This window comes from Arthrobacter sp. MMS24-S77 (genome assembly GCF_054888235.1).
In genome coordinates, this window is the sequence record NZ_JBTZRN010000001.1 from 738,120 (window position 1) to 850,747 (window position 112,628).

Consider the following 112,628-nt stretch of genomic DNA (forward strand, 5'->3'; position numbering starts at 1 on the left):
CGCGCCGAGCAGTGTGTACTGGCTCGGGCTCACGGGTGTGCCGCTTGCATCCGGCGCGGCCGTGGCCACCACCGTTCCCGTTGCCAAGCTGAGGGCCGCGACCAGGGCGGCAGTTACCGTGCAAGTGGTCAGGCGCCGGAACGCGCTGCCTCGTAGTGGGGGAAATGAGGATGGCGGATAGATCATGCGACGTCCTTCGTGCTGGGGAGCATATAGTCCGGAGCGGCCTCAAGCCGGGTTGGACCACGCGAGTGTTATGGATAACACGAAAGACTATGGCACTGAAGTGATGCAGATTACAAGGGGGTCAATGGATTAAGTATGATTGATCTGCGACCAATTGCGTCACCTTTGATCATCCTGATGGGGGCGTGAGGCCCCCGTCGCTGAATCGATGCCCATTCTCCGAAGCCACGAGCGGAATGACAGCTACTCCGCATCGCGGCCTCGGACAAGTCGGTGCTAGTCGGCGAGGATGTGGTACAGCGCTCGCCGTGTTTCGTCGATCTTTTCCATTGCGGCGGTGCGCTGCTCGTCCGTTGCGGCAAAGCGGAACTGGTGGATGACTCCCATGAGCTTTGCCACGCTCTGGTGAAACGCGGGTCCTGATCCTTCCGAATCGATGTTCCACGCATTTTCCAGCTCCTCGGCGTGCTCGGCTACGTAGGCCTTCCCTGCGTCAGTGAGTGTGAATTCGGTGCGCCGGCCTTCGCCAACCGGCGCGATGAGCTCTTCGTCAACGAGCTGCTGCAGTGTCGGATAGACCGAGCCGGGGCTGGGGCGCCAGGATCCGGACGTCTTCTCGGCAATCGTCTTGATGAGTCCGTAGCCATTCGATGGTGATTCGGCCAGCAAGGAGAGGATCGCGAAACGAACATCGCCCCTGTTGGCGCGACGGGGGCCGCCGGGGCCGAAGCCCGGTCCAAACCCCGGCCCGAAGCCCGGCCCGAAACCGCGGCCTGGTCCAAACCCGCGGCCCGGTCCGAATCCGCCGTGTCCGTGGGGTCCGCGACGGCTCCGGCCGCGTCCGAAGCGTTCCATATCCGGACCGCAATCTGTGTGCTTGTTGTCATGAATGCCTTTCATAGCGGCATCGTCCTTTCAGTGTTTGTCAGAGTTGCCCCGAGGGCCGCGCAGTTTGTTCTGCGATAGTTAACGATATATCGGTGAGTGTCGTTAAACAAGAGGCGATCGGGGTGTCAGATGCGCGGAATTCCCGTTCCGGCGGTCGGATTCAGCGGCCTGGGTGGCCAGCGAAGTCCTTGAACTCGACGCCGGGAAACGGCTGCGTATTTCGTGGAGGGACGCGAACTCCGGGATGGCAAAACCACGTGCTCCCGCGGCTCGTCCAGACCTTGTCCGAACTCGAAAGCGCTGAACCTGATATCTAGTTGGGCGCTGGCTGCTGCATTGCGCCGATCGCTGCGCCACGGGCCCAGTGAGTGTCGTCAACGTCGATGACAGCAATGGGTACCTCACGGGCGTGGACTTCGCGATCGTGCCTCCGCCCGGCGTCGATGGCTTCCCGGGCCGCCGCTGCGAGGCCGATGCCTTCCCCGCTAAGGATGATCAATTCAGGCATGACCAGGGCTGAAGCGATGGTGAGCAAGCGGCCCAAAGCGAATCCAGCTTCGTCGACGAGTGTCTTGGCAACCCCTCCGCGGGCCGAGAGTTCGAGCAGTTCCGCGTACGGCACGGGCCTGCCCATAGAGGCCAAAGCCCTTGACTCGAGGCTGGGCTGGCTCAGCATGACATTGGCGCAACCGCGGTGGCCCAGATCGCAAGGCGGCCCAAACGGATCCAGGGGGATGTGACCGGCAGTGCCCAGGCCGGAGTTGGCATCGGTGATCATCTGGTGGTTGATGACCAGACCGTAGCCTACGCCCGCGCCGATGGTGAGAACCACCAGATTCGCAATGCCACGGCCGGAGCCCAACCAATGTTCCATCAAGGTCAGGGCGTTGAGGTCGTTGATGATGCTGACGGGCAAACCCAGCCGCTGTTTCAGGAGGTCACCGAACGGAACGTCTTCCCACTTGAGGAAAGGTGCCCAGCTGATGTTCCCGCCGTCCATGACCTGGCCGCCGAGGCACACCCCGATTGCGGCAACAGGTTGGGGAGCTGATTGCTCAACCCTGCGGACCAGGTCCGCCACGAGATCGGCTACGTCTTCGGGCTGCAGCGAGCCGACCGGGGCTTCTGCTGTGGCTATTACCTCGGTCCGCAGGTTGACCAGTGCCGCGGACGCATGCGTTCCCGTGAGCTTCACACCGACGAAATAGTGGCGGCCCGCAACGATTTCCAGCGGTTGAGTGGGGCGTCCGCTGGGGCCGACATGCCGTGATTCCGTCTCAATGATTTCACCCGAAGTCAGCAAGGGTTTGGTGACCCGGGTGAGGCTTCCGGCAGACAGGCCTAGCTTTTCGGCGAGCGCACTTCTGGACAGCGGCCCGTCTACGAGCAGTTGGTACAAGACGTCCCGGGCCGAGCTTGGCGCACCCAGCCACGTGGGGTGGGCGGGGGTTGGCTGCGGGTCCATGTCGCCTCCTCATCGATGGGCTTGTGCAAGACTATCGCAGGATTTCTGATTTTTGTATCGAAAGTTAGATGGAGGGAATCGCGGCCAGATTGATGGTGCGCATCACATTTCCATGAACTATTGACAGTTGAGACTTCTACAGCAAAACTTTCAGTACTTCACAAACGGCATAGTCGCCCAACAAGGGACTCATCAATGACGATTCAAGAAACCCACGCCGACCCTCCCATAAGCACAGACCATGACTGGTTCAAGAGCGCGGTGGTGTACCAGATCTATCCTCGCAGTTTTGCGGACTCCAACGGCGACGGCGTAGGAGACCTTCGCGGCATAATTGGCCGGCTCGATTACCTGAACAAGCTGGGCGTGGACGTTCTGTGGTTGTCGCCTGTGTACCGCTCACCTCAGGATGACAATGGCTACGACATTAGCGACTACCAGGACATCGACCCGATCTTTGGAGACTTGGAAACTCTCGACGAACTGATCGCCGGACTGCACTCCCGTGACATGAAGCTCGTGATGGATTTGGTCGTCAACCACACTTCCGATGAACATCCATGGTTTGTGGAATCGCGCTCCAGCTTGGAGAACCCGAAGCGGGATTGGTACTGGTGGCGCTCTCCTCGGGACGGCGCGGAGCCCGGTTCCGCAGGGGCCGAGCCGAACAACTGGGGTTCCGCGTTCTCCGGGCCAGCATGGGAATACGACCAGACCACAGGCCAGTACTACCTCCACCTGTTCTCGAAGAAGCAACCTGACCTCAACTGGGAAAACCCGGAAGTGCGGGCGGCCATCTACAGCATGATGAATTGGTGGCTGGACCGGGGCGTGGACGGTTTCCGGATGGATGTCATCAACTTCATTTCGAAGGATCAGCGGCTACCCGACGGACCCAAGTCCGACGACAAGCTCTACGGCGACGGCGGTGCTCATTTCATCTGCGGTCCCAGGATTCACGAATTCCTGCAGGAAATGCACCAGAAGGTTTTCTCGGGGCGGGACCGGCAGTTGCTGACCGTCGGTGAGATGCCTGGAGTCACGGTAGAGGACGCCGCCCTTTTCACCGATCCCGCAAGGCAAGAAGTGGACATGGTGTTCCAATTTGAGCACGTCGCACTCGATCAGGAAGACGGCAACAAGTGGCGGCCAAAGAAGTTGCTGCTCACCGAACTGAAGAAGTCGCTGGCCCGCTGGCAGGAAGGGCTTGCGGCCCACGGATGGAACAGCCTGTACTGGGGAAACCACGATCAGGCCCGGGCCGTGTCCCGCTTTGGGAACGACGGCGAATACCGGGAGGCGTCGGCCAAAATGCTGGCGGGCATCCTGCACCTGCACCGGGGCACCCCCTACGTATATCAGGGGGAGGAGCTGGGCATGACGAATATGTCCTTCGGCGCGATCAGCGACTACCGGGACATCGAAGTCCTCAACCACCACCGCGAGGCCACCACGCATCTGGGCCACACCGATGCCGAAGTACTTGCAGCCCTGGCGCCCCTGAACCGGGACAACGCACGGACTCCCGTTCAATGGGACGGGAGCCGGAATGCAGGTTTCACCACCGGAGCCCCGTGGATCGCGGTCAATCCGAACGCGCGTTCCATCAACGCTGCCGCCCAGGTTGAGGACCCTGATTCTGTCTTCAATTTCTACCGCGAAGTCATCGCGCTGCGCCATCGCGATCCGGTGGTTTCCCATGGCGACTTCACCATGCTCTTGCCTGAGGACGAACATGTCTACGCCTTCAGCCGCTCGCTGCAAGGCACGGAGATGCTGATTATCGGCAATTTCTCATCGACGGAGCGCTTGGCCGACGCCGGCGATGATTCCTGGGCTGCCGCAGAACAGGTGTTGGCCAACTATCCGCTGGAGAAGTCGCTGCGCCTTCGCCCCTGGGAACTCAAAGTCTTCCGCCGCAGCGCGTGATCCGCTGTCCCAAGCTGCCCCCAACCTCCCCAAACCGTCATTACTCCTTCTACGGGTACTCGCTGCCCGAAATGCGAAAGGTCCAGCCATGATGAAAAAATTCTTCACGCTCTCCTCCATAGCCCTTGTGGCTGCCGCCGGCCTCACGGCTTGTGACACCGGCGGCGGTGGGGCCCAGCCCGCCGCGGTGTCCACCTTGTCAACAGGGGCCGCTGTGTCCGGGGAAATCACCTTCTGGCACGCCTACAGCGCGGGCGGGGGTGAGATTAAGGCCTTGGAGAAGACCATCATCCCGAACTTCGAGAAGCTTCACCCCGGCGTCAAAGTCAAGGCCGTGCAGATCCCCGACAAGGACATGCACCAGAAACTCGTCACGGCGGCCGCTGGTACCAGCTTGCCGGATGTCATCCGCGCTGACATTGTCACCGTCCCTGAGCTGGCCAAGATCGGCGTGCTGACCCCGCTGAGCGAGGCCATGCCGGACTTCCAGTACTGGGCCGACAAGATGTTCCCCGGTCCGCTCGCCACGAACAAGTACAACGGCAAGCTCTGGGGCCTTCCCTTGGACACCAACACCAAGGTGGTCATCTACAACGATGAGGCGCTCAAGGCCAGCGGCATCGCTTCCGTTCCGAAAACGCTGGACGAACTCAAAGCAGCCGCGGACAAGGTGGGAGGCAAATACATCCTCGCCGAAGGTGGCTCCGGAGCATGGCAGATGCTCCCTTACATCTGGTCCAACGGCGGCGACATGACCGATCCCGACGTGAAGAAGTCCGCAGGCTACCTGAACGGGCCAAAATCCGTCGCTGCCCTGCAGATGATCGTCGACCTCTACAACAAGAAGGCCATCCCTGGAGTAATTCTCGGGGGCAGCGGCGGAACGCCAACGGGCGACGGCTTGCCGAAGGGCATGTACCCGACCATTGTGGACGGTCCCTGGACCTTCCCCAACATGGCCACGTCCTACCCGAAATTCCAGCCAAAGACGTCGCCAATGTTCAGCGGCGACGGCGGTAGCGTCAGCGTGGTGGGCGGCGAAGACATCGTCATGACGCAGCAATCCAAAAACAAGGAGCTTGCTGCCGAGTTCATCCGCTACATGCTGTCTCCGGACGCCCAGAAGGCGATGGGCCAGGTGGGCCAGCTCTCCGCGGAGAAGGATATGGCCGAATCGATGGCATCCATCCAGCCCTACTACGGCGCCTTCCTGGAGCAACTCAAGACCGCCAAGCCACGGCCAGCCACGCCGCAGTGGGCAAAGGTGGACGACATCTTCACCAAGCAGGCCCAGCTTGCGCTTCAGGGCAAGCTCTCCGCCCAGGAGGCAATGGATGCCGCAGTGGCACAGATCGATCCGCTCTTGGCGCAAGGCTGATACATGACGTCGCAAGGTGTTCTCCGGAAACAAGCAGTTTCGACGCCCGCCGCGGCCCGGCCCCGCAAACCAGGCCGCGGCGGGGCGAGCCGCCGGCCTTCCCATTGGTGGGTGCCGTGGGCATTCGCGGCTCCTGGGTTGATCCTGTTCTTGCTGACCACCGGGTATCCGCTGGTGCGTTCCCTTCAGATCTCGTTCTACAAGTGGTCCGTGTTGCCCACCCAGGCAAGTACCTTCATCGGACTGGACAACTACGTTCGAGCCCTGGCCGATCCCCAGTTCTGGACGAGCGTGGTCAACGCCGGTGTGTACCTAGTGATGTCCGTTCCAGCCACCGTTGCACTGGGCCTGTTCTTCGCGGTGCTCCTCCAGAAGAAGATGCCGGGCCGTACCCTCTTCCGGGTCCTGTTCTACATCCCGGTGGTCACCAGCTGGGTAGTGGTCTCCCTTTTGTTCAAGTTCCTTTTCACCACGGACAACGGCGCGGTCAACTGGTTCATTACGGACTTTCTGTCCCTTTCCGATCATGCCGTGCCGTGGCTTGAACAACGCTGGACAGGAATGGTTGCCATTTCCCTCCTGGGGATCTGGAAGAACCTGGGATGGTGCCTGGTGGTGTTCCTGGCGTCGCTGGGCGGTGTGGGGGATGAGTTGTATGAGGCCGCTGCCCTGGACGGCGCCAATGCCTGGCATAAGTTCGTCCACGTGACGCTCCCCGGAATCCGAGGAACATTGCTGTTTGTGCTCGTCTTGCAGGTAATCGGCGCATTCAACGTCTTCCCCTCGGTCCTTCTCATGACCAACGGCGGACCGGCCGGAAGCACCGAGGTTCCCTTGACCTATATGTACAAGCAGGCGTTCTCGTTCCTGGACTTCGGCTATGGCTCGGCCATGTCCTTTATTCTCGCGATCTTCATCTTTGTGGTGTCCTTCGCCCAGTTCAAATTCTTCGGTGAGAAGAAGGAGGCCCTGCGATGACGGCGATTTCCCTCAAGCCCAAAAGTTCACGCGAGGCGGACAACCCGTCCAGGAACGAACGTTCAAAGCGGCCGTTCAACATCTGGCTGCTAGTCCGCGTAGCGATCGTCGTGTGCGGGGCCGTGATGATGGTGGCGCCTTTCATGATCATGGTGTCCACGTCACTGGAGCCCAACACGGCCACACTTCCGAATCCTCCGCATTTCCTGCCGCAGACCCTCACCTCGGCAAACTACGAGGAAGCTTGGACGGAGAACAATTTCGCTGGATTCTTTGGAAACTCAGCCTACGTTTCAGTGCTCACCACGGTGGCGTCAGTGGTCATTTCGTCGATGACGGCCTTCGCCTTTGCCCGTTTCGATTTCCCCCTCAAGAACTTCATGTTCTCCCTGCTGCTTGCCGGTTTGATGATCCCGGGCATTGTGGTGATCGTCCCGCAGTTCGTCCTGGCGAAAAGCCTGAACATGCTCGACTCCCTGGAAGGCCTCGTGTTTTTCTACACGGCCGGGCAGATTGCCTTCACCACATTTCTCTTGCGGGCCTTTTTCGAAAGAGTCCCCAGGGAATTGGACGAAGCCATGACGGTCGACGGCGCGGGCATCCTCCGCAAATTCCTGGTCCTGTACATCCCCCTTGCCCGCCCTGCCCTGGCCACCGCGGCCGTCTTTTCCTTCCTCGGCGCGTGGGACGAATATGTGTGGGCCCTGACTGTCATTAGCGACGCCACCAAGCGCACGCTTCCCCTTGGCATCGCGGCCTTCCAAGGCGAGCACTCAACCGCCTGGGGCCTCGTGTTCGCGGCCTCCACTCTCGCTGTCATCCCAGTGATCGCCGTCTACGTCGCCGGACAAAGCACCTCATTGCCGGAATCACCACCGGCGCCGTCAAATAGGCGCGTCACAACACCCAAGGACACCCACATGGTTCAACCCTTCGACATCCTCCCTACCAAGGCGAGCTACTCGCCCACGGAACCGGCCGCCGTCGAACTCTGGATTCCCGACGGCGGCACCGCCGCCCTGACGGTCTGGCACCTCGGCGAGCGGGTCCAGACGCACGAAAGATGCGGTACCGGAATTCTTAACCTTGGCCCTCTCGGCCCGGGAGGCTATGGCATTGAACTGGAGGCCTACGGCTTGACGGTCCGGACCGCAATCGAGGTCGCCGCGGACCCGAGGGCACGCTTGAGATACGGTTTTGTGGCCAGCTACGCGCCGGACAAGGACGTGCGGCCCGTTGCCGAACTCGTCCGCAGGCTGCACCTGAACGGCGTCCAGTTCTACGATTGGGCCTACCGGCACGCGGACCTGATGGGCGGCGGCTCGGACTACTCGGACGCCCTCGGCCAGCCCGTTTCCCTGGCCACGGTCAAAGAACTTGTGAGGACTATCCAAGCGGCGGGATCCCGGGCACTCGGTTATGCCGCCGTGTACGCGGCCGGTCCCGGCGAATGGCACAACTGGCAGCAGCACGCCATGCTCACCCCAAGCGGCGAACCCTACGCGTTGGGAGACTTTCTCTTCCTCCTGGACCCGGCAGCCCAACCATGGCTCGCCCACTTCACCAAGGAACTCGCCGACGCCACGTCAGCCCTCGGATTCGACGGCTTCCACCTGGACCAATACGGGTATCCGAAACGCGCAGCCACTCCGGACGGTGCCCTGGTGGACGTCGCAGATTCGTTTGTCCAGCTGATCGAGGGCGTCCGGAATGCGCTACCCGCCAGCCACTTGGTCTTCAACAATGTCAACGACTTTCCCACGTGGCGCACAGCTCCGACTCCCCAGGACGCCGTCTACATCGAAGTCTGGCCACCGCACACCACATTGGGTTCCCTGGGCGACGTCGTCAGCCGGGCAAAGTCGGCGCGCCGGGGCCAACCGGTGGTGATTGCTGCCTACCAGCATGTGTACGACACAGCGGACCAGCAAGCTGCCGACCGGGCAACGGCGCTGACCATGGCCACGCTGTTTTCCCATGGGGCAACCCAGCTACTCGCCGGCGAGGGGGACAGGGTCTTGGTTGATCCCTACTATGTCCGCAACCACCCCATCAACCAGGAAACATCCGCGTTCCTGGCCCGATGGTACGACTTCCTGGTGGAACACGACGAGCTGATCATGGATCCGGGGATCTGCGATGTCACCGGATCCTACGCAGGGACATACAACGACGATCTGGACATTTCCTACCAAGCCGCGGCGGTAACGGACAGTCCTGAACCAGGGGCCGTCTGGCGCCGTATTACGAGCGTGCCGGGCGGCTTCGCCATCCACGTGATCAACTTGCTGGGCCAAACAGACACGGAGTGGGATGAGCCGCGCGCAATGCCCCAATCGCCGGGCGAGGGGCGCCTGCGCATCCGGAGGACCCTGGGCACGGTACCGCGTATTCGGTACGCAGATCCGGATGGGCAGCGGAGGCTCGTCGATGTTCCCGTGGAGCTCGACGGGGACTACGCGACGGCGATTCTTCCTCCGCCGCACCTGTGGCAGCTCGTTTATGTGACGGAGGAATCCGCTAGGACTCAGCGAATGCCGGAAGCTTAGGCTCAACCGCCCAGGCGGCCCGGTGCAAAACAGTCGCCAGCCAACCCCGCAGGCGAGCCAGCCGTGCGCGCCGGGCTCGGCGCGCGGATCCATCCGTGCGCACTGCCACGGTGGGTGCCCCCGGCAACGCGCTGCGGCTTTCATTGCTGACGATGTTGATGACTGCGTGAGCCATCACCAACGAAAAATCCATAGTCATCTTCTTCTCATCTGTAACGTGGGGCGCTGAACTGTCGAATCAGTTTGCGGCGGAAGAAACCCGAACACTCAAAGGCGGAAACCGCCGTCGTGCAAGGTTCTGTTAACGACGCTAAGCGCTTCGGATGACCATGTCAGTAGCTGTGCCGCTCCCTGCTTTTCCTAGGACTGGCGGTCCCACCCTCACCGCTCGCCTGGGCGGTCAGTCGGAGATCGACGCCGGTGCGGCCAGTTCGCTTGCACTGGTCGCCGCCCAGCTGGCGAGCAGTTTCAAGCGTTCGTCACTCGCCGACCCGGGTTCCGCGGTGTACGCGAACATCGTCCACCCGGGGTTGGCCGGCAGTTCCATTGCCTCGTAGCTGAGTTCGAGATCCCCGACGACGGGGTGGTGGAGGCGCTTGGTGCCCGTTCGGTGGAAGCGGACGTTGTGGGCGGCCCAGCGTGTGCGGAATTCCTCGCTTCGGGTAGCGAGTTCGCCGACCAAGTCACTCAGGCCCTTGTTGTGCGGTTGCCGTCCGGCGTAACTGCGGAGCGTGGCGACAATATCGTTCGCGCCTTGCTCCCAGTCCGGGTAAAAGGTGCGCGACTCGGGGTTGAGGAACACGAACCGGGCGTTATTCACGGGCCGGACGGGATCGGCAAAAAGGGGTGAGTAGAGGGCACGGCCGAGCGGGTTGGCAGTGATGAGATCCATGCGCTCGTTCCGCACCCACGTGGGTGCTCCTGTGATCGCGTCCATGAATCGTTGGAGGCTCGGGCGCACCTGCTGTGCGGGGGTGACTGCCCGACGACGGCGGGCTGGCCCGGGCTGTGCGGACCGGGCGAGGTCGAACAAGTGGGCGGTCTCGGCTTCGTCGAGCCTGAGGGCTTGGGCGATTGCTTCAAGCACTTCGTCCGACACGCCTGTGAGGTTGCCGCGTTCCAGCCGCGCGTAGTAGTCCACGCTGACCGAAGCCAGGGTTGCGACTTCTTCCCGCCGCAGGCCGGGCACGCGGCGGTTGGCACCCACTATGAGGTTCACTTGATCGGGGGTCACCTTGGCCCGGCGGGAGCGCAGGAACTCACTCACATCGTTTCGACTATCCATGGTTTCAGGCTACTTCCGGTGGTGGAGCTGTGGGAGGTCCTGCCAGTACACCGTTCAGAGCGCACACGCCGATGAATGGCATACTCGGCCACCGCAAGGTTGATCACCCAGGAGGCGCCCATGAGCACTGCCCGGGTTGCCTCGTCAGTGGGGCCGAAAGCAAGCACCCAGGGGAGGATCACCAAGGCTTGGGTTCCTGCGCCGAGACCGATTGCGTAGGCGCGGGTCATCCACGCGCTGTGCCTCACGAAGTCCCGGCGGCGAATCGCGAGAAAACCCAAGATGATGCTCGCAACCATGGCCGAACCGAAGATAAGCCGGAGAACGAGGAGAGCCTCGCCGTCGCCGGCTGGAAGGGCATAGAACATCGACATCCACAAGCCGGAGAGGGCCGCGAGCAGGCCGGCCGGCACCAGGATGCGCCCCGCGATCCGGTGCCAGGCGCGCTTGGCCCGTCGAAGCGAGGGAACGAACTGAAAAGCCCCGAGCAGGCAGTAAACGGTGACACTGACAATGTGCGTCACCACCGGGATGGGGGAGGCGAAGAACCGCTCGTTCTGCGGAGTCACGGCGGCGCCCGCGGTCAATTCAGTGAGACGCGCCGCCCCGGCGATCACCGGGATGAGGCTGAGGAAGATCAGCGCGGCGGGCACTGGCCATTGTGCCCGGCGGAGGCTGCGGGTTGCGGGGACGGAGCTGGCGGTTTTTGATGTCATGGCTTGACCCTCGACTCAGTGGTTTACGCTCGGATTACGCTCGGGTGTACGGTGTACACCTTATGAGTCACAGGGTAGGTGTACGTTGTACACTTGTCAATGCGGGGGCAGGGCGACACATTCGGGAAGGCGATTCAGATGACGGAGCAATTGGAGGCAACACGGCGCATTCCCCTGAACCGGGACCGCGTGCTTCTCGCCGCCGTCGCGCTTGCAGACGAGGCGGGCATAGAGTCTCTCAGCATGCGTCGGCTCGCGCAGGAGCTCGGAGTGGTTCCGATGGCGCTCTACAAGCACGTCGCCAACAAAGAAGAACTCCTCGACGGCATGGTGGACACTATCGTCGGCGAGATCGAACCTCCTGTCCCCGATGCCCACTGGAAGAGTGCGGTCCGGTTGAGAGTGCTCTCGGCCCGGCGCGCACTCCTGCGGCATCCGTGGGCCCGCCCGGTGGTGGAGACCCGCACCAACACGACGCCGGCCGTGCTGGAGTACATGGACACGTTCGTGGGAATGTTCCTGGCCGGCGGATTCTCCGCGGACCTTACCCACCACGTCATGCATGCCCTGGGGAGCCGAATGTGGGGCTTCACCCAGGAGGTGTTCGACGACTCCGCAAGGCGGGACAGCGAAGAGCCGCCAAGGGTAACGGTCAAAGAGCGGGCCGCAATGGCCCGCCAGATGGCGGAGAGCTATCCGAACCTTTTTCAGATCGCCATGGCGGCAGCGCACGACGACGAGTCCGTCGTTGGGCACGGCTGCGACGACCAGTTCGAGTTCGAGTTCGCCCTTGACCTGCTCCTAGATGGCTTTGAGCGACTCCAGGAGCGGAACTGGACGTCGGGCGGCTGAGCCGGCGTTAAGACAGCGGTGGGCGGATACAGCTGGGTGCTGCATCCGCCCACGTGGGTAGTTGGGTCGGGAGTCAGTGGCCGGGGCCGCCTCCGGGGCCGCCGGTTTCGGTGGCGGTGACCTTGAAGTTCGCATCGAGTTTGACCGTGGCGTGGGTGCCGTCCGACTTGGTGATGTGGGCTTCGTAGGCCGCGCTGCCGTCGTCTTCGGTGGTCATGTTTTCGACGGTGGCTCCGGAGTTGGCGGCGAGTACGGCGTCCTTGACCTTGGCTGCCGTGTCGCCGGTCAGGGCCGTTTCGTTCCCGTGCGTGGCTCCGCGCGTGCCGCCGTCCGTGGCGGGAGCGGACGGGCTGGCGGTGGAGGTGTCAGTGGTTGCGGCGTTGGCTGGCAGGGCCATGGCGGTGAGGGCGCCGCCGCCTGCGACGGCGCCCACCAGGGCAACGCCCGCGGCGATTTTCCGGACTTTGTTCACGTTGGTGCTCCTTAGAAGTTCAACTCCGACGGTTTCGAAGCTATCCCTATCCTGGAACCCCACACTTTCGTGCCTCTGTACCTACCCTGTGCCCGGACTGTGACAATTCTTGCCGACTCACAGCAAGGCGGCGCCGATGTTCTCCTCCAAGGTGCCGGTGCGGGACATCGTGCTGGCTGAAAACGCATGATCGGCCTGCGTGGAATACCACGCAGGCCGATCCTGAGGCGTCATGTGCTCGGTGGCATGGTGACGCCGGTACCTTCTATGTGGAGATCACATCAGCCGTTGTCGCCGGCAGGCGTCGAGGTGGTCGTGAAGCCGCCAACCTTGTTCGCCTCGATCGCATACTTGTTCGTGAAGGTGCCGCCGACCGGGATCTTCGAAGTGTCCATGCCGAGCAGCTTCTCCATGGAAGCGATGGTCTTGGGGCCGCCCGCGGGCATAATGCCGTCCGGGAGGAACTGGCCCTTGTCCTGCTCAAGTGCCTTGACGTAGTCCTCCTTCTTGACGTTCTTGTTCTGGACGTAGTCCTGGGGCAGCTTGTCGGCGATGTCTTGGGCCGAATGTGTCGCGATCCAATGCATCGTTTCCACAAGCGCGTTGACGACCCGCTGAACGGCGTCCTCGTGGGTCTTGACCCAGTCGGCGTTGGCGATGACGCCCGCAGCCGGCCAGGTGCCGCCCACGGCCTTGTTCGCGCCGTCGGTCGTCGCGAGGTCGATCGCCGACTCAGCGATGCCCTGGCCCTCCATCGCGGCGACCGTTGGTTGGGTCGTCATGACACAGTCAGCCGCACCGGTCTTGACGGCGGCAATGGCGGTGGCGCCGGCTCCCGCCTTGACCGTGGTGTAGTCCTTGTGCGAGACGCCCGCCTGCGCGGCGATGAACTGCGTCAGCGTGTCGGTGCCGGATCCGAGGTCGGTGACGCCCATCTTCTTGCCCTTGATGTCGGCACCGGAGTGGACGTTGGCCTTGGGGCTGCACATGATGCGCTCGCCGGGGGCTCCCGAGAGCTGCACGAGGTTGATGATGTTCTTGCCCTTGGATTGGAAGTCGAAGGTGTGGATGTACCACGCGCCGGACATGTCGACCTGGCCTGACGCCATGGCCTCTTCGGCGCCCACACCGCCGTCGGTCTCGGTCGAGAGCTCCATGTTGACGCCGTACTTCTTGTACAGGCCGAGCTGGTCCGCGAGCTTGTACGGGAGGTAGATCTGCTTGTCGATGCCGCCGATCATCATTTTCACGGTGGGCATCGGGCCGGAGCTGCTAGTGCCCGAGCCGCCGCTGGCCGCGGGGGCATTGCCGCCACAGGCCGCGAGGCTGAGCGCTACGGCTCCGGCAGCGGCGACGGCAAAGATAGTGCGCTTCGTCATTGTTTTACGCATCCTTTGTTGATCCCCGAAGGGATGTGGGTGTTTGGTGGAACGGAATTGCTGGGTGGAAAGTTGTTGTTTTCGGCCTTAGATGGACTGGGCCTCGGAGCGGTTCGGTGGACGCCACTTGAGGAGCCGGTGCTCAAGTAGGCCGATGAGGAATTCGGCCCCGAGCGTGATGACGGCAATGATCACCATGCAGGCGAAGACTGTGTCCGGATCGAAGGTGCCCTGGGCTTGGCTGATGATGAGGCCGATACCCTTCTGGGCGCCGAGCACCTCCGCGACAAGGGCTCCGATGATCGCGAAGCCGAACGCCGTGTGGAGGCTCGCGATGATCCACGTCATGGCGGACGGGATCGTCACGTGTATCGCCACCTGGAACGGGGAGGCTCCGAGCACCCGCACGTTCGCCACGAGGTTCTGGTCCACTTCGCGGACGCCCTGGAACGCATTGAAGAAGACGACGAAGAACACGAGCACTGCTGCGAGCAGGATCTTCGGGAAGACGCCGAGGCCGAACGCCACGATGAAGATCGAGCCGAGCACAATACGGGGAATCGAATTCACGATCCGGATGTACGGCCCGACGACCGCCGAGAGGTACTTATTGGAGCCTAGGAGGATGCCGAGCACCACACCGACGAGCGTCCCGAGCACGAAACCGAGGAGCGCCTCCTGGGCCGTTACCCCAAGGTTCTCCCAAATGGTGCCGAATGCGGTTCCCTCCGTGAAGAGCTTGACGAGGCTGTCCCAGATCTGCGAGGGCTGGCCGAAGAAGAACTTGTCGACCCAGCCTTCCTCGGTGAACCACTGCCAGCCGCCAACCACCATGACGGCGAGCGCCACGCGGCCTATCCAGATCGCTGTCGTGTGGCGCCGGGCTTTGTTCCGGCCGGCGTTCTTGGCTGCTGTCTCGGTTTCCACTGGCTTCTCGCTCTTGCGCGTTTCATGATGGGTGAGGGTTGTCATGCTGCTGCTCCTGCTGTGCGCGCATAAGCGCGGGTAACTTCGTCCTTCAAGGACTCCCAAATGTGCCCTTGGAGCTCCAGGAATCGCTCCTCGTGTCGGATCTCCTGGACATTTCCGCGTGGCCTCGGCAGATCGATGTCGAAGACATCCTTGACCGAGCCTGGGCTGCTTGTCATGATGACGACCCGATCGGAGAGCGCCACCGCCTCGTCGAGGTCGTGAGTGATGAACAGGACTGAAGGGCGCAGCTCCTCCCAGAGCTTCAGCAGCTCGTTCTGCATGATCGCCTTGGTCTGCACGTCGAGTGCGCCGAAAGGCTCGTCCATCAAGAGAATCCGAGGATTGTTGATGAGGGCCGCAGCCATTGCTACGCGCTTGCGCATACCCCCGGACAACTGGTGCGGGTAGCGATCCTCGAAGCCGGCCAAGCCGACCCGACGCAGCCAGTCCATGGCTAGTGCCGTGGCTTCGCGCTTGGGCGTGCCGAGGAGGGTCGGGCCCATCATCACGTTGCCGAGCACGCTCTTCCAGGGAAAGAGTGCATCTGCCTGGAACATGTAGCTCACGCCGTTCGTGATGCCCTCCACGGTCAGGCCACCCACCTTGACGGAGCCTTCGCTCGGCTTCTCGAGGCCCGAGACCTGGGCGAGCGTGGTGGACTTGCCACAGCCGGTCGGTCCGACAATCGAGCAGAACTGGCCGGGTTCCACCCTGAGGGTCACATCACGGATGGCAGTGAATGTCTCGCCTTTGGGCGTCAGATAACGCTTGGTCAACCCGACGATGTCGATACCCGCACTGTCCTCGGCTCTCTCTACTGCACCGGGCGGGCGGTGGTGATCGTTGGCTTCCATCTGCTAAGACCTCTCTGTCTTTTGGTTGATCCGTGGGTGATCCTGGTGAGCGTGTGCGTGATCCGGATCACGGAAACTATGTAGAGCCTAGAAAGAGAAAGTTCGTCCCAGAAGGCTTCAGTAAGTTGTGGGGCTTAACAGCAAAAGTGCATGTTTTGAGCCTTTATGCACGGCCGTGAATCGTGGGTAGGGCACCGCCTGCTGCATAGTGGCCGTGAGCTTTGTCACATAAGCTGCTACTAGGAAATGAGGAACACGATGGCAGTACACATAGAGTTGCGTGGGCCGTGAAAGCTCTGAGCACGCGCTGGAAGGCACGTCCCCTCGCCTCCCAGATTCTGGTGTGGTTGCTTTGCATCCTGTTCGTCACTGTCACCCTGGGTGCGCTTCTCTACACCCAGATCAGTAACCAGACCCTCGAAGACCAGTACCGGCTCAGGGCGCTGGGGATTGCCACGACAGTGGCGCAAATGCCCGAAATCGTGACGTCGCTGGGCAACGGGGATCCAAACCAATCCATCCAGGCGATCGCCACCAAGGTGCAGGCAGAGGCGCGGCCGGCATACGTCGTCGTGAGCGACCGCTCGGGGAAGCGGTACTCCCACCCGAACCCCGACCTCATTGGCCGGACCCTTGAAGAGCCGGTCGCCGTCCTTGACGGGCAGACCCATGTCGGCATCGACAAAGGCAGCCTGGGCGACTCCGTCAACGCCAAGGCGCCGGTGCGCGCAGCGGACGGGACCGTCGTCGGGCAGGTCTCGGTGGGGATCCTGGAGACCACCGAAAGCAGCGAACTCGCCCAGCAGGTCTGGCTGATCGCCGGCTATTCAGCCGTGGTGCTGTTGATCAGCGCCATGGGTTCGGCGCTGCTGGCGCGGAGGATCAAGCGGGTCACTTTCGATCTCGAACCCGTGGAGATTGCGTCTCTCTTGCAGGAACGCGAGGCGCTGCTGCACGGCATCCGGGAAGCGATGATCGGGTTCGACGACGACGGGCGGGTCACAGTTATCAACTCGGAGGCGCGCTCGCTGCTGAATTTGGAAGCCAACGTCCTGGGGGAGAAGATCGAGGACCTTCTGCCTCCAGGAAGGCTCCGTTCCCTGCTGACCGGCCAGATCAGTGGAACCGACCAGATCGTGATCACCGAGGACGCTTTGCTGGTGGTGAACCGGATGTCGGTTGCCCTGGCCGGAAGAAGCATAGGCTCGGTGGTGACATTGCGTGACCGTACCGAGGTTGAGGGCCTCGTACGCGATCTGCGCTCCGTCGAAGGCCTGATGGAGGCCTTGCGCGCCCAGGAGCATGAGTACGCCAACCGCCTCCACGTGGTGGACGGACTCCTGGAGCTCGGGGACGTGGACCAGGCGCGGAACTTCGTATCGCGGATTTCGGACACATCGCGATCGCTTGGCGAGGGTCTGCGCTCGCGGATCGAGCCGCCGGAGCTCGCCGCACTGTTGCTCGCCAAAATCACTGTGGCTGCCGAGCAGGACGTGGAGATATCGGTGACCGACGACTCGCAGCTGCGCCAACCGTTCCTGGAAACGCAAGCGCTTCTGACGATCGTCGGGAACCTCCTGGACAACGCCGTCGAGATCCTTTCGGACCAGCCTGCACCCCGAGAGGTGACGATCCAGCTGGACGATTCCTCGGGTATCTTCATTTGCGTGACCGACAATGGGCCTGGTGTTCCCGCAGAATTGGTGGGAAAGATTGCCGCCGATGGCTTCACCACCAAGGAGCCGCGGCCCGGTATGAGGCGCGGGATAGGCCTTGCGCTGGTGAGCAGGATCGTTCACCGCGCAGGAGGCACAATGGATGTTTTCCCGGGCCCCGGGGGACGCTTTGAAATCTGGTTGCCGGAACCGCACGTGGACACCGAAAGCCCAGTCATGACAGGAAAATCGATCGAATGATCCGCACCTTGGTAGTCGACGACGACTTCCGCGTAGCGCGCATCCACGCCAGCCGCGTGGCCAAAATCGAGGGGTACGAATGCGTCGGCGAGGCGCACACCGCGGCGGAAGCCAGGGAGGCCGTTCAGCGGCTCAAGCCCGATCTGCTTCTCCTCGATGTCTACCTCCCCGACGAAGACGGCATCAGCCTGTTGCGATCCCTCCAGGGAGCCGGTGAAAAGCTCGACGCCGTCATGATCACCGCCGCCAGGGACCTTGAGACCGTGCGGGCCGCCATGCGCGGGGGAGCAGTGTATTACCTCGTCAAGCCGTTCGGCTTTGAGCAACTTCAAACCCAGTTGGAGGCTTATCGCCGCTGGCGGCGGGAGGCAGAGTCCCGGACTGTGGCCGATCAGGCGACGGTGGACCAGCTATTCAGCCTGCGCCGGACGGCTGCCCCGGCCCAAGGACCCCGACGCCTGCCACCTACCATGCAAAAGGTCCTCGACATGGTTATCCACGCCACCGAGCCCTTGGGTGCCTCGGACATCGCGACCAGCGTCGGCATCAGCCGCCCCACAGCCCAGCGTTACCTGAGCGAACTCGAACGGAAGGGGCTCGTTGAGCTGCATTTGGCCTACGGCGCCACCGGGCGGCCGGTGAATACTTACTTGCCCAGGAAGGCGTGAGGCGTTCCATCTGCAACCTAAGGGTTGCTCTTTTAGATTGTTAATGCAACCCTGTAGTTGCAGTAAATGACTGAAAGGAACAGAATCATGACTATGACTGCAAACCAGGCCTCCGTCGTCGACACGGGCGAATTCACCGTGAGGCGCACCATCACTATCGCCGCACCGATCGAGAAGGTCTGGGCCGCGATCACCGAGGCGGAGCACATCGCACGCTGGTTCGGGCAGGCGGCCGTCCTCGACAAAGTGGCTGTCGGCGCCGGGGGCGTATTCTCATTCGAAGGGTACGGCGATTTCCCGGTGCTGATCGAGGAGCTCGACCCACCGCGAATGATCGCCTACCGCTGGAGCAACGACGACGCGCGCGGCACCCAATCGGCCGACGTCGAACCTGACCGCTCGACCGTGTTCCGCTTCACGCTCGAAGCGCTCGACGGCGGCACTCAGCTCACCGTCGTCGAGACCGGCTTTGACGCGACCTCCGACCCCGCCTTCAATATGGAGAGCCACCGCCAGGGCTGGGACTCCGAACTGGACGAACTTGTCGCCTACCTCGAGGGCGGGTCGTGACCACGAGCACCCTGGTTCCTGTGTTCGCCGCGCTCGGGGACGAAACGCGGTGGAGCATCCTGGCGGCCCTCGGCGAGGGCGACGCATCGGCGTCGGCCCTTGCCGGGCGGCTCCCGGTCACCCGTCAGGCGATCGCCAAGCACCTCGCCGTGCTGCAGGAGGTTGGACTGGTCGAGTCCGTCCGCGTAGGCCGCGAACTGCGCTACAGGGTGCTCGGATCGCAGCTGAGTGAGACGGCACGCAGCCTCGATCGCATCGGCGCAGAGTGGGACCGCCGCCTGGCCGCGATCAAGCGGATCGCGGAAGGGCTGTAGCCCTTCTACTATCGGGTGGGCTACGTTGAGCGCCGGTTGCGCGCTTGGTGTGCCAGCTGGATGAAGCCATAGATGAAGGCGGCTTCGATGAGCGCCATTAACCCCAGCCACAGCAACTCGCCCTTGGCAATGAAGACAGCGGTGCCTGTGAGGACGAGTATGGTTCCGAGGACCAGCGCGTAGACGGCGAACCCGAAGGCCACCCTTGCGCTGCGCACGCCCGTCCGGAAGCCAAAACCCAAAGGTTCTCCGCCCGGGTATCCTTCGACGCGATCGTGTCCCGCGGGCTTGAGCCTGTCGAACTCATCCCAAGGATCCTGATCCTGATCGGCCATGTTTCCATTATCCCGCGGATGGGGCGCGGTTGCTTGAATCGGCAAGTGCTAGGCGGCCGCGTCCAAGCTCCGATGGCCGTCACGAAGTCGGCGGCCCCTATGTCGTGCGGCCAGGATAGTTCCGATGGTTGCCAGAACAGGGACGGCCAAAACGATGGTGCCGGCCGCGCCGTTCGCCACCCCGACTAACGCGATCCACCAGCACAGCGCCGCGGTGAAGCCACAGAGGATCACCAAGGATCCGCGATGCACGGACGGTGCGCTACGAGCCTTGTGGCTGGTCGAGTGCTTGACGTGCTTGGCCTCGTGGGGCTGACGCGGACGACGTGCGACCCAGAGCGTTCCGATGGTTGCCAGAACGGGGAGGGCCAGGAAGACAATGCCGCCTCCGCTATTGGTCACTCCGGCTATACCTATCCACCAGCACAACGCCGCCGTAAAGCCACAGAGGATCACCAAGGCCGTCCGCGTCGCTGGACGGGTCGAAATCAGCGGTTCGAGATGGCTGCTCATGGCCGCTCCCTGGATGCGAAATCCGCGTACTTTGCTATTCATCAGAGCATGGATCGGGGAGTTTGGCGAGGGGTTGGGGCTCGGACGAGGGTCCGAGGGGACTCGAATGGGGCACCGGGCCCGTCAGCTTGGCCCTTGCCGCGGCGATAGCCGTTCTGATCGCGTTCCTCACGATCAAGCGGGAGCGAACCCTCAGATAGGGCAGTCGGAGTCCGAAGAACTCGAAGTCCAACCCGCCGTAGCGGACCGGATCGGCGGCGCACCCCAGACGGCCGAAGGGGTGGAAAAGCAAACCACCTGCGCGATCCGTCGAGGGCCAGACGTAGGATGGCGGCAGACCATTTTACTCTCGAGCTAATCCCTTGGAATCAGAACGGTTACAAGGCGGAAGGGTCTTAGGGATCATCGTGGCATCAAACCGCATAGCCGTCCTATTAGGGGCCGGAGCGTCCGTCGACGCTGGATTGCCAATGACTGGAGGGCTGACCACGGCACTGATTAATAGCATCAAGGAAGAATTCGAAACACGAAATCCCGAGCTCGTTGAGGCCTTCAACTTCGTATGCAGCGCCATGATTGGTCACCGGGGAAACGCTGGGGTGGATCCTTATAGCGCGCTAAATGTCGAGAGAGTTTTTTCGGCCATCCGACTATTACAGAATCGCTCTGATCATGAAGCCGCCCCGTTTGTCTCCACATGGCTTCCCAGTGTTGAGGCTTTCGACAGCCACCCCGTCCCATCATCCGATGCGAACCTCGTGCAAGAAATGAACCGCGCTTTGTCCAGTGTCGCTGGCGGACACGGGCTCACGAAGACAATTGCAAAAATAGCCCGTATAGCGATGCAGCCAGGGAACGGCGATATCTACAGGGAACTTGACGCGGCGCTCAAAACGCAAGTCTGCAAGCTATTGGCTAGGCACAAAGACGTTAGCTACTTGGAACCCCTAGCCGATCTGGCTTTGAAACAGGGTGGACTGACAGTTGCAACCTTGAACTATGATCTCACCGTCGAATCCATGTGCCAGGCGGCAGGTGTCGACGTCGACACCGGAATCCTGAACTGGACACCCGGGAAAGCCCTGACTTTTAGCCAGGGGCCCGGCTCATTGAATTTGATCAAGTTGCACGGATCAATCAACTGGACATCCACTCCTAAGATCCCTGGAATGGACGACAGCAGCAGATTCATCCGAACCCAGACGCTAACCGAGATCGAAGCCACCAACAATCGTCACCCAGCGATCGTGATTGGTGACCGCGAGAAGCTAACTGCGGACGGTCCCACACTGGCCCTCATGCACAGCTTTGAGGAAGGCCTCACGAAAGCGGACCGGCTCATCATCATTGGGTATTCGTTTGGGGATGCCCACATCAATTCGGTCATTCGAAATTGGATCAACGCACGGGCAACACGCACACTGACGGTTCTCGATCCCTTCTGGTCTTGGGACGCTACTGGATTCCAAAAGGATCTGATTAACGGGCTGACAGACTCCCCCTCGAAGGGCCGACAGGCAAACCGAGAATGAATGTCATCACAAAGAACACCCAGGGTGGCTTGGCCGACGCACTAGAGTACGGTCCAAAAGCTGAGCCAACACTACTGAAAGCAACCTTCCTTCGCGACAAGGATCGCAACCCAGTGATCCGAATAGAGAACACTGGGCCCAACGTGACGCAATTGAAGATTTCAGCGGTGCGGACTCAAAAGGACGAATGGGCTGAGATCATCCATGGTTTTACCACGCCCAGATCCGGAGCCGGTCACTGGGCCATGCCTACATATGCGCTGCACAACCTCGACAAAGGTGGCCAGGTTGACGTCGAGCCCGTGCTTCTCCAACAAGAACACGGTTCCACCTTTGTGGGCCTTGAGTACCTGACCGATACTGGGCGTAGATCCTCGATACTTGAAGTACGAGTTACACCCTAGTAATCCAAGCTCAGTGCGCCGACCGACATGTTCGACCTATCGTAGGCGCTTACACGGTTGTACGTGCCCTTCGTTGTTCCAACCATTGATTGTTGAACTGCTCCCATACTCGGCAATACTCGTCATGGAAGCCCATTATTCTTCCACGATCTAGGTCATTTTCGTCCGTTTCGGCGACGTACATGGTCAGGTCCTCGTCGATTCGGTGCCAGTTAGCAAGGGCTTCCTCGGCCAACACCCAACGCGACCGCCAGTTGAAGAACGGTTCAATGGCACCCAAGGTGGTGACAAGGGCTGAGAAAATAAAACCCCATTGAGCTGGACCTGTTAATTCTGCCAACCCAAGAATTACGGTCGCGGTCGCCGAAAGGGCCAAACCCAGAATGTGAGTTCCGCTAGCCATGATTCTCCATGACTTACGGCGCCATCTAGCATAGGTCTTCGCGCTGTAGAGGTTCGTCCGAACTCGATCGGCGAGGTCGAATGCAGATAGCCCTGCTGCCAAGGCGTGTGTGGGTTCCCGGGAGGTCGGCTGAAGTTCGGAGGGTCTCTTGAGGAAGTTCATAATCTGCACTCAGCTATTGTGTACGACGCTTCTGGCCTAGACCGAAGACATTCCGACGCCGCCCGAAACTGCCCAGATAAACCAACGCTGGGGACATGACCGAAAAAGAAGCCGTCTAACTTCCGCTGGTCTCATGCAGTTTTGAAAAACTCCGGAGCCACGTTCGAGTCAGGTATGCCTTGACGTGAGTCACCACTGACTGGAGCCGGGAATGCCCGTCACTCGGAGAAGGCCCTAAACCGCCACCAAAGCCAGCACCAGAATGATCGGCACCAGGGCCGGTCCTGGAGTCTCACGGCGAAGAAGAGCGACGCAACCCACCACGGCTCCTGTGAGGCATGCCGCGACAGTGCCGCTTAACACAAGCGCCAACACGATGGGGTCTTCGACCTCACGGCGGGCAGGCCCTCATATGCTCCCGGGCATCGGATAAAGACTACGGCGGCCAAATACGCGGGCAGCCCGACAATTAAGGAGCCGACCCCAAGCCGCATCGCGATCCTGCCAACCCGGCCCGTTCATGCGTTCTGTTTTCCCCATCCAGGGAGCTTGCGCGGACCAGAGGGGGAGAGAGCTAACTTTTCATCCTGATGTTCGCATGTCCTGACATATTTGCGTTAATTCTGTTTCCGGTTAACCGCGGATTCATGGGCCATGTCCCGCTCCTTCACCTTGCCCTTGGAGGGTAGTTCCTGCACTTTGGGGACTTTTCCAAACAAGATGAAGGAACACCATGACCAACCGCTTTCTAGCAGCGGCCGCCGTCGCCGTTGTCGCAGCTACCGCTGTGACCGGCTGCGCGCAAAGCAGCACCGCTTCGGCCCAGAACAATGGCCCAAGCGCATCCCCGGACAAGACGGTCACTGTGTTCATCAGCGGGGACACCAACGTCCAGAACCTGTGGGAAAAGAGCCTTGTACCCGCGTTCGAAAAGGCCAATCCTGGCTACCACGTGAAGGTCACGCTGGATCTGCACGGCGAGCACGATGCCCAGACCTTGGCGAAACTGACCAGCGCCACGGAGCAGAACAAGGAACCTGATTTCGACCTGGTGGATGGCGGTTTCGTCTCCAAGGCCTCCGCCGCCAACCTGCTGACCTCCGTGAGCTCCCAGACGATTTCGGCCCTGAACGATGTCCCGCAGGACGTTATCAAAGCCGGTGGCACGGGTGGCATCCCGTACCGCGGCTCGGCTGTGCTGTTGGCGTATGACACCAAGACAGTTGCCACTCCGCCGAAGACCCTTGACGACCTGCTCGCCTGGATCAAGGCAAACCCGGGCAAGTTCACCTACAACTCGCCCAAGTCGGGAGGGTCCGGCGGCGCGTTCGTTGCCACCGTTTTGGACAAGTTCGTCCCGGCCGATGCCCGCGCCAAGATGACGGTGGGCTATGAGAAAGACTTGGAGAAGTACTGGGAACAGGGCTTCGCGACGCTGAAGGATCTCAACTCGTCGGTCTTCCAGAGCGGTGTCTACCCCAACGGCAACCAGCAGACCCTTGACCTGCTCGCCAAGGGACAGATCTCCATGGCCCCGGTCTGGTCGGACCAGTTCATCACAGGCCTGACCAACGGCCAGATCCCGTCCAGCGTGAAGGCAACCCAGATCAGCAACCCGTCCTTCACCGGCGGTGCTGCCTACCTCGGCATCCCCAAGTCCTCGCCCCGCCAGGAAGCCGCATTGAAGCTTGCCAACTTTGTCCTCACGCCGGACGCGCAGTCGATGATCATCAAGGAAATGTCCGGTTTCCCGGCCATCAGCCTGGACAAGCTGCCGGCAGATGTAAAAGAGAAGTTCAAAGACGCAGACACGAACAACCTGCGCAAGGGCTACTTCGACCAGATGGGCAAAGACCTGAACAACCTCTGGGACCAGAAGGTTCCCGGCCAGTGACAACCACGCTTCACAAGCCGGCGGAACTGCAGCCAGCAGTTCCGCCGGCTCGCGTCGGGCGTCCGAAGCGCCTGGGCCAACGCGCCGTCGGGTTCTCCATGGCCCTCCCGCCGATCCTGCTGATCGCAATCTTTGTCGGATTTCCCATCGTGCTCGCCTTCGGCTTCAGCATCGGCCTGACCGGCGGGTTGAATCACACGATTGCCACCATTGGCCAGAACGTGCACGAGGCGGATGCCTGGTGGGGGACGCTGGCGGCGTACCAGGAAATGTTCACCAACAAGCGCTTCCTCGGAGACCTTCTGGTCACGGTCATCGTGACGCTCGTGAGCACGGCAACCGTCATCTTCCTGGCCTTGGGGATCGGACTCTACCTCAAGCTCAAGGGTGGCCGAATGGCCCGCCTTCTCTCCGGCCTGGCGATCGTGCCGCTATTCATTCCGGTGGTCATCGCTTCCTGGGCCATCCTGACCTTCTACTCCGGAACGGGTTTCCTGCGGAGCGTCTTCGCGCTCTTCGGGCTCGACTTTCCCGTGTGGGCCTTCACCATGGTCACGGTCATCATCGGCTCGGTGTGGACTTCGCTGCCTTTCGCGGTGCTTATGGTTTCCTCCGGGCTGCAGTCCGTGCCGAACGCCATGATCGAAGCAGCCCGCGACGCCGGTGCCGGTTCCTTGCGCACGATCGTCTCAGTGATCGTTCCAATGGCCGCCGTTCCGATCATCATCGCGACGACCTTTACCGCCATTGGAGTCGTTGGATCGTTCACAGTCCCGTATTTCACCGGACCCAATTCGCCGAACATGCTCGGAGTGGACATGTCCAATTACTTCTCGTCCTTTAATCAGCCGCAGCAGTCCGCCGTCATGGCCTTCACTGTGTTCTTGATTGCCTCCGGAATTGCCGCACTGTACGTGTGGGCAAACTTCCGTTCCGCCAAGGAACAGGGGAAAGTCTGATGGCTATCACCACCGGTTCCCGTCCTGGTTCCCGCACTGGCCGGCCGCTCACCCTCGACTCGATGGTCCGCAGTGCCCTTGTGGGCCTGTTCGTGCTCCTCATGGTCGTTTTCATCCTGGGCCCGTTGCTCTGGCTGGGCGTCCGTGCCTTCGCCGGCAACTGGACTTTCCCCAACCTCCTTCCCGATGACTGGACCCTGCGCTGGTGGCAGGTTGTCATCAACGACGGCGCACTCGGAATCGCGGTGCAGAACTCCTTGTTCTTCGCTCCGCTGACGGTGCTTGTCTCTGCGATCATTTGTTTGCCCGCGGCCTACGCCTTCGCCCGCTTTGAATTTCCCGGACGCCGGTTCTTCCTCATCAGCCTGTTCGCGACGAACGCCTTCCCCAAGATGGGATTGTTCGTCACCCTCGCGGCGCTGTTCTACGCATTGAACCTGATGAACACCGTGCTGGGAATCCTGGTGGTGCACGTGCTGGGAACCGTGGTCTTCATGACCTGGATCCCGGCGGCAGCGTTCGCTGCCGTGCCGCGGAACCTGGAGGAAGCAGCCCGCGACGCCGGAGCCTCGAAATTGCGAGTGTTCGCTTCAGTGACGCTCCCCATGGCGTTGCCGGGGATTATCGTCGCAGCGGTGATGTCCTTCCTGGCGTCCTTCGACGAAGCACAGGGAACGTACTTGGTGGGTGCGCCGGCCTTCATGACCATGCCCACCCAGATGTACAGCCTGGTGTTGAACTACCCCACCCAAGTGGCGGCCGTCTTCTCCATTCTGCTGGCCATCCCCTCCGTAGCCCTCATGCTCGTGGCACACAAGCACATCCTCGGCGGCCAGCTCGCCGAAGGCTTCCAGATCAAATAGCGCCCCGCGCTCAACGTCAGACAGAGACCCCATGACAATTCATGAACCATTGACTGAACCACCCGCCAGCACAGCCAAGCCGGGCAACGCGGCGACCGGTGGTGGCCTGACCATCCGCGGTCTTCACAAGGTCCTTGGTGGCCGCACGATCATTGACAACCTGGACCTGTCAGTGAAGCAGGGCGAACTGGTGTCCTTGCTGGGGCCCTCCGGCTGCGGCAAGACGACGACGCTGCGGATGATCGCCGGCTTCCTGGAACCCGACTCCGGCTCCATTGAGGTGGAAGGCCAGGAGGTGTCCCATTTGGGCGCGGAGAACCGCCCCAGCGCGATGGTGTTCCAGAACTACGCACTTTGGCCTCACATGACCGTGGCCAAGAACGTCGGCTTTCCGCTGAAGCTCCGCAAGATGTCCAAGACCGAAATCAAGGACAGGGTGGAAACCGTCCTGGAGCTGGTCAGCCTTTTGCACCACAAGGATTCCAAACCGGCACGCATCTCCGGCGGCGAGCAGCAACGCGTGGCCTTGGCCAGGGCACTCGTCCAAGAGCCGAAGCTCTTGCTCCTCGACGAGCCGCTGAGCAACCTGGACGCGAAACTGCGTGTCAAAGTGCGTGAAGACATTCGCACGATCCAGCAGGAACTGGGCATCACCACGGTCATCGTCACGCATGACCAGGAAGAGGCGATGTCCATGTCCGACCGCATTGCCGTCATGAATGCGGGCAGGATCGAGCAGTACAGCACCCCGGAGGCCCTCTATGCCCGCCCGGAAACCGAGTTTGTGGCCACTTTCATCGGCAGCATGAACCGTCTGGAAGGCTCACTTCAAAACGGCATCGTCACTGCGGGAGAAGACATTCTCGGCGTCCGGCCGGAAGACGTCATCCTGCATGACGTGCCGTTCGAAGGCGCGCTCCCGGCCACGGTTGAAAGGGTTGTCCCGCGAGGGCATTTCCAGGAAGTGTACTTGCGCAGGGCGGACGCTGAGCTCCGCAGCTTTGTCAGCGGCGAGCTCATGCGGCCCGGCCAGCAGATGTATGCGGCCATACGCAAGGCCATGACCTTCCGCGACGGGCGGCTCGTAGCCGAATCGGGAGCAGTACGTTGAACCGCATCATTGCGACCGAAAAGACCCGCGCCACGGCCCACCGGGGCGACTCCAGCAATTACGTGGAGAATACGCTGCCTGCCATCGCCTCAGCCATCGAGGCGGGAGCGGACCTCGTGGAAGTGGACGTCCGGGTCACAAAGGATGGGCGGGTGATCCTCCTCCACGACGCCTCCCTTCTCAGGATCTGGGGTCTGGATTGCGACGCCGCAGACGTCGACTACGAGCGAATCAGGCAACTGGGCGCCGGTGAAGAACGTATTCCACTGCTCTCCGAGGCTCTCGAACTTTTCCGCGGCAGCCCCTCTACGCTGCTCATCGACATGGACGAGCCGGGCCCTGCTGAGGCGACCGCCGCCGTCGTACGCGAAAGCGGTGTGGCAGTCTCCTGGTGCGGGAACCTGGACGGAATGCGAGCCATTCGTGCCCTTGACCCTGCCGCCCGGATCTGGCTGCCATGGAACAAAAGGGTCGCCCCACCGGAAGACCTCCTGGCCGAACTGAATCCCGAGTTCGTCAACTCCGAGTATGTGGTTCTCAGCAACGACATGGTGGAACAGATCCACGCCGCGGGAGCCAAGGTTTCATGCTGGACCGTGGATGATCTGGAGTCCATGCGCTGGGCATTGGGACTGGGCGTGGATTCGATCACCAGCAACCAGCTGGAGCTGTTGCAAAGCGCCATCGCCGAAGACACTGAAGCGTGGGCCTCGGCCCAGGCGCCCAAGGCGCTCGCCGGGGATGAGGTTCTCGAGTCCCGGAAAGTCGCCCTCGAACTTGCCGAATGGGCCGTCGGGTACATGCGCGACGCCGATCGTGGCCAGGTCTCGACCAAGGCGCACCCAGCCGATTTGGTCACGGAAGTCGATGTCGCCGTCGAGCGCTATGTCCGCGAAGTGATTGCCGCCCGCCTTCCCGGCCACACCGTGGTGGGCGAGGAAATGGGCGGAGTCGCGGTCCCGGGCGCACCGTGTTGGTACCTGGACCCCGTCGACGGGACCACCAACTATGTGAACCAGATTCCGTGGACGGCGTTCTCGCTTGCCTTGGCCGTGGACCGCAAGCCCGCGGTGGCCGTCGTCGCGGATCCTTGGCGTGGCGAGATTTTCGAGGGGTGGGCCGGTCATGGTGCCTGGCTGAACGGAAAGCCGCTATCGCTGGCGCCTGCGGGAGTTTCGACGGCGGCTTTGGCTGGAACCGTGGTGGCGACCGAACTCGCCGGGCATCTGCCTTGGCCCGGCATGCTGGAGCTCCTTGAGGAGCTTGGCACGCGGCACAGCATCATGCGCATCATGGGGTCAGCCACCATGACCGTGGTGGGTGTCGCCGCAGGGCGCGGTGCGGGGGCCATCATCGGCGGCTTTAGCCCCATCGACCATCTGGCCGCCACTCTTGTTGTTCACGAGGCCGGCGGCGTTGTCCTTAACTCAGCGGGTGAGATGGACATGTTCCCCGAGCAAGGCGGGGTGCTTGCGGCCCGCCCGGAGTATTCCGCCGAGCTTTACGGACTCTGGAGGCAAGTAAGTGCCGACGCCGGCAATTGAGCTCCTCGCCGACGCCCTTTCCGCGATTGACCGGCGGAGCCGCTTCGAGTTGAGCAGGGAAGTCCACCTCGACTTTCCGACGCACCACCCGCAGGGCATGGCATTTGCGAACGGGCTGACGTTTCTCTCATCCGTTGAAATCCTCGATCCACCGCTCCCTGCGGCGGATCCGGCGCTGCGCACTCCCGGGCGGGGGAGCGGGCACGTGTTCGTCCTCCGGCCGGACGGTGGTCTGCTCCACGACATCCACCTGGGGGAGGACGCCGCGTATCACCCGGGCGGTATCGACTACGACGGCGACCACGTGTGGGTCTCGGTGGCGGAATACCGGGCCAGGAGCCGGAGCATCGCCTACACGATCGATCCGGGCAGCCTCGAGGTCCGCGAGCGGTTCCGCGTGGACGACCACATCGGCTGGATCGTCCGCGATCCCGGTCTGGACGTCATCTTCGGTGGAAGCTGGGGTTCCCGGCATCTCTACACCTGGGACACGGAGGGACGCTTGATGGACCAATGGGAGAACCCCGGCCACTTCATTGACTACCAGGACGCCCAACTCCTCGGTCCTGGCCTGTTGCTGTGCAGCGGTATTTCCCTGTTGCCGCAGGCCGATGGCAGCTCCCTTGAACTCGGGGGACTCGCCTTGGTGGAACCACTGCGGCAAAGGATCACGCGGGACGTCCCGGTCAGCGTGTTCAGCGGTGCCGGTCACGTCATCACCCGCAATCCTGTCACCGTCACCGCGGATTCGTCCGGGCTCCTGTTTCATGCTGCTCCCGACGACGGCGACGACGCCGGCGGCACACGGATCCTGAGCTATCGGATCAATTAACACAGCCGTGACAGTTCGGAAACCGGCCCTGAATCGGGCGTGGATAGCGTGGCCACATGATCCTATCCATCATGTCCAAGGTCAGTGCCTGGATCGAAGCTGCCTACTTCTACGACGCCGCCGAGCTGGGGGCTTCCGGAGCCACTGAAGCCACCCGGTATGGTTGGCTCCCGGCCCTCAGCGGTGTGGCCATTGCGGACGCCCAGGCCCGGAAAATCCGCGTTAAGGAGTAGCGCAAACCCTTGAGTTTCCGGGGTTTCCGGGGAGCGAAATGTCTTGTTGAACACACTATTCGTTGATGGCGTGTACTATGCCCTAAACTGCTTCACTGAGGTGCCTGAAATGGCACTATGCAGCAACGAAAGTGAACCACACCAATGGCTACCGATTACGACGCCCCACGCAAGACCGAAGAAGAGTCTCCCGCCGAATCGCTCGAGGCCCTTCAGGCGTCGCGCGGCTCCGGTGCCCAGACTGCTGTGATCGACGTCGACGAGAACGACACAGCCGAGGGCATTGACCTTCCGGGTGCCGACTTGTCCGGCGAAGAACTGACCGTCATCGTTGTCCCGGAGCAGTCCGATGAATTTACGTGTTCATCGTGCTTCCTGGTCCGTCACCGGTCGCAGATTGCACTGGAAAAGAACGGCCTCAAGTACTGCCGCGACTGCGAAGGCTAAACCCCGCACGCAAAGCAGCCCCGCTCGACTGGAACAGGCAACGCCAAACCAGTCAGGTGGGGCTTTTGCGTGCCCGCGGGACTCGGCGCACTTGCGGCGCGCACCCTTAGGCGGCCCGCAGTTTGGCGGGTTGGGCGTATTTAAGCGCCTTGGCATGGTGTCGGAGCTTGCGTCGGTGGCTCCTGGAATCTGGCGCCGCCGTGGTCATGGATGGCCCGGTTCCTGGCGGTGGCGGGGCTGTTGAACGGTAGTGGTGTCCGGTGGGGGTGCTGATGTCGAGGACATGCCGTGTCCCGGGGCTTTTTGTTGTCTTGGTTTGTCCTGTCCAGCCGGGGAGTTCTTTGGTGTGGTTGCAGGCTTCGCATAGGCCTGCCCCGTTCGCCAGGCTCGTGGTGCCGCCGTCGTGCCAGGGGATGATGTGGTCGAAATGCCTGATCGGTGCATCGCAATACGGGGTCCGACAGGTGTCGTCGCGGGCCTGGATGAAGCGCCGCAGTCCGGGCGGGTAAAGCCGGGCCCGGGAATCGACGGCGACAAGGTCCCCGGTTCCGGGGGCTGTGAAGAGACGCCGCAGCCAGACCTTGAAGACCTGGTCTTGGCCGGACCCGCCGTCTTCGGTGTTGCCGGTATTCCGCGTGAGCAGTGTCCTTGCCCACTCGGCAGGGACGATCCCATAGCCGGGGAGCCGTGCCGGTTCGGCGTCGGCCTGGAAGAGGGTCCGGTCGGTCATGACGAGCTGTACCTCCACCCCGGAAATCCCCGCAGGGGTGCCGGTGGTGCGCTCGACGAGGGTGTCGGCCATGACCTGTCCGCGGGTGCGGGCGTCGCCGCCGGAGCGGAGGGTGTCGGCGTGCCGGGACAGGGCCGCGTGCACGGCCACCCCCTGGGCGACGGGAAGCAGGGCGGTCAGGTAGGTCATGGTGTCCGGTGCCGGGCGGAGACTGACGTGCCGTTCCTCGGAGGCACGGGCAGCGCGCTGCGTGACCGAGCGCGGGTCCCGCCGGTAAGCCGCGGTCCGGGCCGCCGCGATGATCGCCTTGTCCCCGGCTCCGTCGAAGACCCCGGTGTCGGCGGCGAGCTCTTCATCCACGGCGCAGCGGTCCTCGGCGGACAGGCAGGCGGTTTCCTTCACCAGCAGGGTCGCCCGCCATTCGTTCAGCTGTCCTGATTCAAGGGCGGCGAGGGTGTACGGCATTTCGGTGACGAGGGCTGTCGCGAGTCCGTGGAGCCGGGATCCGCGGGCGGGGGACTCCCGCCGTGCCAAAGCCACCTGCGCGGCGACTCCGCGTCCCCGTTCCTCGGCCGGGACGCCCGCAGCCGCGTCGGCGCGGCGTTGGGCGGCATCGAACGCGACGGCGATCCTGGCCTGCGCAGCCGCGGCCGCGGACTTCAGGTCCTCCAGGGCACGCAACTGGTTTATCAACTCGGCGCTGTCCGAGCCTAGCCGGAGCGAGCTCACGGCGCCGAGGAGTTCCTCTATTTGGACGCCCGGCACGGCAGCCTCCGGGACCGCGCCGCCCGAAGGCGCGCCCGATCCGATCAGCTGTGTTCCCCGATTTCCTGCCATAACCAAAGCATTTCAGGGACCTACGACATTATTAGGCCGAAAAGACCCGTCCAACCGAAAGAGCTTAGGAAAAATTTGAGGAACTACCGCGGACAGGCCATCGGTAGAGAGCAGTCGAACCGGCGGAACCTTGGCCGAGGGCAAGACGCCGAACCGCGCTAGCCCATCCATTGGCCAGCCGCCAGGTAGCCCTCGGTTTCGTCCGGGTGCTGCCGACCGGCGGTTATCCGCCGTCGTTATCCGGGATAACGAACAGTGGCGCGAAACTGCCCTGAGGCCCCGGAAAATCGCGGAATCCGGCCAACGGAAAGACGTCCCTGTGACCCTGCGCGGGGTCCACTAACGGTTGGGCGCCGAACCGGATACGAAGTCCCTGAAAGAGCCCAAACGCTCCTACGCTTGAGGTATCAAATCGCTCAAGCACTCAAGAGGAGTGGGCCCAAGTGAGAAAGTTTCAGGTGTGGTTGGCAGCTTTGATCGTGGCCGCCGGGCTTGGTCTCGTGGCTCCAGGGGCAGCTTCCGCAACCCCGTATTGCGGGATCGTCTGGGGATCGTTGCTGAAGTCCAACCCGGCGCTGACCCAGGCACCAGTCGTCAACGTCAGGACGGGGCAGCAACCGTGCTTTGACCGTCTGGTGATCGACCTGAACGGCACGGTCGCCGGCTATACAGTCCGATATGTTCCGCAAGTAGTTCAGGACGGCTCGGGACTTCCCGTTGAGCTGAGGGGTAATGCGTTCCTGCAAGTCACGGTCAACGCGCCCGCGTACAACTCAAGCGGCAGCGCCACGTACAACCCGGCCAACAAGACGGAACTGACGAACGTCGCCGGCTACAAGACCTTCCGGCAGCTGGCATACGCGGGCAGCTTTGAGGGCTACACCAGCCTTGGCCTGGGTGTCCGTGCCCGCCTTCCGTTCAGGGTCTTCACTCTGGCCGGCCCCGGAACGGGATCGCGACTGGTGATTGACGTCGCGCACATGTGGTGAAGCGACCAACACAGAAGCCCTGTTCCGGGTGGTTCCGGAACAGGGCTTCTGTTCGTGTTGGAGGCTACTCGGGCACTACCAGGGCAGGGGTGTCCTTGCGCAGGGTTTCGCCGCGGAAGAAGCCGGGCCGAACGCGGGCCATGACCACCATGACCACCGCTCCGAGGGCCAGGATACCGATGCCGATGATGAACACCAGACCGACGCCGAAGATTTCGGACCCGCTGCCGAAGTCCGGCGACCAGCTGTCCACTGCCGTCTGGACGAAGACCAGCGTCAGCACGACGCCGCCGACCACCGGGAAGAGCAGGCGCATGAAGAAGTTGCGGACACTGCTGAACACGCTGTGCCGGAAGTACCAAGCACAGGCGAATGCGGTCATCCCGTAGTAGAAGCAGATCATCAAGCCGAGCGCCAGGATGGTGTCGTTGAGGACGTTCTCACTGACCACCTTCATGATTGCGTAGAACCCGCCGGAGATCGCGCCGGCCACGATGGTGGCGTATCCCGGGGAACCGAAGCGCTTGCTGACGCTGGAGAACTTCTGCGGCAGGGCGCCGTAGTGTCCCATGGCGAGCAGGCTTCGGGCGGGGGAGGCCATGGTGGACTGCAGCGACGACGCGGTGCCCGCGAGTACGGCGAGGGACATCAGGATGGCCAGCGGGCCCATGACAGGCGAGGCCAGTGCGGCGAAGATGTTCGACTGGTTGTCCGGGTTGTTCAGCCCGATCCCATCGCCACCAATGCCCGCAACCATCATCGTGGCTACAATCACCGCGACGTACAGTCCCAACACAGCAATCGCCGTGGTGGTGCCGGCCTTGCCGGCGGTACCCTTGCCGCCCTTGGTCTCTTCATTGACCGTCAAGCAGACGTCCCAGCCCCAGTAAACGAAGACTGCCAGGGACATGCCGGCGGCGAATTGCTCGAAGCTGCTGATCTTCGATGGATCAAACCAGTCCCAGCTGAAAGTGATGGCCGTGGGGGTGTCGCCGGAGGAGGCGTGGGTGAGGGCCATGACGATGAAGACGCCCAGGACCACTACCTGGAATCCCACCATGGCGTACTGGACCAGTTTGGTGGCGTGCAGGCCCCGGTAGCTCACCCACACCGCCAGCGCCACGAAGGCCAGGCAGGTGGCGATGTTCAAGGCTTTGTTGGACGTCAGGTCGGCAAGATCGGGATTGCCGAAGACCTGGGCAAGGAAGAGGTAGAAGAAGTCCACCGCGACGCCGGCCAAGTTGGAAAGGACGATGATGTTGGCGGCCAGCAGTCCCCAGCCGCCCATCCAGCCGATGAATGGGCCGAAGGCCTTGGTGGCCCAGGTGAAGGTGGTGCCGCTGTCCGGGGAGTCTGCATTGAGCTCCCGGTAGGCGAATGCCACGAGGATCATCGGGATGAAGGCGACGATGAAGATCGCGGGCAGCTGCAGGCCCACTGCGTTGACTGCCGGGCCAAGCGAGCTGGTCAGGCTGTAGGCGGGTGCCACTGAGGAAATACCCAGGACGACGACGGCGAGGAGCCCCAGCTGCCCCGTCTTGAGTCCTTTGCCGCTGATGCCGTGTTCGGTGCCGGCGGGATCGTGGGCCTCCACGGATTTCCTTGCGCTTGGGCGGGTTGTTTGAGTCATGTGATTGGCTCTTTCTAGATGGCCGAGAGGTGTTGCTGGGTGATGCTGTGGCATCCGGTCATGCAGATTGTTCTCCACTGAGACGAGAGTCACTAAATGAATGACGTTCATTTAGTATGGACGTGGAGAGGCCGTGACGCAAGGGGTCTTGCCAAACAATTTTGGTTTGGGGCGCGCCGAAAAGTGAGATCTCGGCTCTTTCGCGGGCTGAAAGAGCCGAGATCTCACGTCTCAAATAGGTGATGGAGGCTGCTCAGGCGTTGAGTTCGGCCCGGAGGGAGTAGTCCTCGCCGTCCAGCACAATCTGGGTGCAACGCCCTGTTTCCGGGTTGAGCACGATCGGGGCCGCGAGGTTGACCGTGGTCTTTTCCGGGGTCGGGTTGACTACCACGAGGACGGTTGCCAGCCCTGCCTGATCTAGACCATTGCTGCCCAGCCCGAGAGCCTCCAACGTCGAGTGGGGGATGGCGGGGACGTAGTCCGGAACATAGACTGCGGCATCGGCCAGGAACATGCGGATGCGCGGGCTGCCTGCCTCCATCGCGTAGAGGCCGGGGGCGCCGTCGATTCCGCGCAAGGCGAACCCCTCGGCGGCTTCAAGCCCGGGCATCGGCGCCGTGAAGCTCAGCTCGCTGAAAGCCAGTCCCGTACTCATCGCAGGAAATCCATGAGCGTTGGCTGGAGCGCCTTGGCGGTGACCGCGAGGGCAACCTGGTAGTTGGTTTCCTGCAGTTTCAAGTCCAGGACCGTCTTTCCTATGTCAGCGTCTTCAATGCCGGAACGCTGCGCGTCCAGCGTCAACTTCAGCCCATCGATGGAATCCTGGGCGCTCAACAACTTGGCCTGCCTTGCGCCGACCTCGGCGCGGCCCCCGATGACTGCCTTGACCCTGTCACCGATTGCCGGCAAACGGCTGCTGACGTTCGAGCCGGAGCGGATGTCCGCGACGACGTCGCTCACCAAAGCGAAAACCGAGCCGGCGCCGTCGCCGAAGATCGCACCGCCGTCGGCGTCCACCCGCACTGTCTGTGACGCATCAACCCGGCGTTCCACTGTGCTGCCTGGCGTTCCGTTGTACACAGGCGGCGTGGCATTGCTGAATGCCCCCGCGGAATCGGAACTTCCGGCGAAGATGTTGCGGCCCAGGTACTGGGTATTCGCCTGGGCGAGGAGATCCTTGTTGAGGCCTTCGAGTTCGACGGCGATCGCCTCCTTGGCGGTGTCGTTGAGGGAGCCGTTGGCGGCTTGGACGGTAAGGTCCCGGACGCGGTTGAGGATGTTGGTGGCCATGCCGAGGGCCGAGTCTGCGGTGGTGAGCCACCCGTTGCCGTCGCTGATGTTGTTTCCGTACTGCCCCGCGGCACTGAGCTGGCTCTTGGTGGCAAGGAGATTCGCCGTGGCGGCGGGATCGTCCGAGGGCCGGGTGATGTTCTTGAGGGTGCTGGCCTTCTCCTGCAGGGCGGCGAGCTTGGACTGCCCGGCCTGCAGGTTCCGTTGAGCGGCTGCGGACATTGTCAGGTTCGTGACACGGTTCAGCATGGCTTACCTTCCCACCAATCCGGTGTGATTGATCAGGACATCGAGGGCTTCGTCTACTGCGGTCATCGCCCGTGCCGCCGCCTGGTAGGCGTGCTGGTTGGTGAGCAGGCCGATGTTTTCTTCGTCGAGGCTGACGGACGCGCCTGAGGAACGCTGCCCGACGGCCGCCGCGCTCGCGGCGTCGGCGAGCTGCTCGTGCTGCTGCGCCGCGCGGGAAACCGTCCCAATACCGGTCACGATGCCGGTCCAGAACTCGTCGGGGGATCCAGGCGACGCACCAAGCTGGGCCACGGCGTCCGCAATTCTTCCGTCAAGGGCGCCGGAACCTGGAACGCCGGTAGCGATCCCCGCGGCGCTAGCCGGGACCACGCTGAGGGACAGTGCTGCGGGGACTCCCGCGGTGGTGGTGAAGAAATCGAGGTTGGTGGCGCCCGTGGCGGATTGCCCCGTGCGGTGAACGGCATTGACGTCGTTCATGAGTTTGCTGGCGAAGGCGTTGTAGGAAGCGGCGGCCTCGGAGATGGCGCCTCCCGTCCCTCCAGTTGCGGCGGGGGCGAGGACCGACACCGCCCCGGCGAGCTTGCCGCCGTCGACGGGAACGGCTGCGCCGGGTCGATCGGCCCATTCCAACTGCACTGGTCCCCCCAACGGCAATGTCGAACCCGGAGCGCCCATGGTTGCTTGGCCCGCCAAGGTGAGATCGCGGTGCGAGGTGCCGGAGACGATGGCATTGCCTCCGATGAAAACATCCACCGTGCCATCGGCGTTTTCCCGGACGGTTCCCCCGGCCAGGGACGCAATGGTTTCGGTCACCTGGTTGCGGGCATCAATGAGCTCGTTGGCAGAGCCGCCCGAGGCGGTCACCGAGCGGATGGTCGCGTTGAGGCCCGCGACCCGGGCTGCGGCATCGTTCAGCGCGTTGACGGTGGTAGCCGCTTCCCCACGCACGCGCGTCCACTGCGAATCCAAAGCCCGATAACCCGCCGATACGGTCGCGGCGAGGGTTGTACCGGCCTGAAGGACCGCGCCGGCCGGCGCAGCTTCGCCCGGGTGGTTGGAGGCTCCCTGCCACGAGGACCAGAAGACCTGCAGCGCCGTGGATATTCCAGCGGCCCCGGGCTCGTTGAGGGACCCCTCGATCCGTTGAAGTTCGGTGGACCTCAGGCCTGCGTAGCCGGCTTGGGCGGCAGTGGAGCGCACACCGGCGTCGAGGAAGGCGTTGCCCAGGCGGGCGATCCCGTCCACTGACACCCCCTGGCCTGCCTGTGTCCCTGCGGCTAAAAGACCCGTGCGGGCCGGTGAGCCGATGGCCGATTGTTCGATGCGTTGCCTCGTGTAGCCGTCGGTGCCGGCATTGGCGATGTTCTGCCCCGCAAGGTTGATGCCCTGCTGCGCTGCGGTGAGGCCGAGGTAGGCCGTGTTGAGTCCGCCGAATGTGCTCACTGCTTGTCCTTTGGTGGTCCGGGCGTGGTTCCGGCCTTGAGGTGGTCCGGGCTGCGTTTGATGAGTTCCGGTCAGAATTGCTGGTCAAAAAGGCGGGACGGGGATGATTCGCCGGTCCTGCCCTGCGAGCCGGTTCGGCCGTGGGAGTCGTAGGTCCCTGCCGTCGGCTTCAGGTCCGCCATGGTTTCCTGGGTGGAACGGACGGCGGCGCGGAGGAACTGCTCGTTGGAATCACGCAGCTCCTTGATGGCGGCAGTCTGCTGTTGCATGGCGTTCAGGTGCGCGGACAGGACATCGGCCCAAGCCTCTTCCGGGGCGGCCGTGGCCAACTCGCCCAGCGAGGCCTCCGCGGGCAGGCCCCATTGCTCTGCCACCGCCGCTACTTCCACAGCCCTGGCGAGACCGGCCTTGGACAGGTGTTCCAGGACCTGCTCCACCTCCCGCGTGCCATGCGGCAACCAGCGGGATTTGCCCGCTGTGAGGAGTAGTTGCTCTTCCTCCAGCTTGAACGTCAGCAGATCCAGCAGCTCACGTTCACGCCACAGCAGGGCCGACAGTTCATGGATGGCCATGGCGGGTCAACTCCAGTTCCGGGTTGGTTTTTCGGGTGCGTCCCGCGAGAAAGCACTTTCCCCTGTGCTTTCACCGCGCTAGAGACAACTATCGGCCGCCTCTCCCCACGCGTTAGGAGTTGCTGATGCATGATTTGCGCGCTTTGTCCAGTCAAACGAAACGCGGTCGATTTGTGAGCTCCCGCGGATTCCTACCAGGTTTTTTCTAACCACAGGCTTTCCGGTTCCGATAACCAGAAGTGACAGGCCACGGATGGCCTGGAAGTACAAGACCCAATCACGGAGGAAACACCATGGGCATGGCAATCAACAACAACCTGATGGCTAACAACGCGTACCGCAACCTCAACAACACGCAGAACGACGTGTCCAAGTCGATGGAGAAGCTCTCCAGTGGCCTGCGCATCAACCGTGCAGCTGACGACGCAGCGGGCCTCGCGATCTCGGAAGGCCTGAAGTCCCAGGTCAGCGGCTCGGCAGTTGCCGCCCGCAACGCGCAGGACGGCATTAGCCTCATCCAGACCACTGAAGGCGCACTGGGCGAGGTCACTTCTGTCCTGCAGCGCATGCGGGACCTGGCTGTCCAGGGCTCGAACGATACGAACAACGTCGCGTCCCGCAACGCGATCAAGAAGGAAGCCGACTCGCTGGGCAAGGAACTGGACCGCATCACGCAGTCCACGAACTTCAACGGCATCAACCTGCTCCAGGCTGGATCGAAGAACATCCAGGTGGGCACCGGTGGCACCGCCAACGACACGATCTCCGTAAATCTCGGCGACGTGGCGACGGCAGCAGGCACCCTGTCCTCCAACGCTGGAGCCACGGGCTTCGACGTCACCACGAACGCTGCTGCCCAGACGACGATCACTGCGATCGACGCCGCCATCACGGCTGTCTCCGCCCAGCGCTCCGACCTCGGTGCCAACCAGAACCGTCTGGAGCACGCGGTCAAGACCCTGAACGTCTCGGGTGAGAACCTGCAGGCCGCTCAGTCCCGTATTGCTGACACCGACATGGCTGCGGAAATGGTCAAGTACACGAAGGCCAACATCCTGTCCCAGGCAGGCACTGCCATGCTGGCCCAGGCGAACCAGTCCGGCCAGGGTGTCCTCTCCCTCCTGCGCTAAGCCCTTCGGGTAAAGGAAACCAGTAGCGGAACGGCCTTGGCGCCAGTAGCGGCCAAGGGAGGCAACATCCTCCCTTGGCCGCTACTGGCACCCATGTGCCCGCCGCTTACAGCATTCACAGATCTGGAAGGAACACACCGTGGGGACCTCGATTGACGGACTGTCCAGCGGTCTTGACACCACTTCCATCATCAACTCGCTCATGAGCGTTGAGGCGCTGCCGCAGACACAGCTCAAGACGAAACTGGCTTCGGACCAGACGATGATCTCCACTTTGCAGTCCTTCAACACGAAACTGGCGGCGTTGCGCGATCTCGCTACCGGTGACTCCGCGGCGAATGCCCTGAATTTGTTCACAGCAAGCACCACGTCTCCGTCCCTCACCGCCACGGCGACAACCGCGGCTACTGCCGGCTCCATTGATTTGACCGTCACGCAGCTCGCCCAGACCCAGGTGGATGTCACCGCAGCCATGGCCACGTGGCCGGTCGACGGTACGGGCGCCCCCGCACACTTGACGCTGGTGGACTCCACGGGGAAGCAGACGGAGATTGTCCCGGCCAGCACTTCCCTTGACGACGTCGTGACCGCGATCAACGGCGCGTCCGGCGGAGCGCGCGCCGTGAAAGTCCCCGCAGGCAACGGCAGCTACCGCCTTCAGCTGACGGCCACAACCTCGGGTGCGGCCGGAGCCTTCACGGTGTACCAAGGGACCGCGGCCCAAGTAACCGCGGGAACTGCTACGGACCTGATGGCGGATCCGTCTGCCGCCGTCGTCAAGGCCGCCCAGGATGCCAAGGCGACCCTGTACGCAGGCACCCCGGCCGCCCAGACCCTGACTTCTTCGTCCAACACGTTCACCGATCTCCTGCCCGGCGTGTCCGTGACGGCAACCGCCGTGACATCGGCGCCTGTCACGGTGACCATCACCAGCGACACCGCCGGGATTGCCAAGAAGGCGGGGGACCTGGTGGCCTCGGTCAATGATGTGCTCGGGTTCGTCTCGATCTACACAGCAGTCAGTAGCAAGACGGATGCCAACGGAGTGACGGCTCCGACGGGCGGGATATTTACCGGCAACAGCACCGTCCGTGCGGTCAACGACCAGGTCCTGACGGCGTTGGCCATGCCCGTGAACGGGCAGTCCCCGTCTGCCTACGGAATCAACATCACCAAGTCCGGCGACTTCACTTTCGACTCCGCCAAGCTGGCGACGGCTTTGGCGGCGGATCCAGCCGGGACCCAAGCCGCCCTCCAAACGATCGCATCCCGGGTTGCGGACGCCGCTACGGCTGCGACCGACCAGTTCAGCGGCTCCGTCACCGGGTTGATCAAAGGCCAACAGGCCGAAGTAGCGGACCTAGGCAAGCAAATCTCGGACTGGGATCAGCGCCTGGCGAGCCGCCGTGCGACGCTCCAAGCCGTCTACACCAACATGGAGGTCCTGCTCGGGGGGCTCCAATCCCAGTCCTCGTGGCTTTCCGGACAGATCGCCAGCCTTCCCAAGTCCTCGTCAGGAGCGTAAAGCATGACCTCTACAGCCCTCCGCGCCAGCCAGCTTTCCCGTTATAACGACGACGCCGTCCTTTCGGCTCCGCCTGCCCGCTTGCTGACCATGCTGTATGATCGTCTGCTCCTTGACCTAAACCGGGCCCGATTCGCCAGGAGAACGCGAATTGGGGCGTCGCAAGCGAAAACCTGTTGCACGCGCAGGCGATCGTCACCGAACTGTCCTCCACCCTGAAGACCGATGCGTGGGATGGCGCATCCGGTCTGCTGGGCATCTATCAGTACTCGATGGAAGCCATGATCGGGGCCAACATCTACCGTGACGTCAACCGAACCAAGGAGTGCATCGCGCTCCTGGAACCGCTCCGGCAAGGCTGGCACGAGGCTGCCTCACAGCTGCCTGTCCAGGCCACCGTGACCAGGACGAACGGTACGCTCGGTGTCGGCTGATCCGGTTCAGGAATGGTCGGAAGTCCTCGACCGACTTGAAGCGGACATCGCTTTGGCGGTATCCGGCGGTGAACCCGTGGCCTGGGATCCTCCTGCCAAGGCCGGACCTCTTCCGGTGGAGCTGGCTGACAGGGCGCGGCAGGTCCTCGACGCACAGCAGGAATCCATGGCCATGCTCGGCAAGGTCCGCAACGACGCACTTGCCCACTTGGACGCACTCAGCACCGTCCCGGAGTCCCGGAGTTCCGTGCGTCCGCTTTTCCTTGACGTCCAAGGCTGAAGAGAAAGTACCGAAACAATCCCCCAATCGGCTAACGGATTGTCCACCCGTGCCGATGGTGGAAGTTGAGCAGGGATTGCTCGATGCGCGGCCACGGATCGGCCTCTTCATATCTATTTCGCGAAGGCAGGCCGTCGTGTTCGATTCAGTGACTTCCGTTGCTCTTGGTAGCGCGCTCGACGGGCTGACATTGCGCCAGCGCACCATCGCCAACAACATCGCGAACATCAACACCCCGAACTACCATGCCAAAAGGGTCCAGTTCGAGGACGCGCTCGCAGCCTCTGTGCGCTCGGGCAACGGGTACGCCGCGCCCACCATCTCGACGTCGCAGGAGCCCACCCAGCTCAACGGCAACAACGTGAACCTGGACACCGAAACCCTTTCCAACATCGACACGGTGCTGCGGTACCAGTTCGCGGCCCGGGCCGTCGGCGGCGAATTCACGGCCCTCCGCACGGCCATGAGGACCAGCTGATGACTTTTGATGCGATCGGCATTGCCGGTTCCGCCCTGACCGTGCACCGTAAGTGGCTCGACGCCGTCTCGGACAACCTGGCCAACATGAACACCGCGACCCGCAGCAACGGCAAGGCGTTCCAGGCCCGCTACATCGAGGCCGCCGAGGGCAGTGACGGAACCGGTGTGTACGTCAAGGGCACCCCTCAAGGCAGTGCAACAGGCAGGCTCGTATACCAACCTGATCATCCACTGGCCGATGCCCAAGGCTATGTCCGGTACCCGGACATCGACCTCGCCGAACAGATGGGTTCCCTGATTGTGGCCCAACGCGGTTACCAGGCCAACGCCCAAGTGGTGGACCGTGCCCGTGAGACTTACCTGGCAGCGCTTGAGATAGGAAAATCCTGATGGCATTGGATCCGATCGGTGCAATTCAAGGCGCCGGCAGCGGGCTTGGCGTGCAAGGCGTCAGCGGCACCGGCTACGCAAGTAGCACCAGTAACGCCAACGGAACCACCGGAATCGCCGGGGCGGCGGACAGCAACGGCTTTGCGACGGCGCTGACCGGCGCCGTGGACAACCTCCAGTCGCTGCAATCGACGTCGAACCAGCTGGCAGTGTCCGCTGTGACGGGCAACCTTGATGACATCCACAAGGCGACCATCGCGGCAACGCGCGCCCAGATCACCGTGGAACTTGTAGCCACGGTACGGAACAAGGGCGTTGACGCATTCAACGAGATCATGAGGATGCAGGCCTGATGCCTCCACAGATTGCCGCCTTCTTTCGCAAGCTCGGTGATGGATTCAAGGGGTTCACCGCCGGGCAGCGAACTGTCGCCATCATCGGCATCGCCGTCTTGGTCCTGGGTGGCGTGGCCTTGTCAGCATGGTTGGGCAAACCGTCCTACTCGCCCCTGTTCTCCGGATTGAAGGACACCGACGCCAACGGGATCGTGGAGCAGCTGCGCAAGGACAATGTCCCGTATGAGCTCAGCAATGGCGGTTCCACCATCCTGGTTCCCGATAGCAAGGTCAACGATGAGCGGCTGAAAGCGGCTGCAGCGGGCCTTCCCGCGGCCGCGGCCACCGGCTATTCGCTGCTGGACAAGCTCGGCGTGACCTCGTCCGAGTTCCAGCAGTCCGTCACCTACAAGCGCGCGCTTGAAGGCGAACTCGCTACCACCATCCAGGCCATGGACGGCGTCAAGACCGCCGCCGTGCAGCTCGCAATTCCGGCAAAAACAGTGTTCGTGGACAAAACCCCGGACGCCACTGCATCGGTGTTCGTTGAAACGCAGCCGGGCGTGACACTGTCTGCGGACAAGGTCCAGGCGATCGTGCACTTGACCTCCGCATCGATCGAAAACCTGAAGCCAACCAATGTGTCCGTGGTGGATTCCCAAGGCAACGTCCTGTCCACCGTGGGCGGGGGAGCCACGGGGTCCTCGTCCAAACAAGCGGCCGACTATCAGCAGCGCACGTCCGATTCGGTGAGGGCCGTCCTGGACAAGGTGGTGGGACCCGGCAACGCCACCGTTGCCGTCGCCGCCGACGTGACTGCAGAGTCCGCCCAACAGCGCAGCGAGACGTTTTCCACGGCCAAGGACGCTGTTCCGCTGAGCGAGACCACCAAAACCGAGAAGTTCACGGGAACCGGCGGCGGTGCCTCCGGTGTCCTGGGACCGGACAACATCGCGGTGCCGGGCGGCACCAACGGCAACGGAACCTTCGACTCCAGCGATACCACCAAGAACAACGCGGTCAACAAGGTCACGGAAGACCGCACCATTCCGCAAGGTGCCGTGAAGCGCCAAACCATCTCCGTCGCCATCAACCAGTCCGCGGCGGCAGGACTCAACGTCAACTCGGTCAAGGCGCTGGTGACTTCTGCCGCCGGCATAGATCCTGCGCGCGGCGACGTGGTAACCGTTGAAGTGCTGCCCTTCAGCACGTCGGCTGCGGACGCAGCGGCACAAGCGCTGGGCGCGGCCAAGGCCCAAGCCGATGCCAAGCAACAGTCCGACCTGATGAATACGCTCATCCTGGCGGGCAGCATCCTGCTGGCAGTGGTTGCGCTGATTGTGCTTGTGCTCATCCTTTTGCGGCGCAGGCAGCAGCGCGAACCGGTTGACCTTGGCGAACGGCTGGACTACGAGATGCTACCCGTCGCCGTCACGACGCCCGCGCTCGAGGGACCGCCCGCGACGACCGCCATCGAACTGCCGCCGGTCCATCCCGTTCCCGCCTTGCCGATGCCAGGCGCCGAAGCGCTCGACGGCGAGCGGCGCCGTGCCCAGATTGAAGCCATGGTTGCCGAGAATCCGGCCCGGACCGCCGAGTACCTCCGTGGGCTCATGGACGAAAAGCAGCCGGTATGAGGGCGGGAGAGCTCGGTTTGGAAGTAGGCGGCTTGACCGGCGCCCAGAAGGTGGCCGTGGTGCTGATGCAGATGAGCCCGGCCAGCGCGGCCTCCGTCATGACCCAGTTTTCAGAGTCCGAGGCTGAGGACATTGCCGCTGAGATCGTGCGCTTGCGCCGCGTCTCCTCGGCGGTGGCGGACCACGTCATGACCGAGTTCCATGAACTTGCGGTCAGCGGACGCCGGACTGCCCGCGGCGGCCAGGAATTCGCCGTCGGGCTCTTGGAAGCGTCCTTCGGTGCGGATAAAGCGGCAGGCTTCATGGACCGCCTTGCGTCCACGATGGCCGGGAAGTCCTTCGAATTCCTGGAAATGATGGATTCCGGGCAGCTTCTGGCCCTGATCGACAGTGAGATGCCCCAGACCATTGCTTTGATCTTGGCGCACCTGCGGCCGGGCAAGGCTTCCGCGGTCATGGCCGGTCTGGGTGACGTCCAACGGAGCGAGGTGGCCCGTTGCATCGCCACGATGGGAATGGCGTCACCGGAGGCCGTTGGGATCGTGGCGGAGACCCTCAAAGTGCGTGCCGGCGCGGTCATGTCGCAAAGGAAATCGAGCGAGATTGTCGGTGGCATCCAACCCCTCGTCGACATCATCAACCGATCCGATGTCAACACGGAACGCTCCGTACTGGACGGTTTGGAGACCCTCGACCCGGAGCTGGCCACCGAAGTGCGCGCCCGGATGCTGACTTTCGTGGACATCGTGAAACTGGAACGCCGCGACATCCAGCAGATCTTGCGCGGAGTCAATGCCGAAGTGCTCGCCGTCGCCATGAAGGGTGCGCCCGCCGTGGTGCTCGAAGCCGTGCGCACCAATGTGTCCGGCCGGAACCTCGAGATCCTCGAAGCCGAGATGGCTTCCGCCGGGCCGGTGCGCGCCTCCCAGGTTGAAGAGGCCCGGGCAGAAATTGTCCGTTCCATCCGGGAGTTGGAAGCCGAAGGCGCCATCGTCGTCCGGCGCGGCGAAGAGGACGACTATGTCTACTGAGGCTGAGCTCCAGAGGGTGGTCTTCCCCGACGTCCAGCCAGCCACCCGGTCCCTCAAGGAGGACCGGGGCTACACCCAAGGACACGCAGCAGGTTACGCTGCCGGGATACAGGCCGCGGCGCTGGAACAGCGGCGCCTTCGTGAGCAGCTCGAAGCTGAACACCGCGCAATGCTCGACGCCGGGCGGCAGGCGGTTGCGGAAGCTGTCCGGGCGCTTGAAGCGGCGGGAGCGGCGGCCCGGCAATACCGCGGCGTTGCGTTGGAAGAAGCGCAGGATGTGTTGGCGGCCAGTGCGATTGACCTTGCCGAAGCCATCCTGGGCTATGAACTCGAGACGGGTCGGAACACTGCCCGCGCCGCGTTGGCCCGAGCCCTCGGCGTTGTGTCAGGGGTGGAAACTGTGACGGCCATCCGCTTCCACCCGGCAGACCTCGCCGCGCTGTCCGCCGTCGACGTCGGGAACGTGGCCGGCGTCGAACTCAAATCCGATCCGGCACTCAACCCCGGAGACGCGATCGCGGAATATCCTCAGGGTTGGCTGGACGCCCGGCTCAGCACCGCTTTGGACAGGGCCAAAGCGGCCCTGCTGGGGAACGACGCATGATCACGGAGTACCGGCCGCACGCTGGCCGGTTCGGCGCAGCCCTCGCCGCCGCCGCCCCGCAACGCGTGGGCATGGTGACGTCGGTGCTTGGCCTTGGCTTGGAGGTCTCCGGGCTGGACTGTGCCGTGGGAGACCTGGTGACGGTGGGCGGGGCACCCGGGCTCGACGCCGAAGTGGTCGCTTCGCTCAGCGGTTCCGTACGCTGCATGCCGCTTGGACGGCTGGCCGGAGTGGCCGCAGGAGACGCGGCACGTGCCAAGGGCAGCCCGGTCCTGGTCCCGACCGGACGCGGTCTGTTCGGGCGGGTCTTGGATGGGCTAGGACGTCCGATCGACGGCAAAGGCCCCTTGCCCGCCAGCCCCATGGTCCCTTTGGACAACGAAGCGCCGTCGGCCATGCACCGCGCCCGGGTGGACACCCCGCTGCAGACCGGCGTCCGTGTCCTGGACACCTTGGCCACTCTCGGCCGCGGACAGCGCATGGGGCTGTTCGCAGGCTCGGGCGTCGGAAAGTCCTCGCTGCTGTCCATGATCGCGCGCGGCACGGATGCCGAAGTCTCGGTGATTGCCCTGGTGGGGGAGCGCGGCCGTGAAGTGCGCGAATTCCTGGAGGACGATCTCGGCCCCGAAGGCCTGGCCCGTTCCGTGGTTGTTGTTGCCACGTCTGATGAGCCGGCCCTCATGCGCCTGCGCGCCGCCGTCACGGCCACCCGGATCGCCGAATCGTTCCGCGAATCCGGCCAGGACGTGGTGCTCATGATGGATTCGCTCACCCGGGTGGCCATGGCCCAGCGCGAAATCGGCCTCTCCGCCGGTGAGCCACCCGCCACCCGCGGTTACCCGCCGTCGACCTTTTCGGTGTTGGCGCGGCTCCTGGAACGCGCGGGGACCGCCGAAGCCGGCTCCGTGACGGGCATCTACACGGTGCTGGTGGACGGCGACGACCACAACGAACCGATCGCCGACGCAGCCCGCTCCATCCTGGACGGGCACGTGGTCTTGGACAGGAAGCTGGCTGTGACAGGGCACTTCCCCTCAGTAGACGTGCTAGGTTCGGTGTCCCGCGTGGCGTCCAAGGTCAACACGGCCGATCGCACGGCGCTCGCGGCCTCCCTGCGGAGGATCCTTGCCGCGCGGCGCGGCGCCCAGGACCTGATCGACGTCGGCGCCTACCACCGGGGCAGCAATCCCTTGGTTGATGCGGCGCTGGACCACGAAGCCGACATCAACGGGTTCCTGCAGCAACGCATGGACGAATCCACCCCCTACACCGAGTCCTGGCCGGAACTCTTCCGACTCTCAGCAAGCCTCGAAGGAGCCGTGTGAACCGTCAATTCTCCCTGGCCGGGCTCCTGCGCCTGCGCCAGACGCAGCAGGACGCCGCCGCCAGCGGACTGGCCCGCGCCAACGCGCGGTCCGCATCCTTGCGGTCCCGCCGTGCCACCGCCCGCGAGGAACTGGCTGAGTCCGCCGGAAATGCCGGCAGCTCCGCCTCCCTGTTGGCGATAGCCGCCGCTCGCGCCTCCGCGCAAAGCATGTTGGCCGAGCTTGACGCCTTGGCCGCCAGCGCGGAAGCGGACGCCGCCGAGGCCGGCGCGGAATACACCGAAGCCAAGCGTCGCGCGGTAGGGCTGGAGAAGCTCGAAACCCGCCACGGAGCCGCCTTCGAGGCTTCCGCGCTGCGCGCCGAACAAGGCGTGCTGGACGAAATCGCGTCCTCCGCGTGGCACCGAAAGGCCACCTCATGAGCATGACCGAGGCGATCGGGCGCATCCAAAGCATCGAGTCGATGCTGCAGCAACTGACCCAGGGCATGCGTCCGCAGTCCTCCACGGGGACGGGGGGCTCTTCCGCAAGCACCGCCTCCTCCACGGACGCGGCATCCTTCGCGCAAGCGTTGAGCACGGCGGTCGGGGGCTCAACTGCGGCGGACATGAGCCAGCTCGCCTCGTCCCTGGGGATTGGCAGCACTACGGGCCTCAGCGGTGTGGCAGGTGCGGGCGCGCTCGCGGGCGTCAGCACCGCCACGGGCGGAGTCACGGGTGACGCCGTGGTGGCCGCCGCCAAGAAATACGTGGGCGTGCCCTATGTTTGGGGCGGTACAAACCCCGCGGTAGGCATGGATTGCTCCGGCTTTGTGCAACGGGTCTTCAAGGATCTCGGCGTCGAGCTGCCGCGCGTGGTCAGCGACCAAATGCAGAAGGGCACGCCGGTGGCGTCCTTGGCCCAAGCAAAGCCCGGGGATCTCCTGGTGAGCTTCGGCGGCGAGCACATCTCCATCTATCTCGGCAACGGCAAGGCGATCGACGCGCCCGTGCCCGGACAGACCATCCAGATCCGCGATGCGTGGGAGCAGCAGTCCAATCTGACCGCGATCCGCCGTATTGTCCCCGCGGGAGGCTCGTGATGCAGTTGCCTTCTGCCAGTGCCGCCCCTCCTCGCCTGCCGTCCCCTGGGCCGGCGGCGGCCCCGTATGCCGGCTCGGCCGCCGGTTTTGATGCCGTGATGGGCGGCGTGCTGGCATCCGGTGCGAATGCTTCCGGCGGAAAGCCATCCGGGGCGAAGGAACAGCCAGCATCCGACGACGGCGGGCCGGGAAAGTCTGCCGCCGACGGTTCCGGGACGGTTGCGCGCCCCGTTGAAACACCCCTGGTTGAACCCCGCCCTGATAAACAGGGAGAAGCCAAGGACACCAAAGGTGCGGCTGATCCAGCGAATACGGTGGCCGCCGCAGGAGCTTGTGCTCCGAACGGACTCGCGATTGCCGGAATTGCGTCCGTAAGTCCTGCGGCGCCGGGACTTGCGCCGGGCCTCGCGTCGGGTCTCGCGTCGGGCAAAGAGGGTGTCTCCGCCGGTACGGCTCCGCTCGAGTCGGCTGCGGGAACGCTGGCAACTAGCAATGGTGCGGCGGTGGCCGGGGGAGCGGCTTCTGGCGGGCCCGGCTTGGCAGCCGCCCCGGTAACCCTGGGTGCAACAGTTCCTTCGGGGCCGGATGGTGTAGCGATAATTGCGGGGAACACGCCGTCTTTGGGAACCCTGCCTTCGGGGAGCACTGCCCCTTCCACGACCCCGGTTACTTCCGCCACTGCTCCTTCGGCGTCGGTAGCTCTCCCGGCCGGAAACCCGGGCCCAAACCCGGGCCCAGGCTCAGTCGCGTCGGGCACAATTCAGCCAAGTTCAATTCAGGCAAGCGCACTCCCGACGGGTTCAGCCCAACTCGGTCCCGCCCGGCCGGGTCCGGTGCAGCCAATAGCCGCGCCAGCCGCCTCTGGCCCGGACTCTGCCAACCCTGAAGCTTCCGCCAGCACCACCGCAGCCTTGGCAGGGGAGGCCGGCATCGCCGTCGTACTTCCTCCCGCGAAACCCGGAACTCAACAGGACCCGCAACTGCTCGGTGGCCAGGGTACCCCTGCCGCGGCAGCCGGCATTCCGGCCGGAATTCCGGCTGTCCTGCCGCCAGCGTCGCCCCTCCAGCAAATTGCCTCGCCCGTTACCCCGGGGATGGCCATGCCGGCGCCCCAGGCAGATCCAGCCAAGCTGCTGCCCCAGGTGGCCGAACCGCTGTTCTCCCTTGCAGCGGGGGAGCCGGGACGGCACGTGATGACGCTGAGGCTGTCCCCGGAAGACCTGGGTCCGCTGACTGTCCGGGCGCACATCGACGGCGCGGGGGTGCGGATCGAGTTGTTCGCCCCCGGGGAAGCTGGACGGGAGGCAGTGCGCAGCATCCTGCCCGAACTACGGCGCGGACTCGGGGAATCCGGCTTCGGCGCCAGCCTTGACCTGTCCGAACACAACGCTCCGGCAGATGCCGGCGCAAGCGGCTCGGACGCTCGCGACCGGCGCCGGGCGGAAAGCCCCGCCTTCCCAAGGGGCAGTGGCGGCGAGCCGGTTCGCTTGCCGCGGACCGCCGTCGTACTTCCCCGAAGCAGTACCAGCAGCCTGGACATTCTCGTCTGATGAAGGAGAACCAACAGTGACCATCCAAGCCATCGCGGCAAACAGCGGAGTCCAGTCCGGAACCGCGGCGTCTGGAATCGCAGCGTCAGGAACCACCGCGCCGAAGCCCGCGCAGACCATGGACTCGAGCATGTTCATGTCCCTGCTGGTGACACAGCTGAAGAACCAGGACCCCAGCGCGCCCATGGACACCAACCAGATGATGGGCCAGACCATCCAGCTGTCCATGATGGAGAAAATGACCGAACTCTCCACCGGTGCCAAGGAGAGTTTCTCGCTCCAGATGCGTACCGCTGCGGCACAGATCATCGGCCACAACATCAGCTACGCGCTCGCCGACGGAACCAAGGGATCCGGGGTGGCGAGTTCGGTTTCCTTCGCCGGAGGAGTCCCCACCGTGACGGTCGCGGGAGTGAACATTCCGCTCGATTCCATCAGCGGGATGGCCTCCGCGGCCTCGCCCGCACCCATCGCCTGACGCTCCACGAACTTCCGCCCCGAACCACCCGAAGAAAGGCCACACCATGCTTCGTTCGCTGTACTCCGGAATCTCCGGCCTCCGAGCCCACCAGACCATGCTGGACGTCACGGGCAACAACATCGCCAACGTGAACACGGCCGGGTTCAAGGCTTCTTCCACCCAGTTCCAGGACACGCTCTCCCAGATGACGCAGGGCGCCGGTGCTCCGCAGACCGAAACCGGCGGCACCAACCCTGCCCAGATCGGTTTGGGCGTGCGCGTGGCGGCGGTCAGCACCAACTTCAGCCAGGGTTCATCGCAGAACACCGGGCGTGCCACGGACATGATGATCTCGGGCGACGGGTTCTTCATCACCAGCAAGGGCGGCCAGCAGCTCTACACGCGCGCCGGCGCCTTCGACATGGACGCCGCGGGGCGCCTCGTGAGCCCCGACGGCGGCATCCTCCAGGGTTGGTCCGCCGCCAACGGCGCGGTGAACGTGGGAGGTCCTGTCGGGCCCATTGCCCTGTCGCCCAACACCACGGCAGCCGCCGTCGCCACCACCAAGGCTTCGCTGGACGGCAACCTGCCGTCCGACGCCGCCGTCGGGACCAGCGTGGAGCGCCAGGTCAAGGTGTACGACGCCGACGGCGCCTCCCGCAGCCTGACCCTGACGTTCAGCCGTTCTGCGGCCGGCTGGGACGTGGCCGGAGCAGACGCCAACGGCACCTCGGGCAACTCGACCCTCGCGTTCACGAACGGTGCCCTGACCTCGGGCGGCACCATGACGGTCGGCGGGATCACGGTGGACATGTCCAGCGTCACCGGCTTCGCGGCGATGAGCACGCTCACCGTCGGCAGCCAGAACGGCTCCGAGGCGGGAAAGCTCGAGTCCTTCACCTTGGGCGGGGACGGCTCGCTCATCGGTTCGTTCAGCAACGGCAGCAAGCAGGTCCTTGCACGCGTGGCGCTAGCCCGCTTCACCAACCCCGGTGGCCTCGAGAAAGCCGGCAGCTCCACCTACGTGGCGAGCGCCAACTCGGGTGCGGCCCAGTTGGGCGCACCGGGCGACGCCGGAATCGGCACCTTGACTGCCGGTTCGCTGGAGATGTCCAACGTGGACCTGTCCCAGGAATTCACCAACCTGATCGTGGCCCAGCGCGGCTTCCAAGCCAACGCCCGCATCATCACCACTTCGGACGAGGTCCTGCAGGAGCTGAGCAACCTGAAGAGGTAGGAGTTCGGGAAACACCCAGGGCTCCGGCGAGTGTCTTGTTGAACTCGCCCACTGGCAGACCTACCCGAATTCGCGGATCAGACCTGCGCTCACGGCCCGTACCTCATCAAGGTCTGCGGCCATCCCGGCGAGGACAATTCCGGCGTCTGCCGTCTGGATGGCTGAATCGGCGCCGACGAGGCCATCGGCGCGAAGATTGATCAGTGATTCCACCAGGCGGAAGAGGAGATCGCCAAGCGATGCCGTGCCCTGCCGGTGGCCCGCCGGGCTGAATTCCTCCAGGTTTAGGCCCAACTCCCGGTACACCTGCCGGAGTTGCAGCCTGTCGTCCATGAAGCGCTGGAACCTCGGGGCGCGGGCCTCCGGCAGATGGTAGAGGACGCCGAGGTTCCAGCGGGCACTGCACAGCTGGTTTCCGTCGTAGAGCGCCACCGCGTGCAAACGGGCCGCCGCGGTTCGGGGATCGGACGGCGGCGGACCGGCATGTACGGCGCTCGCGAAGGCCAAGCCTCCTGCCACGGTTCCGTCCAGGAGCTCCGCCAGAATGTCGTCCTTGGTGCCGAAATGGTGGTAGAGGGATGACTGGCGGATCCCCACAGCGTCGGCGATCGCCCTGGTGGAGGTGTTGGCGAACCCCTGGCTTGTGAAAAGTTCGGAGGCGGCATCCAGGATCTCGTCCCGGGCCGTGGCGCCAGGGCGCACGGGTTGCTGTTTGCGGGGTCTGCCCGGTCCGGCTGAGGTCACCCCACATTCTTACATCGCCAAGGACGCCTCCATGCCCGATTCCGTCGTCGTCGGGCCGGGCCTGCCTCCCGGTGAGTTCATGTTCACAAGCAGGAAATGCGCCGTCATCCACCTTTTACATCGGCGAAACGGAAGCGGGACATCCCGCTGGAAAACTATCAATTGACCGGTATTACGGAAGGCTCTCAGAGATTACCGCTTCCGAGGTCACCATCCCCCCGTTCCAGACACGGAGAAACCGATGACTTCCACCCTTTCGATGGCGGCCGCCCACGCCGACGATGCAGACCTGGCGTCGCTCGGCTATCAGCCGACGTTGCATCGCAAACTTGGCCGCTACGCTTCCTTCGCCGCAGGTTTTTCGTTCGTCTCCATCCTGACCACCATCTTCCAGTTGTTCGGTTTCGGCTACTCCTTTGCCGGGCCGGCCTTCTTCTGGACCTGGCCAATCGTCCTCTTCGGCCAATTGCTTGTGGCGCTGAACTTCGCCGAACTGGCCGCGCGGTACCCGATTTCCGGGGCCGTTTACCAGTGGTCGCGGCGGGTCGGCGGCGAAGCCGTTGGTTGGTTCGCCGGCTGGTTCATGTCCATTGCCCAGGTGATCACTGCCGCCGCGGCGGCCATCGCCCTGCAGGTTGTCCTGCCCCAGCTTTGGGACGGGTTCCAGCTCGTCGGCGGCGACCCGGCATTGAATACGGTCACGGGGGCGAGTAATGCCGTTATTCTCGGCGCTGTGCTGCTGGTCGCGACCACGGCGATCAACGCCGTCGGCGTGAAGCTCATGTCGCACATCAATTCGATCGGGGTCACCTGCGAGCTGGTCGGCGTTGCCGCGGTGATCCTGGCGCTCGTTTCCGTGGCGCAACGCGGCCCCGACGTTGTCCAGGACACGCAGCTCGTCAGCGGTTCGGATCTTGGCCCGGTGGGCGCGTTCCTTGTTTCGGGCCTGATGGCCGCGTACGTGATGGTCGGGTTCGATTCCGCGGGCGAGTTGTCCGAGGAGACCAAGAATCCGCGGCGCACCACGCCCCGCACCATCATCTCCGCCCTCCTGATCTCCGGACTTGGCGGCGGGCTCATGATCATCGGTGCGCTGATGGCCGCCCCGAGCCTCGACGACGGCAACCTGGCCAGCCAAGGCCTGCCCTACGTGCTGACCGCCGTCCTCGGGACCTTCTGGGGCAAGGTCCTGTTGGTCGATGTCGCGATCGCCATCTTCGTCTGCACCCTCGCCATCCAGACCGCCGGTTCACGCTTGGTCTTCTCCATGGCTCGCGACCGCCAGCTCCCCGCCGCGGGCGCTCTGTCCGCCGTCAGCCCGCGCAGCGGCACCCCGCTGTGGCCTTCGGTCATCGTGGGCCTCCTCGCGATCGCCGTCCTGGCGATCAACATCGGCAACGCCGCGCTGTTCACGTCCCTGTGCAGCGTCTGCATCGTGATGCTCTACCTCGCCTACCTGCTGGTCACAGTGCCGCTGCTGATCAACCGGCTGCGCGGAGACTGGGACCGTACGGGCAAGACGATGCCCGAAGGGCTGTTCTCGCTCGGACGCTGGGGGCTTCCGGTCAACATCCTCGCAGTCCTCTACGGTGCCCTGATGGTGGTGAACCTCGCCTGGCCCCGGCCCGAGGTCTATGACCCCGCTGGCGAAAACGGACTGCTGTTGTTCTCCGCTCCGCTGATGGTGGGCGCCGTGCTGCTCCTGGGCATCTGGGTGCGGAAGAGGAAGGCAGCTGACCTCACACCGGCGGACTGACGCCGTCACCAAATCGAAACCGCCACGCAGAAACGAACTGACATGACACAGACCCTCGAAACCACTGAAACGGCCGTTGGGACGGCGACGACGGCGGGCGCCCGCGCCCATGCACGCTCGCAGCATGGCCGAACTGCGGACACCATGATCCACGTGTCCGCAACATCGGTCCCGGATCGCCTGACGGCCGGACTGGATGCCCAGTCACGCGACGCCGTCACGTGGGCCGAGTCGCTGGCCTTCGGCCGCTACACGCACATGGAACTTGCGCGAGGGACGCGGATCCGGCTGACCGACTCCGACGGCGACGCCTGCGTCCACGCGGTTCTCTTCCGCAGCGGCTCCCACCACGAGCGCATCAACGTCGCGGATACCGTCAAGGTGCCGTGGCAGGCCTACCTCGGGCAGGGCCACCCGCTGCTTTCCGACGCCGGCCGGCTGATGGCCACCGTCGTCGCCGACTCCTCGGGGAGGCACGACGCCCTCACCGGCACCACACACCGGGCCGGCAACGAGGCGAAATACGGCGCCGGCAGCGCCCACAGCGCGTCACCGGCCGGCCGCGAACTGCTGACCCTTGGCGCACTCAAGCACGGGATCAGCCAGCGGGAGCTACCGCCGTCGCTGTCCTTCTTCAAAGGCATCACGGTCGGCGCCGACGGCGGCATCCGGTTCGGCGCCAGCGCCGGTGCGGGAACCGCCGTCGAACTCCTGCTCCACATGGATTTGGTGCTGGTGCTCGCCAATACCGCCCATCCCCTCGACCCCCGCCCGGCCTTCACCGGCACTGGAGTGGACATCGTCGCCTGGCAGGCACCGCAGGACCTCCGGGCCCTCGCCGCCGGAGAACTTGGGCTAAAACCGGGCCCCGAGCACCTCCTGGCCCTGCAGAACACCGAACACGACCACAAAGCGAGGACCTCCGCATGAACGCCACCATTGCCACAGCTCCCCAGCCCGACGTCCAGTCCGCTGCGCTGGTGTCAGGACAGGTCATCCTCGACGAATACGTCGAAGCCCGTGGCCCTTGGTCGGCCGTGGTCGCTGCAGGGGATGTCCTGACCATCGTGGACCTCGAGGGCAACCAGGCCGTGGATTGCCTGCTGTACTCGGCCTCCGACGTCGCCACTCGTTACTCTGCCGCCGTCACCATTGCCGCCCAGCGGTCCATCATTCTCACCACAGGCTCCGTCCTCCGCTCGGACGACGGCGACGCCCTGATGACCGTGGAGGCTGACGAGGTGGGTGTCCACGACACCATCGGCGGAGCGTGCTCCCAGGAATCCAACACACTGCGCTACGGCCAGCACACCCACGAACAGCATGCCTGCGTGGAGAACTTCCTGATCGAGGGGTCCAAATGGGGACTGGGAAAGCCGGACATCGTCTCCAACATCAACTGGTTCATGAACGTGCCGGTCGATCCCGACGGAGCCCTCGGCATCGTGGATGGGCTATCCGCTCCCGGCAAGCGGGTGGCGCTCCGGGCCGAAACCGACGTGCTGGTCCTGGTCTCAAACTGCCCCCAGATCAACAACCCCTGCAACGGCTTCAATCCGACGCCCGTGCGTATGATCGTCACCCGCCCGGAGGCATGACCGTGAACCGTTTCGATACCCTGCTCGTCGCCAACCGTGGCGAGATCGCCTGCCGCATCATCGAGTCCGCCCGAAAACTCGGGCTGCGAACCGTCGCAGTATTCTCCGAGGCGGACCGCGGCGCCAAGCACGTTCGCCTCGCAGACGAAGCGGTGCTGCTCGGACCGGCACCTGCCAAGGAGTCCTACCTCCGGGTCGATGCCATCCTGGCGGCTGCCGCCTCCACCGGCGCCGGCGCCATCCACCCCGGTTACGGTTTCCTCTCCGAGGATGCCGGGTTCGCCGAGGCCGTGGAAGCCGACGGGCTGGTGTTCGTCGGCCCGACCCCCGAACAACTGCGGATCTTCGGCACCAAGCACACCGCCCGGGACGCCGCCCAGCGAGCGGGCGTGCCCATGATCGCCGGTTCCGGTCTGCTTGAAGGCCTCGACGCCGCCATCGGAGCCGCCGGGGAGATCGGATTCCCGCTGATGCTAAAGGCAACAGGTGGTGGCGGCGGCATTGGCATGGCCGTGTGCCGGAACGAAGCAGAACTGACGGAAAGCTACGCCCGCGTGGCCCGCCTCGCGAGTTCCAGTTTCGGCACCGCGGGAGTGTTCGCCGAGCGCTACATCGAACACGCCCGCCACGTGGAGGTGCAGATCTTCGGCGACGGCGAGGGCCGGGTCGTAAGCCTTGGCGACCGCGATTGTTCCCTGCAACGTCGGCACCAGAAGGTGCTGGAGGAAGCGCCAGCTCCGGGCCTGCCGGCAACGCTCCGGGAAGAGCTCCACCGCAGCTCCCGTGCGTTGTGTGCCTCGGTGGGCTACCGCTCGGCGGGGACCGTGGAGTTCGTCTACGATCCCGTCCGGCAGGAGGCATCCTTCCTCGAGGTCAACGCCCGGCTCCAGGTGGAGCACCCGGTCACCGAGGCGATCACCGGCGTCGACCTCGTGGGGTGGATGCTCGACCTGGCCCAGGCACGGCCCGTCCTCGCGGGAGTCCCGGAAAGTGTTCCGGTGACAGGCCACGCGGTCGAAGCCCGCATTTACGCCGAGGACCCTGCCCGCAACTTCCAGCCCAGTGCGGGAACGGTCACCAACGCGCAGTACCCAAGCCCCGACGTCGCGCGAGTGGACGCGTGGGTGGAGACCGGCAGCGAAGTGTCCACCAACTACGACCCCTTGCTGGGCAAACTCATCACCTTCGGTGCCAGCCGGGATGCCGCGCTTGACGCCCTGTCAGATGCTCTCGCTCAGACCCGCATCGACGGCATCGAAACCAACCTGGGCATGTTGCGCGCAGTGACCGGGCTCGACGCGGTCCGGGCCGCGAACCATTCCACAGGAACCCTGGACACCGTGGGCGATCCCGAACCCCGCATCACCGTGGAGCGCCCGGGCCTCCAGACGAGCGTGCAGGACTGGCCGGGCAGAACCGGACTCTGGAAGGTGGGGGTGCCGCCCAGCGGTCCGATGGACGATCTCTCCTTCCGCCTGGGGAATAAGGCCTTGGGCAACCCGGAGGGTGCGCCAGGCCTGGAATTCACCATGGCGGGGCCCGCTCTGAGGTTCACCCACGCCACCACCGTGTGCGTGACCGGGGCCGACGTCGAGCTGACCGTCAACGGCTCCGCGGTCGCCGCTTGGGAACCCATCACCGTCCCCGCGGGCGGCCTGCTGGACATCGGCTCCGCCGAAGCGGCCGGGTTACGCGGCTACGTCCTGTTCCAAGGCGGGCTCGACATCCCGCAATACCTCGGCAGCGCCTCCACTTTCGCCCTCGGCCAGTTCGGCGGCCACGGCGGCCGCGTGCTCCGCGCCGGTGACGTGCTGCGCACCACTTGCGGGCTACCGGCCGATGTTCCTTCGCAGCCGGTTCCCGCCGCGAGCCGCCCCGCCCTCACGTCCCACTGGGAACTGATGGTGGTCGAAGGTCCGCACGGCGCCCCGGAGTTCTTCCGGCGCGAGGACATCGATGAACTCTTCGCGACCGATTACGAGGTGCATTTCAACTCGGCACGGACAGGTGTGCGGCTGATCGGCCCCAAGCCGCGTTGGGCACGTACCGACGGCGGCGAGGCAGGCCTTCACCCCTCCAACATCCACGACACCCCCTACTCCGTGGGCGCCCTCGACTTCACCGGCGACACCCCCATCCTGCTCGGCCCGGACGGCCCGAGCCTCGGTGGCTTCGTCTGCCCGGTCACGGTGGTGACCGGAGAACGCTGGAAGCTCGGCCAGCTGCGTCCAGGCGATAAGGTCCGCTTCGTGCCGGTGACGGACTCCCAGGCTCCGTCGGCGAAGGACCTTGGACCGCGGCGGCAGTTGATCCTGCCCGGTGGCGCCGGCGACGACGGCGTGCTGCGTAGCGTGGCGGGAAGCGAGGGACGGCCCGCGGTCACGTACCGCCGTTCCGGAGACGACAACCTTCTGGTGGAGTTTGGCGACATGGTGCTGGACCTCGGCCTGCGCGCGCGGGTCCATGCCCTGCACCAGCGCATCGAGCAGCTCCGCGTCCCCGGAGTGGTGGACCTTACGCCCGGGATCCGCTCATTGCAGATCAAGGTGGATCCGTCGATTCTGTCCACCCGGCTCCTGCTGGGCCTCGTCCAGGAGATCGAGGCCGCATTGCCCGCAAGTTCCGAGCTCGTGGTGCCGAGCCGCACTGTCCGGTTGCCGCTGTCCTGGGACGACCCCGCTACGCGAGAGGCGATCGAGCGCTATATGACCGGTGTCCGGGACGACGCTCCGTGGTGCCCGTGGAATATCGAGTTCATTCGCCGCATCAACGGCCTGGGTTCGGTGAATGACGTTTTCGACACCGTCTTCAACGCCGAATACCTCGTGCTCGGCCTTGGCGACGTGTACCTGGGCGCGCCCGTGGCCACGCCGCTTGACCCGCGGCACAGGCTGGTCACCACCAAGTACAACCCTGCCAGAACCTGGACGCCGGAGAACGCGGTAGGCATCGGCGGGGCCTACATGTGCATCTACGGCATGGAGGGCCCCGGCGGCTACCAGTTTGTCGGCCGCACCACCCAGGTATGGTCCCGCTACGCCGAGACCGCACCTTTCGAGCCCGGATCGCCGTGGCTGCTGCGCTTCTTCGATCGCATCTCCTGGTACCCCGTCAGCCCCGAAGAGCTGCTGGACCTCCGCGCCGACATCGCCGCCGGCCGCGGACGTGGGGTCGAGATCGAGGACGGCACCTTCTCCCTTGCCGAACACGAGGCCTTCCTGGAGGAGAACCGCGAATCGATCGGCGTCTTCAGGGAGCGGCAGGCGGCGGCCTTCGCGATCGAGCGGCAGGCCTGGGAAGATGCCGGCGAGTTTGACCGCGCCGATGCGGCAGCCGCCGTCGCCGTTGCTGATCCCGGCGAAGTGGTGGTGCCCGACGGCGGAACACTCGTTACGGCGCCGTTCGCCGCGAGCGTCTGGAAGGTGGACGTCGCACCCGGAGACCGCGTGATCCAGGGACAGCCACTGGTTTCCCTTGAGGCCATGAAGATGGAAACCGTCCTGTCAGCTCCGTGCGACGGCGTGGTGCACCAAGTCCTGCCGACCGCCGGTTCCCAGGTTGTGGCCGGTGAAGCCGTAGTAGTGCTCGTCGGCGCCGACGAACTGAGCGAACGTGAATTGGAAGAGGCAGCAGCATGACCACTCAGGGGACAACGATCGGTGCAGGGCCCGCCGCCAAACGCGTACGGGACGCGCTGGCCGCCATTGACGCCGTGGACCGGCCGGAGATCTGGATCGAAATCCGCGGGGAGGAAGAGTTACTGGCCGAGGCGTCCCGGATCGACGCCGCGGCGGCATCCGGTGCCGAACTGCCGCTGGCCGGGCTCCTGCTGGCGGTCAAGAACAACGTGGACGTCGCCGGTATCACGACGACGGCGGCCTGTCCGGGGTTCGGGCATGAGCCGGCGGCGGACGCGGTAGCAGTGGCCCGGCTGCGCAATGCGGGCGCACTGGTGCTGGGCGTGACGAACCTGGACCAGTTCGCCACGGGCCTGGTGGGCACGCGGAGCCCCTACGGTCCAGTCCGGGATTCACGCCGGCCTGACCGGATTTCCGGCGGTTCCAGCTCCGGCTCTGCCGTTGCCGTGGCGTTGGGACTCGTGGACATCGCCATCGGCACGGACACCGCCGGGTCCGGCCGTGTCCCGGCCGGACTACAGGGAATCGTCGGTATCAAACCCACACTGAACGTGGTCTCCACCGCCGGTATGGTCCCGGCCTGCCGATCGTGGGACACGGCCACCATCCTCGCCCGGGACCTGGACACTGCCGAACTCGCGATGGGCGTCATGGCGGGGCAGAGCCGGACGTGGCCCCCGGACATCCGGTTGGCCGCTCCCTCGAAGCCGCGTCTCGCGTATCCGGCGGACCTCCCGGCCTTGGATCGCGCCTGGGCCGCCGAATTCGGCGCCCAGATCGATCGTCTGCGCGCTACTGGCGTGGAGGCCGAGCCGATCGAATTTGGCGTCTTCCTGCAGGCGGCACGGCTGCTGTACGACGGTGCGCTGGTCGCCGAGCGCTATGCCGCCGTCGGGAGTTTCATCGACGGCGCGCTTTCCGGGGATGCGGCCTCCGGCGTCGGGCTGGATCCGACCGTGGCGGGGATCGTGAGTGCGGCCGGCGAGGTGCCCGCCCACCAGTATGTGGCGGACACCGAGGCGCTGGAGGATCTGAAGCGGGAGGCGATGTCCCGGCTTGAGGGCTTCGACGCCCTGATCGTGCCGACAGCGCCGTTCCATCCGACGCTGGCGGAGGTCGCTTCGGATCCGGTCGGCGTGAATTCCCACATGGGCACGTATACGAACTTCTGCAACCTGTTCGATCTGTGCGCGGTAGCTGTTCCGGCCGGCGTTGTGGAGGACAGTAGCGGAACCGACGGCGGGGCGCCGGGGGTATCGCAGTTCGGCCTCACGGTGGTCGGCCGGACCTTCGACGACGCCGTCGTTGCCGACATCGCGCGGCGCATCGAGCACACCCCGGCGAGGCCAGGGCTCTTCGCGACCGGCGCCGCGCCGGCATCTCTCTGCTCGCCGCGGGTGCCGTGGCCCGTAGCGGCCGGAGCCGCCGTCGTGCCCCTGATGGTGGTGGGCGCCCACCGGAAGGGCCAGCCGTTGGTCCCGGATCTGGAACGGCGCGGAGCCTTCTGGGACGGTCCGGTCAGGACAGCGCCCCGGTACAGGATGGTCTCTCTGGACACCCAGCCGCCCAAACCCGGCGTGGTCCGCTCCGACGACGGCGCCGAACTCGCCGCTGAGCGATGGCTGCTCTCCGAGGCGGGCCTGGGATCCTTCCTCGCAGAGCTGCCCGAACCCATGCTGTTGGGTTCTGTACTGCTGAGCGACGGTTCGAGGGCAGTAGGCTTCGCGTGCGACGCGGTCGCCGCGTCCCGGGGCAAGGACATTACGGACCTTGGAGACTGGCTGGCAGCCCAAGCGGTGAGCAACTCCTGCTCCACGGCGGAGGCCGACCGGACGGCGGACCTTGAACGGGAACCGGCGTGGAAGGGCGTCTGGCGCGAGGTCGGAAAGGCACTTGTCAGGGGGCTGCAGCGGGGGAGAGCTTAGGGAGGCGGAATCTCACTGTTGGCAAGTTGTGGAAATTGTTGCAAATTCGTATGATACACACAGAATTGCATTCTGAATGACAACTCCGGCTGGGCCAAGGTGACCCCAGTCGGTATACCGGCGAAGCCGGGCAGAAGCCAATGAGTAGAGGGCACTGAAGTTGATGGTTAGTCCAATGAAGGAGCCGGCCGAGGTCAGGCGCCGAAAAATCCTTGAGCTCGTGAGCGAAGGGGAATTCCTCAGGCCCGCCGACATTGCATCCATGATGTCTGTCTCCGGAGAGACAGTGCGCAGGGATCTCATGGCTTTGGAGCGCTCCGGGGAGCTCAAGCGCATCCACGGCGGGGCTATGCCCCCTGTCAAAGTGACAGATAGCGAACCCGACAGGGCCAATCGCTCCATGGAAAATCCGCGGGAGAAGGACGAGATCGGGGCAGCCGCGGCGGCGCTGGTCGGCGACACCGACACGATCTTCCTCGATGTCGGAACCACCGTGGAGGCCGCGGCGAGGGCACTCTCCCCAACGTTTCACGGCATAGTCATCACCAATAGCCTAGTGGTGGGATCCATCCTCAGCGACCGTCCAGAAGTCGAACTGTATGTGCTTGGCGGTCGTGTGCGCGCGGGAGAGATGACAACATACGGTCCGGACGCCCTTGCGCAGGTCCGCAGCTTCAACGCGAACTGGGCATTCCTCGGCGCTGGAGGAGTGGATGTCCGGGCCGGCCTTACCGACTATTCATCTGAGGACGTGGCAATCAAGCAACTGATGATTGAAAAGTCCGCAAAGACCTACGTCCTGGCGGTAGGCGACAAGCTGGGACGCATCGCCGTCCGCCACGTCTGCGACCTGGACGAAATACGGGGCGTAGTTACCGATAGCAAGGCCAGTAGTACCAGAATCAAGTCCCTGAAAGACGCCGGTCTTGAAGTCTTCCAGGGCGGCGCTCCGGGAGAGGCGTCCCGCTAGTTTCCCGTCCGGCCGCCACCCTAAACCGGTCCGATCCTGCCAGGTCCTGGCCGGCTCTGATTGCAGTGAAGATACCCCGTACGAAAGTGCGGGGTATCTGTTTTTGAGGATGATCGTGGAATTGTGTGGACATGTGCTTCACCAGCTTTGGCCGTCAAATCCCGCAAAATCAAGGAAATACCGAACGATTGTGACGTCCATAACAATCACCCCTTGACGTCCGAATCTCTCGGATCCATACTTTTCCTTATGAATCCTCATAAATCCACACGACTTGTGGACGGCACAGACACAGACGTCGAAGAGTACGGCTACAAGCAGGAAATGAAGCGCGGAACGGGTCGCTTCGCCTCTTTCGCTGTTGCCTTCGCGTTCGTTTCCATTGCCACGGGCATCTTTACTACCTATGGTGCCGTTCTTAACAGCTCCGGGCCCGCGGGCATCTGGACCTGGCCGATCGTCACGGTGGGGCAGCTCATGGTCGCCCTCATTTTCGGCTCATTGGCCGCCCGCATCCCGGTGACCGGCTACTCGTACCAGTGGATGTCGCGCTTGGCCAACCCCGTCCTGGGTTGGATCATGGGCTGGATCTCCTTCACGTTCCTTGCGATCGTGGTTGTCGCAGTCGACTACACCATCGCATCAACGGTCCTGCCTGTTCTCCTCAGCTACGAGGGAACCCCTGCGAACGCCTGGCTTATCACCAGTATCGTGCTCGCTTTGCAGGCCTTGTTGGTTGCCTTTTCCACCCGCTGGACCGAGAGGGTGAACAACTTCGCCGTCTCGGCCGAACTCATCGGCATGATCCTGCTCGTCGTGCTGCTCATCGTCGTCGGGGCTGTGGCCAAGGAACTGAACGTCGGCAATCTGTTTTCGACGGGCGCCCTTCCCGCGCAAGACTACTTCAGCGTCGGATCCTTGCTCCACGTGGGGCCTTGGATGATGGGGACTTTGCTGGGCGCGTTCACGATCGTGGGATTCGAATCCGCCGCTAACCTCGCAGAAGAAACCAAGGACCCCGCCAGGGTGGTGCCCCGCGCCATGTGGCAGGCCGTCCTCGCCTCCGGCATCCTCGGATTCTTCTTCCTCTTGGCGATCACCTTGTTGGCCGGCGATCCCGCAACCCTGGCCGGGTCCGGAACGCCGGTAGCAGACGTCATCAACCGTGTTCTCGGGCCGGTCGTAGGCACTGCGCTGCTCGTCATGGTGGTCATCGCGATCTTTGCTTGCGGCATGGTGATCCTGATGACCGGCGTCCGGCTCGTCTGGGCCATGTCCCGCGACGACCGCTTCCCGGGCCACGCCGTGTGGCGCAAGGTCTCACCGCGCTTCGGAACCCCCACGGCCGCGACGGGGCTCATGTTTGTCCTCGGTGAGCTGATCCTCGGCCTCTTCGCCTTCCAGACCGACGCACTCTTCAGCCTTTTTGGTGCCGCTACCTTGCTGCCAGCGGTCATCTACGCTTCCACGGTCCTGCTGTATATCCTCAAGCGCAAGAGCCTTCCCCCAGCAAGGGATTCACCTTGGGCAAGTTCGAGGTACCCGTCATCATCCTCGCCGCCGTGTGGTTGATCTTCATGCTGTCTATTTTCAGGGACGCATCCTTCATCAACTCCTGGCTTTACGTGGCCATCATGGTGGCAATCGGCGCTGTCTACCTGGTCTTTCTGCTCATCCGCCGGGGAGGTCCGTCCGGACTCGCCATGCCCGATCTGCACTCCATCGATGCCGAGTTGGATGCCGACGCCAAACATTCGGAAAGGGCGCATCGCAAATGACCACCGTTCTATCCATCGACCAGGGCACATCCGGAACCAAAGCCGTCGTCGTCGACGGCAGCGGAAAAATCCTGGGCTTGGCCGAACAAACAGTCCGGCCGCACTACCTACCCGGCAGCGGCGTCGAACAGGACCCGCAGGAACTGCTCGACTCCGTCCTCGAAACGGGAAAAGCCGCCGTCACCCAATCCGGTGCATTGATCGATATCGTCACCATCGCCAACCAAGGGGAAACCGTCTTGGCCTGGGACCCCGCGACCGGCAAGCCACTGTCCAATATGATCGTGTGGCAGGACCGGCGCGCCGAAAGCATCTGCGCCGGCCTTGCCGAACATCGGGACGAATTCGCAAGCCGTACCGGCCTGATCCTCGACCCATACTTCTCCGCCCCCAAGCAGGCTTGGATCCGGAAAAACGTCACCCGGGACGGTGTGGTCACCACCTCGGACAGTTGGCTCATCCACCAACTAACCGGAGAATTCGTCACCGACGTCAGCACGGCCAGCAGGTCCCTGACCACCGATCTGGACAGCAGGGAATGGGACCACGAACTGCTGGACCTGTTCGAACTCGGGGACGAACCGCTCCCCAAAATTCTGCCGTCCGACGCGATTGCGGGCTCAACGAGTGCCTTCGGCGGGCTCATGGCCGTCGGCGGCCTCATTGTGGACCAACAAGCGGCCCTCTTGGCGGAGAACTGCCTCGAAGCCGGCGAAGCCAAGTGCACCTTCGGCACGGGCGCGTTCCTGCTGGCCAACACCGGAACGTCGGCAACACGCTCGACTGCCGGGCTCGCCGCATCGGTTGCCTGGACGGTCAAAGACAAGCCCACCTACTGCTTTGACGGGCAGGTGTACACGGCAGCCTCCGCCGTCAGGTGGCTCCAAGGAATGGGCTTCATCAAGTCAGCTTCCGAGCTCGACGTCGTAGCTGCCGCCGACTCCGGCGGCGTGCTCAGCGTCCCTGCTTTCGCAGGCCTCGCTGCGCCGTGGTGGAGCCCGGAGGCCAAAGCCTCCCTCACGGGAATGACCCTCTCCACCGGGCCGGAACATGTCGTGCTCGCCGTCCTGCAGGGTATCGCCGCGCAGGTCGCCGAACTGGGCTCCCTCGTCGCTTCAGACATCGGCCATCCACTCCAGCGGCTGCGGGCCGACGGCGGGCTGACGCAAAGCCGGGTTCTGATGCAGGCCGTCGCCGATCTCATGCAGATAGAAATCGACATCTACCCCTCCCAGCACGCTACGCCCCTGGGCGCGGCGGCCCTGGCCAGAGTGGCCCTTGAACCGTCCCGCACACTCCAGGACGCCGTCGTTCCCTGGACCCCCAGCACTGTCTATGAACCGAAGTGGTCGGCAGACCAAGCAGCCGAGTTCCGCGCGCGGTGGGCAACCGCCGTCGAGGCAACCCGGTGACGAAGGAGAACACCCATATGAGCAACACCCAAAACAAAACCTACGATGTGGCCGTCATCGGCGCCGGCATCGTGGGCTCAGCCATCGCACGGAAGCTGGCCGGGTACCGGCTCAGCGTCGCGCTCCTGGACGCGCGGGAAGACGTAGGGGACGGTACGAGTAAAGCCAACACGGCGATCCTGCACACAGGATTCGACGCCAAGCCCGGGACCCTCGAGTCGAAGATGGTGCACGAGGGGTACCACTTGCTCTCCGAGTACGCCAAGCAGACGGGAATTCCGGTCGAACACACCGGCGCCATCCTGGTTGCGTGGGACGACGAGCAGCGCGACGCCCTGCCCGGACTGAAGGAAAAGGCCGAGAAGAACGGATACGCCAAGACCGAAATCATCGACGCGGCGGAAATCTACCGGCTACTGCCCCATCTGGGCGAGGGCGCCCTCGCCGGGCTCTCCGTTCCTGATGAGTCGATCATCTGCACCTGGACCACCAACCTTGCCCTGGCCACCGACGCTGTGCAACGCGGAACAGAGCTCCTGCTCCGGCGTCGCGTCACCAGCATCGACCGGGCCGACGGCGTCACGCACCTTTTCACAAGCATCGACCGGATCAGCGCCCGCTGGGTAATCAACGCGGCGGGGCTGGGCGGAGACACGATTGACCAGCTCTTCGGCTATGACCGGATCCACCTGACCCCCCGCCGCGGCGAGTTGCTTGTGTATGACAAGCAGGCACGGCCCCTCGTGGACAAAATCGTTCTGCCAGTGCCGACGGCATTGGGCAAGGGCGTGCTGGTCAGCCCCACCATTTACGGCAACGTGATGCTGGGCCCCACCGCTGAAGACCTCAAGGACCGCAGTGACACGGGAACGTCGGAGAGCGGCTTTGCCTTCCTGAGAGGCAAGGGCGAAAAGATCATGCCCAAACTCCTGGAAGAAGAGGTAACGGCCACTTATGCCGGACTGCGTGCAGCCAGCGATTACCCCGACTACCTCATCGAAGTCGACACGGAGCAGCAGTACGTGATTGCAGGCGGGATCCGCTCCACCGGCCTGACCTCCGGTATCGCCGTCGCCGAGTACGTCGCCGAACAACTCCGGGCATCGGGCGCCATCCAGCTGGTGGAGCGCGACAACCTGCCCGAACCACCACACATGCCCAACATTGGCGAAGCTTTCCTCCGCCCCTACCAGGACGCAGCGAGGATCGCGGAAGATCCGGCGTACGGGAAGATCGTGTGCTTCTGCGAACGTGTCACCGCCGGTGAAATCCGGGACACCTTCAGTTCACCGATCCCACCGTGCACCCTCGACGGGCTGCGCCGCCGGACCCGTGCCCAGAACGGCCGGTGTCAGGGCTTCTTCTGCGGCGCGGAAGTAGCCGAGCTTCTCGAATCCCGGGTAAGAGCGCCCATGTCCCCGTTAATCCGAAAGCAAAGGCTGCCAGCGTGGAGGTCACCAAGTGAGCACCAACGGAACGGTCCTGACCCCGACCGTCCTGATCATCGGCGCCGGACCGTCGGGCCTGCGGGCTGCAGCCGAACTGGCTCCGCGCGTGAGCGGCGAAGTCCTCGTCCTCGAACGGGAAAGTGTCGCCGGCGGCATCCCTCGGCACAGCGACCACCCCGGCTACGGAATCCGTGACATGGGCAAGTTCATCGACGGGCCCAAATACGCCCGCATTCTGCGGGAGCAGGCCACCGCTGCCGGTGCAAGGATCCTCACCAACGCTATGGTCACCGACTGGGCAGGAGAGCGTTCCGTCAACGTCACGATGCCCGACGGGCGAGTGCGCGTCGACGCAAACGTGATCATTCTCGCCACCGGCGCCCGGGAACGGCCCCGCCCTGCCCGGCTCATTCCAGGTGACCGCGGCAAAGGCATCTACACCACCGGGCACCTGCAGAACATCGTCCACCTCAAGCACGGCAAGGTGGGCAAACGGGCAGTCATCGTTGGTGCAGAACTAGTCAGCTGGTCAGCTGCCATGAGCCTTAGCCACGTCAAGTGCAAGACAGTCCTGATGACCACCGAATACCCAAAGGCGGACGCCTACCGGCTATTCAGCGGACCCGGAAAGCTGTTCTTCGGCACCAAAGTGGCCACACGTACGAGGGTCACGCGGATCATCGGAAAGCCGAACGTACAAGGTGTGGAGATCGAGGACATCGACACCGGCGAACGACGGATCGTCGAGTGCGACACCGTCATCCTCACCGGCGACTGGATCCCGGACAACGAACTTGCCCGGGCGGCCGGCGTCGAGATCGACCCTGTCAGCAAATCACCATTGGTGGACGCGGCATTGCGGACCAACAAACCGGGCATCTTTGCCGTCGGCAACATGCTGCACCCGGTGGATACCGCCGACGTCGCGGCCCTCGACGGCGCGGCCGTAGCCGAGCACGTCGTCAACTACCTCAGGGGCGACCGGCCAGCCGGCGCACCGCTTAGTCTCACGGCCGATGCCCCGTTCAGGTGGGTGGCGCCAGCCCTTCTGCGCCAGCACGACCCCGCACCGCCCCGCCGTCGTCTTCTGCTCTGGAGCGATACGTACGTCCCGTTCCCCGAAGTAGTCCTGCGCCAAAACGGCACCGTCATTGCCCGAAAGCGACTTTGGTGGCCCGCAGCACCCGGCCGGGTTTTCCGCGTCCCGTCCAGCCTCCTCAGCCAGATCAACTGGAACGACGGCGCCGTCACCATCGGCCTCGCCAAATAGCCACCGGCCCTCGCCGGCGCCGTGCCCCACTCGTGGGGGCACGGCTGGACCATGTCCGGCGCCCGCCGGGCAAACCCTCAATCAGGAGAAAGCATGAACCAGCGCCAGAACATCTCGTCCGGATCCGCCCGCGAACCGATCCTCGGCTACTCCCGCGCAGTCCGCGTCGGAAACCAGATCGTCGTAGCCGGAACCACAGCGGGTTCCAGCAACGGCGCAGTCGGCGGAAACGACGCTGCCGCCCAGGCCCGCGAAATTTTCGATCGGATCGAAACCGCCCTCATCGAGGCCGGCGGCTCGTTCGCGGACGTCGTCCGTACCAGGATCTATCTGACCAACATCGAAGACTTCGACGCCGTCGGCGCCGTCCACGGTCAAATCTTCGGCGACATCCGTCCCGTGACAGCTGTGGTTGAGGTCGGCGCCCTCGCCGCCGACGACCTTCTGGTCGAGGTCGAAGCAGACGCTATCCTGCAATAGACGAATCCGTGACGAGAGTGATGGTTGACATCACCCTCTTCGAGCTGGATAGCGTGCTGACCAAGGGAGACACCATGGCCTCCCTGGTCAGCCGCCGTCTGGCACGCCACCCGGGCGCCTCCTCAGGGTTGCACCGTTGTTCCTTCTTTCCCTCGCCGCTCACCCGCAAAGCCGTCTCAGGGCGAATGCGAACCGCAGGCTCGTCGCGCTGGCCCTGAAAGGGCTCACCGCTTCTCGCTTCCGAAATCGAATTCCATAACCATGCGGCGACATGGAAGACACAAAACGTGGGGCCTGCCAAATTGAGTCGTCTGAAATCAGCCGGTGTTCCATATGGTTGCGCTACCTTCCATACGGACTCGGCCAGCGACCTATCTCTGGCGGCTTCCGCCCTGACTTCCCAACCGCAACCGTGAGGGCGACGGTTGACGTCGATTGCGGGACCGTGGGACGGGCGGAGTGCCACAAATGACCACGTTGAGCCGGCTCGCGCTTCGCCGAAACGGCAGATTTTGCCCACGGTGAACCCGACAACCGCAGAGAAAGAGACCTCATGATCAAGCACCACTCGGACCTCGTCCTGGAAATCAGTGCACACGACCCGGACAGCATCGAAAATGACTTGAACACCGCAGTCGAGATCGCCCGCGAACACGCCATGAAGGAGTACCGCCACGGAATCCTCGTCACCCAGCACAGCTACACCAGCTACACCGTCACTGTCAGCGGAGATGTCCCCTACGGGGAGACACACGAAAGACGCAAGTAACCGGGACGTTGCGGATGGCAACAGGGCGGGTGACAGGTACGACTGGATGTGTACGCCCCCGACGGCGTTCCCTGGTCGGTCCTGCCGAACTGGGCAAGCGAGGGATGGGACGGCATCCACCTCAGACTGGCACGGATGGCTCCCAGCGAGGGGCCAAGAACGGCGGAGAGGATGGCCAGGTGGCAGCGCGGCGGAGGGTTGATCGTCCGGGTTTGGTCATGCGTGCTGGCCGTCGGTCAGAGTGGTATCACTCTGGGTCTGGGGCTCGAAGGTGCGCTCGTAGCGCTCATGGATGATGGATGTGTGCACCCACGAATCGACCGAGCGCACGGACGGGAGGCGCAAAGCGTCGTCGCGCACGTTGAGCGACTGGGAGGCTGTTTCGAGTACGACGGTGGCTATGAAGTCGTACCGTCCGATGCATGTGGCGACGAATTCGGCTCCCGGAAGTGCTGAGAAGAAGGCGACAGCGTCGTCGTGTAGCCCGGATGTCCTGATTCCGAACCCTACCGCGAGGGAGCCGGTGCGCAGCCTGGTGGCAGCGATGCGGATGACGTTCGAGCTGATCAGGCGCATGACGCGGGTACGCGCACCGTTGGTTGAAAGCCCGACAGCGTTTCCGAGCGCGTTGAATCCGGCTCGGCCGTCCTCCTGGAGGATCGCGATGAGTCCGAGGTCCGTCTGATCGATCGTGATGCCTGGTGCGGGGGGAGCGGTGCTGATGAGCTGGCTCTTGGCAATTTCGCGGTAAATATGGGTGTCGACTCTTTCGACCCCTGGCAGTCGTCGGATCTGATCGATCCGTTCGTAGAGGTCCGCGATGGAAGGAAGTGTGAACTCTGCGACTATGCCGGCGCGGCCGGTCGCGAGGGACAGGAAGTGACAGCCGCCCATGTCCTTGATTGGCGCGGCTACTTCCGCTGTGGGGAGTGAAGTTTCGACGGCGAGCCGGGCCATTGCATCGAACCCAAGCACGCGAGGGTGCACGGCGGCTGCGATCCTGAGGCCACCGAAGGCGGTCAGCTCTCCGAATCTGGCGGCAACCACCGCCCGCGGGATACCCAGCCGCCGGGCAAGGTCGCTGAAAGAAGCGCGGCCGTCCTGCTGAAGTGCAAGGAAAATGCCCTCGTCGATTGTCTCGTTAGTCACGGTCCTCCTTTGGTTCATACCCAGTATATGCAGGACTGCATTGGATGGCACCAATCAGTGATGATTTTGATCCTTAGTCCTCATTTTAGAGTCATATATGCAGTTTAGAAACATAAATACTGGAAAACTGCTTGCTCGAGTGGGTTGGTCCCGCTATCGTGTGATTATCGCCACTTCGGCCCAACGTTCTCGGCTCGCTGTTCGAGCCCCCTCAATTGGAGTCCACAATGCGTTTACCTCTTTCCGTCGTCGCGGGTGCAGCTGCCGCGACCCTCATTGCCCTAGCTGGGTGTTCTGGCCCGTCCACGGCGTCATCGGTTTCGTCCGGGGGAACCGCTCCTTCCGGGCTGATCGAGGCGGGCAAGCTCACAGTCTGCACAGACCCGGAGTCTCCACCGATGGACTACTACGAGAACGGCTCGAGCGGAGACGTCATTGGCTTTGACGCCGACGTCTCGCGCGCCCTTGCCAAGCGTTGGGGCCTTGAGGCTAAGTTTGCGGTGAGCGCGTTCGACGGCCTCCTGCCTGGCCTTCAAGGCAAGCGCTGCGATGTCCTCCTCAGCGGCCTATACATCAATGAGACCCGCCTCGCCACGTTCGACGCCGCTGCTGTGACGAAAACCGGCCCCATGATCGTCACGAGCACAGCCAAGCAGAATGAGTTCACGAAGCCCACCGATCTTTGCGGACTGTCCGTAACCGCCCAGGCCTCAACCGCGAATGCTGGGAAGGTCAAGTCTCTTGCACCTGATTGTGCGGCATTGGGCAAAGCCGCACCCAAGCTCCTTGAGTACCCCAAGGTTTCCGAGAGCGTCCTCTCCGTGCTCAACGGCAGGGCGGACGCGCTCGTCGAAACTGACGTTGACGCCGCATACATAGCGTCACAGAACCAAGGCAAGCTCGTGGCAGTCCGCGGCGGCTACCCGCAGGACATCAATACCGGCATGTACACCCGCAAGGGCGACACGCTTACGGCGCCCGTAGCCGAGGCCATCAAGGCCCTGCGCGCGGACGGGACCCTTGCCAAGATCGCCGAGCAGTACAAGCTCGACAAGTCCATGGTTGACGTCGGCTGACGCTGGCCCAGAAGGAGAAATACCATGGAATTCGACGTCGGAATACTCCTCCAACAGCTCACAAGCCCCGACTTCGCCAAGGGCGCCCTGCTTTCCGTCGGTGTCGGGGTGCTCTCCCTTATCCTCGCCACGCTCATCGGCTTCACGCTGGCCCTCGGGAAGACCTCGGGCAAGCGGTGGGCGCAAGCCGCCGCGTCGGCGTACATCTGGTTATTCCGGGCGATCCCGGCCCTCCTTGTGCTGCTCATCATCTGGAATGCGTTGCCGCAACTCTTCCCGGTACTGCGCCAGGAGTGGTTCTCGCCGTTCCTCGCGGCGTTCGTCGGTCTCGGCATCGTCGAGGCTGCGTTCATGGCCGAAATCATCCGCTCGGCGCTCCTGAGCGTCGATGAGGGGCAGTACCTTGCGGCAAGGGCTCTCGGGATGTCCCCGTCCAAGGTGATGACCAAGGTCATCCTCCCGCAGGTCGTGCGCATCGCGCTCCCTCCGACAGGAAACGAGTTCATCGGACTCATAAAGCTATCCTCGCTGGCCTCCGTGATCTCACTCCAAGAACTGCTCACCACGGCCCAAATTGCGGTCAACGTCACGTTCCGCTACGCCGAGTACTACACGGTCGCCATCGTCTACTACCTGATCATCGTCTCGGTCCTAACCCTCATCCAGGGTGCCGCCGAGAAGAAGTTTCTCTGGACGTCGCGGAAGGCCCCCGCCCGGGTGGGCAAGCCTGCGGTTGAGGAACGGGTGGGCAAGCCCGCGGTCGAGGAAACCGTCAAGAAAGGAGCGAACGCATGAGTGCCACCACTTCTCGTGGTCCTTTGCTCGAGGTCCGAGAGCTGGCCAAGGCCTATCACGGCCAGTCCGTGCTCAAGAGCGTTGATTTCAGCATCGGCCGGGGGCAGGTCAAAGCAGTGCTCGGCCCGTCCGGCTCGGGCAAATCGACGATGCTCCGGCTCATGGCGCTGCTCGAGCCGGCAGACAGCGGCAGCATCCTGCTGGATGGCAATCCCATCGGAGGTCCCAACGCCCGCGGTCACGCCCAGCCCGAACGGGTCCTCGCCCGCGAGCGGCAGTCGATCGGGACGGTGTTCCAACGGTTCAACCTCTTCCCGCATCTGAGCGCGGTGCGCAATGTCGCGCTCAGCCTCACTGCCGTCAAGGCCGTCCACCACAAGGAGGCCGAAGAACTCGCGATGGCCATGCTCGACCGCGTAGGCCTCGAGCACCGTGCCGGGCACTACCCGTCGGAGCTTTCGGGAGGGCAACAGCAGCGCGTCGCGATCGCCCGCGCGCTCGTCATGAACCCGGCCGTCCTCCTCTTCGACGAACCGACCTCGGCTCTCGATCCCGAGCTTGTCGGCGAGGTACTCAAAGTTATGGAAGACCTCGCCCACGACGGTATGACGATGATCGTCGTGACCCACGAGGTCAGCTTCGCACGCCGGGTGGCGGACGAAGTCACCCTCTTCGACGAGGGCGTCATCGTTGAAGCGGCGCCCCCCGACGAATTCTTCGACAACCCCCAACACGAGCGCACTAGGAGATTCCTCAGCCATGTCCATTGATACACGCCCTCTGGCGGTTTACACAGACCTGGAGGACATGGAATTCTCCGCGGGCGTCGCCCTCCTCGAGGAGAACGGCTACCGGGTCGAATACCTCGCGACCGAAGACCCCGAAAAGATCATCCAAGGAGCCCAAGGAGCCGAAGCCCTCCTGATCAGCTACGCCCGCCTGACCGCCGCGATGATGGACGCCCTGCCGGATCTGAAGATCATCTCCCTCTGCTCCATGGGCACCGACCAGGTCGACATCAACGCGGCCCGAGAGCGAGGGATATGGGTTACCGCGCTTCCCGGAGTCTCGGCTGAAGAAGTCGCAACCCACGCCCTAGCTATGGCCCTCAGCATGGTTCGGGAATTGCCCTTTTTCCACGACAATGTCACCCGGGGAGACTGGCTGGCCCGGCCTGAGGCTGCTATTCCTCGGCTGAGCGAACAGCGCCTCGGGCTCATCGGACTCGGGAGAATCGGAAGCCGCGTCGGCGCGATCGCCAGCCCTTTGTTCGGCGAAGTCATCGCCTACGATCCATATCTGCCCGAAACAGCCCAGACCACCGCCAGCCTCGAACGTGACGGGATACGGCGCACGAGCCTCCAAGAGGTTCTCAGCACATCGACAGTCGTCTCGCTCCACGTCCCACTCACCGAGGCCACCCACCACCTCATCGACGCCGAAGCACTAGCCACGATGCGTCCCGGCAGTGTCCTGGTCAACGTCAGCAGGGGAAAACTTGTCGACAGCTCCGCCCTGCGGGACGCCATCGACAGCGGCCACCTCCGGGGTGCCGCCCTGGACGTCCTCGAAACCGAGCCTGCACCACAGGGACATCCACTCATCGGCCACCCCAAGATCCTCGTGACCCCCCACGTGGCATTCCTCTCTGAACGGAGCCATGCCGAATACGTCCGCATCCAAGCCCAGAACGTCATCACTCTGCGGACCACGGGAACCCCCGACACACCACTTTTTAATGCCGCCCAAGGCCGGACCAAGGAACTGGTCAGCGAGTAAGCGCCGACCGCCGAAGCAATTGACAACATGATTGCGCTGCCCCTCCTGACACAGCGGCAGCGCACCACCTGAAAGAGGAACCCATCATGACCGAGCCCAATGGCTTTCTATTTCCGCGTTCTCCGAAGGGACGTGCGAGTCTGATCCCCGCGCCGCCTTGGTATTACTCAGCCACCGCGGCGACTGTAGAGTACCGTACAAATCCCGACAATGTTCGTGCTTTGCTGCCCGAGCAGTTGGCCTTGGATGAGGACGACCCCGGTCTTGTGGCAATGGTCTTCACCGATGTCCAGTCCTGCTCTGAAGGAGGGGAAGAACTGCTCGACCCGATCCGGTCCCAGTACGGGGAGGCTTTGCTAGCAGTCAAGGCACGGTATCGGGGGGTTCTCTACACGCGGATCGCCTACGTTTGGGTAACCCGCGATTTCTCCCTCGGTCGCGGCATTCACATGGGGTATCCGAAGAAGATCGGTTCGGTCCGCATGACCCGACCGTTCCCGTTTGGGCCGGCGCCGCGCGTGGAGCCGGGTGGTCGCTTCGGCGCAAGCCTGGCCGTCGCCGACCATCGACTGGCAGAGGCCCGATTCACTTTGCGCGAGCAGGTAGACCGCGGCCCGTCGGTAACTAGTCGACCATTGCTGCACAGCCGCTTGCTCAGGTCCATTGAAATGGGTGGGCCCGACAGCCTCGACGAGCTCGTCGTACACAGTGAGGTCGAGCTGGAGAGCGGCCGTCCGTGGGCTGCTGATGCCGAGCTGCGTCTATTCGAGTCCCCGGTGGATGAGCTTGCCGCGCTTTCCGTAGACGAGATCGTGGGTGCCTACTACCAGCAGGGCGCTAGCCGGTGGGAGGGCGGCACCTTGCTCAGCGCCCAGCTAAGCGGAGAGGATCCGGCGGGACGGTGAGGTGACAGGTTCGGTTCAAGGGTGGAAGAGCCGGAATTCCGTAACCTCGGGAGCCAATCTCGGGCGAAGAGGCGCTCAATAAACGTTCTGCCGTCATGGCGCCATCGAGGCCAAGGGAGCGCGAGCACGCATGAAAGAGCATCTTAGACGGTCGAGGCGTCGGCTCCGTAAAGGCATTTGATTGAGCTAAGTGGCAGAGGCCGGGGCGACGGGAGAACCCCTCGTCCCGGCCTCCTAGTGGAAGGCGAGGAGAAACTTGATTGCAATTGAATCTGTACGGGTCAGTCTCGACGACGCGATGCAGGCCGCGGTACAGGCGCTGCTTGCGGTGGGGGTTCCCGCGGAGAACGCACACCTGCAGGCCGATCTGCTCATCGACGCGGAGGCCCGAGGGCTGCCGTCCCACGGTCTCTTGCGCCTGCCGAGGGTAATCGACCGGATCCGCAACCGGGTCGCTGACCCGGTTGCCACCGGACGGATTAATTGGCGCGGGGATGCGCTGGCGTCAGTCGACGGCCAGAACGGTCTCGGCCCCGTGGTGGGAGTCCATGCCCTGGAAGTAATTTCGGAGCGTTGCTCGAACAGTGCGGGCGTGGCGGCGGCTGCTGTGCATTCGTGCAACCATCTGGGCATGCTGGCGTGGTATGCCCGAAAAATTGCGGACCGTGGCCAGGTGTGTATCGCGATGACCACCAGCGAGGCGCTTATGCACCCCTACGGCGGGCGGATCGCAATGGTCGGGTCCAACCCGATTGCGATCGGAGTGCCGGCGCAACCGCGGGCCCTGGTGTTCGACATGGCCACCTCACTGGTGTCGATGGGCAAGATCCACGACCACGCCAACCGCAAAGCGCAGCTGGAACCGGGTTGGGCCCTCGACGAGGACGGTGAGGAAACCGTCGACGCCGAGCGCGCCAAGCGTGGATCGATCGCCCCGTTCGGCGGCGCCAAAGGCTATGGCTTAGGGCTTGCATTTGAGGTGCTGGTCACTGCACTCACCGGGGCTGCACTGGGTCGCGACGTCGTCGGCACGCTCGACTCGATCCACCCGTCCAATAAGGGTGATGTGTTTATCGTGGCCGAAGCCGGTTTCGGGGATGCGGTTTCTGAATACCTGGCTGCCGTGCGCACATCGCCGCCGGTCGATCCGGCTAACCCCGTTCGGGCTCCCGGGGATTCCTCGGATGTCCGCCGCGACCGCGCCGCTACAGAGGGCATCGCGCTGCCCGGTGCCCTCTGGGATGAGATCTGCACGCTGCCGCTGAACTTTTGACACGAAAGGCACCACATGAACTTCACCGCGACCATAGACTCTCCACACGGAGCGGGTATCGGCCCCGATACGTCCGGAACGTCCTGCGGACTGTTGCGCCTACCGCGAACCGTCTTGTTCGGTGCCGGCCAGCGCCGAGCGCTCGGCTCCATCACGGCCGGTTACGGGCGCAATGCGCTGATCTGCACGGACGCCCGGCTTGGGACATCGCCCGAACTCGCCGAACTTACCGTCAGCCTCAACGCCGCTGGCGTATCCGTGCACGTTTTCGACCGGACGGAACCCGAGCTTCCGCTGCCGGGGGTGGTCGAATGCGTCGCTGGTCTGGCCCATACTCCGATCGACGCGGTGATCGGGTTCGGTGGCGGCAGCTGCATCGACATGGCGAAGGTCGTGGCACTGCTGCTGTCCCACGGCGGCCAGCCTTCCGACTACTACGGAGAAAACGCCGTGCCTGGTCCCATACTGCCGGTCATCGCCGTCCCGACGACCGCGGGCACGGGTTCGGAGGCCACGCCTGTGGCCGTCATCGCCGATCCGAATCGAGCCATGAAGGTCGGCATCTCGAGCCCGCATCTTGTGCCGCAAGCAGCTATTTGCGATCCCGAGCTAACGTACTCGTGCCCAGCGGCGCTCACCGCCGCATCCGGAATCGATGCCGTCGTGCACCTGGTCGAGTCGTACACCGCTGTGAGACGCACGCCGACCGCAGAGCTTAGCTCGGAACGGGTCTTCATCGGGAAATCGATGTTTAGCGATTCCGCTGCCTTGGAAGGGCTTTCGCTGATGGGGCGAAGTCTGTTGACCGCCCAGCTGGAGCCGTCGAACGGCGATGCACGCCGCGACGTGATGCTCGCGTCCTTCCTCGGCGGTGTGGCGATAGGCACTGGTGGGACGTCGGCGGCACACGCCCTGCAGTACCCGATCGGGGCCGCCACTCACACACCACACGGATTCGGCGTGGGCGCGCTGCTGCCGTACGTGACCCGCTACAACCTTCCGGCCCGGGTCAGTGAATTCGCCGCCATCGGCGCCTCGCTCGGCGTTGCCTCCGGTGTTGACTACTGGACTGACGCCGTGTCGGCGATCGAAGCGCTAGACGCCATCGTCGATGGGCTCGCGGTGCCGACGATCGCCGAGCTTGGCGTGAAGGAAGGAGACCTGCCGGCGATCGCCGAGCAGGGGCTATTGGCCAAACGGCTGGTCGACAACAACCCCCGACAGCTCGATCAGGCCGCGATGCTCACCATCATGACGAACGCTTTCCGGGGCGACCGCACGATGCCTGATTCCAGGCCCGACAAGAACTAGGAGAACCTTTGGCCATCACCGAAACCCTTTACCACAACGACCTCTTCATCGGTGGCTCCTGGCTGCCCGGCGGCCGGGCCAAGCGCATCGACGTGGTCAATCCGTCCGACGACACGGTGATCACCACCGTTGCCGATGCGTCTCCCGAGGACGCCGCCTCCGCCGTAGATGCCGCCGCGGGCGTACTGGAATCCTGGTCGGCGGTGCCGCCGCGGCAGCGCGCCGAGATCCTGCGTCGTGCGTTCGAGCTGATGACCGAGCGCGCTGAGGAACTCGCGTATCTGATCTCGTTGGAGAACGGCAAGTCGATAGCCGACGCCCGTAGCGAGATCGGCTATGCGGCCGAGTTCTTCCGCTGGTATTCCGAGGAAGCGGTTCGGATTCTCGGAGAGGTTTCACTGGCTCCCGCCGGAGCGAATCGGATCATTGTGCAGCACCAACCGATCGGTGTATGCCTGCTGGTGACGCCCTGGAACTTCCCAGCCGCCATGGCCACCCGCAAGATCGCCCCCGCCCTGGCCGCCGGGTGCACGACGGTACTCAAACCGGCTACCGCGACCCCGCTGACCGCCTATGCGATCGCCGAGATCCTGGCCGAAGCCGGGGTACCCGGCGGCGTGGTCAATGTCATCACTACGAGCAGCACCTCGCTGGTGGTCAACAAACTGCTGCACGATCCTCGGGTGCGCAAGTTGTCCTTCACCGGATCTACCGAGGTCGGGAGGGTGTTGCTGCACGAGGCCGCCGACCAGGTGATCAAATGCTCGATGGAGCTGGGTGGCAACGCGCCATTCATTGTGTTGGCCGACGCCGATCTGGACAAGGCACTTGAGGGCGTGATGGTGGCCAAGATGCGCAACGGCGGCCAGGCCTGCACTGCAGCCAACCGCATTTACGTGCACTCGTCGTTGCACGACCGGTTCGCCAGAATGATCGCAGACCGGTTCGCCAGCCTGGTGGTGGGGCCGGGTACCGACGACCAGACCCAGTGCGGCCCGCTCGTGGACCATCCGAGCGTCAACAAGGTCATCGACCTCATCGACGACGCGTGCGACCGTGGCGCGCAGCTGCTGGTCGGCGGCTCTGCTCCTGAACGCGCCGGCTCCTACTGCCTGCCAACGGTTCTCGCCAACGTTCCGCGCGAGTCCCGGCTGGTCAGCGAAGAGATCTTCGGGCCGGTGGCCGCCCTGATCCCGTTCGAGGACACCGCTGACGCGATCGCCGCGGCCAACGATACAGAGTACGGGCTGAGCGCCTACGTGTACAGCGGTGATCTAGCCAACGGGCTGCGGGTAGCCGAGAAACTTGAAAGCGGTATGGTCGCCGTCAACCGCGGCCTGGTATCCGACCCGGCCGCACCGTTTGGTGGCGTCAAACAATCGGGCCTGGGGCGCGAAGGCGCCCACCACGGCATGCTGGAGTTCACCGAGGCCAAGTACATCGCAGTGGATTGGTGAGACGGCCCAGCAGTTGACCACTTGGGAGTTGCGGCGGTTCTTGATCCGAAATCCAGGGGCCCGATTCTCACTCGGTCGGGTTGTTCAGGCGGGGTGGGGAACAGTTGGGCATCCACCCGAGGCGCCGGGATACGGGACCGTGGCGTGGATGTCGAAGAGAGACATGGCGGGCCGCGTGAACGAACGTTGTGTTCATTTTGTACCCATCCAAGTTTGACAATACTTCCGAGCGCTAACAGCTGGGGATCACTTCTGAAAGGACACCGTGGAACTGCTGTGGGAAGTCGCCGGCTGGGCAGGAGCGGCTGCAATACTCAGTGCACACCTGACCGTTTCCATGGGTTGGTTGAAGGCCGGCAGACGCTTCCAGACGGCAAATCTACTCGGCGCTTGCGCCTTCATTGTCAACGGCGCGTTCCACGAAGCATGGCCCTCTGTGGTCACGAATATCGCGTGGTTCCTCATTTCCGCCGTCGCGCTTCTTCGCCTGCGTTTGGCGCCGCCGGCGGCGTGTAAGTCCAGTGTGTGACCCGCTAGTGCAACTCCGCAGTCGGAGATCGCGCCCCTTGATTGTCCAGGGGCGGAGCAGTGGCTATTGTCTGACGACCGTCAATATTGGGGCGGGCTTTCGGGCTCTCGCGGCGGCGCCGTGAGAACACCCCGGCGGGGACGAAGAAGCGCCGTGACGTGTGGGTCACCGTTGAGGAGGAAGCGGCGATGGTGGCCATGGCTGAGCGGGAGATGGTCCCGGTTTCTTCGGCGTTCCGTCGGTGCATTCTGATTCGCCGACGGAACGCCGTGCGATTGCTGCGGAACTGATGTCCCTTCACGATTTGTTGGCCCGTTCCTCGAACAACATCAACCAGCTTGCACGGCAGGCTAACGCCACGAGCGAGTTCCCGGCCGAGCCCGCGAAGCGCTGAAGCACCTGCGTTCCGTGGCCATGCGGATCGATGACGCGATTGACGGGCTGATGTACCCGATGATTCCGAACATCACCCGCGGTTCGCGCATGGGTGGCTCATGGTTTACCTGGCATCGTCGGATGCCAACAAGACGAAGAACTCCCACCATGATCCGCACCTGGTGGCCGGGGACCCGGCCATCATGGCGTGGTACGACGACGGGGTGCTGGACCGCGACGATGCCCTGGCGATCGCGAAGCATCTCGACCGGCTGCGCAAGATATTCGGGGTCTCGGTGCAGATCAAAGACATGGGGTGGGACGCGGCGAAGAAGGAGCGCGTGCACGTCGGGTGTAGAGAGTTACGCGATGATCGTTACGCCGCCGCCCTTTTCGAGTGCTTCACGGATAGTGCTCGGCGGTTCGGAGTCGGTGATTAGCCCGGTGAGTTCCTGGAGCCCCGCGACGCGATGACGTGCCACGCGCCCGAACTTTGATGAGTCCGCCAAGACATACGAAACGGCGGAGTTTTGAATGATGACCTTCCGGGCTGCTGCTTCCTCGAGGTAGTAGTCGGTTAGACCAGCCGTTGCGTCGATTCCACCGGATCCAAGGAAAGCGATGTCCGGGTGCAGGTCTCTGAAAAAGTTTTGGGCAGCGGAGTTGGAGAGCGCCATATCTCCGCCCCGGAGCCGGCCCCCGGCCACGTGGACCACCAAGTTTGGATGGTTCGAAAGTTCGATTGCCACGAGGAGTGAATTGGTCGCGACTGTGCCGCGAAAATCACTGGGAATTGCCCTCGCCACGCTAAGCGCGGTTGTTCCGACATCCAGGACTACGAACTGCCCCGGCTCAAGTAACAAGGCAGCAGCTTTACCGATTCTTTCCTTCGCCTCGCTTGCAACGTTGGCGCGTTCCGCAAATGGTGGCTCCTCCCCAGGTGGCAGAGGAAGAGGGGATGTCGCACCCCCGTGGACGCGCGATAGCAGGCCACGCTTTTCCAACACGGCAAGATCCCGTCGAATCGTCTCGTTGGAGACAGACAATGATTGGGCCAGATCCTCTGTGCTGACTACTCCCGTGCCATGGAGCTTGTACACGATCCGACGATGTCTTTCAGCAACTAGCATCGTTGCCCGTTTCCGAGGGTTTCCGTGGGTTCATGTCAATCAGTATGTCCACAGCAAGTGTGTCCCGCAAGCCCGAAACGCCCAGATTTGACTAGTAATGACCGTTTGCGTGCGTTCTGGACGATTTTTTGCGTGGGATTTCACGCGGGTATCCGCTTTGAGCATGGCCGAAGTCACACAAGGATGTAACCCTTGACACATGGCTATCCACAGTTCGACAATAAATTCCACAAAACACCACGTTTTCGGGCATCTTCAGTCAAGGCAACATTTACCCACAGGAGCAAAAATTGACTTCAACCAAATGGCGTCTCTTCAAGGGCGCTGCCCTGCTAGCGCTGCCAGCCCTGGCTCTCACGGCCTGCGGGGGATCTGCTTCCACCCAGTCGACGAACGGGGACGATGTTTCCGGTGAGCTGGTGTTCAGCATTTACCCTGGCGTCTTCCAGGACAACTACGTCAAGTCGGTTGTGGAGCCATTTGAGAAGCTTCACCCGAACCTGAAAGTCTCGTTTGTCCAGGCCCGCACCAGCGCAGAGTCGCTCGCGGCGCTTCGCGCCGACAAGAACAACCCCAGCGTCGATGTTTCACTCCTGGATCTGGCGGTGGCCCGCACAGCCAACGCTGAAGGCATCTTCCAAGCGTTGGACCCCGCAGCCGTTCCCAACCTTAAAGATCTCGATCCGAAGGCTCGCATCAATGGAGACTTCGGCGCTGGCGTCACGTTCGACAGCGTCGCGCTGATGTACAACACCAAGGCCGTGAAGAGCGCACCCGAGTCGTGGAACGCTCTCTGGGAAGACCCGGCGGCCGCCGGCAAGACCGCCATCATCGGACCGCCTGATTTGACCAGCACGGTGGGGCTCACCGTCATCACGACCCAGATGGAGGGCGGCGACTACAAGAAGTCGGTCGATCAGGGAATTGCCAAGCTGGCCAAACTTTCACCCCGGGTGGAGACGTGGAATCCGCAGCCTGACCCCTACACCATGGTTCAGAACGGGAGCGCGTCCTACGGGGTGGGCTGGAATGCCCGATCGCAGCTCTTCGCCGACCAGTCCAACGGCGCCATGAAAGCTGTCCTGCCCAAGGAAGGGACCGTCCTTCAGGTCAACACCCTCAACCAGGTGAAAGGGTCGCCGAACCCCAAGGCCGCGGCTGCCTTCATCAACTACGCTCTTGGCACCGAAGCTCAGGGCAGCTTTGCCAAACTCATGGCCTATGCTCCGACCAACACGAAGGTCCAGCTCCCGGCCGACCTCCTCGCGAAGATTCCGGTCGCTGACCCTGCCAAATCCTCCCGTGTCATTCCTCTTGACTGGGATGTCGTGGTCAAGCAGCGCGATTCCTGGGCCACCCGGCTCAAGACCGAAGTTGTGGGGGCGAAGTAATGAGTTCTGCAAGCCCTGACACCCGGGCGGGCTACCTGAGCATCAATGCCCTGACAAAGAAGTACAAGAACACCCCCTCGGCCGCCGTCGACCGCGTTTCGCTCAAAGTCGACGAAGGCGACTTCCTAGCTCTCCTTGGACCTTCCGGATGCGGCAAGACAACAACCCTGCGCATGATTGCCGGGCTTATTGAGCCAACCTCGGGTTCCATTCATGTACAGGGCAAAGACATCACCAAGACGCCGGTGCACAAGCGCTCCATTGGCATGGTCTTTCAAAACTATGCGCTGTTTCCTCACCTCGACGTGAAGTCGAACGTCGCCTACGGGCTGAAGATGAGGCATATCCCGAAAACGGAAATCGCCGTTCGGGTGCAGAACGTGCTCGACCTGGTCAGGCTGGGACACCTGGCGGACAGGAGGGTGACCGCGCTGTCCGGCGGCCAGCAACAGCGCGTCGCGCTGGCCCGGGCAATTGTCGTAAATCCCCAGCTGTTCCTGATGGATGAGCCGTTGTCCAACCTTGACGCCAAGCTCCGGGACGCCATGCGCACAGAGATCCGGAGCATTCAACGCAAGATGGGAATCACATCGGTCTTCGTGACCCACGACCAGGACGAGGCGCTGACCATGGCGGACAAGATCGCCGTCATGTCCGAGGGTGTCCTGGAGCAGTTCGGCACGCCGAGCGACATCTTCGAACGTCCCGCCACGCGTTTCGTCGCCGAGTTCGTGGGCCAGGCCAATCTGATTGACAGCGTCCGCGTATCCAGTAGTGCCGGGCGGCACCTGATTGAGGTGCCCGGAGCGGGCCACCTCAGCGTCCCGCGCATCTCCGGAGAGACCGCCGGCACTTCCACGGCGATGATCCGGCCGCACCAGCTAAAGGCACGTAGCGCCTCGGATTCACCTGACGGCATCAGGGGAGATGTGCGTTCTGCAACCTATTTCGGCGACACCATCCAGTATGAAATCCAGACCGGACAAAACCTCCTGAAGGTCCAGATGCGGGCGGACGGCTCACCGACCCTCGCAGTCGGTTCGGAGGCCGCAGTGACGGCAGCTACGGACAACGTCCACTTCATCGCCGCCTGACAACGGCCCCGAGAACAGAACGAGGAAATCCCCATGGCAATCATCGAACGCCCGAACGGCGCACAAATCACTCCCGAGCTGAAGTCCAAATTGGCGCGAGTCAGTTACCCGACCCTTGGCCACTTCCACGAACGCGGTTTCGTGGAACCCGAAATCCGATCGCACCTTCCGGGCAGCAAGATTCTGGGACGGGCAGTAACTGTCCAGATCCCCGGGCTGGATTCGTCGCTCATGCACAGGGCAGTAGCCCTGCTTGAACCAGGCGACGTACTGGTCGTCTCCACAGGCGGTGACCGCCGGCACGCACCGGTCGGGGAGGTCGTCGCCCATGCGGTCAAAGTCGCGGGAGGGTCCGCCATTGTTATTGACGGAGTTATGACTGATCTGAATGAAGTCGCCCGTATCGGCCTCCCCGTCTTCGCCCGAGGTACAAGCGTGCTCACGACGAAGTTGCTCGGCGTGAACCAAGGCGGGGTCAACGTCCCGGTCAGCATCGGCGGCGTGGCAGTCTGCGCTGGCGACATCATCCTCGCTGACGACAACGGAGTGCTTGCAATCCCGGCATCGGATGCCGAAATCATCATCGACGAGGCACTCGAATCCGATGCCAAAGAGAACATCCTCATCCGCAAGCTGGACGAAGGAACTCCCCTCCCGGATGTGACAATCGCCAACCGGGTGCTGTCCCAACACCTCGGATTGGTTGCAGACCATGTCCACTAAGGAACTGAACCGGCCCGTCGCGGCCGCGCAGGAGAAGGCCTCCCGCGGGCTGGCCCCAATCTGGTCGACAACCTTGAAGCTCGCCCCGGGCCTCCTTCTCATCGGTGTCATCTTCGGGGTCCCGCTCGCTTGGCTGCTGAGAATGTCCTTCAACCAATCCGAGGCCGGAGGCATCATTCATGACGGCTTCGCGTTTGATTCGTACGCCGGATTCTTCAACAGCACGTTCAACCTGGGCCTCATCGGACGAACCCTGTACCTTGGCCTCGCGGTGACAGCCGGGGCTTTCATCCTTGGATTCCCGCTTGCGCTCTTTCTTCTCCGCACACAATCCCGGTGGAAGAGCGCCCTTCTGGTGCTTGCCCTGGCTCCGCTTCTGACCAGCGCCGTGGTCCGTACCTTCGGCTGGATGGCTATTCTCGGGGATCAAGGCATCGTCAATGAAGTACTTTTGGGGACCGGCGTTATCTCCGAACCAATCAAGCTCGCGAACAACGAGGTAGGGGTCATCATCGCCCTGGTTGAGATCCTCATGCCCTACATGATCCTCAGCGTTGTCACCGGTTCTTCCAGGCTCAACGACACGGCAATGGAGGCATCGGCGACATTGGGAGGAAGCCCAGCCCGCACCTTCTTCCGTGTGGTCCTGCCCCTCACCTTGCCCGGGATCCTCACAGGATGCCTGCTGGTGTTCGTCCTGACTATCAGCTCCTTCGTCACCCCGGCACTCGTGGGTGGGGGAAGGGTATTCACCATGGCCACCGAGATCTTTGATCAGGCTGTGAACTCATTGAACTGGCCGCTGGCCGCTGCTATTTCCTTCATCCTCATGGCCCTCTTTGCCGGCGTGCTGGTGGGTTACCAGCGCATCATGAACCGCTTGGATTGGAGCCGTTCCTCATGACAACAAGTGTCCTTGGCCGGTGGCCTGTCCGCCTCGGTGTCACACTGCTGTACCTGTTTCTGCTGGCCCCGATCATCATCACGGTCATCATTTCGTTCTCCGCTGACGATTTCCTTCAATTTCCGCCCAGCGGATGGAGCCTGAAGTGGTACCAGGCCCTGTTCGCCAACGGCGGAGGCTTCGCAAGTGCCCTGCAAGTCAGCGTTTTGGTCGCCACCGGTTCATCCGTCCTTTCTGCCGCGGTTTCCATACCCGCCGCGGTGGCCCTGTCACGCGGCAAGTTCCGCGGACGCCAGGCGGTTGAAAGCATCTTCCTGGCACCGCTTCTCGTCCCTGCGATCGTCGTAGGGCTGGGCCTGTTGCTCGTCTTCAGTCCGATGGGGCTCAAGGGAACGTACCAGGGCCTGATTCTTGCCAACGCAGGCCTGGTCATTCCGTACGTTATCCGGACTACCTTGCTGAGCCTGACGACGATGGACGCACGGTGCGAAGAAGCGGCCCAAACGCTGGGAGCGTCGCCCGTCGTCGTCTTTCGTACGGTGACACTGCCCTTGATACTCCCCGGAGTGTTGTCGGGATTTGTCCTGGCCTTCCTGCTCACCTTCGATGAGGCCGTCGTGAGCCTGTTCCTGGTGTCCAGCAGGGTCAAGACGCTGCCCATCGCAATGTTCGACTACGTACAAACCAGGACCGACCCACTCCTCGCCGCCGTCTCGACCATGCTGATTGTCTTGAGCATCGTCATTGTGATCGTCGTGGAACGGCTCGTTGGCCTTCGTCGAGTCCTGCGCTAGCGAACCCCTCTTCCGAAAGAATGAACATGTCCCCGAAAGTAGCAGTCGCGCAATTCAGCGCCGGCACCGACAAAGCCCAGAACCGCAAGGACATCGCGGCCCTCATCGCCGAAGCGGCGTCCGAAGGATCCGAGCTGGTTGTCCTGCCGGAAAACTCCATGTACAGCCACCCCGATTCGTCAAGCGACCTCTACCCGCACTCCGAGGACCTCGACGGCGAATTCGCCCGCTTCCTTCAGGAGGCCGCCCGGACCAACGGTCTGTGGGTGGTCGCCGGCATGACTGAAAGCATCCACGCCACCCGCAAGGTCCACAACACCGTCCTGGTGGTGAATCCGGACGGAGCGCTGGAGGGTACCTACCGCAAGATCCACCTCTACGACGCCTTCGGCTACCGGGAGTCTGATTCAGTACAGGCCGGGGAATTGGACGAGCCAACCACTTTCTCCATCGGTGGCACAACCTTCGGGCTCATGACCTGCTACGACCTCAGGTTCCCTGAGTCCGCCCGCAGGCTCGTCGACGCCGGTGCGGACGTGATTGTCATACCCGCGGCTTGGGTTGCCGGGCCCTTGAAGGAAGAACACTGGTCAACCCTCCTCCGGGCGCGGGCGATCGAGAACACCGTCTATGTAGCCGCTGCCGGACAAACCGGCCCCGTCTGCGTAGGCCGGTCGGTCATCGTGGACCCTGCCGGCGTCGTCAAGGCCGACGCCGGACCGCAGCCCGGACTGGCTACCCACCTGTTGTCGGCAGAACGGCTCGCGGAAGTACGAAGAGTGGTTCCCGTCCTCGAACACCGGCGCTTCTTCCTGGAAGGGCACAGCAAATGACTGAACCGACTCCGTCGCCTACACGCCTGGTCGCGGAACGCCCCGGCCCGGATGGACCTCGGCTGCTCGGGGCAATGAGCTGGACCGAAGCAGCTGAAGCAGCCAAGGAAAACCCTGTGGTCCTGCTGCCAATCGGAGCCATTGAACAGCACGGTCCGCACCTCCCCCTGGACGAAGACGCGCTCATCGCCGACTATGTCGCACGGCAAATCTCCACCGCAACCGGCGCCGTTGTTGCCCCGACCATTCCCTACGGCCACTCACACAACCTGCGAGGCTACGCAGGCACCATCAGCCTTCCTCAAGGATTGTTGACGGACCTTGTGGTTTCCATCGGGTCCGAGCTCGCCCGCCACGGATTCAAACGACTCGTGTTGGTCGACGGCAACGGCGGAAATCTGGGGGCCACCGCGGAGGCGGCATATATTCTCCGGGACCGGTTCGGCACGCATGTCGGAAGGCTTTACCCATGGGGTCTCGGCTATTCCCTGATGAGGGACGCCTACAAGAACCCGGACAAGGTGTACGGGCACGGAGCGGAACCGGAAATGTCGGCCATGATGGAGCTCTTCCCCGACGAAGTCAGACTCGACCGCCTCCCCACGCCCGAACTGACAAAGCTCGGCGGGTGGCAACCATCCAGCTACACCCAGGCCCTCATCCCCCCGAACGACCTCCCCGGAGAGATCTTCTGGGACTTCTCCGAAATCTGCCCAACCGGAGTCACCGGAGACTTCAGCGAATCATCAACGGACATGGGCAAGATCTGGGTACAACGTGTCATCGGTTTCTGCATCGACTACGTACGCGAATACGACCGAAACACCATAGCCGCGGACGATCCGGTCGTTCCGAACCCATACCCGCCAGCAGCGAGACTCGCCCCGACCACAATCACAGTAGGAAACCGACTATGACTACATTGTTCTACGACGAAGACTCTGAGCTATCGATCATCCAGGGCCGCAAGGTGGCGGTGATCGGTTACGGTTCCCAGGGTCACGCCCATGCCCTGAGCCTGCGCGACTCCGGTGTGGACGTCCGGGTCGGCCTCAAGGAAGGCTCCAAATCCAAATCCAAGGCTGAAGCGGAGGGATTGAGGGTCCTTTCCGTGGCCGACGCCGCTGCCGAGGCGGACGTCATCATGATCCTCGTCCCGGACCAAGTCCAGCGCTTCGTCTACACCGAGGAGATCGCTCCGAACTTGAAGGCCGGCGATGCCCTGTTCTTTGCGCATGGTTTCAACATCCGCTACGGCTACATCCAGCCGCCGTCCGACGTCGACGTCGCCCTGGTTGCCCCAAAGGGCCCGGGGCACATCGTGCGCCGCGAATTCGAAGCCGGCCGCGGTGTGCCCGACCTGATCGCAGTCGAGCAAAACGCTTCGGGCAACGCCCGTGACCTGGCCCTTTCATACGCCAAAGCAATCGGCGGCACCCGCGCGGGAGTCATTGAGACCACGTTCGCCGAAGAGACCGAAACTGATCTCTTCGGCGAACAGGTAGTACTTTGCGGCGGAACCGCCCAACTGATCCAATATGGTTTCGAGACCCTGACCGAGGCCGGCTACAAGCCAGAAATCGCCTACTTCGAGGTCTTGCACGAGCTCAAGCTGATCGTTGACCTGATGGTCGAAGGCGGCATCGCCAAACAGCGCTGGAGCGTGTCCGACACCGCCGAGTACGGCGACTATCTCTCCGGCCCCCGCATCATCACACCGAACGTCAAAGAAAACATGAAGGCTGTTCTCGCCGACATCAAGAACGGTGTATTCGCTACGCGCTTCATCGACGACCAGGACGCGGGCGCTCCGGAGTTCGAAGCCTTGCGCAAGAAAGCCGAGTCCCACCCGATCGAGGCCACGGGCCGTGAGCTTCGCAGGCTGTTCTCGTGGGTCCAAAGCGATGACGACTACACGGAGGGCACCGCGGCCCGCTGACCCCCACGACTGGAACCGGTGGTGAACGGGCTCACTGCCCGCTCCGCCGGGTGACGACGGCTCCCGGCGGCGGCCCTCAGTGCCCGCTCCGCGTCCGAAAGGTCAGGTGGCCGCCGGCGTCTGACCGGCAAGGGCGCGGCGGGCGGTCTTGCCCTCAAGCAGTTCGCCGGCCCGCGCTGCGACGAGTTCGCCAAGGAAGCCAATCTCCTCCGGTGCGGGGACCTTGGGCGCCGCCGTGGCCACTGACTCCAGCGCGTCAACCGCCGTCGCCCGCGCATCCCCGGCATCCATGCCCCACGATTCACCTTCCCGGATGACGTGATCCAGGGTGAGGTAATTCAGCCTTGATTGGCCGCCCACGACATGGCCGGCGTTGTTGCTCGGGGCGTAGAGCAGCAGGGTGGGGGAGATGTCGTAGAGCGGGGCGAGCATCACTTCGCCTCCGTCCCGAATCAGCATCGAATAGTTTTTCGAATGCGCATCCCCGTTGCCGATCACGAGGTTGAAGGTGATGGCCCGCAGCAGCGCGCGCCGGAACTCCCGGTCGTCCCTGGTGTGCGGTGCCGCGGCTCGCGCGAGCTGGGTCAGGCGGGACGGGGCGCGGTGGAGGTTTCATATTTGGAGGTGCTGGCGAGCGCCAGAGCCTGGGTGAAGTCTTCCTGGTGCAGCCGGCCACCGTCCGGAGTCCGGTCGTATCGGGTCACGACGATTGCCTGGCGGGACCCGAACATCTCCAGATGCGCTTGTGCGGCGAGCAGTCCGGCGGCAGTGGCCACCTTCAGCGCCCAGTCTTCCGAGGCGAGCAGGTGCGGCACCGGCGAATCGAGCGGCTCCGGTTTGATGATGTGCGTGGATACTGCCCCGCGGCCCGGCCAGGCCCAGCCGTCACCGTGCCGGCTTAGCAGCACCTTGGACTGAATGCCGCCTAGCGAAGCGGTAATCGCGAAGTCATCGGGCAGGTCCCAGGTCGGCAGCGCCTCGACGACGCCGACGACCTCATCGACAGTCATCGTCTGGGAGTCGGCCGGGCCATCAGGGGACGTACCTGCCGGAAGCGCCTGGACGGCGCCGGCACAGTCGGCGCCGAGGACGGTGAGTAGCCCAAGGGCATCAGGGGTCGAGAGCCCGTTCTCTGAAGCGAGATGCGAACGGACCTGGCCCTCCGGCAGGAGCCCGTCAAAGTAGTTGTACACCGCGGGTCCGTCGATTTTCTTCCGGTCCACCGGCAGCGACAGGGACAGCAGAATGGAGGAGGCACCGTACTCGGCGACGACGTCCGGGTCGTACTGGAAGGACATCCTCAGGCCAGACCCGGTCAGGACGCCGACGTGCTCCCCGTGCAGGAACACTTCCAGGCTCTTCCGCGGGCTCACGCCTTGACCTGCAGCTTCGCGAACCGGGGGACCAAGGCGACGTCGCGGCCTAGCACCCGGATGGCGTTCATGGCGACGACGACAGAGACAGCTTCGCCGTGTTCGAGCCTGACAATGGTCCGTCGGGCGGTGCCGAGCCGGTCCGCCAGATCCTGTTGGGTCAGGGACGCTTCCTTTCGGGCATCGCTGATGGCCCGCCCCAGGGAGACGGCGTCGACAGCCCGGTAAAACGGAGTTTGTGACATATATTGATCATACGCGCCTAACTCTCATTTGTGCCAGATATGGCCCATTTGCCCACAATAGAGGTTTGTGACAGATCTGGCACACGCGCTGCCCTAACAGGCACTGGCAGTACACGGTACAACAGGCACTCCCACGCGGACGCGGGGACTGGTTTTCTTGAATCAGTCCCCGTTTCTCCGTTTGGAAGGCCGTATGTCCGCGACTACCATCACATCTGTTCCAGCGACCCTCGCCCGGCCGCGCGCGTCCCTGGCGGTTGCGATGCTGGGTTTCTTCGTTGTCGCCTTGGATGCCCAGATCGTCAACGTCGCCCTGCCCGGGATCAGGAACGATTTCGGAGGCGGTCTTTCCGGCCTGCAGTGGATAGTCACCGGCTACACGCTCATGTTCTCCGCATTGCAGCTCTTCTCCGGTACCTTCTCAGACCGCGTCGGCGCCCGCCGAGCCTACGGGATCGGCATGATCTTGTTCACCGTTGCTTCGGTGGCGTGCGGCTTCAGCCCCGGCCTTCCGGCCCTCATTGCCGGCCGCGTACTGCAGGGCATCGGAGCGGCGATGATCACCCCTACCTCCCTCGCGCTCATTCGTGAGGCCTACCATGACCCCGCCCGCCGCGGCCGGGCCATCGTGTATTGGGGCCTGGGCGGCTCGGTCGCTGCTGCTGCCGGACCAGTGCTCGGCGGCCTCCTCACCCAACTGGACTGGAGGCTGATCTTCTTCGTCAACCTTCCGATCGGGGTGGCGGCGCTGCTCGTGCTCTCCCGCATAGCCCCTTCGCCGCGGCGCCCGATGCCGTTCGACTGGCTGGGGCAGGTCACAGCGGTCCTCACGCTGGCGAGCCTGGCTTACGGGATTATCGAAGGTGCGGAACTAGGCTACGGAAGTCCCGGAATCCTGGCCACCTTCGCAATCTGTGCCGCATCGGCGCTCGCGTTCGTGGCCGCGCAGGCACGGGGCGCGCACCCGATGATCCCGCTTGACCTGTTCCGCTCACGCACTGTCTCCACCGCCCTGACCATCGCCGGGGTCACGATGGCGGCCTTCTACGGCGTCGTTTTCCTTCAGAGCCTCTATTTCCAGCAGCAACGCGGCGCCACCGCCCTGGAGACGGGGCTCCTGTTCCTGCCCATGACCGGCCTTGTTGCCCTCCTCAATCCGCTCGTGGCCCGGTTCGCGGAACGTTACGGGCGCATCGTCGCCATCGTCGCTGGCCTGGTGCTCATGGCCTTTGGACTGGCAGGCCTGTGCTTGCTCCCCACCGACAGTCCGACCCTGCTCGTTGCATTCCTCATGGTGCCGGTCGGCGTCGGCGGTTCCTTCACAGTGCCCCCGATCATTGCCCTCATCATGGACCACGCGCCAGCGGAGCTGGCAGGGACCGCTAGCGGAGCAGTCAACACCGCCCGGCAGCTCGGCGGCTCCCTCGGCGTCGCCGTCTTTGGCGCCGCACTCGCCGGCCAGGACTTCATGGGCGGCCTGCGCATCAGCCTCGGCACCACGGCCCTTCTCCTTCTCGTCCTCGTAGCGGCATCCCTGCCGCTGCGGCACACGAAGCAATCACAGCACTAGCGAAAGGAAGGCACGATGAAGCTCGTACCCCTTACCCCCACGGCCAAAGGCCCGAAGGAAAGGTTCGCGGGAGAGGTCTACCTCAACTCCCTTCACAATGGCGAGGCTCCGTCGCGGCTCGTGGCGGCAATGGTCCGCTTCACTCCCGGGGCCCGCACCAACTGGCATTCCCACCCCCTCGGCCAGACCCTGCACTGCACGGATGGCATCGGTGTTGTCGCTACCCGGGATGGCAGTGTGATCATCATGCGCGCAGGAGACACGGTGCACACCCCGCCCGGTGAGGAACACTGGCACGGCGCCACGCAGGACAACATGATGTGCCACCTGGCCTTGGTGGAGCACGACAACGGGGAGAGCGCCACGTGGCTTGAACCCGTCAGCGACCAGGACTACGAATCCGCCCACGCCCAAATCATCCGATAAGCCCCAGACCAACTCCAAAGGAACCCCATGAACACCGTCACCCTTAACAACGGCGTCGAGATGCCGATCCTCGGCTTCGGCGTCTTCCAAATCCCCGACGAAGAAACCCAGGCCGCTGTGGAAGCAGCCCTCGCCGTCGGCTACCGTCACCTGGACACCGCGGCCTCCTACCTGAACGAAGAGGCCGTCGGCCTAGCCATCAAGAACAGCGGAATCGCCCGCGACGAACTCTTCATCACCACCAAGCTCTGGATCCAGCACGCTCCCACGGGCAGCGTCCACGAGGAGACAAAGCGCGCCTTCGACAACTCACTCCGACGGCTCGGATTGGACTACCTCGACCTGTACCTGATCCACCAGCCGCTCGGGGACTACTACAGCGAATGGCGCGCCATGCAGGAACTCCACAAGGACGGCCTCGCCCGTGCGATCGGTGTCTCGAACTTCCACCCCGACCGGCTGGTTGACCTCATCGACCACAACGAGATCGTCCCGGCCGTGAACCAGATCGAGACCCACCCCTTCCACCAGCGCGCCGCGGATCAGGCGTTGATGCGCGAACGCGGTGTCCAGATCGAGTCCTGGGGACCGTTCGCGGAAGGTCGCAACGAGCTGTTCACCAATCCGATCCTCAGTGCCATCGCCGATTCACACGGCAAGTCCGTGGCCCAGGTGGTGCTCCGTTGGCTCATCCAGCGCGAGGTTGTCGTCATCCCCAAGTCAGTCCGGCCCGAGCGGATGGCCCAGAACCTCGACGTCTTCGACTTCACGCTCACGGATGATCAAATGAGCCAGATCGCCACCCTAGACTCCGGCGCCAGCCTCTTCTTCGACCACCGCGACCCCGCCATGGTCAGCTGGTTGGGCGGACGCCGGATCGGCTGAGAACACCATGCCCATCAGCGTGCCAACCACTGACCGGCGAACCGCACTGCGCGCCGTCGTCGCCGTCGTGGTTGGCGCGCTGGCCGCGTTACGGCAGGATGTGTTCGTGCGCGGCCGCCTCCAGGGCATCCGCCTCCGCCTTGGCCAAGCGGGTCTCGGCGTCGACGTCGATACGCCGGGTCATCAGCCAGTACAGCCCAGCGGAGACGGGGAGCCCAATGAACAGGGAGATGTCGGCGCCGTCCAGGGCGTGGGCGATGAACCCGACGAAGAGCTTGCCGGCCGAGAAGAAGGGAATCATCACCACAAAGCCGACAAGGTAGGAGATGATGCCGGGCCAGCCCCAGCGTCCGTAGATCCCATTGGGCTTGAAGATCTCCGCGATGGCGTAGTGGCCCTTGCGGACGATGAAGTAGTCGGTGAGGTTGACCGCCGTCCAGGGAATGAAGAAGTACAGCACCAGTAGCAGGAAGTCGTTGAAATTCGCCAGGAAGTCGGTCGAGGCAAGGTTTGCCAAGACCACGGAAATCAGTGCGGTGATGGCGATCGTGATAATCCGGAGCCGCAGGGTTGGCCGGATCTGCCGCACACTGTCGATGGACGATATCAGGGTCAGCGAACCACCGTACATGTTCAGGGCAGTCACGGACAGCAAACCGAGGGCTGCGATGAACAAAGCAATGCCCCCGAATCCGCCGAAGAGCTGGTCGGCCGTGGATTTGATCGAGCCGATGGTCTCGAAGTTCTCCCCGGCCGCAGCGCCAATGTACGCACCCAGGAACATCACCCAAATACCGCCCAGCGCGCTGCCCCAGAACGTCCACCGGAAGGTGCCGCGTCCACTGGCTGGCGGGAGGTAGCGGGAATAGTCCGAGACGTAGATGGCCCAGGAGATCTGGTAGCCGGCCGCGACCCCCAGTTGGCCAAGGAACGGCACCAGATGGAAGTCGGCGAGGTTGTACGCGCCGGCAGGTATGGTCAGCTTGACAGCCGCCACTGTGAGTAGCGCCAGCATGATGATGGTCAGGTAGGTCAGGTAGCGCTCGAACGCATGGATGAGGTCATAGCCGAACAGGGCTATGACGACGGCGACAATGGTGACTATCCAGAACCAGAGGTTTTCGGACCCGAAGTTCACCGACTCCGAGATGGCCTGGCCAGCCAGGATGGTATTGAAGATGTTGAAGCCGGCGTACTGAAGGTAGGCAAAGAGCCAAACCAGCAGGGCGCCGATATACCCGAATTGCGGGCGGGACTGGATCATCTGAGGCAGGCCGAGCTGGGGACCCTGCGAGGAGTGCGCGGCCATGAACAGTGTGCCGACGAGGACACCTATCGCGATCGCGAGCAGCGACCAGATGAGGTTCCCGCCGGTGGTGATGCTGATCAGGCCCACGGCCAGTGTGGCAATCTGGGCATTGCTGACGAACCACAGCGGCCCGATGTGGGAGACCTTGCCGTGCCGCTCGTTGAGTGGAACGTAGTCGATCGACCTGATCTCCAGCCCGCGGCCCGATCCTTTATCCGTCGTTGTGCTCATGGTGACCTCCTTTGACGCTTCGGTGCATCTTGACCTTGGTTTAGCACAGAGTGGGGCGGCCTAGAAGAGGTCGCGAGATTCCTAGAGGAGCCGGTGATGCTTCCAGGTGGGGAACTGTTCCCGGGCTTCCCGAACAGCGTCTGGTGAAAGGTCCAGCGTTGCGGTGGCCGGTTCCGTGCCGAGGTCGTGCAGGACTGTACCCAAGGGGTCTATGAGCATGCTGCGGCCGATGGACACGGGCGGAGTTTGGGAGACAGCCGCCACGTACACGCCGTTCTCAATGGCCCGGGCCTTGGCCAGGGTGGCCCATTGCCCCGTCTTCGCAGTGCCGGGAACCCATGACGAGCAGATGAGGAGCGCTTGGGCCCCACCTTCGGCCAGCGTGCGCGCCAACTCCGGGAAGCGCAGGTCGTAGCAGGTCATCAATCCAAAGGTGATGCCGCCACAGGAAAACGTGACGGGTTCGGGCTCCGGCGCCGCTTTGATGTACTCCGACTCGCGGAATCCCTGGCAGTCAAACAGATGGATCTTCCGGTAGCTGCCAAGGCGTGAGCCGTCGGGACCGATGGCCACCAGCGTGTTGTAGGCCCGGTCCTGTTCATCGGAGGCTTCGAGGAGGCCCGCGACGACGGCGATCCCGTGACGTGCCGCCGTCGCGCAGAGCTCTGTGGCGACCGGGCCGTCAAGGGGTTCGGCCATGTCTACAAAGCTACGGTCCACCCGGTTCTTCTCGTACGTCGAGTACTCCGGGAACACAATGAGGTCAGAGCCCTCGCGGGCGGCCCGGGCACAGTAGTCCTCGATGAGCTCGAGGTTGCGGTCGACGTCCGTGCCGGAATCGATCTGGGCTAAAGTGATGCGCACTGCACACTCCTTCTTCTCAGTGATCCGCCGTCACGCGGTGATCGGCCATCACACCAGGGAGGCTTCTTTTCCTCCATCACCATCTCCGGGGGTGCCTTCCGGAATCCCTTGGTGATGATTCCCAAGACGACGATGCCGACGCAGAGCCAGATCAGCCCGAGCGTGATGGCGTTCGAATCCAGCTGGGAGAGTAGGAAGCCGTCGATGATGGCGCCTACCGCCGGGATGACCACGTAGAACAATTGGTTGAGCCGGTGCCCCGAGCGTCGTTGGCGCAGGTAGTAGGCGATGACCGAGATGTTGACCAGGGTAAAGGCCGTAAAGGCGCCGAAGTTGATGAACGACGTCGAGGTGGCAACGTCCAGGAACATGGCGATGAGTCCCACCGCGCCGGTGATGACCAGGTTGAAGACGGGTGTGTGGAAGGACTTGTTCAGCGCCCCGAAGACCTTCTTGGGAAGTACCGAATCCCGGCCCATGGCGTAGAGCAGGCGCGAGGCGCTGGCCTGTGCCGCGAGTCCGGAGGCAAACTGAGATACGACGAGCCCGGCCAGGAAAACCGCGCCGAAGAGCTGCCCGCCGATCTTCAAGGCAATGTCCGATGCCGCCGATGCCGAATCGTCGAAGACCCCGCCGGGGTGGATCAGTTGCGTGGTGTAGGAAACGACGACGAAGATCGCGCCTCCGATGAGTGCCACGAGCATGATTGCCTTCGGGACCGTTTTCTTCGGCTCGATGGTTTCCTCGGTGAGGGTGGACACGGCGTCGAACCCCAGGAACGAGTACGCGGCGATGGCGGCCCCGGCGGTGATCTTGTCGAAACTCGACGTGTCGTTGAAGAAGGGAGCTGTGCTGACCAGGGCGCTCACACCGGAGGTTGAAAGCAGGGTTCCAACGGACAGGGCAACGAACAGGACGATCACCAGAAGCTGGAACGCCATGAGGAGGTAGTTGGCCTTGTCCGCCACCTTGACGCCAACCACGTTCAGCAGGGTGGTGATGGCGATGAACGCGACAATCCACACCCCGATGGGGATATCGGGGAACTGGGCCGTGAGGTAGGAGCCGCCGATGAGCCAGATGACCATCGGCAGGAACAGGTAGTCCAGCAGGACAGCCCAACCGGCCAGGAAGCCGATCCGGGAATCGATGGAGCGCCGGATATAGGTGTACGCGGAGCCTGCCACCGGATAGGCAACGGCCATCCGTCCGTAGCTCTGCGCGGTGAAGAGCATGGCGACCATGGCCACCAGATAGGCCGACGGGGATGCTCCGCCGGTGGTTTCGGCGATCACGCCGAAAATCGCCAGGACGATGAGCGGGGTCAGGTAGGCCAGCCCGAACAGGACCAGCGAGGGCAGTTTCAGGGCGCGCGTGAGGCTCGGTTGCGTTGTCACCGGTGGTTCCTTAGGAGTTGGAGGACCGCGGGGTCCAGTTGGCAGGGTCGATGCGGCCTTGGTAGACGGGCAGCTCGATGGGTGGTTCGCCGGGGCGGAATTGGGACCACGGACGGTTGAGGTTTTCGGTCCCGTGCGTGCGGACATGCTCGACGGCGGAGAGGTCCAGTTCCGCGGCGAGAAGGGTGGGGGCGTCGTCGTCGGCCCCGGCTATCGTGTTTCCCTCGGGGTCGACGATCAGGCTGAGGCCTTTGCCGGTGGGGCCCGCGCAGTTGACGCTGACCATGAAGACTTGGTTCACGATCGCGTTTGCCTTGGCGAGGACGAGTTCTTGCTTGCGGTCCGGCGTCGTGGTCTTAACGACGTTGAGGATCACTTCGGCGCCCATCCACGCCAACTGGCGGGTCACCTCGGGGAACCAGGCGTCGTAGCAAATGTTCAAGCCCACCGTGCCGATCCCTTCCAGGTGGACGGTTGTGAACCGGTCGCCGGGGTCGTAGGGCTCAAAGGGGCGCCAAGGAAAGACCTTGCGGTAGTAGCCGGCGAGCTCGCCTTCGGGGGAAAGGACCAACTGGGTATTGAACAATTGCCCCTCGGGGCCGCGCTCGCAGACGCTGCCCGGAACCAGCCAGATGCCCAAGTCCGCGGCTAGCTGCCGCAGCTCGTTGACGCGCGGACCGTCAAGCGGCTCGGCCGAGTCCTGCAGCACTTCCGTACGCTGCAGGTCCGGGTTGGAATCCCCGAAAAGGTGCAGTTCCGGGAAGACCACGAGCTTGCTTTGCGGTTGGACCGCGACGGCGGCGGCGACCTCGGCTGCGAAGGCCTCGATCGGTTCGCCGATCAGTCGGGGTGATGCTTGCGCGGCGATGAGGGGAAGGATGCGTTGCACTGGTTTCTCCACGTTGTTGTTGTGACTCGCCTCATATTAGATCATAATGATCAAATAAAAGGAAGGTGGATCTTGCCCCGTAAAGTAGCGGATATGACCCGACAGCTCGAGGACACCACCGGCGACTCATTGATCGGTGCTGCCCCTCTGCTCGGAATCGACCGGAGGAGCGCAATCGACGCCGTGCGCCTGCGGATCGGCATGGCCATCTCCTTGGGGCTGCTTCAGCCGGGGGAGAGGCTGCCCGACCAGCAAGACGTCGCGCTGGGCCTGTCGGTCAGCCCGATCACGGCACGCAGGGCCCTGGCGAGCCTGGCTGACCAGGGCGTCGTTGTCCGCCGTCGAGGACGTGGCGGAGGAACCTTTGTCGCGGACGAGCCGCCGCGGAACGTGCTCGAGCAACTCACCGCGTCGCCCGCGGAATCCCTTGCCGTGAACCGGTTGGTGGACCGCCGGCTGTTGTTCGAATGCGCGGTCACCCACTTCGCCGCGGTCAATGCCTCGGCAGCGCAGCTTGATGAGTTGGAACGGCTTACCCATGAAATGGCCGGATCAAGCAATTGGTCCGAGTATCACCAGGCTGACGAGAGGTTTCACCGGCTGGTCGCCGCGTCCTCGGGTTTGGGAGCGGCGGTCGACGTCTACAACGAGGCATTGGCGGAACTCTACGCATACTTCATCCCGTACCCGATCGAGTTCCTCCACGAATCCAACCGGGACCATATTGCGCTCGTAAACGCCCTGCGGGCAGGCGACGACCGCGTTGCGGTTGAGGTATCGCGGCGCCACGTGGACGTGTTGCACAAGACGATGTTCATGGGCTTGGCAGGCAATGCCGGTCAAGCCCGGGGTTGAGCTGGTTCATGCCGCCACTGCTCAAGATCGCAATTCTTCCTTTATCGTCCGGTATATCGGACTAAACATGGCTGCCTTTCGGTGATAGCCGTCACTTCGCATGCTCTGATTGATTCTCAGTTGGGGACTTCGGACTTCGGTTGTCAAAGTAAGGAACAGGCATGCAGGCCACAGGAAACACGGGAACAGTCGGGCCGCGCGTTGAGCGCCGCTCCATTGACTTTGTCCCGGCAAACGAGCGGCATGGTTCGCCGGTCCAGCAGTTCACGCTCTGGTTCGGGGCGAACATGCAGATCACCGCCATTGTCGACGGCGCGTTGGCGGTAGTCTTCGGCGCGGACGCCCTGTGGGCGATCATCGGTCTGCTGATCGGAAACCTTTTGGGTGGCGCGGTAATGGCGCTTCATGCGGCCCAGGGACCGAAGCTCGGCTTGCCACAGATGATTTCCAGCCGGGCGCAGTTCGGGATCTTCGGTGCGGTGATTCCCTTGGTCCTGGTGGTCGTGATGTACCTCGGCTTCGCTGCCACCGGTACGGTCCTCTCCGGACAGGCAATCAGCCTCATCCTCCATACCGGCACCCCGGCCGTGGGCATGATCGTCTTCGGGGTCCTGACCATCATCGTGGCGACCCTGGGCTACAAGTACATCCATATGTTGGGCCGCATTGCCACCGTCGTCGGTATCCTTGGCTTCACATATCTGGGCATTAGGTTGTTGGTCACCCAGGACGTCGGCGCGCTACTGGGAGCCGGCGGTTTCGAGTTTCCCACCTTCCTCCTCGCCATCTCCCTCGGCGCCGGATGGCAGCTGACGTACGGTCCGTACGTGGCCGATTACTCCCGCTATCTGCCCACCAACACGCCTGCACGCAAGACCTTCATGTCGGCATACTTCGGGACGGTGCTTGGCTCCCAGTGGTCCATGACCCTGGGCGCGCTCTTCGCTGCCCTCGCCTTGCCCAAGGGTGCGAGGTTCCTGGATGGCCAAGTCGCCTTCCTCGGGAATTTGAGCGGCGGCGGACTGATCGCGGTGGTCATCTACCTCGTCATCGTGACCGGGAAACTGACCGTCAACACGCTGAACGCCTATGGCGGCTACATGACTATGCTTACCTCGGTCACAGCGTTCACCCGCAAGACGGCAGTAGCCTCGTGGACCCGCTTTGCCTATGTGATCGGCTTCATCGGACTCTCGGTACTCATCGCCGTCCTCGCCTCACCTGATTTCATCGCCAACTTCAAGAACTTCGTCCTTCTCCTGCTGATGGTATTCATCCCGTGGAGTTCGATTAACCTGGTGGACTACTACCTGGTTTCCAAGGAAAAGGTGGACATTCCGGCCCTTTACGACGTGAACGGGCGCTACGGGCGTTGGAACAAGACCGCGTTGTTCAGCTACGCGATCGGCATCGTTGTCCAGATCCCGTTCCTGGCGCAGACCCTCTACACCGGCCCGATGACCGAGCTGCTCGGCGGGGCCGATATCTCCTGGCTTGTAGGACTCGTTGTCACAGCGCTGGTGTTCTACCCGCTGGCGAAGCGGAATTCCAATGCTCCGGCTGAGATGGTCTACCCGGCGGAACCCGGCTCGGAGGCAGTTGCTCCGCTGCCCGGCTCTGTGCCGAACACCGCAGCAGTTTAGGCTTTGCCCCGCCCCCTCAGACGCTCGCTCACCTTTGGGGTGTTTCCGGCGGACGCTCGCTCACTAGAGGTGAGCGAGCGTCCCGGCATTTGGCCTCATATGTGAGCGAGCGTCCCTGTCGATGGGCCGGGAACAGTTGCCATAGCGCCCGGCGGCGATAAGCCCGGTTTCGTTGCCCGACGTCGGGATCAGGCTTGGGTGCCTAACCTGCGGGAGATTTCCCTGGCACATCTGGTCACTTCCGGAATCCATTCCCGGGCGACGTCTTCAATGCGGACTGCCCGTTCCTCGGCGGTCTCGGCGTCCTTGGCTCGGTGCCTCGTGCCTCCGCCAGGAAACGCGCGGTTGGACACCGTCAACGTCACGCTGGCGACGGGATACCGCTGCCGGTCGAGGACAGCGACCGCCACCGAGGAAAACCCCTCCGTGACCTCGTCCTGCTCCCACGCGTATCCAAGCGACCGTGCCCGCGCCAAGAGATCCTGCAATGCAGGCAAGGACTGCGGGCCGTTGCTGTGGCGCACGGCGAATGCCTCCGGGCCAGGGAAAAGCGCAGCCACCTGGGCGGGGTCCATCTGGGCCATCATTGCCCGGCCGCTGGCGGTCAGATGGGCCGGAAGCCGGACGCCTGTGTCTGTGACCAGGGCTCGTTGCCGCGGCGCACGCTCCTCGATCACGTAAACGACGTCGCGCCCGTGCATCACGGCTAGATGGGCAGTCCGGCGGGTTCGGGCGACGAGCCGGGACAGCGGGAACCGGGCAATCCGCTGGATCGGAGCTTGCCGCGAGTACCCCGTCCCGAGCTCATGGGCGGTCACTCCCAGGGCATATTTGCGCTCCTCGGGAAGATGGACCAAAAAACCGTCATCGATCAGGGAGGCAATGAGCTGATACGTGGTGGACCGTGGCAAGCCAACATCCCGCGCAATGATGGACGCGCTGACCGGACCTGCCTGGCCTGCGACGTATCTGAGAACCGCCAACACCTGGGCCGCGGCCGGCGCCTTGGGCCGCACGGAATGACTGTTCATGGTCCAAGAATACGCCGTGGGCCGTCCGGTATACCGGACGTTTTGGTGCCTGCTTAGGACAACGCCTCCAGCCGGGCTTGTGCCGCTTCTTCGGTCCTGCGTTCCCGGCCGGCTAACCGGGTTGCCAGTTTCCGGTTCCGCTCGGCCAAGGTAATTGCCCATTCCGTGGCGGCAAGCTCGTGCTGCAACGCAGCCAGCTTATCTTTGGCAGCCTGGACCTCGACGACGAGTTGCTCGCGTTGGCGCACGGCTTCTGCCTTTTCGCGCTCGGCCTTAGCGAGTTCCATGTCGGCCTTGTCCGCGTTCTGCTGTGCCTCGAGCAGCGCAGCTTGCGCCTTCTTGCGCTCGCGCTGTGAGTCGGTGCGTTCGCGCTGTGCGTCGGCGCGTCCGCTCGGCCGCCCGCCGTCGTCGGGCTCTTCTTTGCCAGCCACCACCTGAGATGCGCCCGGCACGGCCACTGCCCCCGAGAGGTCCACGGGTTCCAAACCGTTCGTGGAAAGCGCGCGGACCAGCTGCCCGCTGCGGACGGCCTCTGCGGCGGCGGGATCCGTCATTGCGGCCCTCAATGTGGCCTCGATCTCCAGCGCGGCGCCGCCACTCACCTTGACGCCCAGGCCTTCGGCCACGGCACGGGCCTGCTCGACGGCGGCAGCCAACACGCGCGGGCGCTGCTGGCCGAGCGTTCGCAGCCGGTCGTGGTCCTGCTGCTCCTGGGCCTTCCCGAGCGACGCCCCAAGCTCCAGGACACCGGCGAATTCCTTGGTGCCGTGCCGGACAAGCATGTTGACCGCCCACGCCGCCGTCGATGGCTTGGGGAGCTGGGCGATCCGTTTCGCCAGGTCAGCGTCCCCGCTGGATTTCGCCTCCTTGGCCCGCGAAGTGCGGGCCGCCGTGAACGCCGAGGGAACGAGTGTGTAGAGTTCGACGGCGATCGCGGCCAGGTCCATCGCGGAAGCCAGCGTCGTACTAACCGGCGAAGAACTCGGCCAGTGTGTCAGCCATGACTCCGGGTTCCCAGCCATGGTTGGCGCCCGGAATGGTCGCTTTGCGGGCACTCGGGATATTTGCCACGATGGAGTCGGCCGCTTTCGGCATGATCGGTAGCGTTTGCTCGCCGACGATCGCGAGGGTGGGCTGGGCGATGCCGGACCACAGTTCGGTCCGCGGTGCGGACTGGGTCCAGGCAAGTGACTCGGAGTCCGCCGAGAGACTGGGGCCTAATTCGAGCATGATGGGCCATCCGGGACTGTTCTTGGCACCGGCCAGCCATTCAGGGGGCATGTCCTTCATGAAGTATTCGATGATGCCGGCCTTGTCTCCGGAATCGATGCGTTCCCGGAGCCCGGTCAGGAATTCGGCCCCGTCGGTGCCGAGTTCCTCCCTCAAGGGCACCTCCCAGAGGGCCAGCTTCGTGACCGGCAGGCCCGCGGCCGCCGCTGCCAGCGATATCGCGCCCCCGGAAGAGCTGCCGAACAGTGCGGCCGTGCCTCCTGCAATGTCGATGAGGGCCGCGAGATCGTTGATTTCGTCCTGCAAAGTGAATGACGAAGAGTCGGCGCTTTCCCCGCGGCCGCGCCTGTCGTAGTTCAAGACCGTGAACCCCTTGGCTGCGAGAAGCCTCGCCATCTCCACAGTGGTGGGGTCGAAGCCCCTGAATTGCATCGCACCGGCCACCAGGATCACCGCCGGTCCCTCGCCCTCCTGCTCATACCCGATTCGGGTACCGTCTTTCGAGATCGCAAATTCTGACATACCAAGTCCTTCGATAGAGCGGACAGCACGTTCCTAAACTCTCGTCCTCGGCCCCTCGCGGGGTCAAGGGCTCTTGGTCCAGGGGAGAAGGACCCGGACCAGGAGTTCTTAAGCTTCTTAAATGCCCCGCGCGAGAGTGGAAACAGGCCGCACAAGGGCCGTCACCCTCGAACCGGAGACACCATGCCATCATTTGCCAACAGGAACGCTTCTGCGGAAGGCCGCACTTCCGCCGTCATCCGCCGCAGTGTGCCGGTGCTTCCGCAGCCCCGCTACTGGCTACTGTGGGGGGTTGCCCTTGCAGCAGCAGTCCTTGCGATTGGCTTCAGCGTGCAGTCGGTAGCGAGCCTGACTACCAGCGAACTTGGCGTTGACCAGGAACTCAGCCGCCATCATTTGGGCGCACTGACTACCGTGGCCATGGTATTGAACTTTCTCTTCGCCCCCGTAGCGGGAGTATGCATTGTCCTGGTGATCGGTTTGTACCAATTCCTGGTTCGCAAGTCCTTGGTGCGGGCGGTCATGTTTGTGCTCTTCGCATGTTCGGGCTGGGTTGCCAGCGAGGTGTTCAAACTCATCGTTGCCCGCCACCGGCCCAATCCTGCGCTTCTTTTCGATCCCCTCGCCCCGGAAACGGGTTCCAACAGCTTTCCCAGCGGCCACACGGCCTTCGCCGTGGCACTCGCCTTTGCCTTGTACTTCCTGGTCCGGGGCACGCGATGGGGCGTCATCACCGCGTGGGCAGGTGCAGTACTGGCCGTGGTGGTTGCGTGGTCCCGGATCTACATCGGAGTCCATTACCCCAGCGATGTGGTGGCGTCCTTCCTGGCCACCAGTGCCGCGGTCATCGTCTTGGCGGGGCTCTGGAACCGCTACGCGCCGCGGATCCTGGAGCGGCTCCCGCACCGAACGGTGTCAGAAGCGATAGTTTCAGGGGCTGCCGGGTCAGGGCTGGTTGCTTCAGAAGCAGCCGCGTCAGAGGCACCCGCAACACAAGCCCACGGATCCTGAGGAGGACCAGTGCACGTACTTTCTGCCATGCCCGCATTCCTTGATCCCACCACCCTGCTCCAAGGTTTGGGCCCCGCAGCGTTGGGCGTCGTAGCCCTGATCGTGTTCATCGAATCCGGTCTCCTTTTCCCCTTCCTGCCTGGTGACTCTTTGCTGTTCACTACCGGGCTGCTGCACCAGCAACTTCAGCTTGAATTGCCTATGTTGATCACTGTCGTATCAGCTGCCGCCATCGCCGGAGACCAGATCGGCTACATGCTGGGGCGCAAGTTCGGACGGCGCTGGTTCAAGGGCGACGCCCGGGTCTTGAAGACCGCCCACCTGGACAAAGCCGAGGAATTCTTCAAACGCCGCGGCGGCCCCGCGATCGTCTTGGCGCGCTTCGTGCCGATTGTGCGGACATTCGCCCCGCTGAGCGCAGGAATTGCTCGCTACGACTACAAATCGTTCACCCTGTGGAACATCGCCGGCGCCGTTATCTGGGGAACCTCCGTGACGCTCCTGGGTTCCTGGCTGGGACACTACGAGTTCATCGCAAACAATATTGACGCCATTGCCGTGATCATGGTTTTGGCCTCCGTCCTGCCCTGGGTAGTCGAGTTGCTCAAGAAGCGGCGCAAGGTCAAGGTGGGCGCCGCGAACGGGCACGCCGGGGAAGAATAGACAGCATGACAACAGCTGAGCGGCCGTCCCTCCTCCTGGTCGAAGACGACGCCGCCCTGGGGCCGCTCATCAGCGAACTCCTGGAGCCGGACTTCTCCGTCCGCTTGGCTGTCAATGGACACGACGGCCTCCACCTCGGCTTGACCCAGAGTTGGGACGTGATGGTCATTGACCGGGGGCTGCCCGTCATGGACGGCATTGCCTTGATCAAAGCGCTTCGGTCCAAGGGAATTGCCACCCCGATCCTCATCCTGACGGCGCTCGGTGCCACCGATGAGAAGATCCGGGGCCTCGACGCCGGGGCGAACGACTACATGGGCAAACCGTTCGACGCTATGGAGCTCGCCGCTCGCTTGCGAGCCCTCACCCGGACGTACGCCCTGCCGCCCACGACTCTGGGAATCGGTGACTGGGAGCTCGACGCCGGTGCCCGTTCCATCCGCTCCGTGTACGGTGCCGTGGTCACCCTGACGGCGAAGGAAGCCGGGCTCCTCGAGACTCTGGCCGGCGAACCTGAGCGGGTCTTCACCCGCGAAAACCTCATCAACACTCTGTTCCACCCCACGGACCAACCGGGCGTGATCGACACCTACGTCCACCACCTGCGCCGCAAGATCTCCAAGTCCGTGATCCGGACAGTCCACGGCCTCGGATACCAGATTGGCAGCCCCCATGACTGAAAACCCGGACCAGGCGACTCTCCGCAAAGCCTCCCTGAAGATCGCAGTGCGGATCACCGCGGCCTGCGCGGTCCTGGTGCTGTGCCTTCTGGCGGCCGCCGCGATCTACCTTTTCAACCGGCCGCTCCAGCCAGGACTGCCCGGATCTGGCGAAACCGACTCCGTCTATGCCTACCTGGACACCAAGGACCTCCTGAAGGCCATGATCATCGCGGGTGTCGCGGGCATCCTCTTTGCCGGAGGCATTGGCTGGCTCAGCGCGCGGAGTGCCATCAGGCCACTGGGCGAGGCGCTCGCATTGCAGCGACGGTTCGTTCAGGACGCCAGCCACGAATTGCGCACACCCCTGGCCATCCTCGATGCACGCGTCCAGCTCGCCCAACGCGATGCTGCCCCGGACTCAAAAACCGGGCAGGCACTCGCACGCATCCGCAGCGACACCGCGACCCTCACCGGCATCGTCAACGAATTGCTCGTGGCAGCCACCGGCTCGCCTTCGGACGCCGCGTCAGAGCCAATCGATCTCGCCAAAGTCGCGGGCGCCGTCGTCGAGAGCTTGAAGCAGCTCGCGGGGAGAAAGACGTCCGCGTTGCCTTGACGGAAAAGGACCGCCCCTTCGCACTCATTGACGGCAATGGATTCCGCCGCGCCCTCCTTGCACTGGCCGATAACGCGCTGGCACACACCCCTGCCGGCGGCCACATCGAAATCACGACGGCGGTGCTCGGCAGCCGTGCAGTAGTCACCGTCTCGGATTCCGGGGCCGGGATCAAGGGAGTGGACCAGGCGAGGATTTTTGACCGCTTCGTGAGGACACACAGCCCGGAAAGCCAGAACCAGAAAGGCCAGAACCCGGAAAGGGCAGTGGGCCAGCGCAGTTTCGGAATCGGCTTGGCGTTGGTCCGTGAAATCATCACCGGGGCAGGCGGCACGGTGGGGGTCGAACGCAGCGGTCCGCGGGGAACCATCATGAAGATCACGCTGCCACTTGCTCCGAATAACCCCGACCCGAAGGGCGGAGGCCCCGGAAACGCGTCGAGCTAGGCCGCTGAAGCTCCGCGGTGCATCATGCAGGAGTGCAACTAGGCAGCTTGCAGTTTGGCGGCTTGTAGTTCGGTGACACCGGCGTATTTGAGCGCTTTGGCTTGGTGCCGTAGCTTGCGTCGGTGGCGCCTGGAATGTGGTGCCGCAGAACCGGGTGGGTCCCCGTTCACGCGTGTTCCGGGCAGGGGCGGGGCTGTTGAGCGGTAGTGGTGTCCGGTGGGGGTTCGGATGTCGAGGACGTGCCGTGTCCCGGGGCCGGTTGTTGCTGATCCGGTTTGTGCTGTCCAGCCGTTGAGTTCTTTGGTGTGGTTGCAGGCTTCGCATAGGCCTGCCCCGTTGGCCAGGCTGGTGGTGCCGCCGTCGTGCCAGGGGATGATGTGGTCGAAATGCCTGATGGGCGCGTCGCAGTAGGGGGTGCGGCAGGTGTCGTCCCGGGCCTGGATGAAGCGCCGCAGTCCGGGCCGGTAAAGCCGGGCCCGGGAATCGACGCCGACAAGCTCACCCGTTCCGGGAGCGGTGAAGAGGCGCCGGAGCCAGGCTTTGAGTTCTTGACCGCCCTCAGGCTTCCCGGCCGTGAGCATGGTCCGTGCCCAGCCGGCGGGGACGATGCCATAGCCGGGCAGGCGTGCCGGTTCGCTGTCGCCCTGGAAGAGCGTCCTGTCGGTCATGACGAGCTGTACCTCCACCCCGGAAATCCCCGCAGGGGTGCCGGTGGTGCGCTCGACGAGGGTGTCGGCCATGACCTGTCCGCGGGTGCGGGCGTCCCCGGCGTTGCGGAGGGCGTCGGCGTGCCGGGACAGGGCCGCGTGCACGGCCACGCCCTGGGCGACGGGAAGCAGGGCGGTCAGGTACGTCATCGCGTCCGGCGCCGGGCGCAGGCTCACGCACCGTTCCTCGGCGGCACGGGCAGCGCGCTGCGTGACCGAGCGCGGGTCCCGCCGGTACGCCGCGGTCCGGACCGCCGCGATGATCGTCTTGTCCCCGGCGCCGTCGAAGGTTCCGGTGTCGGCGGCCAGTTCCTCATCCACCGCGCAGCGGTCTTCGGCGGACAGGCAGGCAGTTTCCTTCACCAGCAAGGTGGCGCGCCATTCGTTCAGCTGCCCGGCGTCCAAGGCGGCGAGGGTGTGCGGCATTTCGGTGACAAGGGCTTTGGCGAGTCCGTGGAGCCGGGATCCGCGGGCGGGGGACTCCCGCCGGGCCAAGGCCACCTGCGCTCCGACGCCGCGTCCCCGTTCCTCGGCCGGGACGCCCGCAGCCGCGTCGGCGCTGCGTTGGGCGGCATCGAACGCGACGGCAATCCGGGCCTGCGCAGCCGCGGCCGCGGACTTCAGATTCTCCAGGGCACGCAACTGGTTTATCAACTCGGCGCTGTCGGAGCCTAGCCGGAGCGAGCTCACGGCGCCGAGGAGTTCCTCTATTTGGACGCCCGGCACGGCAGCCTCCGGACCCGCGCCTCCGGAAGGCGCGCCGGATCCGATCAGCTGTGTTCCCCGGTTCCCGGCCATAACCAAAGCATTCCAGAGGGGTGCGACATTAATGCGTCGAAGACACCTGCCCCGCCGAAAAACCCGGAAAATCGGCCAAACATTTTCTAGAGCGGTCCCGTCCCGTCCGCTCTAGCGTGTGCAGCCGAAGGGGACGAGAATGGGCTCGTGGTTCCCCCTCGTCAAGGCGGGGCCGTCGTCCCGATGAACCCCGCCGCCCGAAAGATCCAAAGTGTCTATCTCACGTTGACCCTCGGCAATACCCTTGCGGCCTCGTTCATCTGGGGGATCAACACCCTCTTCCTTTTGGATGCCGGACTCAGCAACCTCGAGGCCTTCGCGGCGAACGCCTTCTTCACGGCCGGAATGGTGGTGTTCGAGGTGCCCACGGGGGTGGTGGCCGACGGTTGGGGGCGCCGCGTCTCGTTCCTGCTCGGCACCGTGACACTGGCCGGGTCCACCTACCTCTACTATCTGCTCTGGCAGCTTTCCGCCCCTTTCTTGTGGTGGGCGGTGGTGTCGGTATTGCTCGGACTGGGCTTCACCTTCTTCTCGGGTGCGGTGGAGGCATGGCTCGTCGATGCGTTGCGCTTCACCGGGTATGAAGGCGGACTCGAAACGGTGCTCGGGCGCGGACAGATGGTGTCCGGCGTCGCCATGCTAGTGGGCTCCGTGGCCGGTGGGGTGATCGCGCAGGTCACTAATCTGGGAGTGCCGTTCCTGGTGCGCGTGGGCGTGCTAGTGGCCATGTTCGTGGTGGCCTTCTTGCTCATGCGCGACGTCGGCTTCACCCCCGAACGCTCCACCCATCCACTCCAGGCGACCCGCGCCGTCCTTGACGCCTCGATCGAGAACGGTTTGAAAAATCCGCCCGTGCGGTACGTGATGCTGGCAGCGCCGTTCAGCGCCGGCGTCGGGATCTATGTGTTCTACGCCCTGCAGCCGTTTCTGCTTCAGCTCTTCGGAGACCCACACGCGTACTCCGTGGCGGGTCTGGCAGCGGCGATCGTGGCAGGAGCCCAGGTGCTCGGCGGGTGGATTGCACCTCGCGTCCGGCGCCTCGTTCGCAAACGCACCACGGTGTTGATCCTGAGTAGCGTGGTGGGTGCCTTGATTCTGGTGGTGCTCGGGATCACCCATGTGTTCTGGGTGGCCCTGGTGCTCTTGACGCTCTGGGCCGTGGTCGAATCGGCGGGCACCCCCGTGCGGCAGGCGTATGTGAACGACATGATCCCCTCGAAGCAACGGGCAACAGTGCTCAGCTTCGACTCACTCATGGGATCAAGCGGTGGCGTGGTGGTGCAACCGCTGCTCGGCCGGGCTGCCGATGTGTACGGCTACTCCATTTCGTTGGCGATAAGCGGGGTGATCGAGTTGATCGCAGTGCCATTCCTGGTGGCGAGCCGTCGGCGCGGCTCCCTGGCCGATCAGGCCAACGCCTCCACCGCGACATCCGACGCAGAACCCCAACAGCTATAACCCCAACAGCCATAGGCCTACGGCAGCCGTGAAGCTCGGAGGAGGACGGCCTGGCCGGCCTTTTCGGGTTCAAGCGGTACCGGGCTAATTAACACAGCTGGGCCACGATGCAATGCGCCATCCGACAGCGGTTGGCAGCGCAGGCCCCCGCGTCCGCGCATAGCGGCATGGGCACCCGGAGCCAGGACCTCGTCCATCCAGGCGCAAGGGTGGGCAGGCCTCCCCGCCCGCAGTCGCACGAGGCCACCACGGGATTCCAAACCGAACTCTTCGCCTAGTAGCGGGGCCAAGTGGGCGCCCCTGAGGACCACATTGCGCCGCGTGAGGAGCGGGTCGAAGGGTGCGACGCCGAGCTCCGCAGCCATGGCTTCCAGGGCTTCGATGGCGATCAGGGTGACTGCGGCATCCATGTGCGCGGCCTTGCCGAAAAACCGGTCACCGACGATGCCCTTGCCATTTACGACGTCCACCTGCTCGGCATCCGTGGTGGGTACGTCAGCGGCACCATCGCGTGCACGGCCGAAATAGGCGTGCCCCGGTGACACGAGCAGATGAAGGACCTCCACGTCGTACCTGTAGCTTGCCGTCATGCCATAACGGTATCCCCGTCGCGGGTCAGTAGCGCCCCGACCGTCGCTCTCAGCCCGATCCGCGGAGGCTCATGAAACCGCGGGGGCGGATGTGACGTGGGTGACAAGTGTGGTGTTTGGTGCAAAGCTTGTCGCGCCGTGTTGACTGTCTTGTCAATGCGGATCCTATTGATCCTCAGGGAGGTTTCGTGAAGAAGATTCTTAGCGTTTCCGGGGCTTTATTGCTGTTGCTGAGCGCACTCTCAACGGCGGCACCGGCGGCAGTTGCCCAACCCTCTCCGCACGCCAATTGGCACGCGGAGCGGGTGTGCCCCGATGTCCCTGCCGGCAATGCGTCGTGTTTTGCCCTCAAGTACGTCGATGATTCACCAGGCTCGGCCACAGCGCTGCCGTTTGGCGGACAAGTCGCGCCCGCTTCGAGCACGCCGCCCTCCACCGCTAAGACCCCTGCGGATATCCAGAGCGCCTACAACATCGCAGGGCTCAAGTCCGGCGGCCGGACCGTGGCAATCGTGGACGCCTACGGCTATCCGAACCTGGAACGGGATCTCGGCGTTTACCGTTCTCAGTTCGGCCTCCCGGCATGCACGGTCAACAACGGCTGTCTCACCATCATGAACCAGAACGGAGGGAGCAAGCTTCCCCGGTTCAATTCCGGTTGGGCCGATGAAACCGCCCTCGACGTCGACGCAGTCTCCTCGGCATGCCCGGACTGCAAGATCCTCGTGGTGCAGGCGACCACAGCCAGCATCACCAATCTTGGTACGGCCGTGGCAACGGCGGCCAAACAGCCAGGGGTCGTCGCGATTTCCAACAGCTACGGCGGTGGGGATTCTGCCGACTCCCGCTACGGCGTGTACTACAACCATCCTGGCATCGCCGTAACGGCATCCACCGGTGACAACGGGTACACCGGCTCGTCCTACCCCGCCTCCTCGAGTTATGTCACAGCGGTGGGCGGCACGTCGTTGGTCAAGGACAGCAGTACCCGTGGGTGGGGCGAGTCGGCTTGGTCCGGCTCGGGATCCGGGTGCTCAAGCGTCAATGCCGCGTTGCCGGCCGCTGCCACCTTTGGCACGGGGTGCAGTAAGCGTGCTTCAGCAGACCTGGCCGCCGTCGCAGATCCACAGACCGGATTGGCGGTGTACGCACCGAGCAGCAGCTCCACGTCATCGTGGGCACAGTACGGGGGAACGAGCTTGTCTTCACCCCTGATCGCCGCGATGTACGCGCTTTCCGGGAACTCCGGGAACACCACGACCCTGGCCAACTCCCTCCCTTACGCTAACGCCGACAAATTCAACGATGTCGCCTCGGGCTCCACGGGCAGCTGCCCCACGAGTCAATGGTGCGTAGCCGGCACTGGATGGGACGGGCCTACGGGCGTCGGCACTCCGAACGGGGTGGCGGGACTCTAATGCACGCAGTGACTGCCAAGGGTGGCCGGCCGTCCATGACGGCCGGCCACCCTTGGCAGTATCAGCTTTAGTGCCTGAGGCCCACTCAGGGACTACCACCCTATTCCTCCACCGGGAATGCCACGCCTTCGCCCACCACGCGGAGGCAGAGTTCCGTGCCGGGCTTGGTGATGGAAGCGTTCCAGTGGCGGATAGTGATGATCTCGCCGCCACCCGGGTAGGCCAAGGAAGCGCCAGACGCCGCCACGCGCGGTGCGAGCTTGATCCGGACGGTGGTCTCCGGTCCGAAATAGTCGGTATCCACCACGACGCCACGGATGGGGCCGTCAGGGGCAATCCGGATCTGTTCCGGACGAAGCATCAATTGCACCAGGCCTTGGGCCGGGGGACGTCGCACGGGAATTCCGCCCAGCGAACACGTGGCCAGGGAGCCCTCCATCCAAGCGTTCAGGATGACGGCGTCGCCAAGGAACTCGGCCGTCGCGCGGTCCGCGGGACGGGTGTACACCACGAACGGATTGCCGATCTGCGCCAGCTTCCCGCCCCGCATGATGGCCACCTGGTCCGCAAAGGAGAGGGCCTCGGCTTGATCGTGGGTTACCAGGATGGTGGTGACCCCTGCTTCGTTCAAGACCTTGGCCACAGCGCGCCGGGTGGCAACGCGGAGGCCGGCGTCGAGGGCGGAGAAGGGCTCATCGAGCA

General features: G+C 63.7%; 113 protein-coding genes and 2 pseudogenes (2 of these 115 cut by a window edge). 81 read left to right on the plus strand and 34 right to left on the minus strand.

Translation table 11 applies throughout. From position 1 onward, the window contains the following. The 3 genes from ACX5I4_RS03375 to ACX5I4_RS03385 form a co-directional block, all read right to left on the minus strand. Window positions 1-186, minus strand: the start of a protein-coding gene (locus ACX5I4_RS03375) for an endo-alpha-N-acetylgalactosaminidase family protein (RefSeq protein ID WP_461835405.1). 4,401 nt of this gene lie to the left of the window's left edge; only the first 186 of its 4,587 coding nucleotides appear in the window; the start codon lies at window positions 184-186; the stop codon falls past the left edge of the window. 276 nt (window positions 187-462) lie between these two features. Continuing rightward, a complete protein-coding gene (locus ACX5I4_RS03380; RefSeq protein WP_461835406.1) occupies window positions 463-1,086 on the minus strand; it encodes a PadR family transcriptional regulator in 624 nt (207 codons plus the stop codon). A 301-nt stretch (window positions 1,087-1,387) separates the two neighbouring features. Then, entirely contained in the window at window positions 1,388-2,539 is a 1,152-nt protein-coding gene (locus ACX5I4_RS03385; RefSeq protein ID WP_461835407.1) for an ROK family protein, read from the minus strand. Window positions 2,540-2,734: 195 nt separating this feature from the next. On the opposite strand from ACX5I4_RS03385, the gene ACX5I4_RS03390 reads away from it, so the two are divergent. The 4 genes from ACX5I4_RS03390 (at window position 2,735) to ACX5I4_RS03405 (ending at window position 9,373) form a co-directional block, all read left to right on the plus strand. Beyond that, complete coding sequence (locus ACX5I4_RS03390; RefSeq protein WP_461835408.1) at window positions 2,735-4,468, plus strand: glycoside hydrolase family 13 protein; 1,734 nt, start codon at window positions 2,735-2,737, stop codon at window positions 4,466-4,468. An 88-nt stretch (window positions 4,469-4,556) separates the two neighbouring features. Beyond that, on the plus strand, window positions 4,557-5,846 hold the full coding sequence (locus tag ACX5I4_RS03395) for an extracellular solute-binding protein (RefSeq protein ID WP_461835409.1): 1,290 nt from the start codon (window positions 4,557-4,559) through the stop codon (window positions 5,844-5,846). 3 nt (window positions 5,847-5,849) lie between these two features. Further along, on the plus strand, window positions 5,850-6,824 hold the full coding sequence (locus ACX5I4_RS03400) for a carbohydrate ABC transporter permease (RefSeq protein WP_461835410.1): 975 nt from the start codon (window positions 5,850-5,852) through the stop codon (window positions 6,822-6,824). Next, a complete protein-coding gene (locus ACX5I4_RS03405) occupies window positions 6,821-9,373 on the plus strand; it encodes a glycoside hydrolase family 66 protein (RefSeq protein WP_461835411.1) in 2,553 nt (850 codons plus the stop codon). Before ACX5I4_RS03400 ends, ACX5I4_RS03405 begins: the two co-directional genes overlap by 4 nt. Before the next feature lie 400 nt (window positions 9,374-9,773). Here the strand turns inward: ACX5I4_RS03405 and ACX5I4_RS03410 are convergent, their stop codons facing one another. Together ACX5I4_RS03410 and ACX5I4_RS03415 are read right to left on the minus strand one after the other, a co-directional pair. After that, a complete protein-coding gene (locus ACX5I4_RS03410) occupies window positions 9,774-10,658 on the minus strand; it encodes a helix-turn-helix transcriptional regulator (RefSeq protein WP_461835412.1) in 885 nt (294 codons plus the stop codon). Beyond that, complete coding sequence (locus ACX5I4_RS03415; RefSeq protein WP_461835413.1) at window positions 10,637-11,374, minus strand: DUF2306 domain-containing protein; 738 nt, start codon at window positions 11,372-11,374, stop codon at window positions 10,637-10,639. Before ACX5I4_RS03415 ends, ACX5I4_RS03410 begins: the two co-directional genes overlap by 22 nt. 138 nt (window positions 11,375-11,512) lie before the next feature. Between ACX5I4_RS03415 and ACX5I4_RS03420 the strand changes: the two genes are divergently transcribed. After that, window positions 11,513-12,226 (plus strand): TetR/AcrR family transcriptional regulator C-terminal domain-containing protein, encoded by a 714-nt coding sequence (locus ACX5I4_RS03420; RefSeq protein WP_461835414.1) that lies wholly within the window; start codon window positions 11,513-11,515, stop codon window positions 12,224-12,226. Window positions 12,227-12,299: 73 nt separating this feature from the next. Here ACX5I4_RS03420 and ACX5I4_RS03425 read toward each other — a convergent pair whose 3' ends face one another. The 4 genes from ACX5I4_RS03425 to ACX5I4_RS03440 all read right to left on the minus strand — a co-directional run bounded on the left by ACX5I4_RS03425 (window position 12,300) and on the right by ACX5I4_RS03440 (window position 15,903). Next, the gene (locus ACX5I4_RS03425; protein ID WP_461835415.1) at window positions 12,300-12,698 is read right to left on the minus strand and encodes a PepSY domain-containing protein; all 399 of its coding nucleotides are present in this window, start codon (window positions 12,696-12,698) and stop codon (window positions 12,300-12,302) included. A gap of 281 nt (window positions 12,699-12,979) precedes the next feature. Beyond that, window positions 12,980-14,077 carry an ABC transporter substrate-binding protein gene (locus tag ACX5I4_RS03430; RefSeq protein WP_461835416.1) on the minus strand — a complete coding sequence of 366 codons (1,098 nt, stop codon included), beginning with the start codon at window positions 14,075-14,077 and terminating at the stop codon, window positions 12,980-12,982. Between the two features lie 87 nt (window positions 14,078-14,164). Beyond that, window positions 14,165-15,049, minus strand: coding sequence for an ABC transporter permease (locus ACX5I4_RS03435; RefSeq protein WP_461835417.1), 885 nt, complete (start codon window positions 15,047-15,049; stop codon window positions 14,165-14,167). Then, window positions 15,046-15,903 carry an ABC transporter ATP-binding protein gene (locus ACX5I4_RS03440; protein WP_461835418.1) on the minus strand — a complete coding sequence of 286 codons (858 nt, stop codon included), beginning with the start codon at window positions 15,901-15,903 and terminating at the stop codon, window positions 15,046-15,048. Before ACX5I4_RS03440 ends, ACX5I4_RS03435 begins: the two co-directional genes overlap by 4 nt. 287 nt (window positions 15,904-16,190) lie before the next feature. On the opposite strand from ACX5I4_RS03440, the gene ACX5I4_RS03445 reads away from it, so the two are divergent. From ACX5I4_RS03445 to ACX5I4_RS03460, 4 genes are all read left to right on the plus strand, one after another. Beyond that, a complete protein-coding gene (locus ACX5I4_RS03445) occupies window positions 16,191-17,819 on the plus strand; it encodes an ATP-binding protein (RefSeq protein ID WP_461835419.1) in 1,629 nt (542 codons plus the stop codon). Further along, entirely contained in the window at window positions 17,816-18,487 is a 672-nt protein-coding gene (locus tag ACX5I4_RS03450; protein ID WP_461835420.1) for a response regulator transcription factor, read from the plus strand. The genes ACX5I4_RS03445 and ACX5I4_RS03450 overlap by 4 nt, the downstream gene beginning before the upstream one ends. A gap of 87 nt (window positions 18,488-18,574) precedes the next feature. Continuing rightward, window positions 18,575-19,057: an SRPBCC family protein gene (locus tag ACX5I4_RS03455; protein WP_461835421.1), complete on the plus strand. Its 483-nt coding sequence runs from the start codon at window positions 18,575-18,577 to the stop codon at window positions 19,055-19,057. Then, window positions 19,054-19,371 (plus strand): ArsR/SmtB family transcription factor, encoded by a 318-nt coding sequence (locus tag ACX5I4_RS03460; protein WP_461835422.1) that lies wholly within the window; start codon window positions 19,054-19,056, stop codon window positions 19,369-19,371. The genes ACX5I4_RS03455 and ACX5I4_RS03460 overlap by 4 nt, the downstream gene beginning before the upstream one ends. A gap of 20 nt (window positions 19,372-19,391) precedes the next feature. On the opposite strand, the gene ACX5I4_RS03465 is transcribed toward ACX5I4_RS03460, so the two are convergent. After that, on the minus strand, window positions 19,392-19,706 hold the full coding sequence (locus ACX5I4_RS03465; protein WP_461835423.1) for a hypothetical protein: 315 nt from the start codon (window positions 19,704-19,706) through the stop codon (window positions 19,392-19,394). A gap of 48 nt (window positions 19,707-19,754) precedes the next feature. Next, complete coding sequence (locus ACX5I4_RS03470; protein WP_461835424.1) at window positions 19,755-20,219, minus strand: hypothetical protein; 465 nt, start codon at window positions 20,217-20,219, stop codon at window positions 19,755-19,757. A gap of 470 nt (window positions 20,220-20,689) precedes the next feature. Here ACX5I4_RS03470 and ACX5I4_RS03475 point away from each other — a divergent pair, with 470 nt between their 5' ends. Continuing rightward, a complete protein-coding gene (locus ACX5I4_RS03475; RefSeq protein ID WP_461835425.1) occupies window positions 20,690-21,751 on the plus strand; it encodes an SIR2 family protein in 1,062 nt (353 codons plus the stop codon). Then, on the plus strand, window positions 21,748-22,155 hold the full coding sequence (locus ACX5I4_RS03480; RefSeq protein WP_461835426.1) for a hypothetical protein: 408 nt from the start codon (window positions 21,748-21,750) through the stop codon (window positions 22,153-22,155). The genes ACX5I4_RS03475 and ACX5I4_RS03480 overlap by 4 nt, the downstream gene beginning before the upstream one ends. 49 nt (window positions 22,156-22,204) lie before the next feature. Here ACX5I4_RS03480 and ACX5I4_RS03485 read toward each other — a convergent pair whose 3' ends face one another. After that, the gene (locus tag ACX5I4_RS03485; RefSeq protein ID WP_461838636.1) at window positions 22,205-22,720 is read right to left on the minus strand and encodes an SLATT domain-containing protein; all 516 of its coding nucleotides are present in this window, start codon (window positions 22,718-22,720) and stop codon (window positions 22,205-22,207) included. 733 nt (window positions 22,721-23,453) lie between these two features. On the opposite strand from ACX5I4_RS03485, the gene ACX5I4_RS03490 reads away from it, so the two are divergent. The 8 genes from ACX5I4_RS03490 (at window position 23,454) to ACX5I4_RS03525 (ending at window position 30,603) form a co-directional block, all read left to right on the plus strand. Continuing rightward, the gene (locus ACX5I4_RS03490; protein ID WP_461835427.1) at window positions 23,454-24,614 is read left to right on the plus strand and encodes an extracellular solute-binding protein; all 1,161 of its coding nucleotides are present in this window, start codon (window positions 23,454-23,456) and stop codon (window positions 24,612-24,614) included. After that, entirely contained in the window at window positions 24,611-25,573 is a 963-nt protein-coding gene (locus tag ACX5I4_RS03495) for an ABC transporter permease (protein WP_461835428.1), read from the plus strand. Before ACX5I4_RS03490 ends, ACX5I4_RS03495 begins: the two co-directional genes overlap by 4 nt. Beyond that, on the plus strand, window positions 25,573-26,436 hold the full coding sequence (locus ACX5I4_RS03500) for an ABC transporter permease (RefSeq protein WP_461835429.1): 864 nt from the start codon (window positions 25,573-25,575) through the stop codon (window positions 26,434-26,436). The genes ACX5I4_RS03495 and ACX5I4_RS03500 overlap by 1 nt, the downstream gene beginning before the upstream one ends. Window positions 26,437-26,467: 31 nt before the next feature. Beyond that, window positions 26,468-27,547, plus strand: coding sequence for an ABC transporter ATP-binding protein (locus ACX5I4_RS03505; protein WP_461835430.1), 1,080 nt, complete (start codon window positions 26,468-26,470; stop codon window positions 27,545-27,547). Next, the gene (locus ACX5I4_RS03510; protein WP_461835431.1) at window positions 27,544-29,091 is read left to right on the plus strand and encodes an inositol monophosphatase family protein; all 1,548 of its coding nucleotides are present in this window, start codon (window positions 27,544-27,546) and stop codon (window positions 29,089-29,091) included. The genes ACX5I4_RS03505 and ACX5I4_RS03510 overlap by 4 nt, the downstream gene beginning before the upstream one ends. Continuing rightward, entirely contained in the window at window positions 29,072-29,923 is an 852-nt protein-coding gene (locus ACX5I4_RS03515; RefSeq protein WP_461835432.1) for a DUF6454 family protein, read from the plus strand. The genes ACX5I4_RS03510 and ACX5I4_RS03515 overlap by 20 nt, the downstream gene beginning before the upstream one ends. A 56-nt stretch (window positions 29,924-29,979) precedes the next feature. Beyond that, the gene (locus ACX5I4_RS03520; protein ID WP_461835433.1) at window positions 29,980-30,156 is read left to right on the plus strand and encodes a hypothetical protein; all 177 of its coding nucleotides are present in this window, start codon (window positions 29,980-29,982) and stop codon (window positions 30,154-30,156) included. Between the two features lie 144 nt (window positions 30,157-30,300). Further along, a complete protein-coding gene (locus tag ACX5I4_RS03525; RefSeq protein WP_028266109.1) occupies window positions 30,301-30,603 on the plus strand; it encodes a DUF4193 domain-containing protein in 303 nt (100 codons plus the stop codon). Window positions 30,604-30,709: 106 nt separating this feature from the next. Here ACX5I4_RS03525 and ACX5I4_RS03530 read toward each other — a convergent pair whose 3' ends face one another. After that, on the minus strand, window positions 30,710-32,170 hold the full coding sequence (locus ACX5I4_RS03530) for an HNH endonuclease (RefSeq protein ID WP_461835434.1): 1,461 nt from the start codon (window positions 32,168-32,170) through the stop codon (window positions 30,710-30,712). Between the two features lie 443 nt (window positions 32,171-32,613). On the opposite strand from ACX5I4_RS03530, the gene ACX5I4_RS03535 reads away from it, so the two are divergent. Then, the gene (locus tag ACX5I4_RS03535; protein ID WP_461835435.1) at window positions 32,614-33,159 is read left to right on the plus strand and encodes an AMIN-like domain-containing (lipo)protein; all 546 of its coding nucleotides are present in this window, start codon (window positions 32,614-32,616) and stop codon (window positions 33,157-33,159) included. Window positions 33,160-33,223: 64 nt separating this feature from the next. Here the strand turns inward: ACX5I4_RS03535 and ACX5I4_RS03540 are convergent, their stop codons facing one another. The 5 genes from ACX5I4_RS03540 to ACX5I4_RS03560 all read right to left on the minus strand — a co-directional run bounded on the left by ACX5I4_RS03540 (window position 33,224) and on the right by ACX5I4_RS03560 (window position 38,343). Next, window positions 33,224-34,789: an APC family permease gene (locus ACX5I4_RS03540; protein WP_461835436.1), complete on the minus strand. Its 1,566-nt coding sequence runs from the start codon at window positions 34,787-34,789 to the stop codon at window positions 33,224-33,226. A gap of 253 nt (window positions 34,790-35,042) precedes the next feature. Beyond that, window positions 35,043-35,444 (minus strand): flagellar assembly protein FliW, encoded by a 402-nt coding sequence (locus ACX5I4_RS03545; RefSeq protein ID WP_461835437.1) that lies wholly within the window; start codon window positions 35,442-35,444, stop codon window positions 35,043-35,045. Then, window positions 35,441-36,328, minus strand: coding sequence for a flagellar hook-associated protein FlgL (gene flgL, locus ACX5I4_RS03550; protein ID WP_461835438.1), 888 nt, complete (start codon window positions 36,326-36,328; stop codon window positions 35,441-35,443). Before flgL ends, ACX5I4_RS03545 begins: the two co-directional genes overlap by 4 nt. A 3-nt stretch (window positions 36,329-36,331) precedes the next feature. Beyond that, a complete protein-coding gene (flgK, locus tag ACX5I4_RS03555; protein WP_461835439.1) occupies window positions 36,332-37,771 on the minus strand; it encodes a flagellar hook-associated protein FlgK in 1,440 nt (479 codons plus the stop codon). 71 nt (window positions 37,772-37,842) lie between these two features. Continuing rightward, window positions 37,843-38,343: a flagellar protein FlgN gene (locus tag ACX5I4_RS03560; RefSeq protein ID WP_461835440.1), complete on the minus strand. Its 501-nt coding sequence runs from the start codon at window positions 38,341-38,343 to the stop codon at window positions 37,843-37,845. Window positions 38,344-38,636: 293 nt separating this feature from the next. Here ACX5I4_RS03560 and ACX5I4_RS03565 point away from each other — a divergent pair, with 293 nt between their 5' ends. From ACX5I4_RS03565 to ACX5I4_RS03640, 16 genes are all read left to right on the plus strand, one after another. Further along, window positions 38,637-39,473 (plus strand): flagellin N-terminal helical domain-containing protein, encoded by an 837-nt coding sequence (locus tag ACX5I4_RS03565; protein ID WP_461835441.1) that lies wholly within the window; start codon window positions 38,637-38,639, stop codon window positions 39,471-39,473. A gap of 139 nt (window positions 39,474-39,612) precedes the next feature. Further along, window positions 39,613-40,998: a flagellar filament capping protein FliD gene (fliD, locus tag ACX5I4_RS03570; protein ID WP_461835442.1), complete on the plus strand. Its 1,386-nt coding sequence runs from the start codon at window positions 39,613-39,615 to the stop codon at window positions 40,996-40,998. A 176-nt stretch (window positions 40,999-41,174) separates the two neighbouring features. After that, window positions 41,175-41,432, plus strand: coding sequence for a flagellar export chaperone FliS (locus ACX5I4_RS03575; protein ID WP_461835443.1), 258 nt, complete (start codon window positions 41,175-41,177; stop codon window positions 41,430-41,432). Next, window positions 41,422-41,712 carry a hypothetical protein gene (locus ACX5I4_RS03580; RefSeq protein WP_461835444.1) on the plus strand — a complete coding sequence of 97 codons (291 nt, stop codon included), beginning with the start codon at window positions 41,422-41,424 and terminating at the stop codon, window positions 41,710-41,712. The genes ACX5I4_RS03575 and ACX5I4_RS03580 overlap by 11 nt, the downstream gene beginning before the upstream one ends. A gap of 136 nt (window positions 41,713-41,848) precedes the next feature. Next, complete coding sequence (locus ACX5I4_RS03585) at window positions 41,849-42,190, plus strand: flagellar basal body rod protein FlgB (RefSeq protein ID WP_461835445.1); 342 nt, start codon at window positions 41,849-41,851, stop codon at window positions 42,188-42,190. After that, on the plus strand, window positions 42,190-42,582 hold the full coding sequence (locus tag ACX5I4_RS03590; RefSeq protein ID WP_461835446.1) for a flagellar basal body rod protein FlgC: 393 nt from the start codon (window positions 42,190-42,192) through the stop codon (window positions 42,580-42,582). The genes ACX5I4_RS03585 and ACX5I4_RS03590 overlap by 1 nt, the downstream gene beginning before the upstream one ends. Next, window positions 42,582-42,935 carry a flagellar hook-basal body complex protein FliE gene (gene fliE / locus ACX5I4_RS03595; protein ID WP_461835447.1) on the plus strand — a complete coding sequence of 118 codons (354 nt, stop codon included), beginning with the start codon at window positions 42,582-42,584 and terminating at the stop codon, window positions 42,933-42,935. Before ACX5I4_RS03590 ends, fliE begins: the two co-directional genes overlap by 1 nt. Then, window positions 42,935-44,554: a flagellar basal-body MS-ring/collar protein FliF gene (gene fliF, locus ACX5I4_RS03600; protein WP_461835448.1), complete on the plus strand. Its 1,620-nt coding sequence runs from the start codon at window positions 42,935-42,937 to the stop codon at window positions 44,552-44,554. Before fliE ends, fliF begins: the two co-directional genes overlap by 1 nt. Further along, on the plus strand, window positions 44,551-45,585 hold the full coding sequence (fliG, locus tag ACX5I4_RS03605) for a flagellar motor switch protein FliG (protein WP_461835449.1): 1,035 nt from the start codon (window positions 44,551-44,553) through the stop codon (window positions 45,583-45,585). The genes fliF and fliG overlap by 4 nt, the downstream gene beginning before the upstream one ends. Then, window positions 45,575-46,189 carry a FliH/SctL family protein gene (locus ACX5I4_RS03610; RefSeq protein ID WP_461835450.1) on the plus strand — a complete coding sequence of 205 codons (615 nt, stop codon included), beginning with the start codon at window positions 45,575-45,577 and terminating at the stop codon, window positions 46,187-46,189. The genes fliG and ACX5I4_RS03610 overlap by 11 nt, the downstream gene beginning before the upstream one ends. Next, complete coding sequence (locus ACX5I4_RS03615; RefSeq protein ID WP_461835451.1) at window positions 46,186-47,514, plus strand: FliI/YscN family ATPase; 1,329 nt, start codon at window positions 46,186-46,188, stop codon at window positions 47,512-47,514. Before ACX5I4_RS03610 ends, ACX5I4_RS03615 begins: the two co-directional genes overlap by 4 nt. After that, a complete protein-coding gene (locus ACX5I4_RS03620) occupies window positions 47,511-47,936 on the plus strand; it encodes a flagellar FliJ family protein (protein WP_461835452.1) in 426 nt (141 codons plus the stop codon). The genes ACX5I4_RS03615 and ACX5I4_RS03620 overlap by 4 nt, the downstream gene beginning before the upstream one ends. After that, entirely contained in the window at window positions 47,933-48,595 is a 663-nt protein-coding gene (locus tag ACX5I4_RS03625) for a C40 family peptidase (RefSeq protein WP_461835453.1), read from the plus strand. The genes ACX5I4_RS03620 and ACX5I4_RS03625 overlap by 4 nt, the downstream gene beginning before the upstream one ends. Then, the gene (locus ACX5I4_RS03630) at window positions 48,595-50,145 is read left to right on the plus strand and encodes a flagellar hook-length control protein FliK (RefSeq protein ID WP_461835454.1); all 1,551 of its coding nucleotides are present in this window, start codon (window positions 48,595-48,597) and stop codon (window positions 50,143-50,145) included. The genes ACX5I4_RS03625 and ACX5I4_RS03630 overlap by 1 nt, the downstream gene beginning before the upstream one ends. A gap of 16 nt (window positions 50,146-50,161) precedes the next feature. Further along, window positions 50,162-50,623 carry a flagellar hook assembly protein FlgD gene (locus tag ACX5I4_RS03635; protein ID WP_461835455.1) on the plus strand — a complete coding sequence of 154 codons (462 nt, stop codon included), beginning with the start codon at window positions 50,162-50,164 and terminating at the stop codon, window positions 50,621-50,623. 46 nt (window positions 50,624-50,669) lie between these two features. After that, window positions 50,670-51,842: a flagellar hook protein FlgE gene (locus tag ACX5I4_RS03640; RefSeq protein ID WP_461835456.1), complete on the plus strand. Its 1,173-nt coding sequence runs from the start codon at window positions 50,670-50,672 to the stop codon at window positions 51,840-51,842. A gap of 60 nt (window positions 51,843-51,902) precedes the next feature. Here the strand turns inward: ACX5I4_RS03640 and ACX5I4_RS03645 are convergent, their stop codons facing one another. Continuing rightward, window positions 51,903-52,586: a TetR/AcrR family transcriptional regulator gene (locus ACX5I4_RS03645; protein WP_461835457.1), complete on the minus strand. Its 684-nt coding sequence runs from the start codon at window positions 52,584-52,586 to the stop codon at window positions 51,903-51,905. 241 nt (window positions 52,587-52,827) lie between these two features. Between ACX5I4_RS03645 and ACX5I4_RS03650 the strand changes: the two genes are divergently transcribed. From ACX5I4_RS03650 to ACX5I4_RS03715, 14 genes are all read left to right on the plus strand, one after another. Continuing rightward, on the plus strand, window positions 52,828-54,342 hold the full coding sequence (locus ACX5I4_RS03650; RefSeq protein ID WP_461835458.1) for an amino acid permease: 1,515 nt from the start codon (window positions 52,828-52,830) through the stop codon (window positions 54,340-54,342). Between the two features lie 42 nt (window positions 54,343-54,384). Then, a complete protein-coding gene (locus tag ACX5I4_RS03655; RefSeq protein WP_461835459.1) occupies window positions 54,385-55,272 on the plus strand; it encodes an urea amidolyase associated protein UAAP1 in 888 nt (295 codons plus the stop codon). Then, on the plus strand, window positions 55,269-55,940 hold the full coding sequence (locus ACX5I4_RS03660) for an urea amidolyase associated protein UAAP2 (RefSeq protein ID WP_461835460.1): 672 nt from the start codon (window positions 55,269-55,271) through the stop codon (window positions 55,938-55,940). The genes ACX5I4_RS03655 and ACX5I4_RS03660 overlap by 4 nt, the downstream gene beginning before the upstream one ends. Further along, window positions 55,937-59,578 (plus strand): urea carboxylase, encoded by a 3,642-nt coding sequence (gene uca / locus ACX5I4_RS03665; RefSeq protein WP_461835461.1) that lies wholly within the window; start codon window positions 55,937-55,939, stop codon window positions 59,576-59,578. The genes ACX5I4_RS03660 and uca overlap by 4 nt, the downstream gene beginning before the upstream one ends. Continuing rightward, window positions 59,575-61,503 (plus strand): allophanate hydrolase, encoded by a 1,929-nt coding sequence (gene atzF / locus ACX5I4_RS03670; RefSeq protein ID WP_461835462.1) that lies wholly within the window; start codon window positions 59,575-59,577, stop codon window positions 61,501-61,503. The genes uca and atzF overlap by 4 nt, the downstream gene beginning before the upstream one ends. A gap of 175 nt (window positions 61,504-61,678) precedes the next feature. Further along, window positions 61,679-62,473: a DeoR/GlpR family DNA-binding transcription regulator gene (locus ACX5I4_RS03675; RefSeq protein WP_461835463.1), complete on the plus strand. Its 795-nt coding sequence runs from the start codon at window positions 61,679-61,681 to the stop codon at window positions 62,471-62,473. Window positions 62,474-62,722: 249 nt separating this feature from the next. Further along, the gene (locus tag ACX5I4_RS03680) at window positions 62,723-64,045 is read left to right on the plus strand and encodes an amino acid permease (protein WP_461835464.1); all 1,323 of its coding nucleotides are present in this window, start codon (window positions 62,723-62,725) and stop codon (window positions 64,043-64,045) included. Beyond that, window positions 63,997-64,251 (plus strand): hypothetical protein, encoded by a 255-nt coding sequence (locus tag ACX5I4_RS03685; RefSeq protein WP_461835465.1) that lies wholly within the window; start codon window positions 63,997-63,999, stop codon window positions 64,249-64,251. Before ACX5I4_RS03680 ends, ACX5I4_RS03685 begins: the two co-directional genes overlap by 49 nt. After that, window positions 64,248-65,663, plus strand: coding sequence for an FGGY family carbohydrate kinase (locus ACX5I4_RS03690; protein ID WP_461835466.1), 1,416 nt, complete (start codon window positions 64,248-64,250; stop codon window positions 65,661-65,663). Before ACX5I4_RS03685 ends, ACX5I4_RS03690 begins: the two co-directional genes overlap by 4 nt. Window positions 65,664-65,680: 17 nt before the next feature. Next, on the plus strand, window positions 65,681-67,306 hold the full coding sequence (locus ACX5I4_RS03695; protein WP_461835467.1) for an FAD-dependent oxidoreductase: 1,626 nt from the start codon (window positions 65,681-65,683) through the stop codon (window positions 67,304-67,306). Then, window positions 67,206-68,381 (plus strand): NAD(P)/FAD-dependent oxidoreductase, encoded by a 1,176-nt coding sequence (locus ACX5I4_RS03700; RefSeq protein ID WP_461838637.1) that lies wholly within the window; start codon window positions 67,206-67,208, stop codon window positions 68,379-68,381. The genes ACX5I4_RS03695 and ACX5I4_RS03700 overlap by 101 nt, the downstream gene beginning before the upstream one ends. 93 nt (window positions 68,382-68,474) lie before the next feature. Continuing rightward, the gene (locus ACX5I4_RS03705; RefSeq protein ID WP_461835468.1) at window positions 68,475-68,861 is read left to right on the plus strand and encodes a RidA family protein; all 387 of its coding nucleotides are present in this window, start codon (window positions 68,475-68,477) and stop codon (window positions 68,859-68,861) included. A gap of 20 nt (window positions 68,862-68,881) precedes the next feature. Further along, a complete protein-coding gene (locus tag ACX5I4_RS03710; RefSeq protein ID WP_461835469.1) occupies window positions 68,882-69,079 on the plus strand; it encodes a hypothetical protein in 198 nt (65 codons plus the stop codon). Between the two features lie 335 nt (window positions 69,080-69,414). Continuing rightward, window positions 69,415-69,630, plus strand: coding sequence for a hypothetical protein (locus ACX5I4_RS03715; RefSeq protein WP_461835470.1), 216 nt, complete (start codon window positions 69,415-69,417; stop codon window positions 69,628-69,630). Between the two features lie 216 nt (window positions 69,631-69,846). Here ACX5I4_RS03715 and ACX5I4_RS03720 read toward each other — a convergent pair whose 3' ends face one another. After that, on the minus strand, window positions 69,847-70,779 hold the full coding sequence (locus ACX5I4_RS03720) for an Lrp/AsnC family transcriptional regulator (RefSeq protein ID WP_461835471.1): 933 nt from the start codon (window positions 70,777-70,779) through the stop codon (window positions 69,847-69,849). Between the two features lie 227 nt (window positions 70,780-71,006). On the opposite strand from ACX5I4_RS03720, the gene ACX5I4_RS03725 reads away from it, so the two are divergent. From ACX5I4_RS03725 to ACX5I4_RS03775, 11 genes and pseudogenes are all read left to right on the plus strand, one after another. After that, entirely contained in the window at window positions 71,007-71,855 is an 849-nt protein-coding gene (locus ACX5I4_RS03725; protein WP_461835472.1) for a transporter substrate-binding domain-containing protein, read from the plus strand. A gap of 24 nt (window positions 71,856-71,879) precedes the next feature. Continuing rightward, window positions 71,880-72,650: an amino acid ABC transporter permease gene (locus ACX5I4_RS03730; RefSeq protein ID WP_461835473.1), complete on the plus strand. Its 771-nt coding sequence runs from the start codon at window positions 71,880-71,882 to the stop codon at window positions 72,648-72,650. Further along, entirely contained in the window at window positions 72,647-73,420 is a 774-nt protein-coding gene (locus tag ACX5I4_RS03735) for an amino acid ABC transporter ATP-binding protein (protein WP_461835474.1), read from the plus strand. The genes ACX5I4_RS03730 and ACX5I4_RS03735 overlap by 4 nt, the downstream gene beginning before the upstream one ends. Then, window positions 73,410-74,429, plus strand: coding sequence for a C-terminal binding protein (locus ACX5I4_RS03740; protein ID WP_461835475.1), 1,020 nt, complete (start codon window positions 73,410-73,412; stop codon window positions 74,427-74,429). The genes ACX5I4_RS03735 and ACX5I4_RS03740 overlap by 11 nt, the downstream gene beginning before the upstream one ends. Window positions 74,430-74,515: 86 nt before the next feature. After that, window positions 74,516-75,334 carry an acetoacetate decarboxylase family protein gene (locus ACX5I4_RS03745; protein WP_461835476.1) on the plus strand — a complete coding sequence of 273 codons (819 nt, stop codon included), beginning with the start codon at window positions 74,516-74,518 and terminating at the stop codon, window positions 75,332-75,334. A 256-nt stretch (window positions 75,335-75,590) separates the two neighbouring features. Continuing rightward, complete coding sequence (locus tag ACX5I4_RS03750) at window positions 75,591-76,607, plus strand: Ldh family oxidoreductase (RefSeq protein ID WP_461835477.1); 1,017 nt, start codon at window positions 75,591-75,593, stop codon at window positions 76,605-76,607. Window positions 76,608-76,622: 15 nt separating this feature from the next. After that, entirely contained in the window at window positions 76,623-77,918 is a 1,296-nt protein-coding gene (locus ACX5I4_RS03755; RefSeq protein WP_461835478.1) for an iron-containing alcohol dehydrogenase, read from the plus strand. Between the two features lie 8 nt (window positions 77,919-77,926). Beyond that, window positions 77,927-79,375 (plus strand): NAD-dependent succinate-semialdehyde dehydrogenase, encoded by a 1,449-nt coding sequence (locus tag ACX5I4_RS03760; RefSeq protein ID WP_461835479.1) that lies wholly within the window; start codon window positions 77,927-77,929, stop codon window positions 79,373-79,375. A 265-nt stretch (window positions 79,376-79,640) separates the two neighbouring features. Continuing rightward, a pseudogene (locus ACX5I4_RS03765) lies at window positions 79,641-79,868 on the plus strand (CBU_0592 family membrane protein); the annotation flags it as partial. 325 nt (window positions 79,869-80,193) lie between these two features. Continuing rightward, on the plus strand, window positions 80,194-80,298 hold the full coding sequence (gene mobC / locus ACX5I4_RS03770) for a plasmid mobilization relaxosome protein MobC (RefSeq protein ID WP_461835480.1): 105 nt from the start codon (window positions 80,194-80,196) through the stop codon (window positions 80,296-80,298). A 59-nt stretch (window positions 80,299-80,357) separates the two neighbouring features. Beyond that, window positions 80,358-80,641: pseudogene (locus ACX5I4_RS03775) on the plus strand (relaxase/mobilization nuclease domain-containing protein); the annotation flags it as partial. Here ACX5I4_RS03775 and ACX5I4_RS03780 read toward each other — a convergent pair. Further along, a complete protein-coding gene (locus ACX5I4_RS03780; RefSeq protein WP_461835481.1) occupies window positions 80,642-81,409 on the minus strand; it encodes a DeoR/GlpR family DNA-binding transcription regulator in 768 nt (255 codons plus the stop codon). Between the two features lie 290 nt (window positions 81,410-81,699). Here ACX5I4_RS03780 and ACX5I4_RS03785 point away from each other — a divergent pair, with 290 nt between their 5' ends. Genes ACX5I4_RS03785 through ilvC form a run of 8 tightly spaced genes read left to right on the plus strand, consistent with a single transcriptional unit; the run spans window position 81,700 to window position 89,087 of the window. Continuing rightward, window positions 81,700-82,800 (plus strand): ABC transporter substrate-binding protein, encoded by a 1,101-nt coding sequence (locus tag ACX5I4_RS03785; RefSeq protein ID WP_461835482.1) that lies wholly within the window; start codon window positions 81,700-81,702, stop codon window positions 82,798-82,800. After that, window positions 82,800-83,894, plus strand: a complete 1,095-nt coding sequence (locus tag ACX5I4_RS03790) for an ABC transporter ATP-binding protein (protein ID WP_461835483.1) — start codon at window positions 82,800-82,802, stop codon at window positions 83,892-83,894. The genes ACX5I4_RS03785 and ACX5I4_RS03790 overlap by 1 nt, the downstream gene beginning before the upstream one ends. A 33-nt stretch (window positions 83,895-83,927) precedes the next feature. Continuing rightward, window positions 83,928-84,617 (plus strand): RraA family protein, encoded by a 690-nt coding sequence (locus ACX5I4_RS03795; protein WP_461835484.1) that lies wholly within the window; start codon window positions 83,928-83,930, stop codon window positions 84,615-84,617. Then, window positions 84,607-85,521 (plus strand): ABC transporter permease, encoded by a 915-nt coding sequence (locus ACX5I4_RS03800; RefSeq protein ID WP_461835485.1) that lies wholly within the window; start codon window positions 84,607-84,609, stop codon window positions 85,519-85,521. The genes ACX5I4_RS03795 and ACX5I4_RS03800 overlap by 11 nt, the downstream gene beginning before the upstream one ends. Next, entirely contained in the window at window positions 85,518-86,315 is a 798-nt protein-coding gene (locus ACX5I4_RS03805; RefSeq protein ID WP_461835486.1) for an ABC transporter permease, read from the plus strand. Before ACX5I4_RS03800 ends, ACX5I4_RS03805 begins: the two co-directional genes overlap by 4 nt. A 26-nt stretch (window positions 86,316-86,341) precedes the next feature. Then, window positions 86,342-87,148: a carbon-nitrogen hydrolase family protein gene (locus tag ACX5I4_RS03810; protein WP_461835487.1), complete on the plus strand. Its 807-nt coding sequence runs from the start codon at window positions 86,342-86,344 to the stop codon at window positions 87,146-87,148. Continuing rightward, window positions 87,145-88,065 carry a creatininase family protein gene (locus ACX5I4_RS03815; protein WP_461835488.1) on the plus strand — a complete coding sequence of 307 codons (921 nt, stop codon included), beginning with the start codon at window positions 87,145-87,147 and terminating at the stop codon, window positions 88,063-88,065. The genes ACX5I4_RS03810 and ACX5I4_RS03815 overlap by 4 nt, the downstream gene beginning before the upstream one ends. Continuing rightward, window positions 88,062-89,087 carry a ketol-acid reductoisomerase gene (ilvC, locus tag ACX5I4_RS03820; protein WP_461835489.1) on the plus strand — a complete coding sequence of 342 codons (1,026 nt, stop codon included), beginning with the start codon at window positions 88,062-88,064 and terminating at the stop codon, window positions 89,085-89,087. The genes ACX5I4_RS03815 and ilvC overlap by 4 nt, the downstream gene beginning before the upstream one ends. Window positions 89,088-89,189: 102 nt before the next feature. Here the strand turns inward: ilvC and ACX5I4_RS03825 are convergent, their stop codons facing one another. Genes ACX5I4_RS03825 through ACX5I4_RS03835 form a run of 3 tightly spaced genes read right to left on the minus strand, consistent with a single transcriptional unit; the run spans window position 89,190 to window position 90,705 of the window. Further along, window positions 89,190-89,675, minus strand: a complete 486-nt coding sequence (locus tag ACX5I4_RS03825) for a HipA domain-containing protein (protein ID WP_461838638.1) — start codon at window positions 89,673-89,675, stop codon at window positions 89,190-89,192. Further along, complete coding sequence (locus ACX5I4_RS03830; RefSeq protein WP_461835490.1) at window positions 89,672-90,460, minus strand: type II toxin-antitoxin system HipA family toxin; 789 nt, start codon at window positions 90,458-90,460, stop codon at window positions 89,672-89,674. Before ACX5I4_RS03830 ends, ACX5I4_RS03825 begins: the two co-directional genes overlap by 4 nt. Next, window positions 90,457-90,705, minus strand: a complete 249-nt coding sequence (locus ACX5I4_RS03835) for a helix-turn-helix transcriptional regulator (protein ID WP_461835491.1) — start codon at window positions 90,703-90,705, stop codon at window positions 90,457-90,459. The genes ACX5I4_RS03830 and ACX5I4_RS03835 overlap by 4 nt, the downstream gene beginning before the upstream one ends. Window positions 90,706-90,898: 193 nt before the next feature. Here ACX5I4_RS03835 and ACX5I4_RS03840 point away from each other — a divergent pair, with 193 nt between their 5' ends. The 3 genes from ACX5I4_RS03840 to ACX5I4_RS03850 are packed head-to-tail and all read left to right on the plus strand — an operon-like array spanning window position 90,899 to window position 93,586. Next, complete coding sequence (locus tag ACX5I4_RS03840) at window positions 90,899-92,275, plus strand: MFS transporter (RefSeq protein ID WP_461835492.1); 1,377 nt, start codon at window positions 90,899-90,901, stop codon at window positions 92,273-92,275. Between the two features lie 15 nt (window positions 92,276-92,290). Continuing rightward, a complete protein-coding gene (locus ACX5I4_RS03845) occupies window positions 92,291-92,701 on the plus strand; it encodes a (R)-mandelonitrile lyase (RefSeq protein ID WP_461835493.1) in 411 nt (136 codons plus the stop codon). A 27-nt stretch (window positions 92,702-92,728) separates the two neighbouring features. Next, window positions 92,729-93,586, plus strand: a complete 858-nt coding sequence (locus ACX5I4_RS03850; protein WP_461835494.1) for an aldo/keto reductase — start codon at window positions 92,729-92,731, stop codon at window positions 93,584-93,586. Window positions 93,587-93,674: 88 nt separating this feature from the next. Here ACX5I4_RS03850 and ACX5I4_RS03855 read toward each other — a convergent pair whose 3' ends face one another. From ACX5I4_RS03855 to ACX5I4_RS03870, 4 genes are all read right to left on the minus strand, one after another. Then, window positions 93,675-95,126 carry a purine-cytosine permease family protein gene (locus ACX5I4_RS03855; RefSeq protein WP_461835495.1) on the minus strand — a complete coding sequence of 484 codons (1,452 nt, stop codon included), beginning with the start codon at window positions 95,124-95,126 and terminating at the stop codon, window positions 93,675-93,677. Window positions 95,127-95,207: 81 nt separating this feature from the next. Continuing rightward, window positions 95,208-95,990 (minus strand): carbon-nitrogen hydrolase family protein, encoded by a 783-nt coding sequence (locus tag ACX5I4_RS03860; protein WP_461835496.1) that lies wholly within the window; start codon window positions 95,988-95,990, stop codon window positions 95,208-95,210. Then, complete coding sequence (locus tag ACX5I4_RS03865) at window positions 95,975-97,387, minus strand: APC family permease (protein ID WP_461835497.1); 1,413 nt, start codon at window positions 97,385-97,387, stop codon at window positions 95,975-95,977. The genes ACX5I4_RS03860 and ACX5I4_RS03865 overlap by 16 nt, the downstream gene beginning before the upstream one ends. Before the next feature lie 10 nt (window positions 97,388-97,397). Then, window positions 97,398-98,276, minus strand: coding sequence for a carbon-nitrogen hydrolase family protein (locus tag ACX5I4_RS03870; RefSeq protein ID WP_461835498.1), 879 nt, complete (start codon window positions 98,274-98,276; stop codon window positions 97,398-97,400). A 93-nt stretch (window positions 98,277-98,369) separates the two neighbouring features. Between ACX5I4_RS03870 and ACX5I4_RS03875 the strand changes: the two genes are divergently transcribed. Then, window positions 98,370-99,131 (plus strand): FadR/GntR family transcriptional regulator, encoded by a 762-nt coding sequence (locus ACX5I4_RS03875; RefSeq protein WP_461835499.1) that lies wholly within the window; start codon window positions 98,370-98,372, stop codon window positions 99,129-99,131. Between the two features lie 161 nt (window positions 99,132-99,292). Beyond that, window positions 99,293-100,774: a purine-cytosine permease family protein gene (locus tag ACX5I4_RS03880; RefSeq protein WP_461835500.1), complete on the plus strand. Its 1,482-nt coding sequence runs from the start codon at window positions 99,293-99,295 to the stop codon at window positions 100,772-100,774. 188 nt (window positions 100,775-100,962) lie between these two features. On the opposite strand, the gene ACX5I4_RS03885 is transcribed toward ACX5I4_RS03880, so the two are convergent. The 3 genes from ACX5I4_RS03885 to ACX5I4_RS03895 are packed head-to-tail and all read right to left on the minus strand — an operon-like array spanning window position 100,963 to window position 103,557. Further along, the gene (locus tag ACX5I4_RS03885) at window positions 100,963-101,805 is read right to left on the minus strand and encodes an IclR family transcriptional regulator (RefSeq protein WP_461835501.1); all 843 of its coding nucleotides are present in this window, start codon (window positions 101,803-101,805) and stop codon (window positions 100,963-100,965) included. A gap of 53 nt (window positions 101,806-101,858) precedes the next feature. Beyond that, window positions 101,859-102,827: a hypothetical protein gene (locus ACX5I4_RS03890; RefSeq protein ID WP_461835502.1), complete on the minus strand. Its 969-nt coding sequence runs from the start codon at window positions 102,825-102,827 to the stop codon at window positions 101,859-101,861. Continuing rightward, on the minus strand, window positions 102,772-103,557 hold the full coding sequence (locus tag ACX5I4_RS03895) for an alpha/beta fold hydrolase (protein WP_461835503.1): 786 nt from the start codon (window positions 103,555-103,557) through the stop codon (window positions 102,772-102,774). The genes ACX5I4_RS03890 and ACX5I4_RS03895 overlap by 56 nt, the downstream gene beginning before the upstream one ends. A 183-nt stretch (window positions 103,558-103,740) precedes the next feature. Here ACX5I4_RS03895 and ACX5I4_RS03900 point away from each other — a divergent pair, with 183 nt between their 5' ends. From ACX5I4_RS03900 to ACX5I4_RS03920, 5 genes are read left to right on the plus strand one after another with little or no spacing between them, the layout of a single operon-like run. Next, window positions 103,741-104,568, plus strand: a complete 828-nt coding sequence (locus tag ACX5I4_RS03900) for a phosphatase PAP2 family protein (protein WP_461835504.1) — start codon at window positions 103,741-103,743, stop codon at window positions 104,566-104,568. A gap of 9 nt (window positions 104,569-104,577) precedes the next feature. Further along, window positions 104,578-105,231, plus strand: coding sequence for a DedA family protein (locus ACX5I4_RS03905; protein WP_461835505.1), 654 nt, complete (start codon window positions 104,578-104,580; stop codon window positions 105,229-105,231). Between the two features lie 5 nt (window positions 105,232-105,236). Then, entirely contained in the window at window positions 105,237-105,911 is a 675-nt protein-coding gene (locus tag ACX5I4_RS03910) for a response regulator transcription factor (RefSeq protein ID WP_461835506.1), read from the plus strand. Then, window positions 105,904-106,509, plus strand: a complete 606-nt coding sequence (locus tag ACX5I4_RS03915; protein ID WP_461835507.1) for a sensor histidine kinase — start codon at window positions 105,904-105,906, stop codon at window positions 106,507-106,509. Before ACX5I4_RS03910 ends, ACX5I4_RS03915 begins: the two co-directional genes overlap by 8 nt. Further along, a complete protein-coding gene (locus ACX5I4_RS03920) occupies window positions 106,506-106,955 on the plus strand; it encodes a sensor histidine kinase (RefSeq protein ID WP_461835508.1) in 450 nt (149 codons plus the stop codon). The genes ACX5I4_RS03915 and ACX5I4_RS03920 overlap by 4 nt, the downstream gene beginning before the upstream one ends. 38 nt (window positions 106,956-106,993) lie before the next feature. Here the strand turns inward: ACX5I4_RS03920 and ACX5I4_RS03925 are convergent, their stop codons facing one another. After that, window positions 106,994-108,460 (minus strand): HNH endonuclease, encoded by a 1,467-nt coding sequence (locus ACX5I4_RS03925; RefSeq protein ID WP_461835509.1) that lies wholly within the window; start codon window positions 108,458-108,460, stop codon window positions 106,994-106,996. Between the two features lie 183 nt (window positions 108,461-108,643). Between ACX5I4_RS03925 and ACX5I4_RS03930 the strand changes: the two genes are divergently transcribed. Continuing rightward, window positions 108,644-109,918, plus strand: coding sequence for an MFS transporter (locus ACX5I4_RS03930; protein ID WP_461838639.1), 1,275 nt, complete (start codon window positions 108,644-108,646; stop codon window positions 109,916-109,918). A 17-nt stretch (window positions 109,919-109,935) separates the two neighbouring features. Here the strand turns inward: ACX5I4_RS03930 and ACX5I4_RS03935 are convergent, their stop codons facing one another. Further along, a complete protein-coding gene (locus ACX5I4_RS03935) occupies window positions 109,936-110,508 on the minus strand; it encodes an MOSC domain-containing protein (protein ID WP_461835510.1) in 573 nt (190 codons plus the stop codon). A 188-nt stretch (window positions 110,509-110,696) separates the two neighbouring features. On the opposite strand from ACX5I4_RS03935, the gene ACX5I4_RS03940 reads away from it, so the two are divergent. Beyond that, a complete protein-coding gene (locus ACX5I4_RS03940) occupies window positions 110,697-111,926 on the plus strand; it encodes a S53 family peptidase (RefSeq protein WP_461835511.1) in 1,230 nt (409 codons plus the stop codon). Between the two features lie 100 nt (window positions 111,927-112,026). Here ACX5I4_RS03940 and ACX5I4_RS03945 read toward each other — a convergent pair whose 3' ends face one another. Continuing rightward, window positions 112,027-112,628: the 3' portion of a TOBE domain-containing protein gene (locus ACX5I4_RS03945; RefSeq protein WP_461838640.1), read on the minus strand. It continues 4 nt past the right edge of the window; 602 of the gene's 606 nt are visible here — the last part of the coding sequence; its start codon lies off the right edge, out of view; the stop codon is at window positions 112,027-112,029.

Bases quoted from the DNA above. Each gene is read 5' to 3' on its own strand.
- ACX5I4_RS03615 (WP_461835451.1), top strand. From the start codon at position 46,186: ATGATCACGGAGTACCGGCCGCACGCTGGCCGGTTCGGCGCAGCCCTC.
- ACX5I4_RS03890 (WP_461835502.1), bottom strand. From the start codon at position 102,827: ATGGCTGGGAACCCGGAGTCATGGCTGACACACTGGCCGAGTTCTTCG.
- fliE (WP_461835447.1), top strand. From the start codon at position 42,582: ATGGCATTGGATCCGATCGGTGCAATTCAAGGCGCCGGCAGCGGGCTT.
- ACX5I4_RS03480 (WP_461835426.1), top strand. From the start codon at position 21,748: ATGAATGTCATCACAAAGAACACCCAGGGTGGCTTGGCCGACGCACTA.
- ACX5I4_RS03795 (WP_461835484.1), top strand. From the start codon at position 83,928: ATGGCAATCATCGAACGCCCGAACGGCGCACAAATCACTCCCGAGCTG.
- ACX5I4_RS03925 (WP_461835509.1), bottom strand. From the start codon at position 108,460: ATGGCCGGGAACCGGGGAACACAGCTGATCGGATCCGGCGCGCCTTCC.
- ACX5I4_RS03725 (WP_461835472.1), top strand. From the start codon at position 71,007: ATGCGTTTACCTCTTTCCGTCGTCGCGGGTGCAGCTGCCGCGACCCTC.
- ACX5I4_RS03835 (WP_461835491.1), bottom strand. From the start codon at position 90,705: ATGTCACAAACTCCGTTTTACCGGGCTGTCGACGCCGTCTCCCTGGGG.
- fliG (WP_461835449.1), top strand. From the start codon at position 44,551: ATGAGGGCGGGAGAGCTCGGTTTGGAAGTAGGCGGCTTGACCGGCGCC.
- ACX5I4_RS03680 (WP_461835464.1), top strand. From the start codon at position 62,723: ATGAATCCTCATAAATCCACACGACTTGTGGACGGCACAGACACAGAC.
- ACX5I4_RS03410 (WP_461835412.1), bottom strand. From the start codon at position 10,658: ATGGATAGTCGAAACGATGTGAGTGAGTTCCTGCGCTCCCGCCGGGCC.
- ACX5I4_RS03875 (WP_461835499.1), top strand. From the start codon at position 98,370: ATGACCCGACAGCTCGAGGACACCACCGGCGACTCATTGATCGGTGCT.
- ACX5I4_RS03650 (WP_461835458.1), top strand. From the start codon at position 52,828: ATGACTTCCACCCTTTCGATGGCGGCCGCCCACGCCGACGATGCAGAC.
- ACX5I4_RS03540 (WP_461835436.1), bottom strand. From the start codon at position 34,789: ATGACTCAAACAACCCGCCCAAGCGCAAGGAAATCCGTGGAGGCCCAC.
- ACX5I4_RS03505 (WP_461835430.1), top strand. From the start codon at position 26,468: ATGACAATTCATGAACCATTGACTGAACCACCCGCCAGCACAGCCAAG.
- ACX5I4_RS03885 (WP_461835501.1), bottom strand. From the start codon at position 101,805: ATGAACAGTCATTCCGTGCGGCCCAAGGCGCCGGCCGCGGCCCAGGTG.
- ACX5I4_RS03380 (WP_461835406.1), bottom strand. From the start codon at position 1,086: ATGAAAGGCATTCATGACAACAAGCACACAGATTGCGGTCCGGATATG.
- ACX5I4_RS03675 (WP_461835463.1), top strand. From the start codon at position 61,679: ATGAAGGAGCCGGCCGAGGTCAGGCGCCGAAAAATCCTTGAGCTCGTG.
- ACX5I4_RS03545 (WP_461835437.1), bottom strand. From the start codon at position 35,444: ATGAGTACGGGACTGGCTTTCAGCGAGCTGAGCTTCACGGCGCCGATG.
- ACX5I4_RS03915 (WP_461835507.1), top strand. From the start codon at position 105,904: ATGACTGAAAACCCGGACCAGGCGACTCTCCGCAAAGCCTCCCTGAAG.
- atzF (WP_461835462.1), top strand. From the start codon at position 59,575: ATGACCACTCAGGGGACAACGATCGGTGCAGGGCCCGCCGCCAAACGC.
- flgL (WP_461835438.1), bottom strand. From the start codon at position 36,328: ATGCTGAACCGTGTCACGAACCTGACAATGTCCGCAGCCGCTCAACGG.
- ACX5I4_RS03805 (WP_461835486.1), top strand. From the start codon at position 85,518: ATGACAACAAGTGTCCTTGGCCGGTGGCCTGTCCGCCTCGGTGTCACA.
- ACX5I4_RS03735 (WP_461835474.1), top strand. From the start codon at position 72,647: ATGAGTGCCACCACTTCTCGTGGTCCTTTGCTCGAGGTCCGAGAGCTG.
- ACX5I4_RS03930 (WP_461838639.1), top strand. From the start codon at position 108,644: ATGAACCCCGCCGCCCGAAAGATCCAAAGTGTCTATCTCACGTTGACC.
- ACX5I4_RS03755 (WP_461835478.1), top strand. From the start codon at position 76,623: ATGAACTTCACCGCGACCATAGACTCTCCACACGGAGCGGGTATCGGC.
- ACX5I4_RS03810 (WP_461835487.1), top strand. From the start codon at position 86,342: ATGTCCCCGAAAGTAGCAGTCGCGCAATTCAGCGCCGGCACCGACAAA.
- ACX5I4_RS03530 (WP_461835434.1), bottom strand. From the start codon at position 32,170: ATGGCAGGAAATCGGGGAACACAGCTGATCGGATCGGGCGCGCCTTCG.
- ilvC (WP_461835489.1), top strand. From the start codon at position 88,062: ATGACTACATTGTTCTACGACGAAGACTCTGAGCTATCGATCATCCAG.
- ACX5I4_RS03560 (WP_461835440.1), bottom strand. From the start codon at position 38,343: ATGGCCATCCATGAACTGTCGGCCCTGCTGTGGCGTGAACGTGAGCTG.
- ACX5I4_RS03525 (WP_028266109.1), top strand. From the start codon at position 30,301: ATGGCTACCGATTACGACGCCCCACGCAAGACCGAAGAAGAGTCTCCC.
- ACX5I4_RS03565 (WP_461835441.1), top strand. From the start codon at position 38,637: ATGGGCATGGCAATCAACAACAACCTGATGGCTAACAACGCGTACCGC.
- ACX5I4_RS03590 (WP_461835446.1), top strand. From the start codon at position 42,190: ATGACTTTTGATGCGATCGGCATTGCCGGTTCCGCCCTGACCGTGCAC.
- ACX5I4_RS03385 (WP_461835407.1), bottom strand. From the start codon at position 2,539: ATGGACCCGCAGCCAACCCCCGCCCACCCCACGTGGCTGGGTGCGCCA.
- fliF (WP_461835448.1), top strand. From the start codon at position 42,935: ATGCCTCCACAGATTGCCGCCTTCTTTCGCAAGCTCGGTGATGGATTC.
- ACX5I4_RS03895 (WP_461835503.1), bottom strand. From the start codon at position 103,557: ATGTCAGAATTTGCGATCTCGAAAGACGGTACCCGAATCGGGTATGAG.
- ACX5I4_RS03780 (WP_461835481.1), bottom strand. From the start codon at position 81,409: ATGCTAGTTGCTGAAAGACATCGTCGGATCGTGTACAAGCTCCATGGC.
- ACX5I4_RS03740 (WP_461835475.1), top strand. From the start codon at position 73,410: ATGTCCATTGATACACGCCCTCTGGCGGTTTACACAGACCTGGAGGAC.
- ACX5I4_RS03500 (WP_461835429.1), top strand. From the start codon at position 25,573: ATGGCTATCACCACCGGTTCCCGTCCTGGTTCCCGCACTGGCCGGCCG.
- ACX5I4_RS03420 (WP_461835414.1), top strand. From the start codon at position 11,513: ATGACGGAGCAATTGGAGGCAACACGGCGCATTCCCCTGAACCGGGAC.
- ACX5I4_RS03730 (WP_461835473.1), top strand. From the start codon at position 71,880: ATGGAATTCGACGTCGGAATACTCCTCCAACAGCTCACAAGCCCCGAC.
- ACX5I4_RS03390 (WP_461835408.1), top strand. From the start codon at position 2,735: ATGACGATTCAAGAAACCCACGCCGACCCTCCCATAAGCACAGACCAT.
- ACX5I4_RS03400 (WP_461835410.1), top strand. From the start codon at position 5,850: ATGACGTCGCAAGGTGTTCTCCGGAAACAAGCAGTTTCGACGCCCGCC.
- ACX5I4_RS03490 (WP_461835427.1), top strand. From the start codon at position 23,454: ATGACCAACCGCTTTCTAGCAGCGGCCGCCGTCGCCGTTGTCGCAGCT.
- ACX5I4_RS03655 (WP_461835459.1), top strand. From the start codon at position 54,385: ATGACACAGACCCTCGAAACCACTGAAACGGCCGTTGGGACGGCGACG.
- ACX5I4_RS03900 (WP_461835504.1), top strand. From the start codon at position 103,741: ATGCCATCATTTGCCAACAGGAACGCTTCTGCGGAAGGCCGCACTTCC.
- ACX5I4_RS03745 (WP_461835476.1), top strand. From the start codon at position 74,516: ATGACCGAGCCCAATGGCTTTCTATTTCCGCGTTCTCCGAAGGGACGT.
- ACX5I4_RS03440 (WP_461835418.1), bottom strand. From the start codon at position 15,903: ATGGAAGCCAACGATCACCACCGCCCGCCCGGTGCAGTAGAGAGAGCC.
- ACX5I4_RS03695 (WP_461835467.1), top strand. From the start codon at position 65,681: ATGAGCAACACCCAAAACAAAACCTACGATGTGGCCGTCATCGGCGCC.
- ACX5I4_RS03710 (WP_461835469.1), top strand. From the start codon at position 68,882: ATGGTTGACATCACCCTCTTCGAGCTGGATAGCGTGCTGACCAAGGGA.
- ACX5I4_RS03415 (WP_461835413.1), bottom strand. From the start codon at position 11,374: ATGACATCAAAAACCGCCAGCTCCGTCCCCGCAACCCGCAGCCTCCGC.
- ACX5I4_RS03845 (WP_461835493.1), top strand. From the start codon at position 92,291: ATGAAGCTCGTACCCCTTACCCCCACGGCCAAAGGCCCGAAGGAAAGG.
- ACX5I4_RS03815 (WP_461835488.1), top strand. From the start codon at position 87,145: ATGACTGAACCGACTCCGTCGCCTACACGCCTGGTCGCGGAACGCCCC.
- ACX5I4_RS03790 (WP_461835483.1), top strand. From the start codon at position 82,800: ATGAGTTCTGCAAGCCCTGACACCCGGGCGGGCTACCTGAGCATCAAT.
- ACX5I4_RS03430 (WP_461835416.1), bottom strand. From the start codon at position 14,077: ATGACGAAGCGCACTATCTTTGCCGTCGCCGCTGCCGGAGCCGTAGCG.
- ACX5I4_RS03880 (WP_461835500.1), top strand. From the start codon at position 99,293: ATGCAGGCCACAGGAAACACGGGAACAGTCGGGCCGCGCGTTGAGCGC.
- ACX5I4_RS03690 (WP_461835466.1), top strand. From the start codon at position 64,248: ATGACCACCGTTCTATCCATCGACCAGGGCACATCCGGAACCAAAGCC.
- ACX5I4_RS03625 (WP_461835453.1), top strand. From the start codon at position 47,933: ATGAGCATGACCGAGGCGATCGGGCGCATCCAAAGCATCGAGTCGATG.
- ACX5I4_RS03405 (WP_461835411.1), top strand. From the start codon at position 6,821: ATGACGGCGATTTCCCTCAAGCCCAAAAGTTCACGCGAGGCGGACAAC.
- ACX5I4_RS03485 (WP_461838636.1), bottom strand. From the start codon at position 22,720: ATGAACTTCCTCAAGAGACCCTCCGAACTTCAGCCGACCTCCCGGGAA.
- ACX5I4_RS03435 (WP_461835417.1), bottom strand. From the start codon at position 15,049: ATGACAACCCTCACCCATCATGAAACGCGCAAGAGCGAGAAGCCAGTG.
- ACX5I4_RS03660 (WP_461835460.1), top strand. From the start codon at position 55,269: ATGAACGCCACCATTGCCACAGCTCCCCAGCCCGACGTCCAGTCCGCT.
- ACX5I4_RS03630 (WP_461835454.1), top strand. From the start codon at position 48,595: ATGCAGTTGCCTTCTGCCAGTGCCGCCCCTCCTCGCCTGCCGTCCCCT.
- ACX5I4_RS03520 (WP_461835433.1), top strand. From the start codon at position 29,980: ATGATCCTATCCATCATGTCCAAGGTCAGTGCCTGGATCGAAGCTGCC.
- ACX5I4_RS03640 (WP_461835456.1), top strand. From the start codon at position 50,670: ATGCTTCGTTCGCTGTACTCCGGAATCTCCGGCCTCCGAGCCCACCAG.
- ACX5I4_RS03475 (WP_461835425.1), top strand. From the start codon at position 20,690: ATGACTGGAGGGCTGACCACGGCACTGATTAATAGCATCAAGGAAGAA.
- ACX5I4_RS03465 (WP_461835423.1), bottom strand. From the start codon at position 19,706: ATGGCCGATCAGGATCAGGATCCTTGGGATGAGTTCGACAGGCTCAAG.
- ACX5I4_RS03455 (WP_461835421.1), top strand. From the start codon at position 18,575: ATGACTATGACTGCAAACCAGGCCTCCGTCGTCGACACGGGCGAATTC.
- ACX5I4_RS03470 (WP_461835424.1), bottom strand. From the start codon at position 20,219: ATGAGCAGCCATCTCGAACCGCTGATTTCGACCCGTCCAGCGACGCGG.
- uca (WP_461835461.1), top strand. From the start codon at position 55,937: ATGACCGTGAACCGTTTCGATACCCTGCTCGTCGCCAACCGTGGCGAG.
- ACX5I4_RS03855 (WP_461835495.1), bottom strand. From the start codon at position 95,126: ATGAGCACAACGACGGATAAAGGATCGGGCCGCGGGCTGGAGATCAGG.
- ACX5I4_RS03715 (WP_461835470.1), top strand. From the start codon at position 69,415: ATGATCAAGCACCACTCGGACCTCGTCCTGGAAATCAGTGCACACGAC.
- ACX5I4_RS03910 (WP_461835506.1), top strand. From the start codon at position 105,237: ATGACAACAGCTGAGCGGCCGTCCCTCCTCCTGGTCGAAGACGACGCC.
- ACX5I4_RS03935 (WP_461835510.1), bottom strand. From the start codon at position 110,508: ATGACGGCAAGCTACAGGTACGACGTGGAGGTCCTTCATCTGCTCGTG.
- ACX5I4_RS03450 (WP_461835420.1), top strand. From the start codon at position 17,816: ATGATCCGCACCTTGGTAGTCGACGACGACTTCCGCGTAGCGCGCATC.
- ACX5I4_RS03705 (WP_461835468.1), top strand. From the start codon at position 68,475: ATGAACCAGCGCCAGAACATCTCGTCCGGATCCGCCCGCGAACCGATC.
- ACX5I4_RS03840 (WP_461835492.1), top strand. From the start codon at position 90,899: ATGTCCGCGACTACCATCACATCTGTTCCAGCGACCCTCGCCCGGCCG.
- mobC (WP_461835480.1), top strand. From the start codon at position 80,194: ATGTCCCTTCACGATTTGTTGGCCCGTTCCTCGAACAACATCAACCAG.
- ACX5I4_RS03610 (WP_461835450.1), top strand. From the start codon at position 45,575: ATGTCTACTGAGGCTGAGCTCCAGAGGGTGGTCTTCCCCGACGTCCAG.
- ACX5I4_RS03395 (WP_461835409.1), top strand. From the start codon at position 4,557: ATGATGAAAAAATTCTTCACGCTCTCCTCCATAGCCCTTGTGGCTGCC.
- ACX5I4_RS03800 (WP_461835485.1), top strand. From the start codon at position 84,607: ATGTCCACTAAGGAACTGAACCGGCCCGTCGCGGCCGCGCAGGAGAAG.
- ACX5I4_RS03850 (WP_461835494.1), top strand. From the start codon at position 92,729: ATGAACACCGTCACCCTTAACAACGGCGTCGAGATGCCGATCCTCGGC.